This window comes from Psychrobacter sp. NPDC077938 (assembly GCF_044542635.1).
In the GTDB taxonomy this organism is placed as follows: Bacteria; Pseudomonadota; Gammaproteobacteria; order Pseudomonadales; family Moraxellaceae; genus Psychrobacter.
Genome location: NZ_JBITUW010000002.1, coordinates 1 through 115,343, shown reverse-complemented (window position 1 = coordinate 115,343; position 115,343 = coordinate 1). Strand labels below are relative to the sequence as shown.

General features: G+C 42.8%; 90 protein-coding genes, 2 tRNA genes and 1 rRNA gene (1 of these 93 running past the window's edge). 27 read left to right on the top strand and 66 right to left on the bottom strand.

Annotation, left to right across the window (positions count from 1 at the left end):
- The 3 genes from ACIGBM_RS04030 to surE form a co-directional block, all read right to left on the bottom strand.
- Nucleotides 1-479 carry the beginning of a lytic murein transglycosylase gene (locus tag ACIGBM_RS04030; protein ID WP_397476843.1) on the bottom strand. It extends 820 nt beyond the left edge of the window, so the window shows 479 of its 1,299 coding nt (coding positions 1-479); it begins with the start codon at nucleotides 477-479; its stop codon lies beyond the left edge, outside the window.
- 69 nt (nucleotides 480-548) lie between these two features.
- Entirely contained in the window at nucleotides 549-1,337 is a 789-nt protein-coding gene (locus ACIGBM_RS04025; protein ID WP_397476842.1) for a peptidoglycan DD-metalloendopeptidase family protein, read from the bottom strand.
- Nucleotides 1,338-1,472: 135 nt separating this feature from the next.
- A complete protein-coding gene (gene surE, locus ACIGBM_RS04020) occupies nucleotides 1,473-2,291 on the bottom strand; it encodes a 5'/3'-nucleotidase SurE (RefSeq protein ID WP_397476841.1) in 819 nt (272 codons plus the stop codon).
- 539 nt (nucleotides 2,292-2,830) lie between these two features.
- Here surE and ACIGBM_RS04015 point away from each other — a divergent pair.
- Together ACIGBM_RS04015 and ACIGBM_RS04010 are read left to right on the top strand one after the other, a co-directional pair.
- Nucleotides 2,831-3,265 (top strand): MCR_0457 family protein, encoded by a 435-nt coding sequence (locus ACIGBM_RS04015; protein WP_057759051.1) that lies wholly within the window; start codon nucleotides 2,831-2,833, stop codon nucleotides 3,263-3,265.
- A gap of 504 nt (nucleotides 3,266-3,769) precedes the next feature.
- Entirely contained in the window at nucleotides 3,770-4,936 is a 1,167-nt protein-coding gene (locus ACIGBM_RS04010; RefSeq protein ID WP_397476840.1) for a D-alanyl-D-alanine carboxypeptidase family protein, read from the top strand.
- A 185-nt stretch (nucleotides 4,937-5,121) separates the two neighbouring features.
- Here the strand turns inward: ACIGBM_RS04010 and ACIGBM_RS04005 are convergent, their stop codons facing one another.
- The 13 genes from ACIGBM_RS04005 to ACIGBM_RS03945 all read right to left on the bottom strand — a co-directional run bounded on the left by ACIGBM_RS04005 (nucleotide 5,122) and on the right by ACIGBM_RS03945 (nucleotide 22,020).
- Nucleotides 5,122-7,092 (bottom strand): sensor histidine kinase, encoded by a 1,971-nt coding sequence (locus ACIGBM_RS04005; RefSeq protein ID WP_397476839.1) that lies wholly within the window; start codon nucleotides 7,090-7,092, stop codon nucleotides 5,122-5,124.
- A 205-nt stretch (nucleotides 7,093-7,297) separates the two neighbouring features.
- The gene (gene der / locus ACIGBM_RS04000) at nucleotides 7,298-8,719 is read right to left on the bottom strand and encodes a ribosome biogenesis GTPase Der (protein ID WP_057759046.1); all 1,422 of its coding nucleotides are present in this window, start codon (nucleotides 8,717-8,719) and stop codon (nucleotides 7,298-7,300) included.
- Between the two features lie 393 nt (nucleotides 8,720-9,112).
- Nucleotides 9,113-10,321: an outer membrane protein assembly factor BamB gene (gene bamB / locus ACIGBM_RS03995; RefSeq protein WP_397476838.1), complete on the bottom strand. Its 1,209-nt coding sequence runs from the start codon at nucleotides 10,319-10,321 to the stop codon at nucleotides 9,113-9,115.
- 126 nt (nucleotides 10,322-10,447) lie between these two features.
- On the bottom strand, nucleotides 10,448-11,242 hold the full coding sequence (locus tag ACIGBM_RS03990) for a tetratricopeptide repeat protein (RefSeq protein WP_101206211.1): 795 nt from the start codon (nucleotides 11,240-11,242) through the stop codon (nucleotides 10,448-10,450).
- A gap of 69 nt (nucleotides 11,243-11,311) precedes the next feature.
- Complete coding sequence (gene hisS / locus ACIGBM_RS03985; RefSeq protein WP_160021592.1) at nucleotides 11,312-12,601, bottom strand: histidine--tRNA ligase; 1,290 nt, start codon at nucleotides 12,599-12,601, stop codon at nucleotides 11,312-11,314.
- 123 nt (nucleotides 12,602-12,724) lie between these two features.
- Nucleotides 12,725-13,840, bottom strand: coding sequence for a flavodoxin-dependent (E)-4-hydroxy-3-methylbut-2-enyl-diphosphate synthase (gene ispG / locus ACIGBM_RS03980; RefSeq protein ID WP_057759039.1), 1,116 nt, complete (start codon nucleotides 13,838-13,840; stop codon nucleotides 12,725-12,727).
- A 158-nt stretch (nucleotides 13,841-13,998) separates the two neighbouring features.
- Nucleotides 13,999-14,811 (bottom strand): helix-turn-helix domain-containing protein, encoded by an 813-nt coding sequence (locus ACIGBM_RS03975; protein ID WP_397477112.1) that lies wholly within the window; start codon nucleotides 14,809-14,811, stop codon nucleotides 13,999-14,001.
- On the bottom strand, nucleotides 14,808-15,743 hold the full coding sequence (pilW, locus tag ACIGBM_RS03970; protein ID WP_397476837.1) for a type IV pilus biogenesis/stability protein PilW: 936 nt from the start codon (nucleotides 15,741-15,743) through the stop codon (nucleotides 14,808-14,810). The genes ACIGBM_RS03975 and pilW overlap by 4 nt, the downstream gene beginning before the upstream one ends.
- Before the next feature lie 210 nt (nucleotides 15,744-15,953).
- On the bottom strand, nucleotides 15,954-17,183 hold the full coding sequence (gene rlmN, locus ACIGBM_RS03965) for a 23S rRNA (adenine(2503)-C(2))-methyltransferase RlmN (RefSeq protein WP_397476836.1): 1,230 nt from the start codon (nucleotides 17,181-17,183) through the stop codon (nucleotides 15,954-15,956).
- Between the two features lie 513 nt (nucleotides 17,184-17,696).
- The gene (gene ndk / locus ACIGBM_RS03960; protein ID WP_057759031.1) at nucleotides 17,697-18,128 is read right to left on the bottom strand and encodes a nucleoside-diphosphate kinase; all 432 of its coding nucleotides are present in this window, start codon (nucleotides 18,126-18,128) and stop codon (nucleotides 17,697-17,699) included.
- 421 nt (nucleotides 18,129-18,549) lie between these two features.
- Entirely contained in the window at nucleotides 18,550-18,966 is a 417-nt protein-coding gene (locus ACIGBM_RS03955; RefSeq protein ID WP_397476835.1) for a lysozyme inhibitor LprI family protein, read from the bottom strand.
- A 258-nt stretch (nucleotides 18,967-19,224) separates the two neighbouring features.
- Nucleotides 19,225-20,514 carry an adenylosuccinate synthase gene (locus ACIGBM_RS03950; protein ID WP_057759029.1) on the bottom strand — a complete coding sequence of 430 codons (1,290 nt, stop codon included), beginning with the start codon at nucleotides 20,512-20,514 and terminating at the stop codon, nucleotides 19,225-19,227.
- A 207-nt stretch (nucleotides 20,515-20,721) separates the two neighbouring features.
- Entirely contained in the window at nucleotides 20,722-22,020 is a 1,299-nt protein-coding gene (locus tag ACIGBM_RS03945; RefSeq protein ID WP_397476834.1) for an ATP phosphoribosyltransferase regulatory subunit, read from the bottom strand.
- Between the two features lie 488 nt (nucleotides 22,021-22,508).
- On the opposite strand from ACIGBM_RS03945, the gene ACIGBM_RS03940 reads away from it, so the two are divergent.
- Both ACIGBM_RS03940 and corA read left to right on the top strand, forming a co-directional pair.
- Complete coding sequence (locus ACIGBM_RS03940) at nucleotides 22,509-22,898, top strand: DUF2237 family protein (RefSeq protein WP_057759025.1); 390 nt, start codon at nucleotides 22,509-22,511, stop codon at nucleotides 22,896-22,898.
- Nucleotides 22,899-23,062: 164 nt separating this feature from the next.
- Nucleotides 23,063-24,217: a magnesium/cobalt transporter CorA gene (gene corA, locus ACIGBM_RS03935; protein ID WP_371546973.1), complete on the top strand. Its 1,155-nt coding sequence runs from the start codon at nucleotides 23,063-23,065 to the stop codon at nucleotides 24,215-24,217.
- An 80-nt stretch (nucleotides 24,218-24,297) separates the two neighbouring features.
- Here the strand turns inward: corA and ACIGBM_RS03930 are convergent, their stop codons facing one another.
- The 13 genes from ACIGBM_RS03930 to ACIGBM_RS03870 form a co-directional block, all read right to left on the bottom strand.
- Entirely contained in the window at nucleotides 24,298-24,816 is a 519-nt protein-coding gene (locus tag ACIGBM_RS03930) for a phosphate-starvation-inducible protein PsiE (RefSeq protein ID WP_057759021.1), read from the bottom strand.
- A 99-nt stretch (nucleotides 24,817-24,915) separates the two neighbouring features.
- Nucleotides 24,916-25,794 carry a bifunctional methylenetetrahydrofolate dehydrogenase/methenyltetrahydrofolate cyclohydrolase FolD gene (folD, locus tag ACIGBM_RS03925; protein WP_397476833.1) on the bottom strand — a complete coding sequence of 293 codons (879 nt, stop codon included), beginning with the start codon at nucleotides 25,792-25,794 and terminating at the stop codon, nucleotides 24,916-24,918.
- Nucleotides 25,795-26,072: 278 nt separating this feature from the next.
- Nucleotides 26,073-27,272, bottom strand: a complete 1,200-nt coding sequence (locus ACIGBM_RS03920; RefSeq protein WP_397476832.1) for a DegT/DnrJ/EryC1/StrS family aminotransferase — start codon at nucleotides 27,270-27,272, stop codon at nucleotides 26,073-26,075.
- A 145-nt stretch (nucleotides 27,273-27,417) separates the two neighbouring features.
- Nucleotides 27,418-28,029 carry a sugar transferase gene (locus ACIGBM_RS03915; protein WP_397476831.1) on the bottom strand — a complete coding sequence of 204 codons (612 nt, stop codon included), beginning with the start codon at nucleotides 28,027-28,029 and terminating at the stop codon, nucleotides 27,418-27,420.
- Nucleotides 28,030-29,160, bottom strand: a complete 1,131-nt coding sequence (locus ACIGBM_RS03910; protein ID WP_397476830.1) for a glycosyltransferase family 4 protein — start codon at nucleotides 29,158-29,160, stop codon at nucleotides 28,030-28,032.
- Between the two features lie 11 nt (nucleotides 29,161-29,171).
- Nucleotides 29,172-30,266 (bottom strand): hypothetical protein, encoded by a 1,095-nt coding sequence (locus ACIGBM_RS03905; protein WP_397476829.1) that lies wholly within the window; start codon nucleotides 30,264-30,266, stop codon nucleotides 29,172-29,174.
- Nucleotides 30,256-31,332 (bottom strand): glycosyltransferase, encoded by a 1,077-nt coding sequence (locus tag ACIGBM_RS03900; RefSeq protein WP_397476828.1) that lies wholly within the window; start codon nucleotides 31,330-31,332, stop codon nucleotides 30,256-30,258. The genes ACIGBM_RS03905 and ACIGBM_RS03900 overlap by 11 nt, the downstream gene beginning before the upstream one ends.
- Before the next feature lie 73 nt (nucleotides 31,333-31,405).
- Nucleotides 31,406-32,479 (bottom strand): glycosyltransferase family 4 protein, encoded by a 1,074-nt coding sequence (locus ACIGBM_RS03895; protein WP_397476827.1) that lies wholly within the window; start codon nucleotides 32,477-32,479, stop codon nucleotides 31,406-31,408.
- 171 nt (nucleotides 32,480-32,650) lie between these two features.
- Entirely contained in the window at nucleotides 32,651-33,760 is a 1,110-nt protein-coding gene (locus ACIGBM_RS03890; protein ID WP_397476826.1) for a glycosyltransferase family 4 protein, read from the bottom strand.
- Nucleotides 33,761-33,873: 113 nt separating this feature from the next.
- Complete coding sequence (locus tag ACIGBM_RS03885) at nucleotides 33,874-35,388, bottom strand: ABC transporter ATP-binding protein (protein WP_397476825.1); 1,515 nt, start codon at nucleotides 35,386-35,388, stop codon at nucleotides 33,874-33,876.
- A gap of 346 nt (nucleotides 35,389-35,734) precedes the next feature.
- On the bottom strand, nucleotides 35,735-37,744 hold the full coding sequence (locus ACIGBM_RS03880) for a polysaccharide biosynthesis protein (RefSeq protein WP_397476824.1): 2,010 nt from the start codon (nucleotides 37,742-37,744) through the stop codon (nucleotides 35,735-35,737).
- A gap of 51 nt (nucleotides 37,745-37,795) precedes the next feature.
- Nucleotides 37,796-40,057, bottom strand: coding sequence for a polysaccharide biosynthesis tyrosine autokinase (locus ACIGBM_RS03875; protein WP_397476823.1), 2,262 nt, complete (start codon nucleotides 40,055-40,057; stop codon nucleotides 37,796-37,798).
- A gap of 196 nt (nucleotides 40,058-40,253) precedes the next feature.
- A complete protein-coding gene (locus ACIGBM_RS03870; protein WP_397476822.1) occupies nucleotides 40,254-41,300 on the bottom strand; it encodes a polysaccharide biosynthesis/export family protein in 1,047 nt (348 codons plus the stop codon).
- Between the two features lie 630 nt (nucleotides 41,301-41,930).
- Here ACIGBM_RS03870 and rluB point away from each other — a divergent pair.
- Nucleotides 41,931-42,857 carry a 23S rRNA pseudouridine(2605) synthase RluB gene (gene rluB, locus ACIGBM_RS03865; protein WP_101206234.1) on the top strand — a complete coding sequence of 309 codons (927 nt, stop codon included), beginning with the start codon at nucleotides 41,931-41,933 and terminating at the stop codon, nucleotides 42,855-42,857.
- Nucleotides 42,858-43,013: 156 nt separating this feature from the next.
- Here the strand turns inward: rluB and ACIGBM_RS03860 are convergent, their stop codons facing one another.
- The 3 genes from ACIGBM_RS03860 to ACIGBM_RS03850 form a co-directional block, all read right to left on the bottom strand.
- Nucleotides 43,014-43,565 carry a hypothetical protein gene (locus ACIGBM_RS03860; RefSeq protein WP_397476821.1) on the bottom strand — a complete coding sequence of 184 codons (552 nt, stop codon included), beginning with the start codon at nucleotides 43,563-43,565 and terminating at the stop codon, nucleotides 43,014-43,016.
- 40 nt (nucleotides 43,566-43,605) lie between these two features.
- Complete coding sequence (locus tag ACIGBM_RS03855) at nucleotides 43,606-44,280, bottom strand: hypothetical protein (protein ID WP_397476820.1); 675 nt, start codon at nucleotides 44,278-44,280, stop codon at nucleotides 43,606-43,608.
- Nucleotides 44,281-44,453: 173 nt separating this feature from the next.
- Complete coding sequence (locus tag ACIGBM_RS03850) at nucleotides 44,454-45,182, bottom strand: hypothetical protein (RefSeq protein ID WP_201605662.1); 729 nt, start codon at nucleotides 45,180-45,182, stop codon at nucleotides 44,454-44,456.
- Nucleotides 45,183-45,348: 166 nt separating this feature from the next.
- Between ACIGBM_RS03850 and ACIGBM_RS03845 the strand changes: the two genes are divergently transcribed.
- Nucleotides 45,349-45,951 carry a LysE/ArgO family amino acid transporter gene (locus tag ACIGBM_RS03845; RefSeq protein ID WP_397476819.1) on the top strand — a complete coding sequence of 201 codons (603 nt, stop codon included), beginning with the start codon at nucleotides 45,349-45,351 and terminating at the stop codon, nucleotides 45,949-45,951.
- A 143-nt stretch (nucleotides 45,952-46,094) separates the two neighbouring features.
- Here the strand turns inward: ACIGBM_RS03845 and ACIGBM_RS03840 are convergent, their stop codons facing one another.
- The 3 genes from ACIGBM_RS03840 to ACIGBM_RS03830 form a co-directional block, all read right to left on the bottom strand.
- On the bottom strand, nucleotides 46,095-46,736 hold the full coding sequence (locus ACIGBM_RS03840; protein WP_082624565.1) for a MarC family protein: 642 nt from the start codon (nucleotides 46,734-46,736) through the stop codon (nucleotides 46,095-46,097).
- Between the two features lie 302 nt (nucleotides 46,737-47,038).
- Nucleotides 47,039-47,899, bottom strand: coding sequence for a carboxylating nicotinate-nucleotide diphosphorylase (nadC, locus tag ACIGBM_RS03835; RefSeq protein ID WP_397476818.1), 861 nt, complete (start codon nucleotides 47,897-47,899; stop codon nucleotides 47,039-47,041).
- Nucleotides 47,900-48,060: 161 nt separating this feature from the next.
- Nucleotides 48,061-49,092: an NrtR DNA-binding winged helix domain-containing protein gene (locus tag ACIGBM_RS03830; RefSeq protein WP_101206240.1), complete on the bottom strand. Its 1,032-nt coding sequence runs from the start codon at nucleotides 49,090-49,092 to the stop codon at nucleotides 48,061-48,063.
- A gap of 359 nt (nucleotides 49,093-49,451) precedes the next feature.
- Between ACIGBM_RS03830 and nadA the strand changes: the two genes are divergently transcribed.
- The 3 genes from nadA (at nucleotide 49,452) to ACIGBM_RS03815 (ending at nucleotide 53,587) form a co-directional block, all read left to right on the top strand.
- A complete protein-coding gene (nadA, locus tag ACIGBM_RS03825; protein WP_296207404.1) occupies nucleotides 49,452-50,591 on the top strand; it encodes a quinolinate synthase NadA in 1,140 nt (379 codons plus the stop codon).
- Nucleotides 50,592-50,661: 70 nt separating this feature from the next.
- Nucleotides 50,662-52,572 (top strand): L-aspartate oxidase, encoded by a 1,911-nt coding sequence (nadB, locus tag ACIGBM_RS03820; protein WP_397476817.1) that lies wholly within the window; start codon nucleotides 50,662-50,664, stop codon nucleotides 52,570-52,572.
- Between the two features lie 121 nt (nucleotides 52,573-52,693).
- On the top strand, nucleotides 52,694-53,587 hold the full coding sequence (locus ACIGBM_RS03815) for a phosphatidate cytidylyltransferase (RefSeq protein ID WP_371546906.1): 894 nt from the start codon (nucleotides 52,694-52,696) through the stop codon (nucleotides 53,585-53,587).
- 26 nt (nucleotides 53,588-53,613) lie between these two features.
- On the opposite strand, the gene ACIGBM_RS03810 is transcribed toward ACIGBM_RS03815, so the two are convergent.
- Genes ACIGBM_RS03810 through ACIGBM_RS03800 form a run of 3 tightly spaced genes read right to left on the bottom strand, consistent with a single transcriptional unit; the run spans nucleotide 53,614 to nucleotide 58,325 of the window.
- On the bottom strand, nucleotides 53,614-54,441 hold the full coding sequence (locus tag ACIGBM_RS03810) for an SDR family NAD(P)-dependent oxidoreductase (RefSeq protein WP_397476816.1): 828 nt from the start codon (nucleotides 54,439-54,441) through the stop codon (nucleotides 53,614-53,616).
- Nucleotides 54,438-55,628 carry a patatin-like phospholipase family protein gene (locus ACIGBM_RS03805; protein WP_397476815.1) on the bottom strand — a complete coding sequence of 397 codons (1,191 nt, stop codon included), beginning with the start codon at nucleotides 55,626-55,628 and terminating at the stop codon, nucleotides 54,438-54,440. The genes ACIGBM_RS03810 and ACIGBM_RS03805 overlap by 4 nt, the downstream gene beginning before the upstream one ends.
- Nucleotides 55,629-55,631: 3 nt before the next feature.
- Complete coding sequence (locus ACIGBM_RS03800) at nucleotides 55,632-58,325, bottom strand: alpha/beta fold hydrolase (RefSeq protein WP_397476814.1); 2,694 nt, start codon at nucleotides 58,323-58,325, stop codon at nucleotides 55,632-55,634.
- A 265-nt stretch (nucleotides 58,326-58,590) separates the two neighbouring features.
- Here ACIGBM_RS03800 and ACIGBM_RS03795 point away from each other — a divergent pair, with 265 nt between their 5' ends.
- Entirely contained in the window at nucleotides 58,591-59,502 is a 912-nt protein-coding gene (locus ACIGBM_RS03795) for a lysine exporter LysO family protein (RefSeq protein WP_397476813.1), read from the top strand.
- 1 nt (nucleotide 59,503) lies between these two features.
- On the opposite strand, the gene ACIGBM_RS03790 is transcribed toward ACIGBM_RS03795, so the two are convergent.
- From ACIGBM_RS03790 to ACIGBM_RS03780, 3 genes are all read right to left on the bottom strand, one after another.
- Nucleotides 59,504-60,736, bottom strand: coding sequence for a PIN domain-containing protein (locus ACIGBM_RS03790; protein WP_397476812.1), 1,233 nt, complete (start codon nucleotides 60,734-60,736; stop codon nucleotides 59,504-59,506).
- Nucleotides 60,737-60,773: 37 nt separating this feature from the next.
- On the bottom strand, nucleotides 60,774-62,057 hold the full coding sequence (locus ACIGBM_RS03785; RefSeq protein ID WP_397476811.1) for an FAD-dependent monooxygenase: 1,284 nt from the start codon (nucleotides 62,055-62,057) through the stop codon (nucleotides 60,774-60,776).
- Between the two features lie 167 nt (nucleotides 62,058-62,224).
- Nucleotides 62,225-63,553: a UbiH/UbiF/VisC/COQ6 family ubiquinone biosynthesis hydroxylase gene (locus ACIGBM_RS03780; RefSeq protein WP_397476810.1), complete on the bottom strand. Its 1,329-nt coding sequence runs from the start codon at nucleotides 63,551-63,553 to the stop codon at nucleotides 62,225-62,227.
- A 599-nt stretch (nucleotides 63,554-64,152) separates the two neighbouring features.
- Between ACIGBM_RS03780 and ACIGBM_RS03775 the strand changes: the two genes are divergently transcribed.
- Nucleotides 64,153-65,256, top strand: a complete 1,104-nt coding sequence (locus ACIGBM_RS03775; protein ID WP_201547628.1) for a PhoH family protein — start codon at nucleotides 64,153-64,155, stop codon at nucleotides 65,254-65,256.
- 317 nt (nucleotides 65,257-65,573) lie between these two features.
- The gene (gene ybeY, locus ACIGBM_RS03770; protein ID WP_397476809.1) at nucleotides 65,574-66,173 is read left to right on the top strand and encodes an rRNA maturation RNase YbeY; all 600 of its coding nucleotides are present in this window, start codon (nucleotides 65,574-65,576) and stop codon (nucleotides 66,171-66,173) included.
- A gap of 49 nt (nucleotides 66,174-66,222) precedes the next feature.
- On the opposite strand, the gene ACIGBM_RS03765 is transcribed toward ybeY, so the two are convergent.
- Nucleotides 66,223-67,098 carry a mechanosensitive ion channel family protein gene (locus tag ACIGBM_RS03765; protein WP_101206253.1) on the bottom strand — a complete coding sequence of 292 codons (876 nt, stop codon included), beginning with the start codon at nucleotides 67,096-67,098 and terminating at the stop codon, nucleotides 66,223-66,225.
- A gap of 190 nt (nucleotides 67,099-67,288) precedes the next feature.
- A complete protein-coding gene (locus tag ACIGBM_RS03760; protein ID WP_397476808.1) occupies nucleotides 67,289-68,176 on the bottom strand; it encodes a TonB family protein in 888 nt (295 codons plus the stop codon).
- Nucleotides 68,177-68,757: 581 nt separating this feature from the next.
- Between ACIGBM_RS03760 and ACIGBM_RS03755 the strand changes: the two genes are divergently transcribed.
- Nucleotides 68,758-69,537 carry a hypothetical protein gene (locus ACIGBM_RS03755; protein WP_227676866.1) on the top strand — a complete coding sequence of 260 codons (780 nt, stop codon included), beginning with the start codon at nucleotides 68,758-68,760 and terminating at the stop codon, nucleotides 69,535-69,537.
- A gap of 108 nt (nucleotides 69,538-69,645) precedes the next feature.
- On the opposite strand, the gene ACIGBM_RS03750 is transcribed toward ACIGBM_RS03755, so the two are convergent.
- The 14 genes from ACIGBM_RS03750 to ndhC form a co-directional block, all read right to left on the bottom strand.
- Nucleotides 69,646-70,473 carry a ferredoxin--NADP reductase gene (locus tag ACIGBM_RS03750; RefSeq protein WP_397476807.1) on the bottom strand — a complete coding sequence of 276 codons (828 nt, stop codon included), beginning with the start codon at nucleotides 70,471-70,473 and terminating at the stop codon, nucleotides 69,646-69,648.
- A gap of 194 nt (nucleotides 70,474-70,667) precedes the next feature.
- Nucleotides 70,668-72,146 (bottom strand): NADH-quinone oxidoreductase subunit N, encoded by a 1,479-nt coding sequence (locus tag ACIGBM_RS03745; protein WP_102091037.1) that lies wholly within the window; start codon nucleotides 72,144-72,146, stop codon nucleotides 70,668-70,670.
- Between the two features lie 3 nt (nucleotides 72,147-72,149).
- Complete coding sequence (gene nuoM, locus ACIGBM_RS03740; protein WP_341608817.1) at nucleotides 72,150-73,775, bottom strand: NADH-quinone oxidoreductase subunit M; 1,626 nt, start codon at nucleotides 73,773-73,775, stop codon at nucleotides 72,150-72,152.
- Between the two features lie 3 nt (nucleotides 73,776-73,778).
- Nucleotides 73,779-75,653 carry an NADH-quinone oxidoreductase subunit L gene (gene nuoL / locus ACIGBM_RS03735; RefSeq protein ID WP_397476806.1) on the bottom strand — a complete coding sequence of 625 codons (1,875 nt, stop codon included), beginning with the start codon at nucleotides 75,651-75,653 and terminating at the stop codon, nucleotides 73,779-73,781.
- A 4-nt stretch (nucleotides 75,654-75,657) separates the two neighbouring features.
- Entirely contained in the window at nucleotides 75,658-75,966 is a 309-nt protein-coding gene (gene nuoK / locus ACIGBM_RS03730; RefSeq protein ID WP_025653102.1) for an NADH-quinone oxidoreductase subunit NuoK, read from the bottom strand.
- 98 nt (nucleotides 75,967-76,064) lie between these two features.
- Nucleotides 76,065-76,808, bottom strand: coding sequence for an NADH-quinone oxidoreductase subunit J (gene nuoJ, locus ACIGBM_RS03725; RefSeq protein WP_397476805.1), 744 nt, complete (start codon nucleotides 76,806-76,808; stop codon nucleotides 76,065-76,067).
- Nucleotides 76,805-77,353, bottom strand: coding sequence for an NADH-quinone oxidoreductase subunit NuoI (gene nuoI, locus ACIGBM_RS03720; RefSeq protein ID WP_010198902.1), 549 nt, complete (start codon nucleotides 77,351-77,353; stop codon nucleotides 76,805-76,807). The genes nuoJ and nuoI overlap by 4 nt, the downstream gene beginning before the upstream one ends.
- A gap of 55 nt (nucleotides 77,354-77,408) precedes the next feature.
- On the bottom strand, nucleotides 77,409-78,452 hold the full coding sequence (gene nuoH / locus ACIGBM_RS03715) for an NADH-quinone oxidoreductase subunit NuoH (RefSeq protein ID WP_397476804.1): 1,044 nt from the start codon (nucleotides 78,450-78,452) through the stop codon (nucleotides 77,409-77,411).
- A 1-nt stretch (nucleotide 78,453) separates the two neighbouring features.
- Nucleotides 78,454-81,522 (bottom strand): NADH-quinone oxidoreductase subunit NuoG, encoded by a 3,069-nt coding sequence (gene nuoG, locus ACIGBM_RS03710; RefSeq protein WP_397476803.1) that lies wholly within the window; start codon nucleotides 81,520-81,522, stop codon nucleotides 78,454-78,456.
- Nucleotides 81,523-81,532: 10 nt separating this feature from the next.
- Complete coding sequence (gene nuoF / locus ACIGBM_RS03705) at nucleotides 81,533-82,957, bottom strand: NADH-quinone oxidoreductase subunit NuoF (protein ID WP_114700720.1); 1,425 nt, start codon at nucleotides 82,955-82,957, stop codon at nucleotides 81,533-81,535.
- Entirely contained in the window at nucleotides 82,954-83,463 is a 510-nt protein-coding gene (nuoE, locus tag ACIGBM_RS03700) for an NADH-quinone oxidoreductase subunit NuoE (RefSeq protein ID WP_057758927.1), read from the bottom strand. The genes nuoF and nuoE overlap by 4 nt, the downstream gene beginning before the upstream one ends.
- A gap of 147 nt (nucleotides 83,464-83,610) precedes the next feature.
- Entirely contained in the window at nucleotides 83,611-85,386 is a 1,776-nt protein-coding gene (gene nuoC / locus ACIGBM_RS03695) for an NADH-quinone oxidoreductase subunit C/D (RefSeq protein ID WP_397476802.1), read from the bottom strand.
- Nucleotides 85,387-85,492: 106 nt separating this feature from the next.
- Nucleotides 85,493-86,161: an NADH-quinone oxidoreductase subunit B family protein gene (locus ACIGBM_RS03690; protein ID WP_101206265.1), complete on the bottom strand. Its 669-nt coding sequence runs from the start codon at nucleotides 86,159-86,161 to the stop codon at nucleotides 85,493-85,495.
- A 174-nt stretch (nucleotides 86,162-86,335) separates the two neighbouring features.
- Nucleotides 86,336-86,959, bottom strand: a complete 624-nt coding sequence (gene ndhC / locus ACIGBM_RS03685) for an NADH-quinone oxidoreductase subunit A (RefSeq protein ID WP_102091044.1) — start codon at nucleotides 86,957-86,959, stop codon at nucleotides 86,336-86,338.
- An 828-nt stretch (nucleotides 86,960-87,787) separates the two neighbouring features.
- Between ndhC and ACIGBM_RS03680 the strand changes: the two genes are divergently transcribed.
- The 5 genes from ACIGBM_RS03680 to argB all read left to right on the top strand — a co-directional run bounded on the left by ACIGBM_RS03680 (nucleotide 87,788) and on the right by argB (nucleotide 94,949).
- The gene (locus tag ACIGBM_RS03680; RefSeq protein WP_290178436.1) at nucleotides 87,788-89,821 is read left to right on the top strand and encodes a UvrD-helicase domain-containing protein; all 2,034 of its coding nucleotides are present in this window, start codon (nucleotides 87,788-87,790) and stop codon (nucleotides 89,819-89,821) included.
- 141 nt (nucleotides 89,822-89,962) lie between these two features.
- Complete coding sequence (gene mgtE, locus ACIGBM_RS03675; protein WP_397476801.1) at nucleotides 89,963-91,366, top strand: magnesium transporter; 1,404 nt, start codon at nucleotides 89,963-89,965, stop codon at nucleotides 91,364-91,366.
- A gap of 183 nt (nucleotides 91,367-91,549) precedes the next feature.
- On the top strand, nucleotides 91,550-92,014 hold the full coding sequence (dut, locus tag ACIGBM_RS03670) for a dUTP diphosphatase (protein WP_290178438.1): 465 nt from the start codon (nucleotides 91,550-91,552) through the stop codon (nucleotides 92,012-92,014).
- A 137-nt stretch (nucleotides 92,015-92,151) separates the two neighbouring features.
- On the top strand, nucleotides 92,152-93,960 hold the full coding sequence (locus ACIGBM_RS03665; RefSeq protein ID WP_397476800.1) for a phosphomannomutase: 1,809 nt from the start codon (nucleotides 92,152-92,154) through the stop codon (nucleotides 93,958-93,960).
- A gap of 77 nt (nucleotides 93,961-94,037) precedes the next feature.
- A complete protein-coding gene (gene argB, locus ACIGBM_RS03660; protein ID WP_397476799.1) occupies nucleotides 94,038-94,949 on the top strand; it encodes an acetylglutamate kinase in 912 nt (303 codons plus the stop codon).
- 128 nt (nucleotides 94,950-95,077) lie between these two features.
- On the opposite strand, the gene ACIGBM_RS03655 is transcribed toward argB, so the two are convergent.
- The gene (locus ACIGBM_RS03655) at nucleotides 95,078-95,449 is read right to left on the bottom strand and encodes an arsenate reductase (RefSeq protein ID WP_397476798.1); all 372 of its coding nucleotides are present in this window, start codon (nucleotides 95,447-95,449) and stop codon (nucleotides 95,078-95,080) included.
- A 226-nt stretch (nucleotides 95,450-95,675) separates the two neighbouring features.
- On the opposite strand from ACIGBM_RS03655, the gene leuS reads away from it, so the two are divergent.
- The 7 genes from leuS to ACIGBM_RS03620 all read left to right on the top strand — a co-directional run bounded on the left by leuS (nucleotide 95,676) and on the right by ACIGBM_RS03620 (nucleotide 104,808).
- Complete coding sequence (gene leuS / locus ACIGBM_RS03650) at nucleotides 95,676-98,363, top strand: leucine--tRNA ligase (RefSeq protein ID WP_397476797.1); 2,688 nt, start codon at nucleotides 95,676-95,678, stop codon at nucleotides 98,361-98,363.
- 66 nt (nucleotides 98,364-98,429) lie between these two features.
- Nucleotides 98,430-99,143 carry a hypothetical protein gene (locus ACIGBM_RS03645; protein ID WP_397476796.1) on the top strand — a complete coding sequence of 238 codons (714 nt, stop codon included), beginning with the start codon at nucleotides 98,430-98,432 and terminating at the stop codon, nucleotides 99,141-99,143.
- Between the two features lie 162 nt (nucleotides 99,144-99,305).
- Nucleotides 99,306-100,406 carry a DNA polymerase III subunit delta gene (locus ACIGBM_RS03640; protein ID WP_397476795.1) on the top strand — a complete coding sequence of 367 codons (1,101 nt, stop codon included), beginning with the start codon at nucleotides 99,306-99,308 and terminating at the stop codon, nucleotides 100,404-100,406.
- Between the two features lie 298 nt (nucleotides 100,407-100,704).
- On the top strand, nucleotides 100,705-102,030 hold the full coding sequence (locus ACIGBM_RS03635; protein ID WP_397476794.1) for an efflux RND transporter periplasmic adaptor subunit: 1,326 nt from the start codon (nucleotides 100,705-100,707) through the stop codon (nucleotides 102,028-102,030).
- A 323-nt stretch (nucleotides 102,031-102,353) separates the two neighbouring features.
- A complete protein-coding gene (locus ACIGBM_RS03630; protein ID WP_397477111.1) occupies nucleotides 102,354-104,303 on the top strand; it encodes a MacB family efflux pump subunit in 1,950 nt (649 codons plus the stop codon).
- A 194-nt stretch (nucleotides 104,304-104,497) separates the two neighbouring features.
- Nucleotides 104,498-104,573: transfer RNA gene (locus ACIGBM_RS03625), tRNA-Lys, on the top strand.
- A 159-nt stretch (nucleotides 104,574-104,732) separates the two neighbouring features.
- Nucleotides 104,733-104,808: transfer RNA gene (locus ACIGBM_RS03620), tRNA-Lys, on the top strand.
- 100 nt (nucleotides 104,809-104,908) lie between these two features.
- Here the strand turns inward: ACIGBM_RS03620 and ACIGBM_RS03615 are convergent.
- Together ACIGBM_RS03615 and ACIGBM_RS03610 are read right to left on the bottom strand one after the other, a co-directional pair.
- Nucleotides 104,909-105,697 (bottom strand): MBL fold metallo-hydrolase, encoded by a 789-nt coding sequence (locus ACIGBM_RS03615; protein ID WP_397476793.1) that lies wholly within the window; start codon nucleotides 105,695-105,697, stop codon nucleotides 104,909-104,911.
- Nucleotides 105,698-106,008: 311 nt separating this feature from the next.
- Entirely contained in the window at nucleotides 106,009-108,096 is a 2,088-nt protein-coding gene (locus ACIGBM_RS03610; RefSeq protein WP_397476792.1) for a catalase, read from the bottom strand.
- 559 nt (nucleotides 108,097-108,655) lie between these two features.
- On the opposite strand from ACIGBM_RS03610, the gene ACIGBM_RS03605 reads away from it, so the two are divergent.
- Nucleotides 108,656-109,447 carry a dienelactone hydrolase family protein gene (locus tag ACIGBM_RS03605; protein WP_397476791.1) on the top strand — a complete coding sequence of 264 codons (792 nt, stop codon included), beginning with the start codon at nucleotides 108,656-108,658 and terminating at the stop codon, nucleotides 109,445-109,447.
- 114 nt (nucleotides 109,448-109,561) lie between these two features.
- Here ACIGBM_RS03605 and ACIGBM_RS03600 read toward each other — a convergent pair whose 3' ends face one another.
- From ACIGBM_RS03600 to ACIGBM_RS03580, 5 genes are all read right to left on the bottom strand, one after another.
- Entirely contained in the window at nucleotides 109,562-110,251 is a 690-nt protein-coding gene (locus ACIGBM_RS03600) for a DUF938 domain-containing protein (RefSeq protein ID WP_397476790.1), read from the bottom strand.
- A gap of 94 nt (nucleotides 110,252-110,345) precedes the next feature.
- Nucleotides 110,346-110,810, bottom strand: a complete 465-nt coding sequence (locus ACIGBM_RS03595; protein ID WP_397476789.1) for a flavodoxin family protein — start codon at nucleotides 110,808-110,810, stop codon at nucleotides 110,346-110,348.
- A gap of 1 nt (nucleotide 110,811) precedes the next feature.
- Entirely contained in the window at nucleotides 110,812-111,225 is a 414-nt protein-coding gene (locus tag ACIGBM_RS03590; RefSeq protein WP_057758892.1) for an OsmC family protein, read from the bottom strand.
- Nucleotides 111,226-111,368: 143 nt separating this feature from the next.
- Nucleotides 111,369-112,070 carry a hypothetical protein gene (locus tag ACIGBM_RS03585; protein ID WP_397476788.1) on the bottom strand — a complete coding sequence of 234 codons (702 nt, stop codon included), beginning with the start codon at nucleotides 112,068-112,070 and terminating at the stop codon, nucleotides 111,369-111,371.
- Nucleotides 112,071-112,084: 14 nt separating this feature from the next.
- Nucleotides 112,085-112,666, bottom strand: coding sequence for an HNH endonuclease (locus ACIGBM_RS03580; RefSeq protein ID WP_397476787.1), 582 nt, complete (start codon nucleotides 112,664-112,666; stop codon nucleotides 112,085-112,087).
- Between the two features lie 660 nt (nucleotides 112,667-113,326).
- Between ACIGBM_RS03580 and ACIGBM_RS03575 the strand changes: the two genes are divergently transcribed.
- Nucleotides 113,327-114,352 carry a purine-nucleoside phosphorylase gene (locus ACIGBM_RS03575; protein WP_397476786.1) on the top strand — a complete coding sequence of 342 codons (1,026 nt, stop codon included), beginning with the start codon at nucleotides 113,327-113,329 and terminating at the stop codon, nucleotides 114,350-114,352.
- 821 nt (nucleotides 114,353-115,173) lie between these two features.
- Here ACIGBM_RS03575 and rrf read toward each other — a convergent pair.
- Nucleotides 115,174-115,287, bottom strand: a 5S ribosomal RNA gene (gene rrf / locus ACIGBM_RS03570).
- Between the last annotated feature and the right edge of the window lie 56 nt (nucleotides 115,288-115,343).

The following is a 115,343-nucleotide window of genomic DNA, read 5'->3' as shown; positions in this document are numbered from 1 at the left end:
CCCCATATAGCAGCGATAATCTCCGCATTAACCCCATACTGAGACTCTAGCTGAGACAAATAAGCACGCTGCTCAGCAAATTTACGCTTCCCTACACTGACGCGTCCACTTGATACCGCAGAATCTACGTATTCCCATGGCATCTTAGAAAACTCAGGCTGACCTGAATCTAATGAGATGACTTGCTGATTTAGATAAGCAGAGTCAAGCAATCGACCAATAACTTGGGCATCATAGCCTGATGATATTGCACGCATAGAAAAGTCTGACTTCCAATCAGAAAAGCTACTATAGCTAGGCTTGGGTGCAGGCTGCAGTTTTACGACTGGCGCAGGTGTTGGTTTGACCTGAACAGTTTGGGTTTGAGTAATCTCAACGCCGCCTTGACGAACAGGCTTACTTTGCATTGCCTGCTGGCTTGTACACCCGACCATCACTAATGCTGGCACAAAGGTGAGGTATTGCTTTTTTAATCTCATAAAAAATCTCAAACATGAATAAATAAAATGGCGCACAGTGGCCAAGCTATCCGTAGCTATTATTTAAGTCTAACGCCCAAGTACGCTACGTGGGTCAATAGGATTACCATTTAAGCGAACCTGAAACTCTAAGCCTACCTCATTGGTCTGACCACTGCTGCCCATACTGGCAATACGTTGACCACGCTGTACTGTATCGCCCTCTTGCACCAATAATTGGCTATTGTGCGCGTAGGCTGTGATGTAGTTATCACTATGACGAATCATAATTAGATTGCCATACTCTGGCAGACCGTTGCCTGAGTAAAGCACAGTTCCTGATTGGCTGGCAAGTACTGGATCACCAACCTTGCCTGCAAACCACATTCCCATATTGCCTGCAGCAGGATCAATGTTACGAGTTACTGGATTACGCGTAGGATAATCATAACCAGAAGTCGAGTTGGCAGTGGCTTCATAAGCTGGGGTTTGAGATTGGGTCACAGGTGGCGTATAAGTTGGCTGCGTTTGAACTGGGGCACTGTAGCTATTGTTACTTGCAGTGGTTGCCGCATTGCCTTGCCATAGCTTGAGCCATTGGCCACTATAGATGGTGTATTTACTATCTAGATTGTTCATCGCTCCGATTTGGCGGTAGTTCAGACGATAGCGCGCTGCAATCTGGCTGACCGTATCGCCGCGTTGTACACGGTGATAGTTAGGGACGCCTTGCGCGTTAGTAATAATCTTAGGACCTGCTTGGTTTGCTGATTGATAGGTAGGCTTCGTTGCACAGCCGACGACAGTTAGAGTAGCGACTGCCATAGTACCAATCAACGCGGCTTTAACAAGGTGCGATCCAGCTATGATTTTTTTCATACAAGGTTCCTATTCTTTGTGTTGCTCATTCATTGTTTAATCATTCAAAAGCGCTTGATATCATACAAGAGTCTTCTGATATTCTCATAACACGTCAGTGTTTAATAAGCCGGTATGGATTATATCTTATAGAATTTATAGCGCGAGTGTTGATAATCTATCCAGCGCTGCCGTTGGCGTATGATGTAGGCGTACTGGTGATAAACTGACATACCCTGCCGTTACGGCTTGATAATCTGTCATCATATCCTGCTTTGCTTGTACCGCATCGATTGACATCTCTGATGGTCGCACATTTTTACCTTTGCGTAGAGACAACCAATACGCATCTCGGCCGCGTGGATCTATCATATGGCGTACTGGCTGAGCAGCCTGCTTATGTCCTAACGAGGTTATTTTTCGACCCTTGATATCATCGGCATGCTGCACATCAGGAATATTAACGTTTAATACATGATAGGGCAAACTTTTGAGCATCTCTAAAATCGAAGTCTCAGTAAGCAGTTTGACGATTTCATGTGCGGCCACTTGATAATCAATGGCTGATTCTTGCCCGCCGTTTTTGACACCCCCGCCTACCAAAGACGTTGCTATAGCAGGGGTACCAGATAGTTGCGCAGTCAATGCAGCACCAAACGTACCAGAGAACATCACATCCTGTCCAAGGTTAGCCCCTGAGTTAATTCCTGTAATCACGCAGTCAAAGTCACTATCACGATATAACTCATGCAGGGCCAAATAAACACAGTCAGCTGGTGAGCCATTTACCGCTATAAATCCAGAAGGCAGCTGATGCGTATGCAGTGGTCTTGAGACACTCAGCGCGCTGGCATAGCCGCTTTGTTCATCGTTCGGGGCGACGACCACCACTTCACCAATAGTCGATAATGCCTGAGATAGTGCCAATAATCCTGGCGCATACACACCGTCATCGTTACTAATTAAAAATCTCATTTCTGCTCAGTATATGGTTAATATTTTATTGCCGATTTTTCTACAGCTCTATTTGATAATTCTGCTATCGTGCCATATCTGTTCAAGATAGCCATCAAAGAACGATGCTCATATTTAAAATGAAAACATGATACTCTAATTCTCCAATAACATGACGTCTCAGTCTAACGAAAAAGTATCGTTTTGATAGCATGGGCGATTATAACTGAATAATATAAAGACACGAACCCTGTCTTTAGCAAAGTATCATGCTCTTCTTATGCTGATAATTATACGATGAAAGTAGCGTAACAAGATCTGTATCAAACGAATAACAACTAGTAGATTAAGCATCGCGTTACAATAAGCAACACCCCACAACAATACAAACCGATGTACTGATACTGAAGTAACGTCATTAGGGTATGCTACTGATATGTTGCTAAAAAATGGTTTTGGCTCACAAGATATCTACACATAAATCAATATTTTATGTGACTTTTGTTTTTTTACCGATTAACATATGACCATTAAATAAAGACGAGCGAGTGTAATACTGAATGAATAAACAATCGATATTATCTATAGCTTCTGTGATAGCAAATACTGCCTCAAAAGTTGGGATTGCAGGACTGATAACGTCTGTTGCTATGCTGTCTCAAGCTTCTAATGCTGCGAATAACTCTGGCACTACCATTCCGCTAGACATGTCTGGCATCAACATCACTAAGCACGAAATTGCGGTGATGCAGGTACTATCAGAGATATGCCCACCAATGCTAAATGGTAAACAAAAACAGCGGTTCTATAAGTCGTACACTGTACAGCTGCATGAGCTAATGCCTTCTCTAGAAGATCCAAAAGCGGCTATTCAATACCTATCTACACAGCAAGACTATCGCCAGATACTACAAGGTATCCGTAGTTGGACGATGGGATTCTCAAAGCAAGAAAACAAAGCACTATGTGAAGATTTGGCAAACGCGGACTATTAGACAACTAGCTAGCTAGTTTGATTCAGCGACTAGCGTCTTCTGCTTAACTTGTTAATAATATTGGTATCAATGATAATAAAATAAAAGCTATGTACTCTTTATAACATCGGTTAAGCAAAGTTTATCAACTGATTGTTTAGATATCTGTAGCATCAAAGCTTGCTGTCACTTTACTTGTTATTCACAAGCAGTGCAGCAGGCTTTTTTGTGAGCGTTAAATTTTTATTACAGAGACTGGTCAGATGATAGTCAGAACAAATATATGATAGGCCTTCATTTTTCTTTTCAAACTTGCCTTATTTTTGCATTTATCGATTCCCCATCGGTAGTCATTTTGCTAAGATAAGGCGTTAATTTTATGTCTATTGTGTAGGCGTTACTATTTTCGTCGATACATTATTTTAAACACTGCATTTAAGACATGCTGCTTAAAATAATGTATGGAAATAGGTACAAAACATAAGCGATAGATACATTTGGTTCCATGATGCGGTGTAATGATATATGACAGTAAAGCGTGTAAAAAATCAGCTGGTACAGCTGGTAGTTGGTGTAAGTATCTCGATGAGTGCAGTAGTGGCAAACGCAGCCATTCAACCACCTGAAATGGACAATACTGCCTATGTGTTGATGGACTATAACACTGGCGAAATCTTGGCTCAAAAGAACGCCAATGAGGCGCTGCCGCCAGCATCTCTGACTAAGATGATGACCAGTTATATCATTGAGCAACGCTTAGCATCAGGCGACCTGAAAGAAGATGAACAGGTATTGATGAGTCCAAATGCATGGTGCCGTGGTAGCAGCAGCCAATCTTGTATGTATGTGCCTGTGAACAAAACTGCCAGCGTCATCGATATGCTACGCGGTATTATCATTCAGTCAGGTAATGATGCATCAAAAGCCATGGCTGAACATATTGCTGGCAGTGAAGCCTCGTTTGCAATCTTGATGAACGAACAAGCGCAAAAAATTGGCATGGAGAACTCTAACTTTGTCAATGCTACTGGTATGCCTGATGAAGGTCATTTAGCGTCTGCTTTAGATTTGTCTAAACTCGCTCGCGCTATTATCAAAAACAGCGGCGACTACTATAGTATCTACGCAGAAAAAGAGTTCACTTATAACGGTATTACCCAAGGTAACCGTAATGCTCTGCTGATTACTGACCCAACCGTTGATGGCCTAAAAACGGGCCACACTGATGCGGCAGGCTACTGCTTAGTAGCATCAAGCAACCGTGAAGGCATGCGTCTAATCTCTGTCATTATGGGTACCAAGAGCCAACAGGCTCGCGCTGATCAGTCACGCGAACTACTTAACTGGGGTTTCGGTCACTTTACAACGGTTACTAAAGCACCTACTGGACAGTTCGTTAGCAAGCTTCCAGTATGGTTTGGAGAAGCTGACGAGGTAGAGCTAGCAACTGGCGACAACTTGCAAATCCTAACCAGCAAAACCCAGAAAAACAAAATCACTACAGTGGTCGATATTCCTGAGAGCTTAGAAGCACCGATCAAAAAAGGTCAGGAAGTTGGTAAAATGATGGCTGTAATCGATGGTAAAGCGGTAGCCTCAGTTCCTATCATCGCAACTAATGATATTGAACAGTCAGGCTTTATGAGCCGTACGTGGGAACATATCGTACGCTGGGTAAAGAATCTTCTCTAAGAGAAACCTTTAAAAAACAATTCTAGCTAAAAACTGTTTAAAAAAAGACGCCTCAAAATGGGCGTCTTTTTTGTTTTTATGCCTACTTTATTTTAAAAGTGCTTCGATATTGAAAAGTAGAAAATATAAAAAATGCTACCTAATAAAATGAACCTAACTAGGAACACGGATTTGGTAGAACAGCTCTACGTCCAAACCAACCATTGTTTTAATAAGTCGCTTAACGCTTTGTCCTTATAAGTAGCAATATGACAATAATCAATGCCAGCTGCTTTTAAACCATACTCAAAGCTGCCTACATAGCGCGCCCGATGCTGCGGATACCAATATACTAATAACGCACGATGCTCGCTCTTACTACCCTCGTCGCTTTCATACTGACGGATACGTTTGGCTAGCATCGCAGCTTTTTCTGGGAAAACATCTTCAGCAAACATTACCATGTCAACTTTCTGCTTACGCATCTCCTCTATGACGAGTTGGTTACCTTGGCGACAAATAATCGTAGCACCTAGGTATTCCAATTCCTCTAACAAGGAACCTGTCTCATGATAGTAATAATAAATAATCGTCAGGCCAGACAATAAGCGCTGCTGTTTTGATTGCTGTTGATTGGGCATCGCTATGGTCAGCGTGAACTGTGTACCTACGCCAAGCACACTATCGACATCAATAGTAGCACCCATAAGCTGTGCCATTTGTCTAACGATAGGTAAGCCAACCCCTGAGCCTTCGTACTGGCGAGTTTGCGAAGAATCCACCTGAAAGAACGGATTAAATATATCGTCTAGATGCTCATTATCGATACCAATACCCGTATCTTTCACGCTAATTTGCCAGCGATTACTCTTATTAAAATGTGTCAGTTGCGACGTAATCGTAACTTTTCCGACAGGCGTAAACTTAATCGCATTATTGAGCAGTATCGATAGTATCTGATGTATTTTTTCTGAATCACCGTATAGGCTATAGTCTATATGATGAATATTACTGATCAGCTCTAATCCTTTCTGCGTGGCCGTATTTTCAAACTTAGATAACAGATCAGCGATTAGCTGTAATGGGTTAAACTCATTTTTATGAATTCTTATCTGGCCTTTTTGGATCTGGTTCAGCTGTATAATATGATCTAACGACAATACCAATTTATCACTACCACTACTGATAATCTCTACCGCGTCTTTTTGCTCTCTGTTTAGCGCCTCATGATCCAATAGTTGTAAACCACCTACAATTGCATTCAATGACGTTTTTAATTCATGAGAAATCATGCTTTGAAAATTATGCAACTGCACATCAAGTGACATATCTTTATTGTGCAATTGCTGTTCAAAGGCCGCAAGGGTTTCATAACCTTGCCTCGCTTCTTGTAAACGATTGAATAACACAATTAATGCTTTTTTGATTTGGGTCAGTTCTTGGAAATTGAATTGTTGCGGGATGACTGGCAGTTGCTCTAGATTTGCGTTGTCTATGACAATGTCACAAACATCGGTCAATGTTTCGATATCTCTGACTGGCCAATTAAGCTTCCTAAAAATGTATAAGGCAAACATAACAATCAGTACCACTGTTGTTAGCCATAACCACAGGATATTTTGGAACCAATGTAAACGTAGCAACTCTACGTCCATCGTAATATTAATATAACCAATCAATGTGCTATTTTCGGTAACTGTATCAGTCGCCTCATCTGGCGCTGACGATTCGCTCATAATGTTTGATAAAGTCAATGCTAACTGTTGATTGGAATCGGACTTATTGGACGCGATACTACTGGCATCAAGGTCTTTACTAATCACTGGATAGTTGAAACTAACCGTATGCGCAAATAAAGCATTTTTCCAATCAGCAAGCGACTGGTCTATATCTTCAATTGGCTCAGAGGTGGAATAGAAAACAATACTCTGAATAGTCGGCTCATTCTCTAACAAGATATTGACTTGTTCAGCCACAACATCTGCCCCATCTGCAGTCGATGCGCTAGTCGTTAGTAGCGATGCCAATTGTTGAATATGCTGTTCTTTTTCTTGATAGTGATGCACTAAACCATAAAGAAAAGGCAATAAAAAACCTGCCAGTACTGCCAATACGACAGCTTGTATGACAGAACGCCAGATAAGTACGGGAATGGTTTGAAACGAACGGTTGTTCATATCACTCTACTGAGTCGCGTGCAGCTTTCATTTATAGTACAGGTATTTTAAAGATGTGATAAGTAAAACATTTGAGTATTTTTTGAAACTAAGATAGCTATTTATAAGCCCAAACTATAGCGTATTAATAGAAAAATGTCATCGCGCTATTAAACGCGATGACATTAATCATAAAGCTAAAGATATAAAGCCTAAAATATGAGGATTAACGAGGCTTTTTATCTTTGGTAGTAAATTTCTGTGACCTATTACGCTCACGCTGACGCAATTGCTGGGCTTTTGCCTTAGTCGGCGTGTCGCTCTTATTCGCATATGGGTTATCGTTCTGCTTCAAGATAACGTTAAGCGGTGTGCCTTCTAGCTTAAACACTTGACGGAATTGGTTCTCTAGATAACGTTGATAGCTCTTGGGAAGCGCACTGGTTTGGTTACCATGAATAACAATAACGGGTGGATTGTGGCCACCAATATGCGCATAACGTAACTTGATACGACGACCAGCAACGGTCGGTGGCGGATTGGCCGTTACCGCATCTTGTAAAATCTGAGTCAAACGGTTGGTCGATACTTCAAACATCGAAGATTTATACGCACGTAAAATAGACGGATACAAATTGCCAACGCCTGTACCATGCAATGCTGAAATCAAATGTATTTTTACATAAGGAATAAAGCTAAAACGGCGATCCATCTCAAGCTTGATATAGTCTCTTTGATCTTGCGTTAGACCATCCCATTTATTGATTGCAACGACCAACGCTCGTCCGGCGTCAAGCGCATAACCAATCATATGCAAATCTTGATCTACAATACCTTCGTGAGCATCAATGACAATCACAGTTACGTTAGAATCTTCAATAGCTTGCAAGGTCTTGATGACAGAGAATTTTTCTACTTTTTCATCGATTTTACCACGGCGACGTACACCAGCAGTGTCGATCAAGACATAGTCGCGACCTTCACGCTGATAAGGAATATAAATACTATCGCGCGTCGTGCCTGGCATATCGAATACCACTACTCGATCTTCGCCAAGCAGGCGGTTTACGAGCGTCGATTTACCAACGTTTGGACGACCGATAATAGCAAGCTTTAAGCCTCTTGGCTCTACTATGTTTTCTTGCTCAGGCATATCAGCTGTTAGCACTTCAAGCAAATTGCCGACACCGCGACCATGACTGGCTGCCATCGGATACGGTTCGCCCAATCCTAGTGCATAAAACTCGGCAGGTGCTGCATCATGTACGCCATCGACTTTATTGGCAACAACATAGACAGGCTTGCCTAACGTATGCAAAAACTTACCAATTTCAGCATCTGCGCCAATCATACCGGCACGAGCGTCAACGACAAATACAATAATATCTGCTTCATGGATCGCTGTATGCGACTGCTCAGACATATAGTCATCGATATTGCCGCTACCGTCGTCAGCTTCACCGATACCACCCGTATCTACAACGATAAAAGATTTGTCTTCATAAGTTGCATCACCGTACTGACGGTCACGAGTCAATCCTGAAAGGTCAGCGACCAATGCCTGCCGACTTTTTGTGAACTGATTAAATAAGGTGGATTTACCGACGTTTGGACGACCAATTAAGGCGACCACAGGCTTGATACTCATGGGTTACTCTCAGTGAAAGGCACAATGACGGGCAGTACAGTTATTCTTATAACCAGTGACATAACAATAGTAATAGATATGCTGCAATTGACCGTGAATTAAAATGAATGATAGAACAATAGCAAAAATAATAGATGGCTATTTTACGATTAAAAATAGTATATAGGATGGCTTCATTATACCTATTATACATAAATAAATAGTCTATATGGATAGCACATCGGTCGCATAGAGTACGCGAAAGCCTGTGTTTAAACAAGCAATTTACACAAGGCACTAAACGCTGACTAAGCAGCGTTTGTGTTTTATAAATGATAATCAAGAATAGGCTTAAGGGCTATAGTGAAATATTACACTTCATTAATTATCTATAAGCACCTATCTATATAGTTATTAGCGCACTAACTGCCAGATAGCAACTTGTCCTGACGTACTTTGAGTCATTAAACGGCTACCTTGGACTTGCAAGTTGGTCAACGCACCTTTTGTCTCTACACGACTAACGATGCTGCCCGTAGCAGGGTCAAACAAATGCACTACGCCATCAAAATCACCAATGGCGATATAGTTGCCAATCATCACAGGATTGGTAAGGTCACGATAAGCCAATTCGTCACTTTCCCACAGCGTCTCGCCACTGTTGCGATCATAAGCAACTACTTTGCCATCTAGACTGGTAGCGATGACTTGCTGAGTATTTACCGCCAGTGATTTGAGACTCGCAATTTCATTGACGAACATCACCTGACGTGAGGCCAAATCAATACCTAATAGCTGACCACTATAGCTGATCGCAAACAACTGATTTTTATCTACGATAGGTTTGCCATCGACATCACTCATGCGCTCAACTTCACTACTACCAGCGCCTACGCCAACACGTCTTGACCATAGCGGAAGACCGTTATCGACAGTAATTGCGTGCAAACGACCATCAGCTGTCGCCAAAAGTGCCGTCTCATTGTCTAATAAAGTTGGCGCAGCGCTACCGCGAACGCTGATAGCAGGTACTTGAGTTGCGAACTGCCATACTGACTGTCCAGTTTGCAGCGACAGACCGTGTAAGAAACCATCATTTGCTGATAATACCACACGGTTATTGGTAATCAGTGCTGGTGTCAAAACCGAACCTGATAACTGCTGCTGCCAACGCTTTGCACCAGTCGTGCTATCGAACGCCATAACCTTGCCACCACGAGTACTAACGATAGCTGTCTGGCTCAATGCATCTACTGCAACACCGCTGGTGATTTGGTCATCAACATTGATTGACCATATGCGCTCGCCTGCACTATTGAACCCTGACAGTTCACCACCGCGTGATGCAGTAACGATTTGACCATTAGCATAGCCAACTTGCAAATCTAGTGGATCTTTTTTACTGGCTTTTTTGTTGCCAACATCGGTACTGAAAACAGGCTGTAGTACGCTAATCGGCTGAGCGATTTGTACCAATTTTACTGGATCATTAACCACAGGCTTAATACCGCGATTACATCCAATTACTGCCGTGCTCATTACTGCCAGTACGGCCACATGCATGACTGTCTTTTTGATAGTCTTGGTATTTAACATTTTGCTAGAGCGAATAGATTGAGTCATTGTATGTTCTCACTACAGATAAATTATTATTAATTGGTAAATTGGCCAACCGCAAATTAGTAATCATTAGGTTATATTAAAAAAGAGCTTTGGATGATTACCAACTCTCAATACTATCCTACTGACTTATTGCCCTGCTTCGGCAGCGACTTCATTCGAGGTATCCATCACTAGCGACGGCTCAGGAGCAGATGGCTCTTGAATAAGACTGGTTTGCTCAGCAATCGGCTCAGCCGTGATACCTAAGCTTTCCATCTTTAATGCCAATACTGCACGCGTTTCTTGACGGCTACGTAATAGCTCCCACGCATTGCTATAAGATTTAATCGCTGAATCTTTATTGTCTTGTGCTAAGTAAATATCCCCTAGTAGCTCCTGCTGACTTGCTTCAAACGAGCTTGGCATGTCATTGTTTGCTTCTGACAGTGCAGCATCTGTATCGCCTGCAGCCAACAGCGTTTTTGCATAGCGTAAACGAGTAATCGCTTCTAGACCGGCATCACCCAAATCGATGGCCAATGCTTTTTTGAATGTCTCAGTCGCTGCTGCAAAGTCATCATTGTCTACTTGTTGACGTGCTTTTATCATTAGCGCTTGCCATGCATAAACTGACTCACCGTGCGTACTGACCAAAGTATCAATATCTTTGTCTAGTTGGCTACGACTTTGGGTAAGTGCTTCTTGAGCCTCTGCCTCCAAATCTGGGTTTTGCGAGGCCAGTTTGACCTCTTCGTTTAGCTGCTGAATATCAGCATATTGATCGGCGGCGACGGTATCTACTCGCGCATGATTGTTTTGCCAGTATGTCCAACCAAAGTAGGCGGCCAGTGCTAACAAAATCGCAGTGACGATATAACTACCATATTGCTTTAACGCTTGCATGGAGTTATCTGCATTCGGCGAATTAGGTGTCAGAGCCATATATATTTACCTGATAAAATTTACATTAAATTGCTGGTGCGACAAACAAATCTGATTAGTCAAAGTCGATTAGCGACGAGAAAAGTTATCTTTATTTGATAGCCAATCTTGTGCGACCGTCTTTTGCTCACCTGTCTGCATATCTTTAATACTAATCGTATTATCATCCAGCTCTTGCTGTGCGATGATGACTGTCAATGCCGCGCCTGACTTGTCCGCCTTCTTCATTTGCGCTTTTAGACTCGTGGCACTGGCCATCTTTACTCGTACATCTGGACGACTGTGACGCAAGTTCTGTGCATAGCTTATACCAGCACTATACACCTCAGGATGGGCCACCACGAATACATCACAAGCAGGTATGTCAGCAATCGGCGCAACCGCTTCTATGAGTAGCAATAAACGCTCAAGCCCCATTGCAAAACCAACACCAGGCTCAGATTTGACTGGTTTACTGCCATCTGTACCGATTGATTTTAATTGCCCGACTAGCCCATCATAACGACCACCCGCACAAACGGTAGCTTGGCTTCCAAGCTTATCCGTTACCCACTCAAATACCGTTTTATTGTAATAATCAAGGCCACGTACTAAGTGCGGATTGATTTCAAAATCGATATTGAGCGCAGTCAGATAGGCTTTGACCTGCTCAAAATGTGCCACACTCTCTTCACCCAAGAAGTCAGCAAGCTTTGGCGCATCTGCCAATACTGCTTGCGTGCTCGCCTCTTTACTATCCAAGATACGTAAAGGATTAGTCGTTAGACGACGTTTGCTGTCTTCGTCTAGCTGGTCTTTTTTATCAGTTAAATAGGTAACCAATGCTTCGCGATAAGCATAGCGCTCATCAAGCTCACCCAAACTGTTTAGTTGCAAACGCATCTCATTGTTGAGGCCTAGCTCTTTCCACATCAGATGAGTCATGGCAATCAGCTCAGCATCAGCATCCGGTAGTGCGCTACCGAAGCTCTCAACACCTAACTGATGAAACTGGCGATAGCGGCCTTTTTGCGGACGCTCGTAGCGGAACATCGGACCGATGTACCAAAGCTTGGGCGTATCACCACGTAGCAAGTTGTGCTCGATAACTGCGCGTACTGCTCCAGCTGTGCCTTCAGGACGTAGCGCTAACGGCGTTGGCGGCTCAGATTTATCAGTAAAGCTGTACATCTCTTTTTCGACGATGTCAGTCGCGCCGCCAATAGCACGCGCAAACAGATCCGTTTGTTCAACGATTGGCAAGCGAATATGCTCGTAACCGTACCTACCAAGTACATCAGCCAATATCGCTTCTAAATGCAACCACTTTGCTGATTGGTCAGGCAAAATATCATTAAAACCTTTGATAGCTTTGATCATGGTACGGTCGTATCCTTAAATATTTAACAGGTATTCTATTATTGTTTTCTACATATTCAAATAAGCGTTGTATCTAATTGATGCTATGACGATATGGCTTAACGTATCAATCTAATGTATGACTTATTTTACGCGAATGATTTCATTCTCACGCTTTTTCGCCAAGTCTTCTGCATGGGCGCGAACCATACCTTCTATTTCATCGACCAGATTGCCTGTATCGATAAGGTGGCTTTTTTCACCCATACGATAGACCAGTGATCTAGGGGCAGCACCAACGATGCCAATATCGGCCTCTTTTGCCTCTCCTGGACCGTTTACCTTACAGCCAATCACAGATAGGTTCATTGGTTCACGAATATCTTCTAGGCGCGACTCTAACGCTGTCATTACTTTAATCACATCAAACTCTTGACGCGAGCAGCTTGGACAGGCGATAAAGTTTACACCGTTCGAGCGAATATTAAGCGATTTTAAAATATCAAAACCAATCTTAATCTCCTCTTCAGGCTCAGCGGCTAATGAGATACGAATGGTATCGCCAATACCGTCTAGCAACAATCCACCTAGCGCGATAGCAGATTTGACAGCGCCCGTACGGTAGACACCCGCTTCCGTTACGCCCAAATGTAAGGGGTTATCAATTTGCGCTGATATTAAACGATAAGCATCCAGTGTCAAAAACACGTTGCTGGCTTTGACAGATACTTTGTACTGGTCAAAGTTAAGACGCTCTAAAATGTCGATATGGCGCATTGCCGATTCAAGCATTGCCTCGCCAGTTGGCTCAGTATACTTACGCTGTATGTCTTTTTCTAAAGAGCCAGCGTTGACGCCAATACGAATCGGAATATTATGATATTTGGCGCAAGCGACCACTTCACGTACCTTAGCATCGCTACCAATGTTACCCGGATTGATACGTAAGCAGTCAGCGCCTGCTTCAGCAACGGCCAAAGCGATTTTATGATCAAAATGCACATCAGCGATCAAAGGCACGCTTACCAGTTTGCGAATTTCACCAAAGGCTTTGACCGTATCCATCGTTGGCGTTGATACGCGCATCAAATCTGCACCTGCTTCGACACAACGCTCGATTTGAGCGACCGTTGCTGCTACATCACAGGTGTCAGTGTTGGTCATGCTCTGTACGCTAATTGGTGCATCACCACCAACCGCGACATCACCGACATAGATTTTTTTGGTCAGACGACGATTAATAGGCGATGGCATTGACATACATAAATCCTTGAATCAAAAATAGAAAAGCCCTAGGCCTTTGTACATATAATATAAACCAGCTAAATCAGCCTACACATATTCGCTTTATTCAAACACATAGATGCTTTATCCAAACATATGAGTGCTTCATTCAAATTTGGCGCTTATGCAACTGACTATGGTGCCAATTCAAAAGTGGCTTGCTTATCTGTTGCATACGTATCTAACGCAACTGGTTGTTGATTGAGCATCAAGCTAACATTGTCGATATTATCAATTTGCACATTAAACGGTGGCATACCTGACAAGTCATAGTTACCCGCAGACTGAGAACCATTTATCAAACTGTTTCCAGAGGAGTCCGTGATACTAACCACAGCATCGCTTGTCAATACAAGGTTTAGGCTAGCAGTCGTTGCAGCATCACCCAGATTCAATGCAGAGCCAGAAGCACCAACGCCACTCGCGTCACTATTGATGGCGGCACCTTGGGCTTGCTCTATCGCTGACATGTCTTCAACAGCTGATACAGGCTCTTGGGTATTTTCTTTGCTAGCGTTACTTACCATACGGAATAGGAACACCGCCAAGATAATCAATCCGATAACGCCTATGATCAATAGTGGGTTGAAGCGGATACGGTTATGAGTATCACGCTGCAAAGTCCCCATTGGGCGCAGTGGCGTATCGATATTGCTGGCTGACTTAGCCTTTAACTCATTAGGATAAGCGGCATCGAAGCTACTAGCGATTTTTGCTGAGTCTAAGCCCAAATATTTGGCATAGTTAATCGCAAAACCACGAGCAAATGCAGCCTGTGGTAGCTCAGCGAAGTTTTCGCTTTCTAGCGCTTCTAGATGACGCTTTAGAATAAACAGCTCAGCCGCCGCTGCGTCTAAAGTTACTTGCTTGTTTTTACGGGCTTGCTGCAACACGGCACCAAATGATCCCTGAGCGTTAGATTGAGTGTTAGATGATGGGGTGATCATTTCCATGGTGCCTCTGGATTGTTAAGCCAAGTCTTAAGTTGTTTTGCTTCATCACTTAGCGGATAAGCGGATAAAAGCTGCTGTGCCAATTGCTGGCGCGTTGTTATATTATTTTGTGCTGCTGCAAGCTTGATACCTTGTAAGAGCAAGCGCGGGCTAATGCCTTGCCCCTGCACCAATATCAGCGTCTCATCATACAGTCTCTGTGCCTGCGGTACACGCTGTTGGTCGAGCAATAAATCTACCAATTCGATATGAGCAATGATGCTGTTACGATTGCCATCGAGTGCCCGTAAAAATGCTTTTGAAGCGGCACTATTATCGCCTAACTGTAGATAAGTACGACCTAGGTTTTCTAGCGCGCCAATACGGCCTTCATAGCCTAGCGTCGCCCCTGCAATCTCAAACTGTTCTGCTGCTTCACGATAGCGCTTTGTCTGTGACAGATACACGCCATAATTATTGTGTGCTTGTACAAAGTCTTTATCTAGCGCGATTGCTTTTTTGAAGTACTCATCAGCTTTAGCTAGATTGATACGGCTGCCTTCTTGCTGCAACAAAACGCCCATCATATCATAGGCTGGCGCATAACGGCTATCGGCAGCAAAGGCTTTTTCGAGCTGCTGCTGCGCGGTATCAAGCTCATTTTTTCGGATGTATTGCGCAGCAAGTGAGGTACGTACACGGGCGATTTCCTGCTGATCTAAATTTCGATCGTTGCTAGCGCGCGTAGATGTTTGATAAGGAGAGTTGCCTAGCAAATCATTAGTCGGAGTGGTCTGACAGCCAGTTAATACAAGAACGCCAAACACTGCCGACAGCACTGCACGCTTTGGCAAAGCGGTTTGGGCAGCACTGATACTCGACTGCTTATAAAATTTAGAAAATGATTTTTGATATTTGAACTGACAAGAATTTTTAGAAGTCATCATAGCCGCCATCATAAAACTGGGATTCAATGCGTTCGATCAAAGAAACATCAGTTTAATAGATTTAACCCCTATAAGTACAATTTAGTTGTTATTAATTGCCACGTTCTGCAATCTTGACAGTCATTGCTACATTTTCTTACCATTGCGACAGACAAAAGACAGCTAAAACGCTATACCAGTCAGATATCGCGCTTATCCTCTAGAGAACTACTAAACGCTTTCACGATCTTTAATGCTCTGCTGCCACGCGGCTGAGCGTCTGGTACGATCGGCAACTTGTCCAACCAACTGACCACAAGCAGCATCGATATCATCACCACGTGTTTGACGAATCGTACAAACAAAACCCGCTTCACTCAATATATTACTAAACGCATGAATACGGTTGTTGCTTGATTTATCATACGGTGCATGTGGAAATGGGTTGAATGGAATAAGGTTAATCTTACTTGGTAACCCTTCCAATAGTGCAACCAACTGATGGGCATGCTCATTACTGTCATTGACGCCATCAAGCATCACATATTCAATCGTAACGTGCTTCTTATGACGTGGATTGATATCATAGACATAGTTTTTTGCCGCTGCAATCAGCTCTTCTAACGGATATTTTTTATTAATTGGTACCAGCTCGTTACGCAGCTCATCATTTGGTGCATGCAGTGAAATAGCCAATGCCACATCGATGTCTTGTGCTAGCTGATACATTTTCGGAACGACACCAGAAGTCGATAACGTGACGCGACGCTTTGACAGTCCATAAGCATGATCGCTTAGCATCAACTCCATTGAACCTACGACAGGTTTATAGTTCAATAGCGGCTCACCCATGCCCATCATCACCACGTTGGTGACGTTATTTTCCCATAGGCTATGATCAACGTTTTCTAAACTTTCATTTTCATCTGTCATATATGACGCATTAGCGACCCATAACTGACCGATAATTTCAGCCGCACTCAAGTCACGCTCAAACCCTTGCTTACCTGTACTACAGAAGCTACAGTCTAGTGCACAGCCTACTTGAGAAGACACGCATAATGTCTTACGACCATTTAACTTGCTATCATCTGCAGGGATAAGCACTGTCTCAACCAACGAGCCGCCAGTGACTTCAAATACCCACTTACGTGTACCATCATCACTATATTGACGATGAATCACTTTAGGCGGTACCACACAAGCATTAAGCGATAATTTATCTCGCAACGACTTACTCAAATTGGTCATTTGCTCAAAATCTGTCACGCCATGCTGATAAATCCACTTAATCACCTGAGTAGATCGAAATGGCTTTTCGCCAATACTCTTGAAGTAATCAGCCAGTTGCGCTTGCGTCATACCCAATAGATTGGTTTTGGCATGGGCCTCATCTACTAGCTTGATGCTATCAGTAATCTTAGCAGGTACGTGCTGAGTAGGTGCTTGAACAGTTGACATAATAGGTAACCTTTTTGCAGAAGCTTAGTTAAGCGGTGCAATTATTTATATGGGCTTTGCCATACATACATGGGTGCATGAGCAATCCGCTATGAGCGCAGTTCTTCTAATTAATGAAAACATGCTGATAAGGGATTGATAACGCTAAGTAAAATTAATAATGAGGCAAGTCACTAAGAATTTCAATGAATAATATAATCACAAAACTCTAAAGCAGATACAAGGCAGCCGACTGCATATTGTACAAGTAGTACATCTGATGATGGTAACGCCGTCGCAGTTTAGTAATTCTTTGATTATAGAATTATTACAATAGCTAAAACGGCCTATACCCATAAGATATAAGCCGTCTCGCAAACCAATTATAAACAATCAATGTTGTAAATAATTCGTCTATAGTCAATCAAGTATAAAACTCATACAGGTAAGATCAGTCTAAATCGTAGCTGTCTTATTATAGCAGTTACCTCAAACAAATCGAACGCCGTAAAAGCTTATAGTTTATTTACTATATTAGCGTGTACGTGCACAAACTTCATCATCGCTGAAGAAGTAGCTGATTTCACGTGCTGCTGATTCAGCTGAATCTGAACCATGTACTGCGTTTTCGTCGATGCTGCTAGCGAAATCAGCACGGATAGTGCCTTCAGCAGCTTCTTTTGGGTTAGTTGCACCCATGATTTCACGATGCTGAGCGATAGCGTTTTCGCCTTCTAGTACTGATACCAATACTGGACCTGACATCATGAAAGATTTTAGGTCGTTGTAAAATGGACGCTCAGCGTGCTCAGCATAAAAACCGCCTGCTTTTTCATCATCAAGTTGTAGCATTTTAGCTGCAACGATTTTTAGACCAGCTTGTTCGAAACGGCTATAGATAGCGCCGATGTGGTTGCCAGCAACTGCGTCAGGTTTGATGATAGATAAAGTACGTTCGTTAGCCATGAGAAGCTCCTAATAAATGATAAATTCAATAAAATATGAAAAATTAATGCGTTGTTTTAGCTTTAGCCACAATGTTGACTTGGACTGTTTTACACAACTCATGGTATATCAGTGTATAACCATAAGCGCCAACATCGGATTGCTGCCTATTATAATGATTAAGGCCATAAATGATAGGGTTAATTTATGACCATACCTTGCATAAAAGTAAATTTATAACAGTATCTTACTTACATCCAAGTTAAGTACTCATCAACAACAGATGCATGAGCTATCGACTTACTTACCTTATCGCTACTCATATTTATCATTTATAGCTACCAGACTGATTTTATAGAGTATTTATATCATTATTAATAATTAGAAACCCTCAGCACACCTTGCTAAGAGTTTTGCTAATACATACTACCAATCAAAACATTTAATCATCTAAGCGACTGTCTCGACAACTACCTGCATTGCATTCACGCACACGTTCATTCAAAAAATTAACTCGATTAGCTGTCTTATTGGTGGCACAGCTCATATTGACAAAGAAACCATCGCCATCGTTATAACTACATTGGTCGTTGCGCTCGCGCATCCACGCTAACTGTCCGCGTTTAAGCGTGGCTTTTTGCTGTTTGTTTAGAAGTTTACTCAATTTATTGTAAGAGTTGTTAAGCTCCTTATCTGCTTCCAAATATACTTTCGTGAGGCAATATAGCCCATCAAAGTCATTGTTTGGTTTGTCACAGTTTTCTGCACCCCAAGCAAACATAGGTAACATGAAAGCTGCGGATGTAAATATTGCTATAGAGGTATTACGAATCGTGGACTTAAACGTATTCGTTTTCATAGTAAATTCCTTTTTTATGTCGATAAAGCCAAATCCGTCTATGATATCTTACACTTAATGAAGCCAAAATAATGTCGGTATATTCATTATTTATGATGTTTTTTAGATGATTCTATAGCTAGTAGCTCTACTCTTACACTGTTGAAAATCAAGGTAATCAATCAAATTCTTGAAGTAACACACACAAAAAACCCCAACGCTCAGCATTGGGGTTTTTTATTAATACTAAAAACTATTTAATTAAGTTTATAGTAAAAACTAAGCGTCGTACGGATCACGCAGTACGATCGTTTCTTCGCGATCAGGACCAGTCGAGATAATATCAACTGGGCAACCAATCAGCGCTTCGATACGTTTGATGTATTTTTTAGCGTTTTCTGGAAGCTCATCATAGTTAGTGATACCAACGGTAGACTCGCTCCAGCCTTGCATCGTTTCATACTTAGGTGTAACTGACTCATAGAATTCAGCATCATGCGCGCCTGCACACTCAGTCTCAGGTAGGTTATAACCCACACCGATTAGCAATTCTTCAAGACCATCTAGTACGTCAAGCTTGGTCAAGCAGATGCCTGACATAGAGTTAAGTACTACTGCGCGGCGTAATGCTTCTGCATCGAACCAACCACAGCGACGGGCACGGCCAGTCGTTGCACCAAATTCATGACCGACTTTGGCTAAGTGAGCACCAACATCATCGAACAATTCAGTTGGGAACGGACCACTACCAACGCGCGTAGTGTACGCTTTGGTGATACCAAGTACGTAGTCTAAATACAATGGACCGATACCTGTACCAGTTGATACCCCACCAGCAGTTACACTTGAGCTGGTTACAAATGGATAAGTACCATGGTCGATATCAAGTAGCGTACCTTGAGCACCTTCAAACATTAGGTTTTTGCCAGCCAGACGTAATTGATTTAGGTCTTCAGTTACATCAGTAACCATACCTTTGATCTCTTCTTTCCACTCTTTACAAAGCTTAAGCGTCTCATCAAAATCAATCGCTTCAACTTTATAATACTCAGTCAGTTGGAAGTTGTGATATTCGATTAGGTTACGTAGTTTTTCTTCTAGATCTTCACGGAACAAATCAGCAAGTTTAATCGCACGGCGTGCTACTTTGTCTTCGTATGCAGGACCGATACCGCGACCTGTTGTACCGATTTTACCGCTGCCACGCTTGGCTTCACGAGCTTGGTCAAGTGCCACGTGATAAGGCATGATAAGTGGGCAATTAGGAGAGATACGTAGACGCTCACGTACTGGTACGTTGTTGTCTTCTAGCTCTTTCATCTCTTTTAGTAGTGCGTCAGGCGCTAACACCACGCCATTACCGATAAAGCAAGTGACGCCTTCACGCAAGATACCTGATGGAATCAAATGCAAGACAGTGGTTTTGCCATCGACAACCAACGTGTGACCAGCATTATGACCGCCTTGGAAGCGGGCTACTGCTGAGGCTTTTTCGGTAAGTAAATCAACGATTTTACCCTTACCTTCGTCGCCCCATTGGCTACCCAAAACTACAACATTCTTACCCATGATCAATCCTTACCTTTATGTATTGAGGTGTGTGCAATAAAAGCTGAAAATTAAAATGATTTTCTTAGCTATATCTTTTTATCTCAGTGCTTTATGAAATAGAAACACCGAGACATCTAACAAATAATTTTGCGTTCTCGTAATCTGTACTGAATAATTTTGGCTACGTGCGCCGCGTGCGCCATTCAATAGCCTACTATTAGACAATTAAACAGTTTGTAGCTGCCATTGACTGTCATCAGCCATGCTCAAACGATGCGTCACATCATCTGGACTATCCTGTGCATCTAACGGCATAGTGACGCGATAGCCTTGCTGACGCAGACTCTCAACTTGTTGTAATAACGTCTGCATTTCATCTTCATTTGCGTTAGTCAATGCGGCAAAGTCTACCAACACAACGGCGGGTGCATCCAGCTGCGTATGAGCCAGCAATCGGCTAACATCCATACTAAAGCCCGTGGCCGCGCGTAACGTTTGCGTCTGGCTTTGCATACCATCAAAACGACCACCACGTACTAGTGGCTGCGTTTCGCTATTGATATAACCATTGAAGACGATACCAGTATGATAGTGATAACCTGATAGCTCAGTCACATCAATACTGACTGGGCACTGCCATTGGTCTTGTAGATAGTTTTTCAGACGCTGTAGCTCATCGATCGCCGTCGAGATTTGGCTGTCTTGCTGCGCCGCATCTGATAATTTGGCTAATAGGTTTGCAATATCATGACCAAAGCGTGCTAACACATAAAAATCATCACCCATTGGCAAAGCACGGCAAACACGCTTGAGCTCTGGTAGATTTTTATTGGCATATAAGTACATCAATTGCTCAGTATCACTGTCTGACAATTCAGCCAATTCAGCCAAACGTTTGAATATTGCCACGTGACCCAAATCGATATGGAGCGCTGCACTCATATTGAGTTTATTCACCATCGTAAACAGTACATCTATCAGCTCAATATCTGCTGCTAGTGATGCACAGCCAAATATCTCAGCACCTAACTGTAACGGTGTACGTGAGCCAAACAGACCTGATGGCAAGGTATGAATCACATCGCCCACATAGCAATAACGCGCAATACCTGTACCGCCATGATGCGCATCTATACGCAAAATCTGCGGGGTGATGTCAGCGCGCACGCCCATTAGGCGACCAGTCAACTGATCGATAATCTTAAAGGTTTGGCGTTTCAGATCTTCTGACGCATCACTTAGCAAGGACTCAGTAAACTCGATCATCGGCGGACAAACCAGCTGATAACCATGAGTAATAAGCTGCTCGATTAACTGATGTCTAAGCACTTCTTGCTTGTGCGCATCTTCAAACAGGACATCAACCACCCCATCAGGCAATAGCCAACTATTGGCAACATCACTGCCAAAGTTACTCAAATATGGCATGCGATTGGGTGCAGCATTATTTTCAGCAGGCTGAGACACTGTTTCGTTGGTAGAATTTGGCTGGGCAGGTTTTGCAGAATCAGAACTAACAGACACAATAAATCCTTGTTTGGCGTATCGCTTACCAAAAACGCGGTACTGATGCGGTACTTAAAGGGTGATTTGCCGAGTATTGACGCTGTGTGTGTTTATTTTTAACGCGCAACATCATTGACCCAATTATTTATAAACAAACCAGGTAACCGCAAAAGGGTGAATAATAAGTATAATTTAGAATGATAAGACGAGTATCTTTATGCGCTAAAAAATTGCGACAAATAATCAAGGCACTTTATGCTTTAGTTTAGCATAGCACTCAAGGTTCGCCTAGTGACAATTAGCCACAATCACTATCTAATTACAGTTCAATTACCGCTTATTAGCTCAGCAGATGTAACAGTCATCATTGATATATTTGGCTCAATATTGGGCGAATAGCCGAGAGGTTTATTTTTTGTTAACCATAAGATAATGAGCGCGATTACGGCAGCGTCATCAACACAGACTCATGATACACTAACACATATTTTTATCTCGGAAGCCTTATGTCATCTGATTACCACCCAAACCCTGCCATCAACCAAACCAATGTCTTAGGCACCGCACTTGCCAGCTGTTGTTTCGATCCAATTACTGGCTATTATCGCAATGGTTTTTGTCATACTGGCAACCATGATGTCGGTCAACATACCGTCTGCGCCAAGATGACCAGCGAGTTTTTAAACTTCTCTGCCAGTCGCGGTAACGACCTGATTACCCCACTACCTGAATACAATTTTCCTGGTCTCAAACCTGGTGACTACTGGTGCATCTGTGCGCTACGTTGGGTTGAAGCATTGGACTTCGATATCGCACCGCAAATCAAACTAGAAGCGTGTCATGAGAGTCTATTGGCATTGGTAGATATCGATACGCTAAAAAGCTATGCCCTATAGAAATCTATGCCCCATAGATTTCTATAGGGTATACGATAAAACCGTAGCAGCGTTCACGACATATTTGGATTATTGAAGTTTTTTATTATATGACAGGAAAGTATATGGAAAATGATAATAATCAATTGATTAAAAAAACGGCTCATATTGCGCCTGATTCCAATATGAATCATATCTATGCCAATATGAATGACAAGCACCTCTATTTGGACGATGATGATAGCTATATCTATGGTGATGTGGACGCCACTACTGAAGATACTATTGAGACCATGACGGTCTACGATCCTGACTCTGAACGCTATGAAGATATTGATTCATCAAGCGCAGGTGAAGTGGTCAATTGCTACGCTTACTCACGTAAAACAGGTGAGAACCTTAATAGAGTGGCGCTTAATGATGTGAGTCGTACGCTAGGGAACAACGGTCAATTTATTTGGCTTGGGCTATATGATCCAAGCTTAGAAACCATGGTCAAAGTAAAGGAAGCCTTTGACCTGCATGAGCTAGCGATTGAGGATGCCTTTGCTGATCATCAACGTGCCAAAGTCGAAAACTACGATAATGACATGGTCTTTGTGGTGCTACGTACGGCCAAGCTAGAAGACAATGTCATTCGTTATGGTACTACTGCGATATTTATGGGTAAAAACTACCTCATTACGATTCGCAATGGTCCGTCAAACTCTTATGCGCCAGTACGTGAGCACTGCCATCGTCGCCCCGAAAAGCTGCGTATGGGTCCTATATTTGTACTGCATGCTATCCTCGATTTTATCGTTGATAACTATATGCCGATTACCGATCGATTAGGCCGTTACTTACGCGAGCAAGAGCGCTACGTATTTACCTCTGAGTTTGATAAGGGCACCCTAAAAAACCTTTACGAGCTCAAATCGCAACTGGTACATATGCGTGCCATTATTTTACCTGTGCAAGACATCTGTAGCTTTTTTATCAATCATAAAAAGAGTGAGATTGTCTCTGGGTTTTCTCAAGCCGCTAAGCCGTATTTTCGCGATGTCAACGATCACCTCTTACACTCACTAGATGCCATTAATGGTCTCAATGAAATGCTGAGTGTGGTGATGAACACCTATATGGCGATGGTCAATATGGGTCAGAATGAAGTGGTGCGTAAGCTTGCTGCATGGGCAGGTATTCTAGCAGTGCCGACAGCCATCGCTGGCATCTATGGCATGAACTTTGATTTTATGCCTGAGCTTCATTGGAAATACTCTTACCTTGTCATCATGGCCATTATTATCGCCTTATGTAGCTATCTGTACTATAACTTCAAAAGATTGAAATGGTTGTAATATCAAATGCCATCCGTAAAAAAAGAGCAACCACTGGTCGCTCTTTTTTTATGTTGCTATCTTTTTATATTGCTATCTAATTATTCACGGCGATGCTTGGTATGGCTATCGGGTGCCTGAGCATTATCAGGCAATAGCGCCTTAACTGTTAGGTTTGCATGCTGCTTATCGAGATTATCCTCTGGACGACCAAATGTTTTTGCTGTCCAAGTCAGGATTACAATAGAGCCACTCAGTAGCATGATGGCCACAGAAATTGTCGCAAGCAGCCATAAATGGAAATAGTCTGAAACTGCCTGTACATCAACCACCAAATGTCGTGACAAGGCCGTTATGGCAATAAATATCAAAAACTGTACTGGCAGTCGGTGGGTTTTAAAATAAATCCCTATCATAGCCAGTAGCTCAAGGTAAATAAACAACATCAATATGTCTTTTAGATCCGCTGAACCCTTTTGGACAATATAAATAAACTCTTTACCTGCGGTCCAGACTACCACCACACTGATTAGAAATAAAATAACGTAATGACAGACATCGACAAACTCTCTACCAATACTTTGTAGTCGCTCATGAACACCTACGTTTTTTTTAGCCATGTTTAGGTCCTATCAACTGAAATGTGGTTGATTTAGCCTGAGTCTATGTGACCTCAGGCCCCTTATATATCGGCAATCAGTATTCGTATGACTATTTTTTTAGCCTTTATTCAAACCCGCTGATTTTTCAGCAGCATCGACCGTTTGGCGAATAAGCGTATTAATAGTCATTGGGCCAACGCCGCCTGGTACTGGCGTATAAGCGCTGGCAATGTTTTCCATGCCTTTCATTTCGATATCACCAACACCGCCATCATCTGTTGGATGGAAACCTGCATCAATGACAACCGCTCCTGATTTGATCCACTCTGCTTTAATCAGCTCAGGTACACCTACCGCACCAACCACGATATCTGCACGCTTAATATGCGCCGCCAAATCTTGAGTTCTTGAATGGCAGATCGTCACCGTACAGTTAGCATTCAATAGCATCATCGCCATTGGCTTACCTAAGATAGCGCTACGCCCTACGACTACTGCTTCTTTACCTGATAGCTCGATATTATGATGCTCTAATAGATGCATGATGCCCTGCGGTGTGCATGAGCCATAAGCTGACTGCTGCATCGCCATACGACCAAAACCAAGACAAGTCACACCATCGACGTCTTTTGCTAAGTCAATCTGCTCAAAACAAGCACGCTCATCGATATGTTCAGGAACAGGATGCTGTAGCAAAATGCCGTGTACATCTGGATTGCTATTTAACTCATCTATCTTTGCCATGAGCTGCTCAGTGGTCGTGGCACTTGGCATCTCAACGCGTATAGAGTCCATGCCAACACGCTTACAGGCGTTGCCTTTCATACGAACATAAGTAGCAGAGGCCGGATCGTCACCAACCAATATCGTCGCTAAGCTTGGGGTGCGGCCAGTCTTTTCCTTAATCGTATCTACGCGCGTGCGCAGATCCTGTTCTATTTGTTTGGCAAGTGCTTTGCCGTCCAAAACGGTGGCGGATTCTTGGGCAGTAGACATAGTAACTCCAATAGAGGGTACGATATAAAAAAATAAAGACAGCGCGCGCAAATACTTTGCATGCCTGTCCTTTGCTTCGTCAATCTTTGACTAAGAGTAATATTGTACCTGTGTACGCTACAAAATCCTAGCGTAAGATAAAGCCTGCGCACTGATAAATTTTTATAATAAGTTAATTAAACAGCATTACGTATGTGTAGGCAAATTTATCTTGTGCTTTCAGTAAGAGTAGCGTCAACTTCAAAGTAAATTTCTAAAAATAATCATTCATTGCCATTTTATTCGACCATCGAAGCAAATACGCTATCGATCGCCTGTATCGTCAGTTCAATTTCAGCCGCCGTAAGCGTAGGATGCACTAGAAACATCAGACTACTCTCACCTAGCTGCTTTGCCATTGGCAATCTAACACTTGGACGCAACCCTGTATTATCAAAGGCCTTCTCCAAATAGACCTCTGACGCAGATCCAGAGAAGCACGGCACACCTTGATTGTTAATTGCTTCAATAATACGGTCACGTGTCCAGCCATCAGGTAGATTATCGGACTGCACATAGACATATAATTTATAGTAAGCATGGTTCGTATTGGAGAACTGCGCTAAATGCTCTAGTCTCGGCACACAAAGGTAGCCTTTGGACTCCCATTTGCTACAGGCCTCTAGTATGGCTTGTGCATTAGTAGTCCGTTTTGCTGTCCACTCACTCATTTTCTCCAGTTGAATACGCCCCAGAACACCTTGCATCTCAGTCATACGCCAATTGGTGCCAAAGCTCTCATGGAGCCAGTTGTAGCCAGGTGATTGTTCCGTTTCATAGACTGCAGCATAGCTCTTACCATGATCCTTATACGCCCACATTTTTCGCCATAGCAGTTCGCTATCAGTGGTGACCATACCACCCTCACCTCCTGTGGTCATAATTTTATCTTGGCAAAAACTCCATGCCCCAACATGACCAATACTGCCCACGCTTCGCCCTTTATATCGTGCGCCATGAGCTTGCGCGCAGTCTTCAATGACATATATGTCATGCTCATCTGCCATTGCCATAATGCTGTCCATATCGCATGGCCAGCCAGCTAAATGGACGCACACGATACCTTTCGTCTTGTCGCTTAATACAGCTGTGATGGTCTCAGCAGTGATATTGCCAGTTGCTGCATCGACATCTGCAAAGATGGGTGTCGCGCCTGCATTGACGATTGACGAGATACTAGCAATAAAGGTACGCGGTGTGACAATGACCTCATCACCTGCACCTATATCGAGTGCTTGTAACGCGACATCCAATGCCAAGGTGCCATTACCCAATGCTATTGCGTATTTACTACCTGTCCAATCAGCAAACTCTCGCTCAAACTGACGACATTCTTCGCCTGTCCAATAATTGACTTTGTTAGATAGTAGCACTCGACTGACAGCGTCGGCTTCTTGTTGAGTGAAACTTGGCCAAGGTGAAAAAGGGGTATTTAGCATATGTTCCTCTATGGTACTTATGTCTAATATTGTGTCACGCTCTACGATAAACTGCTCACTATGTTATTAACCTTGCTATCTATTATGATTTGCTTCATGCCTAATATCTTTTGATTAACTGTATTGCTATTAGCAAAGAGTACTTTTAAAGCATTTCTTCATTAATACTATTGCCCATGAATTTACTCATAGTTGCTTCGCCCTCAGCACTGATACCATCTTTAACAATGACTTTTTTCACTGTTTTAAATAAAATCTTGATATCCAGCCACAGCGACTGATTGTCAACATACCATGTATCCAGTGCAAACCTCTCATCCCACCCAATAGCATTGCGACCATTAATTTGAGCATACCCTGTAATGCCTGGGCGGACGTCATGTCGGCGCGCTTGCTCATCATTATACAAGGGCAGATATTCCATCAATAATGGTCGCGGGCCCACTAGACTCATATCGCCTTTTATGACATTCCAAAGCTCAGGCAACTCATCAAGGCTGGTGTTACGCAGCGCTTTACCAAACGATGTCAGGCGCGCGCCATCTTCTAAAGGATTGCCATCTGCGTCTATATCATCCTTCATGGAGCGAAACTTTATCATCTCAAATGGCTTACCATACAGACCTGGACGAATCTGACGAAATAGAACAGGTGCGCCAAGATTTTTACTCACCTTGTAGGCAGTTGCAGCATAGACAGGAGACAGCACTACTAACGCTGTCGTTGCACCTACAATGTCAATTAGTCGTTTTATCATTTATAAACCCAACATATTTATTAGTCGTTTATTGACTTTATCTGCATCAAATTTCTCTTGTGCTAGCTTGTAGCTTTCATCACCCATTTCTTTAATTTGTTCAGGATGTTCTATAAAGTAAATCATTTTCTCTGCCAAAGCTTTTGGGTTCCATTTTTCTACTAAAAACCCATTTACTCCATCAATAACCGTCTCACGGCAACCAGGTACATCAGTAGTGATAATAGGTCTTCCAATTGCCATCGCTTCCTGAGTGCTGCGAGGCACCCCTTCACGATAAGACGGCAGTACAAACACATGATGATTTGCAATCCAGTCTTTTACATTATCAACATGACCAGGATAGTTTACGATGTTCGATGCAATCAACTCATCTAACTCTGATTTCTGCAATGCACCCATATTAGAAGCATCTATCTCTCCTAAAATAGTGAAATATGCTTCAGGATATATTTTCTTTACTATTTTTATAGCGGAAATAAGATCATGGACACCTTTTTCTTTCAATAAGCGACCAATAAATAAAAATTTGATAGGTTCTTCGATATTTACTATGGACTGATATTTGTACTGACTTAGATTTAAGCCGATACCACCTAGCACATTTATCTGTTTCACTTGTATTTTATACCGCTTCAATAAATCATTAGGATCATCAGTATTTAAAAATATAAGACGATTTAACCGTGGCAAAGCAATTTTATACAATAAGACCTGGATACCTTTAATCACTTTTACCTTCTTGCTGAGGCCGTCAGGTTGATCTGTAAAACAATAACCCAATCCTTCGAGCATACCTACAACCTGTGGAACCTTTGCTATTTTTGCTGCTAACGTGCCAAAGATAACGGGTTTAGAAAAGTAAGAGAACACAACATCTGGCGCTATTTTCTTAATAACTTTGGACAGATGATAAGCTGCTGTGATATCCGCTAAAGGATTTAAGCCACCTCGATTTAAACTATAGGTTACAGGTATGGCACCCAACTTTTCTATCTTCTTTAGCTCATCTTGAGTATATTCAGAAGTAAACGCATAGACAGTATGCTGCTGTCTGACTAACTCCTGAATAAGGTCAGCGCGAAAGCCATAAAAACTATAAGCAATGGTGCCTAAAATAATTATTTTCATCCATTCACCACCTATACTCTACTTGAGGAGGACTTCATAAAAGAAGATCTTTTAAGCCTTAAGATATAAAAAAAACTGATATATATAGCCAAATAGTTGTATATCCTTAAACGTACTGCGGTGCCTAAATTATCGTTTCCGATCAGCCAAACACTGCCGTAGAACACGAAAAATATAATGAGAAAACGTACAAAGCTGTCTGCTAACTTAATGTTCTTTAATACATATATGAGCATGAAAAAGAAAGGAACGGTTTCGAGTACAAATAGTACAAGCGCTAGCGGGTTAGTAATGTACAAGCCCAGCATCTGCCCCAAAAAGCTAATTATAAAATTAGGTATAAATAGTATAGGATTAGAGAAGCTGAGACCTAGAGTCGAGCCACCTTCCGACTCTTCAAATCCAGACCGATACTCAGTTAGCAAGTCCAAAACGCCTAAATAGTTTGCTGCAAACAGAAGTCCAAGATAGAGAAGACCTAAATAAAAAGCTCTACTTTTAGTAAATTTTATTTTTAAGAAAAGTAGACTAAGCAAGTATGCATACCCTAAATAAGGTCTTATCTCTATTAAGAAAAATCCAATCGCCACAGATAATAAAAAATAAAAAACAGCACCAAAGACACTATGACTATTTAAGAACCACTTTACTGTCAGGCATCCTAATAGAAAACTAAAGGCCATAAATATATCGCGAAATATATCTGTTGAAAAAAAGAATATCGTTGGATGAATCAAGCAAACTAAAAGAGCGTATAAATAGTATTTTTGATTTCTTTTGAATGTTAGTCCTGATAGTCTAACTACTATAATAGGAATGGCTATTAAACTTAAAAAAAATAAGAAATAAGTAGTCAAATCACGCGAATACAAGCCATAATCGTTTAACCACCTTAGTAATACTGGCCAAATATTTACTGCGGTATCTGTAAAGCCTTCAGCATAAGAGTTATAGTAATTAGCATCGCTGCCACCGCCCAAGTTTATTACTAAAATATCGTATTCCATCAGTACAAATGCAATTATTTTTGAGAAAAATATAGCGGTAACTAATAAAAATATATTAGCGTTAGAAAATCTCTCGAATAATTGCCTATTATTTCTCATAGTATATTTTCACCCATTCATCGGAAATAATCTTTATATCAAATTTGTCTTTGGCATATTGTCGACCTAGAATGTTCTTCTGTTCAATTAATAAATTAGCTTCGATGGCTTTTGCCAAAGCTTCAGGCTTCTGGATAGGTACGATACTTCCATAACCGTCTAATATCTCACGGGCGCCGCTAACATCAGTAGAAACGACGTTTGCTTGACAAGCTAAAGCTTCAATCAATACTGTCGGCAGCCCCTCATAATCAGATGATAAAACGAACGTATCACAAGCACTCATCAACCTTGATATATCACTCCTTCTACCTAACAAAATAACTTCTTTATCTAATTCTAACTCTATAATATGCCTTTCGATTTCTGACCTTAATTCACCATCACCTGCAATAATCAGTACAAAAGGAATAGAATTAGCGTTTTTTAAAAATCTTATGGACCTCAAGAGATTAAGGTAGTTCTTTGCTTTATTAAACCTACCAACTGCTAAGATTACCTTGTAGTTCTGATCTAGCCCGAGCTCATCCTTTATTGCAATTCTTGCCTGCGTACTATAACTAAAGTCATCAAAATTCACTCCGTTATATATAGCTTTCATTCCTTTTTTTGGTACTGCATATCTTGATTCAAAAGAGGCAACTGCCGTGTTGCTGACATTGGTGCTTACATCGGCCAAGCGGTTGGTCAGTCGATAAGCTAGCATACGTAGTGCACCGCCCTCATTGCTACTGTGGGCGGTGGATATCAATCTATTTATTGGAGTTACTATTTTGACTAAGCGCGTCAAAATATTTGCATGGACCATATGCGAATGCACAACGTCAGGTTGATAACTTTTAATTATTTTTGATAGCAAAATATATGCAGCAGGTAGAGAGATTATATTGGTCAAGCTAACTTTCATTAACTCAATACCTTCACATGTTGGTCTAGTAAGTACCTCACCTACAAAATACACAATTCTAACTTGATGTCCTTTTTGGACCATGGCATCCGCCAAGTCACAAACAACTCGTTCAGCGCCTCCTTGTCCTAAGCCTGTAATAACATATAGTATTTTCATTGTTATCCTATAGCTATAAAATTGTTATATGAGTAGGCATACATCCATTATTTTAATTCTATTTATTCTATAATTAGTCACTCTTTTCTAATAGCTCAATCCATTGCCCTATTATTTCTTTAGGTTGATATTTTTTAGATTTCTCTTTTCCTCGTAAGCCAATTATTTTTCGATCTTCTTTACTATTCATCAGCTCTATCAAGGCTGAAGCAAGCTCATCGATATTGTTTTTCGGTACTAAAAGTGAACCTGTACCTTCTAATATTTCTGCAGGGCCTGTATCACAATCAAAACTAACAATAGGTAGTCCAAAAGCTAACGCCTCAAGCAGTACCATTGGAAAACCTTCAAAACGAGAGCTTAAACAAAATATTTCTGCTTCTTTATAGTATTTACTTACATCCGAAGTCTTACCCACCAAGCTCACTTTTTCAGTTAACTCATTCTCTTCAATAAATTTTGTGAGTTTGTTTCTTTCTTTGCCTTCGCCAACTATGACTAATTTCCAGTCTGGCATAAAGTCCCTTACCTGAACCCAAGCCTCAAGCAACATGTCGAAACCTTTCACCTGAATCAACCTACCTACTGCCAATACGGTTTTTGTATTTTCTCGCTTTATATAGTCTTGTGGTGGGAATGGACAAGCATTTTCTATTGCTAAGATTTGCGATTTATGATGCGTGCCGTCTAACCAATACTGTCTATCTCTTTCCGTTAAAGTCACTACTGAATCACAATATCGTGCTGCTAGTTGACGAGCGACTCTTCTACTTTTAACTCCTAAATCGTGATTAAAATTCAAGTGCTCCCAACATATATGCTTGACTGGTAAGCCAATGGTGGCAGGTATAGTAAATTGAGAGCATAACGTCTCTACTACTATCAATGCATCAATCTCCTCTTCTTTTAGTAGCTTCCTTAATTTATAAATAGTATTAGGAATACGGAGTAACCTATGGTCTGAAAAACTCATTAAAGAAACTAGTTTTATTTCTTTATTTATAGGAAAAAAAGGTTTATCTCCATAGGATATGCTAGCTAGTATTACTTCATACCCTACTTCAGATAAGCTATTCGCAAGCATACATCCTACTCGCTCAGTACCGCCCGAGCTATTGACACTACTAATTACTATTAGAACTTTCATGTCGCTCTCCTTATTATTTATTTCTAAAGGCTATAACATAAATGGATTTCATATAAGTAGCTTTTATGAATATGCGCAAACTAAATATTGATCATATCTCATGCTATTACTGTTTATACTAAAACTATATTTGATAATTATTACCCGCCCAAAAATACTTGATTTTTTATCTTAATTAATATAACCATATAAAAAATAATTTTGTTTTTTTAAACCTTCCAATAAAAAAACCCACTGGTTTATTATTTCTTTAGGTTGATATTTTTCAGATTTACCCCTACTTTTTATGCCAATCATTTTTCGATCTTCTTTATGATTCATGAGCTTTATCAATGCTGAAGCCAGTTGCTTAGTATTATTTTTTGGCACTAAGAGAGAACCCGTACCTTTTAATATTTCTGCAGGGCCTGTATCACAATCAAAGCTAACAACAGGTAGTCCAAAAGCCAGCGTCTCAAGTAATACCATTGGAAAACCTTCAAAACGAGAGCTCAAGCAAAATATTTCCGCTTGTTCATAATATCTACTTATATGAGAGGTATTACCTACTAGGCACACGCTTTCTGTCAATTTGGTCCTTTTAATAAATCCTGTTATTTTATTTCTATCCTCTCCCTCACCAACTATGACTAGCTTCCAATCAGGCATAGAGCTATTTACCTGCACCCAAGCCTCAAGTAACATGTCAAAGCCTTTTATTTGAGTCAACCCACCAACTGCCAATACGATTTTGGTGTTTTCTTTTTTGATATATGTCTGCGGTGGAAATGGGCAGGGGTTAGGTATTGCTACTATTTGAGACCTATGATGTGTGCCATCTAACCAGTACTGCTTATCTCTTTCTGTCAAAGTCACTACTGCATCACAATATCGAGCGGCTAATTGACGAGCTAACCTTCTAACAGGTTTCCCTAAGTCATTTTTAAAATTAAAATGCTCCCAGCAAACATGATTGACATTCAAACCCACTAGCGCAGGTACTGTAAATATGCATGAAATACTATCAACCACAACGAGCGTATCGATTTTTTGTTTTTTTACAAATTGACGTAACTTATAAATTGCTTGTAAAATCCTTTTTTTAAAAGACACACTCTTAGAGTATAAAAAGTGATTTTCTATATTATCATTTAGATTAAAAAAAGGATTGTCGCCTCCCACAAGGCTTAAAATTGAGATGTTATAACTTCTTTCGGCAAACCCATTCGCAATTAAACTGGTTACTCTTTCAGTACCGCCAGCGTGATTAAGATTACCTATAAGAAAGCATATATTTTTCATATTTTATCTCTCGAATAAATCCATATACCCTATTGCGTTTATTATTAAAACTTCATAATCGTTATTTACCATAGAAAATAGAGATTTATAAAAATAATTTTTTATTATTTTAACTATGAATACATAGCCATTTTTTCGAACGTTGGGTTGCTATTTATCAACTGTTGATAAGTGCCTTGTTCAATCACTTTACCTTTTTCCATAAAATAAATAATATCGCAATTTTTTACTGTTTTTAGACGATGGGCTATCATTACGATGGTCTTCTGCCCACTTAACTCTTGAATAGCGTCCATTATGACTTTTTCAGTAATACCGTCTAAGGCACTTGTTGCTTCATCAAACACCAATACATCAGCTTGATTGTATAAAGCTCTAGCTATGCCAATACGCTGTCGCTGTCCTCCAGATAGTTGTACGCCTCGTTCACCGACTTTAGTATTTAAACCTTCAGATAAACTGTTTACTAAGAACTCTAAATGGGCAAGCTTAATTGCCTGTTTTACTCTTACTAAATTAATATCTTTACGACATATGCCAAAAGCGACGTTTTCAGCGATACTACCTTCACTCAAAAATATACTCTGCGGTACGAAACCTATGTATTGCTGCCAAGCCTGTTTGTTTTTTTCATCGATAATTAAGTCATCAAGCATTAACTGTCCGGTAGTTGGTGCAATAAGACCTAGTAATAGATCGATAGCTGTAGATTTACCAGACCCCGACTCACCGACAAAACCAACTGTAGAATTGATAGGTATATTTAGATTTATATTATCTAATGCTGGCATTGCTTTATTAGGATAGGTGAAGCTAACCCTATTCAGTCGTATAGTCTCGATTTTTGCTAAATCAATTGTTTGACCGCTCGCAATATCTGAAGCAGCACCCTGCTCACTATCTACGGTCAATGATGCAAGCAAGTCTTCTTTTATAGAATCAAAAGCAGCCGTATTGCCTCTAATCGTAGCAACGCTATGGTATATTTGCTGCAAAGCAGGTAATAACTTAAAACCAGCAAGAGCATAAACGGTCAATATAGGTAATACTTGGCTCAAATTCCCTTCGCGTGTTGTCAACAAAACTAAAACTAGCCCAATCATTGCACCAAAAGCTAACAACTCCATTAAATATCTAGGTGCTTGGCTTAATGCTGTATTTACTCCTTGAGCATGCGCAAATAACTTTCCACTTGTCTCAAACTGATGTACAAAATCATGTCTACGATTGTAGAGTAGTACATCTTTGATCCCCCCAAAACCTTCATTCATTAAGCGAAACCGATCAGTTGAGGTAGTAGAAACGTACTCTCCATACAAGGCGATACGCTTACGAATCATTCTGTATATAATTACGTAACCGCTAGCAAACAATACAACCCCTACGGTTGCTATCAATGGGTTATAAATAAAGATACTAACTGAGATAAATACTGCTAATACTAGACGAGCATTCATCTGTATAAATGGCAAAATAATAAAGTTTGTTACTCTTAATGCCTCAGTTGCAATTTGCTTCGTCAATTGAGCGCTGCTTCCACTGGCATGGAACAACCAGTCTTTTTGCAAATAATAATGATACAAACGATCACTAATCTCTGTACCAACAGAATAAGCAAATAAAGACAAACGCCATGTCGTAATCATCGACAAAATAGACGCTAAACTAAGCATCAACAGTACAAACAGACCCGTTATAAACAAAAAATCTGTATGTGTACTCACACCGCTAGCTACATATATACGATTAAGAATTGCATTGGTTTCAAGCAGCTGCATATCAGCCACTAAGGCCATGAAGGGCCCTATAGAAGCAATTCCTAGCAGCTCCATAAATGCCATGAACACCATCATGATCTGCAAAGACAAATAACGTCGTCGCTGGTCTACAGTTAACAGGGCAAACAATTCTTTGGCTAATCGCAGCATACTTTTAACCACTCTATTAGTTTACTTACTTCAATTTTTTATTCTATTAACTCACTACGTCCATCAGTTCTATATCTATCTTTTCGACATCAGCTTCATCGCCTTCTCGGTAGCCTTCAACGAAGGTCCTAAACTGTGCTTTCAACCATTGAGTATCGTGCCGCTTTGATCTTTCGATAAACTCAAACAAGATAGCTTCGATGTCTTCCAATGGAAAACTATGCTCCATTGCTTGCATAATGAGTGGATGAAACGTGGTCTCTATGTTGTCGGCACCAATGATTAACTCTTCATAGAGCTTTTCACCTGGTCTCAATCCAGTAAATACAATTTCGATATCACCATTAGGGTTGCTCGCATCTTTTAGCTCGCACCCTGTCAGACGAATCATACGTTTTGCAAGATCCACAATTTTGACGGGCGCTCCCATATCAAGTACAAATACTTCACCACCGAACGCCATAGCCCCTGCTTGGATAACCAAACTGGCTGCTTCCGGTATAGTCATAAAGTAGCGCGTGATGTCTGGATGGGTGATGGTAATCGGACCACCTTGTTCAATTTGTTTGGTGAATAATGGTACTACAGAGCCCGATGAGCCCAAAACGTTGCCGAAACGCACCATACTAAAACACGTATGACTGTTGCTTTGGCTCAGTCCTTGGCAGACAAGCTCAGCCAAACGTTTAGAGGCTCCCATCACGTTGGTCGGACGTACTGCTTTGTCAGTAGAGATCAATACAAACGTATCAACGTGAGCCTTTATCGCAGCACAGGCACAATGGTAGGTGCCTTTAGTATTATTAATCGTGCCTTCAAATGGATTGGACTCGACAATCGGTACATGTTTATACGCTGCAGCGTGATAAATCGTTTTTATATGGTATTTTTCGAATATATTTATTAATTTTTTTTCGTTAGCCACGCTTCCAATGATGCTGACAATCTCAGTATTTTGATATTCAATACTACTAATGACATTACTAGCGACAAGGCTTCTAAGTTCCTGATCGATTGTATACAAAGCATATTCAGACTGCTCGTATAACACCAAACATGCAGGTTTATTTTTCATAATTTGTCTACACAGCTCACTACCAATAGAACCACCTGCCCCTGTTACGAGTACGTTTTTACCCGCAATGTTTTTTTGGAGGAGCTCAGCAACTGGCTCTACAGTCTCTCTTTCAAGCACATCTAATATATCAACCGGACGTATATGGCTGACTGTTACGATCTCATCAGCAAGCTCTCGTAAGCTTGGTAAATCCTTTAACTTGACAGAAACGCCTGACAGGCTATCCATAATCTGTTTTTTACGACCACGGCTCATAGAAGGCATCGCCAAAATCACTTGCGCGATATGTAATTTTTCTATTAACCAAGGTAGCGCATGAGCGGCATATATTTTTTTACCATGTAGATAAGCCCCTATTAGCTGCGGATCATCATCGATATATGCCACTACATTGTATTTATGAGAATGTCTCAAGCTCTCTAATAGCTCTCTACCAGCCGATCCTGCGCCATAAATAATCACGTTATCACAGCAACTATCTAGGCGACCTTGGCTATCTGGTTTCTGTAGTCGATTCAGCAACCCGCGAATCATTAGCCGACTGTTCCATAACCAAATAAAGAATAAGAATAGGAATATAATTGGCGCTGAGCGCGGCATCATTGACACTGGGTTCACATAAATGATGAACTGATAAACGATAATAAGTAACAAAAATAACTGTAATACTCGACCCATCGCCGCATCGAAAAACCCTCTAGAGGCGCCTCTATAAAAGCCAATCAGATATAAGCTGACGACAGGTATCAATGCATAAAAAGCCAACACCATAAGGCCAATTTGATCGTCGACATAACCTTGACGCAATGCCAATGCCGCTACCAAGCAAAGGACAGCAACCGAAAAGTCGATGCCAAATAAGATAGAGCATTTAGCAAAGCGTGGTAAGGCTAATAAAAACAGCGTCATACGCTTCGACCATCGATTGAGATCGCTTGGCGTGTGATAAGCATTGTTAGACTCTGTTTTTATAAACATAAGATCCACCTACTTAAGTTATGTCGCTCGTTTGCCATGGACAGTAGCTAACTACGAATTGTGTCCATAAGCATAATGGTAGTGATAGCTGTACCTGTTCAAAATACTTTGCTGTATGTCATTTAAGATGATGCCATCGACTTGTACGTTTGCCTTACTCATCTGTTTGATGGCATAGACCAGCTGGCCTTCTACTGAATGATCAAACTTGGTGACGATAAGTACTTTGTCTGCGTGCTGTGCCAACACCATGGCGTCTGATGCAGCTAATATAGGAGGCGCATCAATAACGATATAGTCGTACTTCGTTTTGAGCGCTGCCATCAAATGATTAAACCTCTCTCCTATCAATAACGAAGTCGGATTATGCGACGGTCGTCCCCGCGATATAAGGTCGATATGATCCATACCAGTCGGCTGAATAAAACTCTCAAGGTTTAATTTAGCCATGTCAGTATCTAATCGAGGCTCATTATCTGTTAGAGAACTATCTTTAGCTTGCAGTAAATAATCTGTGAGCCCACTGTCTGGATTCATACCAAACATTTTGTGCAGCTCACCTAAGCGCATATCTCCATCGATAATCAGCACTTTTTTGTCAAGCTGTGCAAATACCTCAGACAAATTAGCCGTAATAAAAGACTTACCGACACCCGGGCTTTCTCCGGTGATTAATATGGTCTGAGCGGATTTCTCATCTATTGTCTTCGTCGTCTTACCGAATAAAAGGTTTGTCCGTAAATTTTTAATTGCTTCATAGCTCAAGCCGTTGTGATCAACATGAGCAAGCATCCGACCTATATTTTTTTTGTTCCTACCTAGCTTAGATATCGAGGTCGAACGTGGAATCGTTGCAATAACAGGAATCCCCGTTTTAGACTCTAGATGTTCTGGGTCTTTTACGACATTTCTAATTAAGTTTCTGATTAAAACCAGCATTACCCCAAGTACAGTACCTACGAGTAGCGCCAGCAGCATAATTTGGAATTTGTTTGGTGCAATGGCATCGAAGGTACTGGTCGGTCTATCTAGAATACGGGCATAACCAACCTGACCAGCTCTAACGATTTTTAGTTGTTCATAATTTTTGAGCAGTGTGAGGTAAATCTCTCTATTAATGGCTGTATCTTCCGATAACTTTAAGAACTCTCGCTGTATTTCAGGCAGTCCTGCAACGGTGCTACCTATTGCTCCTATTCGACTGTTGAGGACTTTTAGTTGCTCATTTATCTGGATAACGAGTGGGTGCTCATTGGTATAGTAAGTCGTTAGATCTGCTCTCTTTAATTTGAGATCATTGAGCTGCTCATCGATTCGAGACTTTTCATTTAGTAATAGCTCAGCTTCTTTACCTACATCGATGGTGCCGTGCTTTTTACGAAATTCATTGAACTGAGCTTCAGAGGCGTCTAACTTTTCTTTTAATGCTGGAATCTGCGTTTCCATGAAAGCCAATGTTTTGGTAGTTTCTTCTGTACCCCGAGATTGGTTTTGATCGATATAAGACTGGACTATTTGATCAAGTGTGGTCGTGATTTGCTGTTGGTTTGTGCCTGTCATCGACAGCTGAATAATATTGGTTTTATCGCCTTTTTCTTCCACAGACAATGCGCTATTAATCACGTCTGTCGTGGTCTTCAAGGTCTGCTTGGTGATGCCAATAGGATAACCGTCTGTAGGTAGCTCAGTCACTGTAATATTAATCTCACCGTTTACCCCATTAAACTGATGCGGCTGACCTAACTGTCCTTTGAAATCATCTAGTCCATTACTCAAGACAAATCCTGTGTCAGACTGTGACAGCGTAAAAGACTGGTTTAAATACGCTGGTGACACATCGAACTGATTGATTTGTACGATCCCGTTTTTTGTACTCAAAGACACACCATCATTTGTATTCAACTGAGTGTTAATGCGGTCGTTTGTTATTTTATCGAGATAGCCAATATTAGGATCGGTAAGTTTGATGTCTAGATGTAGCATATCGACGACTGGCTCTAGTATCATCCGAGACCGTATGAGCTCGGCTTCTGCCTCAGCTTTGCTCACTTCTTCTCCAACCAACTCTGAGATGTTTGCACCAAGCGCATCGACTCCTTGGGAATTTTCTTCAATTTGGATCAGCGCATCAGACTTGAAGGTCGGATTAATATAACGTGTATAAAAAAATCCTATTAAGAGTCCGATTGCTGCCATGAGCGCTATGACTTTCCAGCCACGCAACAAAACCAAAACCAGCGCCGTTAAGTCGATGTTGTCATTGTCGTTGTCACCCTTAGGTGTCGATAGGTCTTTTGAATCTATATTATTCATAACCATATACCCATTATTCAATGTTAATCGCTTAATAGCTTTCGCTTAGCTTCAAGACCCTAACTGCCTTTTACTGCTGTTAGATAGTCCCCTGCCTTATCGCACCTTATAAAATCTATCACTCTACTTCCTATTCTTATCTCTCAATTTCAGCATTAAAACTCAAAGCACATCCAGTATTTCCACTAGCTATCATTTACAACCCTGATATCACGTTGATGGCAGAGGTTGATGGTAGTATCGCGCTAATCACACGATTCCAGCGAGCCAAGCCTGTTGGATCCACATAAAGAATGTCATTGGCTTGCATGTCAAAGCGACTGGCTAGTGCCAAGCTTGTGATGCTCTGCATGTCGACGTAATAGATATTGGTGTACTGGTACTGAGGGTTGTCGCGCACGATATATACTTTGGCTGCATTGGCCGTATTGGAATTTAGTCCATTTGACTCGCCCAATACATGCGCTAAGCTTAGCCCCTGTTCTGGAATCGCCACTGGCTCAATTTTGCCAAATTCACCCAATACGTAGACCTTATTGCGGCTTTGGCTATTGACGTGAATAGAGTCACCATCTCGCAGATAGATTTGATTGGCAGACAGCCCCATTTTATGTAGTGACTGCACTCCTAAGCGATAGCTGTTGCCCTGACGATTTAGCACAATGTTGTTTGAATCCCCAGTCTCGGTAGTACCACCTGCCATAGAGATAGCGCCATATACCGACACCGGCACATCAGCAATAGCAAACTCACCAGACTGCTTCACCGCACCATCTACGAAAAACTTGCTACCACGGTAATTGATGATTTTGACTTGAGGATCTGAGTACTTGAGATAGCGCTGTAGTTTGCTTTGCAACGTAGCGGTGAACTGCGGCACGCTCAGCCCACTGGCTTGAACTCTACCTATCAATGGAAACTGTATATACCCTTGTTGATCTACCGTTAAACTAGCAGTTGACGCATTAATATCCGGATAATTGGTAAGGATGATATTCAGCATGTCCCCTTTTGCAATGCCGTAATTGACTCGTCCAGAGGTTTTGATTAAATGAGCGAGATCTTGAGTCACAGTAGGCGGCGCTGTACGCGGTAAAGTTGCCAGACTTAAAGGCTGAATATGAAATTGAAGACCGTTTTCTGCGGTAAAGGTGCCAGATTCAGGAAGATTTCCTGACTGAAGTCCTGAGTTGATCGTACAGCCACTAAATAACCCCATTAGAAACAAGCAAAATATGCTCATTACCAAGAAGCGTTTGTGTACAAAAATGAAATATTTATTAACCATAACAGTTACTCATATTTATATTTGTGAATCAAACCAGTAAACCTTAACACAGCATTTATATTCATAAAAAAGAATATACTTAATAAATATACACCTAAACTATATTCAGTGCAATACATATAATCTGTCATAAAATAATTAAGTGACTATTTTGCAATTTCTCATCAAACCCTTTATTTGCGGCTAATTGCAAGAATTTATATCGACTTTCAGGTTGCTGAGCGATAAAAAAAACGGAAGTAAAAACAGCTTCTTAATAAATGGAGTTTTTATTTTTAATTTGAAAAACTTCAATTTAATGAAGGCTTATTTCGATTACATTTATGATTGGAACTATCCTTTTAATGCCGAAGTAGTGTAATTGTTTGTATCTATGTATTAACTTATATAGTTAGTCACTAAGAGTCTCCGAGTCTATATTTTGTATACGACTAATAAACTTTTATTGATTAGCACATTGTTTGTTTATGCATTAATAACCAGTAAGGTATTGGTTTACGTGCTAAATTTGTTAAAATAGCGTAGAATAGTCAATCCAATTTTTTACATTGAGAAATGTAAACCCACCGACTCAAGGATATTATGATGAAAGATGAAAAATTACAGAAAGCACTCGCCCGTATGGGACTTGGTTCACGCCGTCAAATGGAAGAAGTCATCAAATCTGGCCGCGTAACGGTTAACAACGGTCCTGCGACCATCGGTGATCGTGTCTCGCAAGGTGATGAGATTCGCGTTGATGGCCGTCAAATCAAATACACTTCTGAAAACGAGAAGCGCCGCCGTGTTATCGCTTACTACAAGCCTGAAGGCGAAGTTTGCTCTGCTAAAGATCCAGAAGGTCGCCCAACTGTCTTTGAACGTTTGCCAAAGCTGACGCATGACCGCTGGGTGATGGTTGGACGTTTGGACATCAACTCAACTGGCCTATTGTTATTTACTAATGATGGCGAAATGGCGCATCGCTTGATGCATCCATCTGGTGAAGTCACTCGTGAATATGCGGTACGTGTATTGGGTGAAGTAACGCCTGATATCGCTCGTGCATTGACCGCTGGCGTCATGCTAGAAGATGGCCTTGCAAAATTTGAAGACATCAAAGAAGGCGGCGGTGAAGGCGTCAACAAGTGGTATCACGTCCAGCTAAAAGAAGGCCGTAACCGCGAAGTACGTCGTTTATTTGAATCACAAGGTCTAAAAGTTAGTCGTCTACTACGCACGCGCTATGGCACGATTGTTCTACCAAAAGAGCTACGTACTGGTCGTTTCTTAGAGCTTGATAAAAAAGAAATCAATACATTGACGGATTTGGTCAGCTTGCGTCCACGTTATGGCACGGGTCTACATGGCGCTGCTAAAGAAAAACAAGAACGTATCAGAAACAAGCCGCTTAAAGCGCGTCGCACTGACACCCGTAGCGATAACCGCAACAGCAGCGCGAAACCTAAAAGTAGTGCTAGCCCTGCCAGCCGCGGTACACGTAACACCCGTGATCGCAATGATAAGCGCTAGTTAAATTGATTTAACATTATTCTAAGTTTTTGATAGATTTAGAATAAACACAAAAAAAGCGGTCAATGATGGATAGTCATTGACCGCTTTTTTTGTGTCTTTTTACAGGCATCACAGTTTGCAGGCGTCACAGTTGCTTAGTATAAAGATAGCGGCTCAGCTATCGTGACTATTAATATAATGTTTCATAACTCGCAGTTCTTGTAGCTGCTCCTCGTCCATTTGCGCCAGTAGTCTATCCAAACGCTGCTCGATATTATCTAAAACACTCTGCAATAACTCACTAGCCTCTAACCTCTTTTCGCTATTCTCATTAGTGACGTTTATATTTGTTAATTGGTAATGAGTGGCTAGCATTTCAGGTAACCGTATTTGCAACATTTTATTCAACACAAACTGCGCTTCTGTTATCGCTGCTGTCTTATTCTGAGTTTGTAGGGCTGCTTGATAAGCGTAATAGCTGCTTACTTTTTCATCGATACGTTTTAGCTGACGAAGTTGCTGCTCTGACAAGTTTTTTAAGTGCTGTTTATTTAACGTTAACTGCTGCAAGCTTAATGTGGCTAATGACAAGGGCGCATCGTAATCCTGATAAGTGAGTACGCCAGGTGAGATACCGACGGCTTTATGAAAAGCCTGCCACCCTTTTCTACCTAAGTAACAGGTAGTGACGGTCGTTACAATGCCGATGCCTATTAAGATACTCATATACGCTTGCTCTTTATCCTTTCACCATTCAACTTTGTATTTATAGCTTAATGTCTTTAGAACTCACATTTTCACCAGCTGGGCTTTCAATCACTTGGATATTTACATCACTACTAACATTACCACTGGTATTGCTATCGGGCTTTTGAAGCTCTGTGTTGCTAGTAGGATTGTCAAAACGTTTTTGGAGATAGCGATTGGTTGCAAGTAGTTTTTGACCGTCTTGATGATATGACGCGTTGAGCAGGTCATCGAACTGTGTGTTAATTGTCTTAAGCACATCTAATAAGGCTTCTTTACCAGTGACATTAGAATGTTTAATCTTGGTAGTGTCAGCAAGCACACTATCCGTCACATCTAAATCATGTAAGCGACGATAGTCAGAGATGGCTTGTGGCACGTGCCTATCCATTAAGTTTTGAATCATAATATAAGTTTCATTGACGGTATCCTTATCATCAATCTTGCCATCATTATTGGTATCGCCATACATGACACGCAACTTTTCACCCTTTGTATTAATTTGATCAAGAGCAGTCTTAACGTCGACGGGTAGGCTTTTTTCAGGTATATAACCCAGTTGCGGCATTGCCTTATATTCGAGCATTTTGGGTGCTGTGACTTTTTTAATGCCACGATAACCTAGATATAACCCAGCCGCTGGCAACAGCCCATACAAAAAAAACATTACGAACATTGCAGTCATTTGGGTCATTATATTGTCCTTATTACTTATCAGAATGTCGTGGCTGATTTTTTATGGTTGTTATTATTAAACAAAAAAATAAGGCTCTATTAAAGCCCTATATTGTTATGCACTAGGTCGATTGTGTTTCTTGATAATACTTAACCTTTGCAAGTGTTCAAAAAAACATCATCAAAGAACATTTAACTTTGCGTACGGCTCTTAACATAGCGGTGGGTTGAGGCAAGGCGGTTTAAGACTGTCTGATGCAATTCATCCAATAATTCGTCAAGCTCATAATCAATCTCTAAAAACAAATCTGTCAGCATATCACCAGCAGTCATCTTACCCTGCACCATGTTATTTTTGGTGCGATGCGGACTAAAGCGTTGTAGCTGCTCATAATGATGCAATGCCTCAGGGATACTTTCGGATACTAGCTTGTCGATGACGAACTGACGCTCATTATGTTGCTGCTGTTGCTGTTCGTTCAGCTCACTACTCCACTCACGGTAACGCTTTAGCTTACCGTTGATACGATCTAATATCGCAACGGCTTCAATAGGCATGGCATTTAGGGTGGCCTCATCAACCACATCAACAAGCTCAGTCATAATCGGACAACGTCCATGTTTGAGATACCACAAGGTATCTGGGTCAAAAGGCGGTCTATTGGTTGGGCGCATTTGAGCACGATTACTCAGATAGCGATCAGTCAAAGGCGTGGATGATTGGCTATCACTCACTTGTGCCAACGCATCACATATACGGTTTACACGTTCAGGCGGAGTTAGTGTAGAACGCTCTTGTACTGCGTGATTGCTATCACTATTGGCAGCAGCATCCTGTTCATGATTGACGCTCATCTCCTGAGCATTCTTTGCTGCCAATGTCGGTAGGTCATCTTGAGCTTGCCCAAATGACTGTAGCATTCTTGTCAAACTGACTACCATGACTTGCTCTGCCCCTCGTCTATTACACTCACATTGTGCGCATATTGCATACATTCATTCAATAGCGTATCTTAGCAGGTTTTTGCTAGCCTGCCAGTAAGCAAAATGTCACCATTCCTACACGCCAACCGTTAAGCACCGTATTATGAATGCTCCCGATTATATTTCTGGTTTCCTACTTGGGTTATCTCTCATCATTGCTATTGGCTCTCAAAACGCCTTTGTACTCAAACAAGGTCTCAAACGCGAGCACATATTTTTTGTTTGTTTGTTTTGTGCGGTGAGCGATGCGTTTTTAATTTCAGCAGGCGTTGGTGGTTTTGGTGCAGTTACGGCCCGCTATCCTCACGTTATAGATATCGCAAAAATAGCAGGCGTTATATTTTTATTAGGATATGGCTTACAGAGTTTGTATGCCAGCGTACGTGTGTCACATGCTTTGACTGTCGAAGGAAAAGTCGTGACTAGCTTAAAAAAAGCCTTGTTACTATGTTTTGGCTTTACTTGGTTAAACCCGCACGTCTATCTAGACACATTGGTACTCGTCGGCATGGTCTCTACGGGTGCAAGCAGTAAATTGACGTTTGCCGCAGGTGCAATTAGCGCTTCGTTCTTTTTCTTCTTTGCGCTTGGGTATGGTGCGCGATTACTCAGGCCTCTATTTGAAAAGCCTAAAGCATGGAACATACTGGATGCTTTGGTAGGGTTACTGATGCTCTATCTGGCTTGGCATTTGTATCAAAGCTGATAGAGGCATGACTGAGAAATGATAAGTAAGCTGAGTGTTGAATAAACTGAACATTAAGTAAACAACGTATTGGATAATACTGAATCAGGTTGATATCCGCTAACCGCTGTATAAACTATGTGGTTAGCGGTAGTATTAATTATTTACATCAAGCTAGGAAAGAGCGTACGCAGTCCATTAACGATAATCTCGATAGAAACAGCTGCCAATAGCATACCCATGATTCGACTCATGATGTTCAAGCCAGTATCGCCTAGTAAGCGACTGATACGACCTGCCGCCATCAATGCCAAATAGCAAAACAGACTGATAAATAAGCCAGCAATCAAAATGGCAGATACCTGCAAAATACCTGATACTTGTGAAGAATAAATGATAACCGTAGAGATACCACCAGGCCCAATCATCATCGGAATCGCAAGGGGAACCACGGCAGCCGCCATCGAGACTGGCGCATCTTTTACATGATCAACATCGAAGTTCTCTTGATCAGGTTTAACCGGGTTACCCTCTCCATTCATCATATTTAGCGCAATCAAAAACACCAATATACCGCCTGCCAACTGGAACGAGCCGATAGAAATACCAAGGGTTTTTAGTAGCGTCTCACCTGCAATCGTAAAAAAGCTGATGGTGATAAAAATGGTCAGACAAGCAACGCGCGCGACCTTACGTCGATTGTTCATCGAATAGCCGCGAGTCAAATCTAAAAATAACGTCAATGCGCTAAATGGATTGATCAATACCATAAAGGCTAGGATTATCTTGATAATTTCAGTATTCACTGAGCGCTCGCTTGTCTATTGATACCGCTTGTGCAAAAAGATAAGGTCATCGTGCGAGTGCAACGATGACCCAATAGGCAACTAAAAATAGCATTGTAGCATAGGCAGATAAGCTAATAAAATCATTAACTTTGCGCCGTTACGCCTACATGTCACCTTAGTAAGGCTTCAGTGTAAAAACAAGCATTTGACAAGTTGTTAGTACAAGTTACCAGTATAAATTACCATTTTATTAACTCGGTGATAGTCCTTTCGCTAAAATCTAGCATATGTAGTGCTACTAACCTTTAATACGTCTTTACTTATGCACTAAAATCTAGCCCAATATCCAAGGCTGTCGTACTGTGCGTCAAATAACCCATCGCGATAAAATCAACCCCTGTACTTGCAGCCGCTTGTACCGTTTCGGGCGTAATACCACCTGAGGCTTCAGTCTTTGCGCGCCCCTTACACATAGCAACCGCTTGCGACAATGTTTCAGGCGACATGTTATCTAATAGCACTAAACTCACACCTGCATCGAGCGCTTGCTCTAATTGCTCTAGCGTATCGACTTCGACCTCAATAGGAATCAGATGCCCAGCAAATTTCTGTGCTTGCTGAATGGCCGTTTTGATGTCACCCGCAATGGCGATATGGTTGTCTTTAATTAAAATCGCATCATCTAACCCCAAGCGATGATTACGTCCGCCGCCGCAGCGTACGGCGTATTTTTGTACAATACGTAAGCCTGGAATGGTCTTGCGCGTACAAGTAATTTGCGCAGGATATTGAGCCACGCTATCGACAATTTGACGTGTCGCTGTCGCAATGCCGCTGAGATGGGTCATAAAATTCAGTGCCGTGCGTTCTGCAGTCAATAAATGACGCGCGTTACCTTTTACGGTCGCTAACACTGCACCAGCCTCTACTGTTTCGCCATCCTGTACTTGTGCAATAAACTCAATTTGCGCATCGACTAAGGCAAAAGACAAACGTGCCAAATCGATACCACATATCACGCCTGCTTGCCGTGCCTTGATCTGTAGCTGCGCTTGCATATAGGCTGGAATAGTAGCTTGTGAGGTTACATCACCACGCCTACCCAAATCTTCAGTTAGTGCATTCTCAACCAATGGTTTAAGCAATACAACATCCAATGCTGGCTCTTTTTCAATTGTCATCTTTGACCCTTATCTAGGCATGATATTGATAGAAACTGCTCGTCATTTAAACTCAAAATGAGCATAAATATAGCGTAAAGTTAGCGACCCTGCAAGGAAAGGTGACAAATTTTTCGTTTTACTAGCCATTTCAAGTACAAGAGATTATTGGATACTCATCATTATTTGCGCTTAGGAAGTTTGCTGTCCATCAATAAACTCTGTAGCTCGATATCATGACGGAAGCGATATAGTTTGGCAGGACGACCGCGCTGAGCAGTGCTACTCTCCCCAGTCTCCATCACTAGGTTTTGTGAATCAAGCAATCGACGGAAGTTTTGCTTGTGCAAGCGCACTCCTGATAGTGCCTCAACACTCTGCTGCAACTGCGACAAGGTAAAGACGTCTGGCATCAGACCAAAAATAAGCGGTCTATATTCAATCTTCGCGCGCAGTCTTGAGATAGCAGTAGCGATCACGCGACGGTGATCGTAATACATGGGTACACCTATGCGTTGTGACCAGTCCTCTGGCAAGGCAACAGCTTGATAATTGGGCGGATAATTAGGGGCTTCGGGTATCAGACCTGCTTCATAAAGCATCTCATAGCGTAGTAATACATGCTCTGCAATCCATTCTCTACTTTCATTATCGTGTTCGTTGACTGATTGGCTGTCAGTGAGTTTGCCGCTTGCCAAAAACGCTTCGTCCAGTCCCCAACATAAGCCAATACGCTGACGCCTGCGCTGTTGGACAATCGAGTCGTTGGCAGTATTGGCCCACTCGAGTAGTGCTGGCACGATAAAGTCCATAATGATACTGGGCATACCGTCCAGATGATTTTCCCATGGGAAATAGTCGTACCAATCTCGCCAGAGTGCTTTGCTTTGGAGTGCCTGCGTTTGCGTCTCTTGCACCAAACCCAAATAACTCACATACACCAACGCATGACCGTCGATGTTACGTCTATTGGTATCGACAAAGGTATACAACTGTTCCAAATATCCGAGCGGTTGCTGTGTTTGCTCCTCTACCCACTGACGTACGCCCGCTTGTAGCGAGCGATGTAGCGGCATAAGTGGGCCATTTGGCAATAGCTTGCCTTGGTCAACGGTTAGAACGCGCGCGATATGATCAGTGATAGCGACCAATACGGCGACCACTTCTGTCGTGCCGCTACCTTGCTGGTGCGCATGTGAATAAGACAACGTCATGGCTTTGAGAATTATCCTTTTTTTCTGAAATGTGAAAGGCTATTGGGGTTAATAGCTATGGTATGGCTTAGTATAGCTCGAATCTAAAACTATCATAGTCTGTGGTTGTAAGTATGAAAAATCAATAACGATAAATAGTCATAAGAGGCATGAATTAGCACTATGTTTAAGCTCAATACGGCTTAATTACACATCACTTTGAGCACTAAACCTAATCTTTTGACTTATTGAGTATAAAAAACCACTTGTAATTATGCTCAAAATGAGCATAATTAAGACAACTTATAAATTTGCTATTCCCAATTATCTATTTTTTAGCTCATACATTTATCGTTATTGCACCAACAAAGGCTGCCATTATGAAAAAATATCCTTACGACGCACCTATCATGAGTACGGACAATCGCATCGCCACTCAGATGAATATTGAATATGCTAAGGCTAAAATGCCAGCAGATTTGCCTCGCGCTGAACGTATCATGGTTGAAGAAAATATCAAGAAGCTACTGAAAGAGAATAATGCCGTACTGGTAGCACACTACTATGTCGACCCTTTTATCCAAGACTTGGCATTGGCAACGGGTGGCTGCGTCGGTGACTCACTTGAAATGGCTCGGTTTGGACAAGCTCATAGCGCCCAAACATTGGTTGTCGCTGGTGTACGCTTCATGGGTGAATCAGCAAAAATATTAAGCATGGAAAAGACCGTCCTCATGCCAGATTTGGAAGCCGAGTGCTCGCTTGATTTAGGCTGCCCTGCTGATGAGTTTTCAGCATTTTGTGATGCTCATCCTGAACGTACTGTGGTCGTCTATGCCAATACCAGCGCCGCGGTAAAAGCGAGAGCTGATTGGGTAGTGACCTCATCTGTCGGTATCGACATCGTTCGTCATTTACACGCCCAAGGTGAGCCGATTATTTGGGGACCTGACCGTCATTTGGGCAAATACATCGCTCGTGAGACTGGCGCAGATATGCTGCTTTGGCAAGGGTCTTGTTTGGTACATAACGAATTTAAAGCCACTGAGCTAATGCAATTAAAAGAGGAACATCCAGAGGCCAAAGTCTTGGTACATCCTGAGTCACCTGATAGCGTGGTGGCACTCGCTGATGTGGTCGGCTCGACTAGCAAGCTTTTGCAATCAACGTATGAGATGGATGCTGATACCTTTATCGTCGCTACTGATTTGGGTATATTGCACGAGATGCAAAAACGCTCGCCAAACAAGCGATTCTTGGCCGCACCAACTGCTGGTGAAAGTGCAAGCTGTAAGAGCTGTGCGTTTTGTCCTTGGATGGCCATGAACGGTCTAAAAGGAATTGAGCAGTGCTTAACTAATCAAAGCGGTGAAGTGCTAATGACACCTGAGCTCGCGACTGCAGCAAAAAAACCATTACAACGGATGCTCGATTTTGCTGAATCACAAAAGCAACGCGTAGCCGCCAGTGGCGACATAGTAAAAGACCGTACACTGTTCGCTAACGTTGGGGCAGCCTAGCATGAGTCAGTCGTATTCAGTTGATCGTTCCAGCACTACTCGCTATAAAAATAACAGGAGCAGCAATGATATGAGTAATATTATAAAAACTGATGTTCTTATTATTGGGGCTGGTCTGGCAGGTTTGAGCACCGCACTATCTCTGCCAAAATCGCTGAATATCACTGTTTTAAGCAAAGCGGCACTTGAGGTGTGCTCAAGTCACTACGCTCAAGGTGGTATCGCAGCTAGCTTAGACAAAGCAGACTCTGTGACTGATCATGTCGCTGATACCTTAATTGCTGGTGCAGGATTGTGTGCGACGGATAATACTGCTCGTATCTTGGGTGCTGGACAGCAAGCGGTGCAGTGGTTATGCGAACAAGGTGTACCATTTACTCAATCTAATTTAACTAAAGAAAATGATAATACACCTGATTTTTCAGTCTTAACAACCAGTGACTTACACTTGACCAAAGAAGGCGGTCATGGCTGTAGACGTGTGGCTCATGCGGATGATGCAACGGGTCGACACGTGATGGATGCATTAATTACCAAAGCACAGACTGCGGCTAATATCACTATCTTGCCTTATCATGAAGCATTAGAGTTACTGACTTCACCTATGATTGGTGAATCTTCTTTTAGCATGAACGATAGCGAGATTAAACATTGCCGAGGGGTGCTGGTCTTTGATCATATCAATGAGTGTCAACTCACCATTTATAGTTCAGCTGTCGTACTCGCTAGTGGTGGCTTAGGTCAACTATTTAAGCGTGCCAGCGCGCCTAATGTCTGTGTTGGTGATGGCGTCATGATGGCATGGCAAGCAGGCTGTCGTTTGGCAAATTTAGAATTCATTCAATTTCACCCAACGGGTCTGGCATTAGATGATAGCAGCTTTTTGATATCTGAAGCGTTACGCGGTGAAGGTGGACGACTCTATTGTCCACAGACTGGTACGCGCTTTATGTTAGACGTTGATGAGCGCGCTGAATTGGCGCCACGCGATATCGTCGCTCGGGCAATAGCTAATCAGATTAGTAGTAACGGACTTGGCTATGTGCACCTTGATGTCAGTCACTTGCCAGCTGCATTTATACAAGCGCATTTCCCGCAGATTTATCAGACGCTGCTAGCATTCGGCATCGATATGACCACAGACCCTATTCCGGTCGCTCCGACTGCCCACTATAGTTGTGGCGGCGTGGTGACTGATGCCAATGGATTGACCGATATTGCAGGGCTGTATGCAGCAGGCGAAGTTGCTTATACAGGGCTGCATGGAGCCAATCGTTTAGCAAGTAATTCATTGTTGGAGTGTGTGGTGGTTGGTCGTAACATCGCAGCCAACTTGCCTCGTTACTTAACGAAATTGGAAAACTTAAAGAACTTAGAAGCTTTAGAGAAAACCGCTGAAGCTTTAGAAAAAATGGCACAGCCACATACGACTGCCTATTATGAACTGCATCAGTTAGCTGCCGACATTTGGCAATATCCGACATTAGAAAACACGCAATTTGTCATCTTGCCCTCTTCCAAGCAGTCATCGTATCCAATTTATAAAGCTGATAAAGCATTTCATTCTGACGTAAATATTGCAGAGATAACTATAGCATTGAAAGCTCTTTTGACAACCAATATGGGCATTACACGTAGTGCCAAACAATTAGAGCAAGCATTGCGACAAATTGAGCAGTGGCAAGAGTCAAACGAATATAATAAAACCATGCTATCTGATATGAGCAGTAAAGCCCCTACTACTGACAGTGAGCTTGCCATTTTTCAATTGGCGAGGCAATTAGCGTTAGCAACGATGATTGTTCAATCGGCTTATCAGCGTTTTGAAAGTCGCGGTGGGCATTATCGTGAGGATTATCCTAACTTAGCTGAAACGCCTTTAACCAGTATCATTCTGCCATTAAGAAAAACTACGCTTCACTCTATTAATCACATTATAGAAGACGAGCGTTATCCGATACCTGTTACTGATCATATTTAAGCGTACGACAGATAATAACCAAACCCATTAAGGGTGATATCTAACACTATAGTTAAAGAAGCATTTAAGCTATCATTATGGATAGGCTTAATATATTACCTTTTCTTTGAGTGTCTACGGTATGGCATCTGATATTGTGTTTGTGATTGCCCTGATGATAATCGTCAGCTTGGCTTGGAGCGTGCTTGCCGTACCTCGTCTGCGAAAACGCTTGCCAAAAATCTACTTGATAGCCCGCTCGTGGTGGTTGATGCTCGCCGCGCTCTGCACTTGCTATGTGATTGCAAAAATAACAAACGATACGCAAGGTTCTCATTCGCAAGTATATCCCTATCAATGGCTGCTCATTTTATTCTTTATATTAATTGGTCTACGCGGCAGCTACGAGATTAAACGCCTATGGTGTTTACGCAGTAAAGCCGTACTCATTAATAAACTCCAAGCGCAAGGCTTACAGCCAAATACTTCCCTACTAGCGAAAACCTCTCTCAATCTGACTCAACACTATACGCGGCTCAATTCCTTAGATCTGCTACTGAGTGTTGCATTCATCTCACTCATCATTAGCCTTGTAGCCTTACAGCAATTGACCTGGCAACGCGAACAATATGGCGTTTTACTCTTCGTATTATTTGCCAGTCAGTTCAACGATATTGCCCAATATCTATGTGGAAGACTGCTTGGACGTAAGCTGTTTAAACGAGGTCTAGCGCCGACTATTAGCCCGAATAAAAGCATTGAAGGTGCTATCTTTGGCAGTTTAGTTGCGGCAATGTTGGCAGCAGTATTAGGTCTTTGGCTCACCCCTTTTGATTGGTGGATCTGTCTATTAGCTGCCTATGGCTTGGCTGTAAGCGGTATATTTGGAGACTTATTAGAATCAGCCTTTAAGCGCCAGCACGGGGTAAAAGACACTGGAACGATGCTCGCTGGTCATGGTGGGGTGTTAGATCGGATAGACAGTTTACTGATTGGAGTGCCAGCATTTACTCTACTCTACTGGTTATTTGGTTAAATACAATCAAAGCACAGATAGCAGAGTCATTTGGCTTTATCCAGTTTACTGCGCAATATCCAATTGAGCACAGGCTTAGGTAAATAATTTAAGGCACTCGTGATATAGCGCATTGAGCGTGGAAATATCGCTAGTTCTATATTATCGTCAATCGCTTGCATAATATGATCAACCGCTGCTTGCGTGCTCATGATAAATGGCTTATGGCTAGCATCGCCATCGTTTAAATCACGTAGTGCTTGAGTATTGATATAGCCTGAGGCAATACAGTTTACTTGGATGTTATAAGGTATAAGTGCTGCCCGATAAGCGCTAGCCGTAGCAATCATTGCACGCTTGCTTTTTGCATATAGACTGGCATAAGGATAATCTATCGTGCCTGCGATAGAGGCAATACAGATGAGGCTAGGTCTATCACCTTTATTCATATCTAATGCCTGACATGACTGTTTTAACTGCTGCTTTAACTGACTGCTTGCCCATCTAAAAACTTGCTCAAACGCCTGTAAGTTAATCACTAGCATCTGGTCGCTATCTGCTTGATTTAAGTGATGGATACGCTCATTGGTGTAGCTACCCGCACTATAGATCAGCCTTTGAAATGGAATACCTGACAAATTGTCTAATAACGTTTGCGTTTGATTTGGGTCAGTTAAGTCGCATACATAAGTCACAATAGCAGGATGTAAGCTGTTGATATCGGCTATCTTTACTGCGCTACTTCCAACAACGCTTACTTGCCAGCCGAGCATCTGATGATGCAACGCCAAAGCTAAGCCAATGCCACTTGTACCACCAACGATAATGATATGCGGCGCATGGTTTTTAGTGATACCTTTTGCGAGGTTTTTCATAATTTATGCTGCTGTATATAGTCGACCGTACGCTGATAGCCATATTGCCATTGCGCCTGCATTTGCTGCACAAAACCGTCATAATCTCTGTGTATTAGCTCAACGGTCATTTGTTTTAGGTTAAAACGCTTTTGCACATTTTGCCCTCTCAGTTGCTGCTCGTTATCTGCAAATGGTAACCAATGTAGCTGACGGTTGTTGCTAGCCGCCGTATTAATGTGCGACGATACCTCCATCGGTTGATAACCGTGTACTGCTGCCAATCGCCTATTAGGATCAAAACCAAAAACACGCTGAATCGCGGGAGCAGCCAGCCATGGGTCATAACCTGCCTTAGTCTCTGCAAATACGCTGTTACCCAACTGACAGGCTAGCTCAATTGGTGTCAGATTAATCACACCTCCTAAACACCAGCCAAGCTCTGGGATATGTGTTGGCGGTAGATAGTACATGTCTGCCATAGAAGCGCGAATCACTGGGGCAAAATCCCATTGCGTTTGAACCTTTACAGAAGGGTGTATGCGTCCGTTTGCAAATGTGTGTGCAGGCGATGTCATTTGCCCGTCGGCCAGACCTGATGCAGAACGCTCAAAGCGCGGCGGCGCAAATAACAACTCTTGCAGTGCGAGTTTTTCACTATACAAACCATCAGTAGGTGATTGATACAATCGACTGGCAATGATAGCTATCTCTGGTGTTGCTTTATCAGTATTGCTAATATCATTATTACTAGTAGCAAACTGCGACAGCTCATCTAGCCAGTACTGATCGTTATCGATACGAAACATCGCCAACTGCTGTAACTCATTTAACAGTCGCTCGTAGCTGTCTGCTTGACGTTGTCTTTGTCCATTATCCCTTTGCTTTGATAACCGCCAACGTTTGAGTGCATGGGTCATATAGCGCAGCTTTAGACGTTTATTGGCTTCATCTGGCGCGACATGTCTGATGGCAGTGATAACGCGATACAACTCACGGCTGCACATCAACGCTTGCAAATCTTTAGGGTCAGGCGCAAGTTGTACTAAGTAAGCAGACAAACTACCACCGCAAGTACCAACGATAATGTCTGGCATCAAATCATGCGCTGCTAGTACTGCATAACTGCCCAAATAGTAACCAAAACGTGACCCTCCCCCTGAAAACAGCTGAACACGTTCGTAAGGTTTAACCTGCTCATTTTTCATCTATTACTCGTTATCAGCTAATGCAGTTTTAATCGCTAATGACACGGTAAAGATACCAAAGCGATCGATACGCATTGTGACTTTCTTAAAACCTGCCCGCTCAACCAATTGATCCATTTCCGCTTGCGAACGACAACGCATCACCCAACTACTGCCACGATGATTATTCAATGTTTTGCTGATAAATTCCTGCTCAGGATGCCAAGGTTGGTTGGTATAAATCAGATAACCGCCCGATTTTAAACTGTCATAAATACCTGCCAGAGCTGTCGCTGGTAGCGCATTATCAGAGAACAATTCAAATAACCCCGAAGCAATAGCAAGATCTGATTTTTTAGTATCGGCGCTAGTGTCATTCGTATCTGCATCAATATAACTGGCAGGATCAAAGGCATCCTTTTGACTGGTCACTACTCGACTGCTCATGGCCAAACACTCCGCCTTTGCTCGCAATGCTTGAATATTATGCATCTCATAATCACGCAATTCAGCATGCAAATCTGCAAACTCTGTTAGCAGATCAAATGCATAAAAACCATGTCCACTAGCGATATCTAACAGTTTTGGTTGGTATGATTTATTGCTGCTTTGGTTTTTATCTTCGAGATATGAAAGTGCTAAACGTGCCAACTCCAATATGTGCTCACGGCGAATACGAATACCTTGCCAGCCGATATTATTTAAATAAAACTTATCGACTGCCTGTCCAAACTTATTCTGACCGCTGGGCTTATTGTAATAGACATGATCCAGCGAATGACCTGAATCAAATCCATGCTCAAGCCCTGTGGCAATCGCATCGCTGACATGACCAAATTTCTGCATCGCAAAACGGGTAATGGCAAAACTTGGATTGAATGGTTTAATCGCCAAACGATCCACTTTATCTTTACTGGCACTGTTTAAGTGAGCGGTACTCAGATCAGGGGCTTGGACTGGTGTGCTAAATATTTGCTCAGCAAACTCAATACAATCGGCGAATACGTCGGCTTTATTGGTCTCATGAAAAATTGCATGATAGCTGTCTGGATACAACTGCCAGCGTTTGATCGGTGTGCTAATCGCCTCATAGAATTCCCGCTCAGCCTGCTTATCGACCACATAATCCTTTCCCGCACATAAGACAAACGTCGGTACGGTGATAGCACCAGCATCATCGAGTAGACGCTGACCCGTTGCATGGGTATCAATGAGTAAATCGGTCGAGATACTGTTGGAGATTAACGGATCAGCATTGTAGGCTTGCTGCGCGTCTTTATCATGGGTCAGTACTTGTGCTTTAACATAGCTGCTGACACGTGACATCAGTCCTAGCGTACGTGCCACCTTTAGCGATGGTATAGCAAAGGGCAGATACAAGCGAATACTGAGCGCAGGCGTGCCAAGTATCATGCCACGAATATTAGGCGCATAATCGTGTACCCATGCTGCTGCCAACACTGCGCCGATACTGCTAGCGACAATCAATGTATCTTCGATAGCAATACCTGTTTGCCCAATCACCAGTTGTACAAAACCTTCTAAATCTCGCTCAAGCTCCGTGACGCTCTCTGCATGATCTTTTATACCCCCTGAGCGCCCATTACCGCGCGCATCCCAAGCGAATACTTGATAGCCAGCTGTTGCAAACTGCTCTCCTAGCTCTGCCAATCGTCCCGAATGCTCATGTCCTCGGTGCAATAAGATAACTTGGCGCAACGGTTGGTTGGCTTGCTTAATATCTTCTAAAGGCTTCGTTAGCCAATAGCGATAATAAATAGCCGTGCCATCGTAAGCGTTATAACAGCTCTCACCATTGATGATTTTAGATGCAGGCAAGTCAAAATCAACACTGGCCTGTTCTTCGAATTTTTGACTATCAATGGTTGTGGTTGGCATTTCTTTGAACTCCAATGGGCGAGCGTTATCAGTAGAAGTATTTGGCAAAACAACAGTAAGAGATAGTGAGGTGTTTGTTGACTCACCCAGAACGGATCGCAGCTCAGGTGGGTTACGCATTAAGTATAACTCTGTCATATAACGTAGTCGATTGAGACAGGTCTTTAATAACATCACCTCTGTTAATATAAATAATTGACTCATTTTGATAGCAGGTAAAGCCACCTGCCCTTTAATACTTACTGGCGCTTTGGCTCTAATGCCCATAAACGCACCAAGCATACCTAATAAGAAGGCACGATCGCTTTTGCCCAAAGGCCCTTGGTTAGCACGAACACCTAACATGGTATTACTAGTAACGCCCAACAGCTCGGTGCCAATACTAAGCGCGATCAGAGCAGTGATATGATGCTGAGAAGTTGATATATTCGTTGGCAAGTTGGCTATTAACGTTTGCTGTTCTTTATCATTGATATGATGGGTCAGAATATGAGGGGTCAGGCTCGCTAATAGCGCCGTATCGGCAACCACATCACCTACTTCGTTTAATACGGCTCCTAGCGTTGATGCCTGGCCATGCTCACGCGCCATCATGCCATCGATGGCATTGAGTGCCATACGTACAAACAATGATGAAGGCAATAGAAGCCACAGCCTCTGCTGTTCAGCTGCTGGTTTGGCAATGATATAAGCAGTACCGATACTTAATAAAACAGCGGATACCGTCACTTGGTTAGCGGTAATATTTTGCTCAACCAGCGTATTGCTTATCGGACGTAATTGATTTTGAAACTGAGTTTTGAGCTGATATAGCGACATGAGTCTAGCCAAATATTTTCAGTACTTTAATGTAGCAACAAAAGTTTATAAGGTAAAGAATTACAAAGCGCTCAAAAACGTTCAAACATTTTGAAAAAGATATTTATTATCATCATTATAATCGTCCAGTTTTTTCCATTTTAGTCAACAACGACCAATGATTTGCAATGAATCTCAGTGGCTCATATCAGTATTGTTAACCTTATATGGTACAATCTTCAGCTTCTTAAAAACGCCTTATTAAAAATGCTGCGAGCCCGTCATCATGCAAAGCCTAGTCACCCTTGTTCTGGTATTAATGCCAATGTTTATTGGCTTTGCCATTCCGTCTAACCCTACTATGACAAAAGTGGCCGACAAAGGTCTATCATATCTAGTATTTATCATACTGGCGTTGATCGGTATTGAGCTGTCTCAGGTAGAAGGTCTAGGTAATCAGCTGGGGGAAATTGCGCTGTATGTCACTGTATTATCAATACTGACAATTGGCACAGGTTTATTTGGGCTGATGTTGTTCGATCACCTGCGTCCGTGGCATGCCAAAAAACCAAGCGTAAAATCTAAAGAGCATCGGGTGAGCATTCGAGGTAGCTTGGCGCAAGTGGTTTGTGTGGTGATTGGGATGGTGATTGGCTATTTTTTGCCTGCTGATTATATGCCGCCTGAAAACTCTATGACTGTCATGCTGATGATTTTGATATTACTGGTCGGTATAGGCTTAAAAGGCTCGGGCATCACCTTAAAAGAAGTATTACTGAATAAACGCGGCGTAGAAATGAGCATCATCTTTACGCTAGCGGTATTGGTAGGCGGGCTTATTTTCGCGCTACTATTTACGGATGTGTCATGGACGAAAGGCTTAGCACTATCGTCAGGGTTTGGTTGGTACTCGCTATCAGCGATTGTCATGACCGATGCTTATGGTGCAGTTTGGGGCAGTGTCGCGTTGTTTAATGACTTAGTACGTGAGTTCTTTGCGTTAATCTTTATTCCAGTATTTATGCGCAAATACCCTTCCGCCGCGGTTGGGCTTGGCGGCGCGACCAGCTTAGACTTTACCCTGCCTATCATTCAGCAGTCAGGTGGTCTAAAAGTCGTGCCACTAGCGATTAGCTTTGGTTTCCTCATTAATATTGTCTCGCCAGTGCTGATGGTGTTCTTTTCGGCGCTTGGGTAGGCTATATTTTGTAGAGCAGCTTATTCGTATTTGATATTACGATTATTTTATTACTAACCATCTGCTTAACTAGCTTATCAATTGCTTTAGTATCCTCATTACGTAGATAGCTTTTAAGATAGTTTATTAAACTTGACTTTTTGGATGGTCGAGTACCTGCTGGTCTACTTTTTAGCTGTGCTATTGCACGTTGATATGTTGTAGCAGAGTCTTTGCTATTCTTATTATCATCTTGTGAAACTTTAATCGAATTTCCTTTGACATTATTGAAAGGTGAGTAATAGATAGCTTTATTATCCTGTTTTATTACTGCCCTCTTTTTGAGGTAATTTATAACTAAATCAATTTGATCTTGACTATTTGCTTGGCGATAACTTGCAAGTTTTTGCTTTATCACATTATTCAATCCATCAATTTCTTTTGCCTTACTTCGTAAAACTTGATCAGTGACTAAATCTAATATTCCTTGACTGTCTACTTTATAACTTAGTTTTTCTCCATTTTCATCAAGTCTAATAAGTCCTGCTTTGATAAATTTTCCAAAAACCTGTTCAAAAATATAATCTTGCTCAGTACTATTAAATCTCTCTAGTACTGTCACTGGAACGTACTTCTTTATCGAGTACAATAGGTTAGATTTATAGCTCGGTAAAAAAACCTTACGATTGACAATGCTATCAAAAACCAATACATAACACTCATGTATAACCGATTTGGGAACGCTCTCTTCAAGGCTTTGCGCTAAAGATTTCTTATTGTCCATGGCAACGCTAGTAACTTCATCACACAAAACATTATGACTGTCTTCGATGACAAGTTGGCTTTTTTTTATATCTGATGCACTTTCTATGTTTGACTCGTAAGCCACAGTTAGCTGATTAGCATTTTCTAACCGCATGATACTCATACCATCATAGGCACTATTGAGATGCTCAACCAAGATATCATAACCACTATCTCTTGCTAAAATACAAACATCAGCACTAGGATCAATTTCAGAGATTTTGCCAAGATAAAAAGACAAGTAAAAATCTAGCGCATTCTTCCCTGCATGTTGCATCTTAATAATATGCACATTTTCATTATCAAACCTGAGCAAGTTTTCAACCAATTCAAGAGGTAAACTCTTCTGCTGATTGATACCCAAAAACAGCCATACATGGCATTCATCTACCTCTACATTATCGAAGCTTTTGGGCTGAATGTTTTCATAATCAATTAAAATATGCTTCATCAAAATATTCTTATCATTTAATAAAAGTTACGATTACTTATACCCCACTCGCCTGCTTCGCAAACAAACGCATCAATGGCTTGATTTTGCTGACTCGGTACATACCTTCATTACGGATTTTCTGCACAGGACGCATTTGGGCAAGCGAGCCTGCAAATAACCAGTTAAGCGCAGAAAAGCTGTGCATCATCAGGCTATTATGCGGACGGCGCGTACGCTCATAATGACGTAGCGTTTGATTGCTGCCCCAAAGCGTACCACCACTACGGGTAAAGTCATGCTTTAGCTGTTCACATAATACTGTCACATCCAGCATGCCGAGGTTCAACCCTTGACCTGCCAGCGGATGTACGCCATGAGCTGCATCGCCAATAAGTACCAAGTTATCAGCCACGTAGCTTTTCGCTTGCTGTGCCGCTAATGGAAAACTAGCGATAGACTCAATCTGATTAATCGCACCCAACTCGTAATTGCTGGCAGCTGCTAACTTATCAGCGATAAAACGATCTTCTTCCTCTATCAATGCCAATGCTTGATTGCGCGGCAATGTCCATACGATCGACTGCCAATGCTGCGGATTTGTCTTATCAACATCGGTTATATCAGCTAGTGGCAATAGTGCCAGTGTGCCCGTCGGTAGCATAGCTTGGCGTGCTGTCGCTTGATGCGGTTTCTCAGTCTGAATCGCACAGCAAATCGCGGTTTGATTATAATCAAGCATATCTACGCCAATCCCTGCTTGCTGACGGACAAATGAACCGCGACCATCAGCACCAACTAATAGGCGTGTATCAATCGCTTCGCCATTGTCCAGAGTGACACGGTAGCCTTGCTGCACCCCTAGCCAATCCATATTGACAACTTTATGATCAGCGATAAGGGTTAGATACTCACTAACATCAGCTTCATGCAAGCGTTGCCATAATGCGTGCTCAATGACAGCAGGCTCAACCATACTACCTAATAATGTAGGCTCATGAGTTTTACTACTACCATCCTCGGCGCCAATATCTTCACTTTCGCCAAATAATAACTCACCCATACCATTTAACTGCCACACTTGCATTTGCGAGTAATCTGCTTTGCGTTTAGAGGCGGCAATATGTTGCCACGCGCCAACGTCCTTAAGCAAATTAATACTAGCCATACTGAGTGCATAGACACGCGCATCACGTTTGCTAAGTACGTTTTGCCAAGCTGATTCATCACGTGCAGGACGGGCATCAATCAACGTCACTGGCATTTTGTCCTGCGCCAGCTTTAGAGCAAGTGTTGCCCCAACGATACCGCTACCGATAATCAGCGTATGGTTGTTTTTCATAAGGTGTCTCTCAATATTGTTCAATATTAGAATGCTTATTATCAATCTTAATTACAGTTAGTTGATTCAGTTTAAAAGAGAGACAAGGCAACCGAGTGCAGATGTATAGGCAATACTTCAAGCGAGGTTAACGCTGGCACTCTTTTAAAGAGGATTTAACTATAGCGCTATGATTTTAAACCCATCGCATAAGTAGCAACTAATGGCTTAATATTTGGCAATTTATCAAAGGCCAACAATGCTATATTTCTTGCCAGTTTAATCGCTGGGTTAGGATGCGTGAAGCCATGTACTACCGCATCACAAAAACGAATCACTCGCTTCTGGTCGGTTTGACGTGCTTTTTCATAACGCTTTAATAGCTGTGCATCACCGATATCTGCGCCTTTGAGCACTTGTGCATTTAGCATTTGTGCCAGCACATGCGCATCTCGCATACATAGATTAAACCCTTGACCAGCGACAGGATGCAGAGTGTGAGCTGCATTGCCCATAATGACGCAGCGCCCTTCTACTTGCTTATCTGCTAGTACGCGGGTCAATGGATAGGCGCCACGGCGCCCAGCAGTGGTAAACTTGCCAGCGCGTTGACCGAAAGCTTGTTGTAGCGTCTGCAAGAAATAGGCGTCGTCTTCTAAGTATCTGGTTTCTTCACCTGTTGGGCATACCCACACCACGGAGCGTCTGTAGCCTTGTTGATACTCATCATTACCATCGCCCTCTGGATCAGTCAGTGGGAGCACGGCAAGCGGGCCAGCTGGACTGAAACGCTCAATCGCTGCATGCTCGTGTGGCGTATCTGTCTCTACTACGCCGACGATGGCCGTTTGCTGATAGTCATACGTCGTTGTACCGATATCTAGTAATTGGCGTACTGTAGAATCACGCCCATCACAAGCGACTAATACGCTAGCTTGCAGCTGCTGCTCGTTTTCGGCTTCATCGTTATAATTAAAGCTAAGTGTCACACTATCGGCCTGCTGCTGGACAGTCGTCACATTGGCATTATCTATCAAGGTAATCAATGGCGCTTGCTGTGCGGCTAATAAAAGTTTACGACCCAGCCAAGCGTTTTCGATGACTTGCCCAAATGACTCAACGCGCTCTTCTGCTTTATTCAGCTGCGCGCGCCCAAAGCTGCCTTGCTCACTAATCTGTACTGTGTCGATACGGCAGGCATGGCTCTGTAATTCATCCCACAGTCCAATCTCTTGATATATCTGTACCGTGCGCCGTGATAATGCTGTATTGCGACTGTCTAAATAATGGCTGCGAGTACTGTCATCCGTTGGACTGATGGTTGGATAGCTGTTTTTTTCTAATAAGGTACTCGCAATCCCGTGATGGGCCAATAGCAATGCAAAAGACAAACCAACATGACCACCACCTGCGATAAGCACTTGCTGGTCAGTTATCGCTTCTTTATTTTTAGATATGCTGTCAAACTTTTTAGGTATGCTGTCAGTATTGGATAAATGTGAATCAGTATCTTGCATCGTTATTTTCCTATTATAATTTTTGGACAAGTAGTTTATTAATGATAGATAGCCGCTCGTCACTGACGTTATTTTATAATTTTTATCATGTCGCTGCTGTTATTAGATGGGTTGCAGCAAACTATGGTATCGCCCATAGATTACCACAAATTGTCTATTCTGCCGTGGTCTTAACCGTAGACAAATCGTTTCTTTACTCTCATCATAAACGAGGTTTATATTCATAAAACTCAAAAACCTCAATCTTATTAAAGCGCCATCATAAGATGGGTAGCGATGAATTATATAGAACTGATAGCAACATCTAGTCAATCTATAGAAAATTGCTGAAGCAGTTGCAATCTGCATACAAAAACAGCGCTATCTATCTGATGTATGGCTTGAAATTTAAAAATTCTCTACCATAATGAAGGCAAGACTTTTCATTATTTTCATTTACGACCTCCCACAAAAATAACAATAATAACGCCGTCATTTTTATCATCTACAATCTTTGCATCACCTAAACACTATAATTCCACTAACTATTTTATCTCTGCAACCCGCCACGCAATTAAAACCAAATCATAGCGTCGGGTACACAATAAAAGGATAATCGCTTGACTGATTCCATGAGCCGCCGTATAAAGTTTGAATCATTGACCCCAGCACAGCTAAAAACCGTGCTTGGTGAATACAACAATCACATGAAATATATCCAAGAACGCCTCGATATTAAAATTATGCAGCGCCAAGGCGATTTTTGCCTGAGTGGCGATGTGACCAATGTCGAACGCGGTGAACGTATTATCTACAAAATGGTAGATGAAGCACAGAACACCAAAGACATCAGTGCAGAAGAGCTGCATCTCATCATCCAATCTAGTCTCTCTCGTGATGAAGACATGGAAGAAGACGAGCAAGATCACGATGACATGGAATATGATGAAGATTTGGATGAGGCTAGCGAATTTACGCCCATCAGTTTACGTACACGTAAAGGTCGCATCGTTCCGCGTGGTGGCAACCAACAGCGCTATGTGAAAAACGTCCTGAGCTCTGACGTGTCATTTGGTATTGGGCCAGCTGGTACGGGTAAAACGTATCTAGCGGTGGCATGTGCCGTCGATATGCTTGAGCGTAATGAGATTGAGCGTATTTTGCTAGTGCGTCCAGCAGTAGAAGCTGGCGAAAAACTGGGCTTCTTGCCAGGTGATTTGACCCAAAAAATCGATCCGTACTTACGCCCGCTATATGACGCACTCTATGAGATGATAGGCTTTGAAAAAGTCGGTAAAATGATTGAGCGTCAGATTATCGAAGTGGCACCGCTTGCTTATATGCGCGGTCGTACTTTGAATAACTCGTTTGTCATTCTAGATGAAGCGCAGAACACCACGCCTGAACAGATGAAAATGTTTTTGACGCGTTTGGGCTTTGGCTCACGTGCCGTCATCACTGGGGATATTACTCAGGTCGATTTGCCACGTGGTCACAAATCAGGCTTGGCACAAGCAATGGATATTCTAAAGGATATCGAAGAGATTCATATCACAAAGTTTGACTCAAAAGACGTGGTACGCCATCAATTGGTACAACAAATTGTTGAAGCCTATGACGTATTTGATGAAGAACAAATGGCTTTAGAAGAAAAACGTAAGTTTGAACGTATTAAAGAACAAGAGCGTAGACAAGCCGTCGCTAATGCAGCAGCCAATCTGTAATAATTAAGCTAATCACTGAATTACAGTCATTTGCTATAAACAGTTATATTGCATAAGAAAACCGGATTACTAAAAGTAGTCCGGTTTTTTCTTACCAACAGTTTATTGAATTTAGCTCTTTCGCTACTAGTCGCCTACCAGTAACTTAGCTATAGTAGCCTCTATACATTTTATACATGGGCCTCTATTTATTAGCCAAAAATTTAGCGATGAAAGACAATAATTAAGCTACTTTTATATTAAAAGAGCTGACAAATAAATCACCTAGACGATGCAGCATTAGAAACACATTTATTTATAATAAAAAGGACAGCAATATGAGCCAACCTGACAATACTCATTTCGACGACAAGATTGCTAGCAACCATGCCAGCTTAGCAGCACTTGATATCAGTGCGACCGACAGTATTGAAGATGAAATATTAGATACTTTTTATAATCGCGAGCATTTACTATCAGTCATGATGGCGACTTTAGATTATATAGACGGTCGTATTAATAATAGTCTGACCCTACCCTATTTTGCAGATATCGATCCTGAGCTATGGCAGGAAAAATCTAAAACTCTAGATATATATATTACTGATGACGTCGAAGGCCGTGCTTTAAATCTAGAAGCACGTGGTAAGGACTATGCGACCAACATTTTGTCTTATCCAAGCGAATTACCTGCTGCTGTCATTGAGCTGATGCCAACATTGCCTCTTGGAGAGCTGATTATCTGTCATGAAGTGATGGTACGTGAAGCGGCTGAACAGGACAAAACCGTGGCGCAGCACATCAGCCATTTGCTAGTGCATGGCGTGCTACACCTACTGGGTTTTGATCATGAGCTCGGACAAGCTGAGCAAGATGAGATGGAGCATTTTGAAGTTGAGATTTTGGCAGGTCTAAACCTACCAAACCCTTATATCTAAACTAGCACTGCTTTATTAAACAGTCTTCTAACTCTTAGACAGCTACTCATTAATCTTTAGTTAATGGTAGCTTTTGCGCTTGACCCATCTGATTAATCATATGATCCAAGCCTTTAACATGGACACTGCGCTGCGGGAATGGAATCTCAATCTTTTCATCATCTAGAGCTTGCTTGAATTGCTCTAGTAGCTCGCATTGCATCGACCACCAGTCGGCATTGGTTGTCCAAACGTTTAAGGTAAGATCTACTGAATTATCGCCTAGATTGGTCACTCGTACGATAGGCTCAGGATCAGTGAAAGCCAATGGGTTGTTTCTTGCCAGACTCAACATCACGTCTTTAGCCGTTTTGATATCAGCATCGTAGCCAATACCGACCGTGATATCGACGCGGCGATTGGGTAGCGCTGTATAATTGACCACAGGTGAAGTCGTGATATCGCTATTAGGAATGATGATATCGTGATTGTTAATGGTCGTCAGATGGGTATTAACCAAAGTAATCTCAGTCACCGTACCTGTGTAGCTACTAATCTGTACATAATCGCCGCGTACAAACGGGCGAAATGTCACAATCATAATACCAGCGGCAAAATTCGATAGCTGGTCTTTTAGTGACAAACCGACGGCAACAGCGGCACCACCTAAGATCGCGACGACCGACGTAGTCTGTACACCGACTTTGCTAAGTGCGGCTAAAATCACCACGACCAGTAGTACGCCATACAATAGACGACTTAGAAAACTAGCAACTGTCTCATCCAGATGGCTACGCGTCATCAGTCGATCGGAAAAAGCGACTGCCTTTTTGGCAAGCCAACGTCCAACGATAAATATAAGTATTGCTAAAGCGACTTTAATGACTAGCTCTAGGGCATTGCTCGTTAAGGTAGCAACATCTACGGTAAAACCTAAAAATTCCATACTGACTCTTTATTTTATAGCTGTGTGTTATGAACTTGGGTATCTTTAATGGTAAAAAATAGTGCGTTGAACGTTATTCTTAACAGTTGTGTTTTTAGCGATATTTTTTCAGCAACTTTATTTTTAGTAACTTTGATTTCAGTAGCTTTTTTCTTAGCACCGGTCTTCTTAGTGCATGAATACGTTGACCTTAGTACGTTACTTCGACTGTATCACTATAGCGGTAAGTACGTATCAAGCGCAGCTCGACGATATCGCTCATGTCTTCGGTGAATTTACCAAAAGGTGCAGCTTGTCGTACCGACTGCTTGGCCGCTTCATCTAATATCGTAGAGTTTGAGCTTTCAAGCAAACGAATGGCTTTAATATTACCGTCGTTACTGATGATAACCATAAGGCGTACTTCACCCGTAATGCCTTGGGCGCGCGCTTGTACAGGATAGTGCAAGTTACCCACTCGCTCGACATGCTCGCGGAACGTATTGATATAATCTGCTGCCGCACCCCGTGTGGTCGAGTTACTATCCATCGTCACGACTTTGGATTTGGTCGCGTAGACCTGCTGACGCTGAGATAGCTGAGCTTCTAAGGTTGCAATCTGCTTACGTAGCCGCTCTTCTTGTGCCATCGCATCATCTTGCGCTTGCTCGCTGTCATTATCCGACTCTACAGTAGCCTGACGCCAACTCAACGTCGTGCGTAGGTAGCTTTCTTGATAACGCTGCTGACGCACTTTACGCTGTAAGTTAACGATGTCTTGAGTCTCACTTATTTGCTCAGCAGACATTGCACTTAGCTGATTGTTCTCTTGTCTTAGCTGCTCTTCTATTGTACCGCCGCCCTCTTGTGAAGCGTTGGCAATAAAGTGTGCATCTTCATTGGGCTGCATGTTATCGGTCAGCGCCTTTGCCACATCTTGCATCATAGCAGCTGGGTCTTTTCCCATAGAAAAGCTAATCCCGAAGATAATCAGCACATGGACAGCCACCGCAATAACAATAGCGACAGGCAAACTTATATCGCGCTTGGGAGCTTGCGCGGAAAAATGATAGCTCTGTGAGTCTTTTATATAGGTCACAATGAATCTCAGCTTGTGAGCACATCAGTACAAAGCACTATTTAACAAGTGTTGTAACGATAGGCATGATTTATACTGGCGCTATCATAACATGACATAGAATTATGTCGCCAGTATAAGCACTGAGACGGCATTTTGACATCTGCCATGCAGTATTGGTAACCTTATCCGCTGATTGAAAAACGTGCATTTAAGAATATATAAGGCAGACGAAACACTGTCTATACCAAATGAATTGCTATAAAACGCATGTGTTCATTTTGAAGCCACTGTATTTGTTATATACTGCTTTATCACAATAGAATTAGTAGCACGATACTTTGCAACAATCAAAACTGTGCATCGTCTTGATTAGGCACGGCAGATGATCAAGCAGCACAATAAGTGCAGATTTACTGTGCACTAGTATCAGAGGTCAGTTTTTCGCTTTTGCTACCTATCAGTATAAAAATTACTAATAGTCGTAGATATTCAGAAATTATAGATAATTAGCATTCGTTTAAATTAACGATAGCCTGCAAAGTTTGTTTAGCCATTTTTACGTCACCGATTGGATGACGCGCCCTATAAGGATAATAAGTTTGAGTGACTTTGATAACGTGAATAATTCAGACAATTTTGATGAGTTCTTCGAGAGTATTGGCTATCGTTTTGACGAGTCATTCGGCAGTGGTTGGGAGCGTATCGCCCAATCGGTTAAAGATATCTATAATAAGACGACGGACAAGTTCGAAGATGAGTTGTCATTGCCAGTGGCACAGACTTACGTTAACGATGCATTACAAACATTCGTCACCGACAATGTAAAAGCCATTTTAGAGCTACGCGTCGAGATGCATGATGATTGGTTTCGTTTGTACTGCACTGTCAATGCAGGCGGCATCTATGCTGAGGTGGCAAGTAACTTTAGCCTAGTTCACGTCCAACTCGATCGCAATGTGCAGCGCTTTGTGTTTGGTCAGCAAACTTATACCGATATATTAAATCTGCGCTGCGAATCTTTTGTGAAACGCCAAGGCGTCAAACTAGCGATTTGGTTTTATCATAGCGTCCTCAAAAAAGATCCTTTGGGCTTTATTCTGTCGTACGTCAATATTGCTCGCGCAAAAGACGAAGTGATTTATCTCGATATCCATCGTTGGTTAAAAAACAATAAGAAAATCATGAGTACCTTGCATAAGGTACAGATAAATTATGGCGAGCTAGAAGAAGAGCAAATGATCTTGAAGGCTCAAATCAACTATCGTGATTTACTGGCGGCCAGCAGTAACGAAGATATCATCGGTGATGATGACGATCCTGAATTGATGCAAGGTCCTATCAACCCTGTAGACGATGCGACTGAGCCAAGCCAAGAGTAAGTCGCTAATTTTTTATCCCATAAGACAATGTTTTATCCCATAAAAAAACGCTGCATCTTAGAGGTTATTGGCCTTATAGATGCAGCGTTTTTTTATTGAAGTCGATAACTACCAGTAGTTCTCTACGGCAATATTACCCTCACCGCGGCGATTCATCACCAGTCCCAATGTCTTTAACGCCTCTTTAGTATCTTCTACCATATCTGGGTTACCGCATAGCATGACATGTGTAGTATCAATATCTAATGCGATACCTGCGCGCGCTTGCAACGTACCCTCTAGTAGTAGCTTCGGCAGACGCTCTGACAATGCATCTTCGACAGGCTCACGAGTGACGATTGGGATAAAGATAAGCTTTGCTGGATTATCAACCAGCGTACCGAAGTCTTCTTGAAGGTTCTCGATTTTCTCAACGTACGCAAGTTCATCGAGCGAACGTGCGCTATAAGCCAATACAATGTGCTCGTAATCTTCCCATGTCTTTAAATCTTGCAGCATTGACAAAAACGGTGCTAAGCCAGTGCCTGTTGCCAGCAGCCATAAGTCTTTTGGCAATGGTTTTTGGTAACGTGCTAACGTCAAAAACCCAAATGGCATGGTATTAAGCAGTAGCTCATCGCCCACTTGTAAATGCTGCAATTGCGAGGTAAATGCACCGTCAGGAATTACGATAGAGAAAAACTCTATCACCTCATCAAAGGGCGAAGAGACTATCGAATACGCGCGAAAGACATCTTCATTCAATGCGGCATCAGCAGTTTCATCACTTGCATCAGTCTGTTGATAATATTTTAATTGACTAGGATTGACGCCCAAACGTACAAACTGCCCCGCTGTAAACTTAAAACTATCGGGACGACTGACGGTAAAGCTAAATAAATTTGGCGTCCATGTGGTTTTACTGAGCACCGTTACGGTTTGAATATTATCACTCATAATTATTCGTCACTTATACTTTATTAAACTGTATTTTTATAAGATACCTTTGGTAGGCAAAAGAAGATAAATACCAAAAAGGTAAGCATAAAAAAAGATGCGCCAAGCTTATCATAAAGCTGGCGCATCTTGGTTTTTTAACCGTAACAACAGATAGATCGTAGCGACTTATCTGCCGTATTGACTCAGCGACATTACCAAATACGAGCCAAACTTGCCCACTCAATCATACTATTTGGCAAGATACCAAAGAATAGAATAATCGCAGTCACAGCAATGACCATGATACCACCGGTACGAATACCCCATTGCCCAGACACGTCAAACTCGATGAACTGCTTAGGACGTTTGAACAGCGTGAGTAAAACGCGTAAGTAGTAGAATAGACCAATCGCACTACCCAAGATAATCATCGCAGCCAAGAACCAGTTGGTACCTTGTACTGCAGCTAAGATAGCAAATAGCTTGGTGATAAAGCCTGCCGTCAACGGAATACCAGCCAATGACAACATCATGATGGTCATGACAGCGGTCAATACTGGACGGCGCCAGAATAGCCCTTGATAATGGGTCAACTCATCGGCTTCACCAGATAAGCGATACGGACTCGACATCAACGTCACTACGCCAAAGGCACCGATAGAGGTAAAGGCATAAACCGCCATATACATACTAGAGATACTATCAGCGGCTGAACCAATGCTAACAATTACGATCATCACATAACCCATATGAGCAATAGATGAGTAACCGAGTAGACGTTTCAGGCTAGTTTGACGTACTGCCAATAAGTTACCTACCAAGATAGATAAAGTAGCCATGACCATCAATAGCATTTGCACTGATGGCAATGCCAGCAAAGCAGTATCGATTAAGAAACGCACAGCTAGTGCCATCATCGCCACTTTTGATACTGATGCTAAAAAGGTAGCGATAGGCGCTGGTGCACCTTCATAAACATCTGGCGTCCACATATGGAAAGGAGCAGCCGATAGTTTAAAGGCGATACCAAACATCATCATTGCCGCGCCCAATATCAGTAGTGGCGACTCAAAGATATTGCCTAGTACCATGCTGATTGGCTTAAACGCTAGTGAGCCTACTTCTGCATAGATAAAGGCCATACCCATTAGTAACGTCGCTGATGCAGTCGCCGACAATACCAAATACTTCAATCCCGACTCAAGCGACTGGTTGCGCATATAAGTATAAGCAAGCAAACCATATAACGGTACTGACAGCATCTCTAAGCTCATAAAGAATGACGCCATATGCTGCGCGCTTACCATGAGCAGTGCACCAATGGTCGATAGCAGCATGAGCAAATACAGCTCTTCTTTATTGTCTTTTAGGTTAGCTAAATACGCATAAGACAGCGTACAACAAGCCAAGGCACAGATAAAAATCACCACCATATTAAACTGAGCAAAGTTATCAATAACAAATAACTGCTCAGCGTTTGGCGCGATAGATCCGCTTTCAATCACACCGATCATCTGCCCGATAAGGGTAAATAGACCAATGTTTAAGCCTGCCACTGTAATCGTACCAGTGACCATGTGCGAGCGTTTAAAGGTAATCGCGATCATAACCGTCAATACCGTAATCACTACGGCGATAATCGGCGCGTAAGGCAACAATCCTATCAAATCATTCATCGTAATATCATTCATGACTTAACGTGCCTCCATTACATCAAGCAGCTGCGACGCATCTACCTGTGTCACTTGACTGTATATATATGCGTTATTGATCCACTGCATTGCGTGACTTGAGGTATCAAGGAACGGCTGTGGGTACAGTCCGAGCCATACCAAACCAGCGGCTAACATCAGTAGTAATGACAGCTCGCGCTTGCCCAAATCTTTTAATTTACGTGCAGGTAAGCCATGTGACTTAGTCTCTCGCTCTGCCAATGCGGCAATGTTGTTTTCACCAAATAGTGCGCGATGAATCAAAATCAACGAGTAAAGACCTGCTAATACCAAACTGAATGTCGCAAAAACAACGAATACTGGGTATTGAGCAAATGAGCCAAATAAAATCATGAACTCGCCAATGAAGTTACCCGTACCTGGAATACCTAGCAGCGCGGCACAGAAGAACATCAATATCGGCGCGTAGTAGCGGAACTGCCCCCACATACCACCCATCAAGGTCAAATCGCGTGTATGCAGACGCTCATATAGCTGTCCTGCCATGATGAATAGTGCGGCTGAACTCAAACCATGAGCAAGCATCTGAATCATCAGACCTTGTAAGCTGAGTAATGTTCCAGCATAGATTGCTAGTACCACAAAACCCATGTGCGAGATACTGGTATACGCCAGCAAACGCTTCATGTCAGTCTGCATAAATGCAAGCCATGCACCGTAGAAGATACCAATCGTACCTAAGGTAATCGCTATCGGCGCAAACTCTTGTGACGCTGCTGGAAATAGCGGCAACACAAAACGAATCAAACCATATGCAGCAGTCTTAATTAGTACACCTGCCAAATCCACCGAACCTGCCGTTGGTGCCTGCGCATGCGCATCTGGCAACCAACCGTGGAAAGGAATGATTGGCAACTTCACCGCAAAGCCAATGAAGAAGCACAGCATGATTGGATATTCCCAGCCGCCAAGTGACGTACCGAGCAAGTCATTATAGTTAAAGCTCACTACCCCTTTTTGGGCATAGCTGATAATGACCAATACCAAAATACCGATGAGCATGATAAGCCCAGACGCTTGGGTATAGATAAAGAACTTGGTTGCGGCGTATTCTTTGGTTTTGCCAACCACATCATGACCCCAAATCGCGATCAAGAAGTAGATAGGAACCAGCATCATCTCCCAAAAGAAGAAGAATAAGAATAGGTCAATCGCTAAGAAAACACCAATAACGCCGCCTAAACTCCATAGTAAGTTCAGGTGGAAAAAGCCAACGCGGCGCTGAATCTCATTCCACGAACAAGCAACAGCTGCCACACCAAGTAAGCCTGTTAGAGCTACCATCATCAGTGACAAACCATCTAGTGCTAAGTGAAAACTAATACCAAAACTTGGTATCCACGGCACACTAAATTCTGCTACCCAAGGCACTGCAGCATCTGGTGCAATGACCTGCTTACTCATACCGCTAAAATCGCCCTGCTGCCAAAGTACCAACGACAAAGCAAAGGTCAACATCATACCGATCAAGGCAATCCAGCGCGGCAGACGTTTATTAAATCGCTCTACCACCCAGCATAGCAATCCTGCAATAAAAGGAATTGCAATTAATGCTGGCAGCATCCACGTTTGTTGTAACTCAATCATCTTTTACACCACCGTCATCATTACCAGCACCAGCAATACAGCCATACCCAAGCCAAAGCTTGTGGCATAACCTCGAAGAGACCCTGTTTGCGTCGCAGACAATACTTTATTACCTGCTGAGGCCAGCTTAGGTAACAGCAACCACGTTTTATCGATAGGGTCGGCTTTTAATAAGCGGCCGATGAATAAAAAGGGTTTTACAAAAATTACATCATATAGCGCGTCGAAACCTAGGCCATGATAGCACCAGTGATATAGCGCCCCACCAATACGTGAACGCTTAAAGCTAGTGAGCAAGCGACCTTTGTTGACGACATATAACAGTGCGGCCAATATCAAACCTGCTGCCATGGCACCCATCGCGATATATTCTGCGGTGTGCTTAGCATGTGCTTGACCTGCGACTTCTAATAGATGACCAACGCTCTCTGGCAATACACCATCTAATGGCGGTGTAATCCAAGCACCAACGGCTGTAGATAGCACTAGCAACACGGTCAAAGGCAACCAATACGACACCCCTGATAGCTTGTTCGCATGGGTTTTTTCTTCACCAAAGAAGATGATCCAAATCATACGGAACGTATAAATTGCGGTTAAGAAAGCACCGAATACACCCATATAGAATAGTACTAAGTGACCTGTGGCATACGTCTCCCAAAGAATTGCTTCTTTAGAATAAAAACCAACGGTAACCCAAGGTATGGCAGCAAGTGCACCGCCGCCGACGATATAACACCAAAATACCAATGGGATCTTTTTGCGCAGACCGCCCATCTTAAAGATATCTTGCTCGTGATGTACCGCAAGGATGACCGCACCTGATGATAAGAACAGCAATGCTTTAAAGAAAGCATGGGTCATCAAATGGAAGATTGCCCCTTGCCACGCGCCTACGCCAAGTGCTAAGAACATATAGCCAATTTGACTCATGGTCGAATAAGCAAGGATACGTTTGATGTCTGTTTGCGCGAGCGCACAGAATCCAGCAACGACCAATGTCAATGCCCCTACGCCGCCAACCCAATACAACAAAATACCTGGAGTCAGCTCAAACAAAGGATGTAAACGAGCAATCAGATAAACACCTGCCGTCACCATTGTTGCCGCGTGAATCAATGCCGATACGGGTGTTGGGCCTGCCATCGCATCAGCAAGCCATGTATGTAGTGGCAACTGCGCTGACTTACCCATCGCGCCGCCGACCAACATCATCGTTGTAAGCATCATCGTTGGGTTATTTACATCGAATACTTCTGGCGCGCGCGTAATAATTTCTTGAATATTAAGCGTACCGAATTCACGGAACAATAAGAACAAACCAAAGGCTAAGAACACATCACCGACACGAGTAACGGTAAAGGCTTTCATCGCAGCACGGCCGTTGGCTCTGTCATGGTAATAATAACCAATCAATAGGTAAGAACAGATACCCACGCCTTCCCAACCGAGATATAGCAGAAATAAGTCATCTGCGAGTACCAATAACAACATACTGGCAACGAACAAATTCATATAGCTAAAGAAACGAGCAAAGCCAGTGTCGCCTTTCATATACCAAGAGGCAAACAGATGAATCAAAAAGCCAATCCCAGTAATGACGCCTGTCATGGTCAATGCAAGACCATCAAAGCTCAAACCGAAATGTGGGGCAAAATCGCCAACTTGGAACCACGTCCATAGCGGAACCTCAATTACCGTTCCAGCTGGATTGGTGGTCAAAAAGGTATAGCTAACCACTAGCGTGCATAGTGCTGATAACAGCATGCTACCCACGCCAACAATCGCTGCGACCGTCTCTGATAATTTGTCGCGCATAAAGGCTAAAATCAAAAAGCCAATGAGCGGGAATATAAAGGTTAATGGTAATAAACTCATGACATCATCCTTTCATCTCATTGGCGCTATCGACATCGAGATGCCCACGCTGATGATAAAAACGCAATAATATTGCCAGACCAATTGACGCTTCAGCCGCGGCCAAGGTCAAAATAAAGATAAACATAATCTGTCCGTCTGGATCGACCCAGCGACTACCTGCCACTACAAATGCTAGTGCTGCCGCATTCATCATGATCTCAAGGCTCATTAGCATAAATAAGAAGTTACGTCGTACCATGACGCCGCACAGACCGATGGCAAATAAAATGCCTGCCAAAATCAGTCCATGGCTCATGGGTATCATACCCAGTACATTTTGCGCCTCAGCAACTGGCTGTACTAAGCCTGCCACTTCATGGGCAAACGGCACGTTTGACACATCTTGTGCCACGCTTGCTGCTAGTACCATTAGTCTGACTCCTTGCGCGTAACTTTGTTCGCACCTACTTGACTGCCTGCTTTCGTGCCAATCTTCATACCTACATAGTCATGCGGATCAACATCTTTATATTCGTAAGGCTTAGCCATTTCTACGCCGTCATGCTGTGTAAGCGTACTATCATTGTCGTATTGTTTGATACTGCCTACGCTTGGCTTAAAGTTTTGGCTATCGTTACCGATGACCTCATCGTCGACTGTCTCTTTACCTAAATGATAAGCGGCGACCAAGGCTGCCAATAATAGCAATGCTGCTACTTCAACCAGCATAATGTATTTGGTAAATAATACCGTACCCACTGCTTTGGCAGAGATAGTCGTGCCACCCATCATAACGGTTTCATCGTGATTGAGACCAATCATCGCATAGAGCACAACGGCAATGATTATCGTCAACCCTGTCGGTATAGCCCAAGTGCCTGCATCGAGCCAACGCTCTTCGCGCTCGTCATTACTCATGCCCAAATTAAGCATCATGATAACGAAAACAAATAGCACCATAATGGCGCCTGCATAAACAACAATCTCTAGCGCACCCGCAAACGGCGCACCTAATACAAAAAATATCCCAGCAATTGCCAGCAACGATACAATCATCGATAAGATAGCATGCACTGGATTGGCCTGAGTCACTACGCGCAGACTGGCAAATATTGCCACTGCTGCAAGCGAATAAAACCCAGCCAGTTCAGGATGGTTCAAAATATTCATCATGGTAGCAAGCTCCTTAGATCAATCGGGGCAGACTCATTTTGTGCTGCGCCTTTTGGTTTATCTGCTACCGCCATACCTGTCACACGATAATAGTTATAATCAGGGTATTTACCTGGTCCTGAAATGAGTAGATGCTCTTTTTCGTAGACCAAATCTTGGCGTTTATATTCACCCAGTTCAAAATCTGGGGTCATTTGAATCGCTGTCGTTGGACAGGCTTCTTCACACAATCCACAAAAGATACAGCGTGAGAAATTGATACGGAAAAACTCTGGATACCAGCGACCGTCTTCACGCTCGGCTTTTTGTAATGAGATACACCCTACCGGACATGCCACCGCACACAAGTTACAAGCGACACAGCGCTCGTCTCCATCAGGATCACGCGTTAGGACAATACGTCCACGAAAACGCGGCGGTACAGGTACCGGCTCTTCAGGATAAAGGATGGTGTCACGCGGTCTGAGCGCATGACTATTGACCATCCACATGCTGCGGACAATGGTAAATATACCAATGACGGTCTTTTTTATGGTAGTAAACATGGGATTATTATCCTTATCAGCTTTACCCTAGTTCATCAGTGATGGCTAGTAATGACTATAACGTTGGGGAAAAGATCAAAATGACCGCAGCAGTAATCAACAGATTGATCAAGGTTACGGGCAGACATACTTTCCAGCCAAAGTTCATCACCTGATCATAACGCGGACGCATAAGTGAGCCTCGAGCCAAAACAAACATGGTCATAAAGAACAGCGTTTTAATCATGAACCAAAAAGCTGGTGGAATAAATGGAATATCTAAATTGAACGGCGCAAGCCAACCGCCAAAGAACAAGCAAGTCATCAAGGCAGAAATTAAGACAACGTTGACATACTCACCAATAAAGAACATACCAAACTTCATGCCAGAGTATTCAACATGATAACCTTCAGCCAGTTCTTGCTCTGCTTCTGGTTGGTCAAATGGATGTCTATGTGTGACGGCAACACCAGCCACCACAAAGGTTAAGAATCCAAAAAACTGCGGAATGATATACCAGCCGTCTGCTTGTGCTTCGACAATGGCGCGCAAGTTAAACGAACCTGTCAAAGCAACAACGCCCATCAACGACAAACCCAGAAACACTTCGTAACTGATCGTCTGTGCTGCTGAGCGCAAACCACCGAGTAGTGAGAACTTGTTGGCAGAAGCCCAACCACCGAACATCACTGCATAGACAGCAATACCTGCCATAGCAAAGAAGAATAGAATACCGATATCCCAATCAACCACGCCAAGCGTTGGCGAGATAGGAATGATGGCAAATGAGGCCAAGGCAGTAAACATTGCGACCGCAGGTGCCAACGTGAACATAAACTTATCGGTAAAGTTTGGTGTCCAATCTTCTTTAAAGAAGATTTTGAGCATATCGGCGACCAACTGCAATGAACCAAAAGGCCCAACACGGTTTGGACCATAACGATCTTGCCATAAGGCCAACATACGGCGCTCATAAATAATCATCATCGCGGCAACCAATACTACGACTAAAAAGATGACTAGTGATTGACCCACCAAAAACAGAATAGACCAAGTATCAAAGCTTATGCTATTGGCCAAAAAGCTTGGCACATCAGGGATAATACGGGTAACTTGCATATTACACCTCCTGTGTGGTGGTCGGCGCTGCGTTTATTTGCGCAGTATCGTTATTGTTCATCATATCGTTAGCCATGCTACCCATCATCGTCACTGGTGCATCCACTTTACGTACCGACGCTGGCATTGATGGGTGAATGATGCTCACCTGCCCAACTGGGTAACCGATACAGCCTTCTGCCAAATAACCGACCAGCTGTACTGGTAAGGTCATTTGTTGCTTGTCAATTTCAATCGCCAAGTAATCACCAGCCACAATATTCCAGTCTTTGGCATCATCTATACCGATACGCCATGTTGCAACAGGTAGTTGCTCTGCGACGATTGGGCTGCGTGATGCCATCATTGAGCTGGCATAGATATTATGAATCGGCACCAGTTTCGCTTGGCCGTGCTGTAAGTCAGTTGTATTCGAAGACATCGCTTCTGGCGCCACATATTGACGAGTGGCTAGGCGCTCTAGCTGATCGAATAAACGTACACCTGGATCACCATTTTTCAGATGACCACCGACTTTGTCTTGGTATTTATTCCACGCTTGCGGTGAGTTCCAACCTGCCGCATTGGCAAAAGGAATCATCGAGCTTGGCGTTTCTTTACCGCTATAACCTTCCATTGAGAAAGTTAGACCAGTGTCCAAATCTTTTGGCTGCATTGGCTCGTGCACTGAGATTGGCGCACGCATAGCTGTACGACCTGAATAACGACGCGGTTGACGCGCGATTTTCAGACCCGTTATACGGTAATCAGCATCAGGCGCAGCGCCTTTGATACCTGCAAGTTTAGGATGGGTGGCAATCAACGCATTGATAACATCATCTAGCTGCGTCCAGTCGACATCACGACCTTCAATGCTGCTATGCACAGCATGTATCCAGCGCCAGCCTTCTTTAATACTGCTCATTGGATGGTAGTATTCGTTATCGTAAACTTGGAAGAAGCGCTGCGCACGACCTTCAGCTGATATCAATGTACCATCCGCTTCTGCAAAGCTTGCCGCTGGCAATACGATATCGACGTCTTTATGCCAATCAAGGAGCTGATGATCTAATGCAATGACCGTTTTATCAGTCAATAGTTGCGTTAATTTATTGGCATCAATCGCATCTGTTAGCTGGTTTTCTGCAACCACAACCACATCGTAATCAGTCGCTAACAGCTCTTCAACTGACTGACCGCCAAGCATACAAACGCCCATGCTATTGGCATCAGGAACCGTTAGATAAATACCTGCTTGTGCCTGATACTTGTTATTTACTTCTTTTAACTCAAGGTTTTCAGCAGGCTCACGTTCGACATCATCTTGAGCTTCTGTATTTACACCTGTTTCAGGTTTGTTTGGCTTAGCAGATAAATCTTGGTCTTCTTCAGGCTGGTCATTAGCCGCCTTTGCTTGAGCTGCCTGTACTTTGGCATTATGTGCCTCGACCTGCTGTTGCTCGGTCGCTTTAATTGCCGCGCGTTTTTGGGTCAACGCTTGGGTAATCTGTGCTGCTGCTTCTATCAATGCGGTAGAAGACAAGCTGCTACCCGAGACAACTAAAGGCTTATCGGCTTGAATCAAGTCATAAGCGATTTGCTGTGCCAGTGCTTGCATACCGTCAGTTTCAGTACTTGCATCAGCTGCTTGCGGGTCTCTTATTTCTGCTAAATCATCAGCGAAATTAGCGATTTCATCAGCAACCTTGAAGCCAAGTTTAGTGATGTCTTCAGGGGTCGCCACTACGCTCACTTTACTGATATCTTCTAGCTTAGTTTGCGTTACATCGATGACATAGACTGGGCTTAGCGCATCTTGAGCGATACGCTTAACTGGTTCAGCAAGCCAAGGTTGCGTTTGTAGCGCCGCCGCCATTTTCAAGCCTTCATTTTTTGCGGCTTGACGTACTGACAGTGCGACACGTGATGAAGTTTGCGTGATGTCTTCACCCAATACGAGCACCGCATCATGCGTTTCGATATCGGTCATGCTAGGGTTATAAATACCTTCAGTGCTAAGCACTTCGATGCATTTATTGACCAGTGCTTGCTGCTGATGGTTCAGACCTGTTGAGAAGTTATCAAAGCCGACCAGATTTTTTAGCGCAAAGTTAGTCTCTAAACTGGCACGTGGTGAGCCAATCCCGATGACTTTTTTATCTTTGATACGTTTGATGGTTTCATCAAGTGCATAATCAATATTGATTTTGACATGCTTATCATTGATACGTTCAAGCGCTTGGGTTGGACGATCATCACGATTGACATAGCCATAACCAAAGCGGCCACGGTCACATAAGAAATAGCGGTTTACTTCGCCGTTATAGCGGTTTTCGATACGGCGCAATTCACCATAACGCTCGCCCGGTGAGATATTACAACCAGCTGAGCAACCATGACAGATGCTTGGCGCATACTGCATATCCCATTTACGGTTGTAGCGCTCAGAGTGGGTTTTATCAGTAAACACACCCGTTGGGCAAACTTCGGTTAAGTTGCCTGAAAATTCGCTTTCAAACTGACCATCTTTATCACGGCCAAAGTAAACGCGATTGTTTGAGCCATAAACGCCCAAGTCTTCGCCGCCCGCATAGTCTTTATAAAAACGTACACAACGATAGCAAGCGATACAACGGTTCATCTCATGTGCGATGAACGGACCAAGCTCTTGGTTATGATGCGTGCGTTTGGTAAAGCGATAGCGACGACGGCTATGACCTGACATATAGGTCATGTCTTGCAAATGACAATGTCCGCCCTCTTCACAAGTTGGACAGTCATGTGGATGGTTGGTCATGAGTAGCTCAACCATCGACTTGCGGAATGCTTTGGCCTCATCGTCAGTCACAGAGATGTACATATCATCGCCAGGAGCGACCATACAAGACATCACAAGGCGACCGCGACCCGCTTCCATATCTTCTTTATTTTGGAATTGCTTGACCGCGCACTGACGGCACGAGCCTACTGAGCCAAGGGCTGGATGATAACAAAAATACGGCACATCAATGCCAAGTGATAAGCAGGCTTGTAGCAAGTTATCTGCGCTATCTACTTCGACAGTGGTTCCATCAATATGTATGACTGCCATGCCGCTCTCCTTATTTCACTACTGGCTGTTGGTTGGCTGCAGCATCAATAACATCGACACCAACCGCCTGCGCGATTTTTTGATCAAACTCTGGACGGAAATATTTAATCGCACTCATTAGTGGTTCCATCGCACCTGGAGCATGCGCACAGAATGTTTTACCAATCCATAAGTCACGCGTTAGGCCTTCTAGTTTTTCTACATCGCCCACTTGCCCTTCACCATCATTGATGGCGGTAAGCAGTTTCACGCCCCACGGTAGACCATCACGGCATGGTGTACACCAACCGCACGACTCACGCTGAAAGAAAATCTCAAGGTTACGTAGTAATGGCACCATGTCTTGTGATTCATCGACGACCATAATCAGACCAGTACCCATACGGCTACCCGCATTTTGAATGGTGTCAAAATCTACCACCACATCCAAATGTTCTGCGGTCAAAAAGTCAGTCGATGCGCCGCCCGGCAGCCATGCTTTGAGTGTTTTACCATCTTTCATACCACCTGCTAAATCTTCAATGATTTCGCGTGCCGTATAGCCAAACGGTAATTCCCACAGACCTGGGTCATTGACCAATCCTGAGCAGCCAAATAGTTTGGTGCCCGGCGTTTTACTTTTGCCTTTGATTTCAGATAACGACTGATACCACTCAACGCCGTGATTCAAAATCGCTGGCATATTACACAAAGTCTCAACGTTGTTAACAACGGTTGGACGACCCCATGCACCAGAAATTTGTGGAAATGGCGGCTTAGTACGTGGGTTAGCACGGCGGCCTTCTAGACAATTAATTAACGCTGTTTCTTCACCGCAGATATAACGTCCAGCGCCCGTATGCACATGCAGATTAAAACTAAAATCTGAGCCTAAAATATTATCGCCCATGAGATTATTGGCCAAGCACTCTTCGATAGCAGCGACCAAACGTTCAGCGGCCAAGATATACTCACCACGGATAAAGATATAACCGTCAGTGGCGCCAATCGCATGAGCAGTAATGAGCATACCTTCGATCAGCTGAAACGGTAGACGCTCCATGAGCAAACGGTCTTTGAATGTGCCCGGCTCCATTTCATCAGCATTACAGATGAGATAGCGCGGCAAACCATCCGGTGGCGACATAAACGACCATTTAAGACCAGCATTAAAACCTGCACCGCCGCGACCTCGGACATTGGCCGCTTTAATCATATTGCCGACGTCTTTAGGCGACTTAGATAGCGCTTCTTTTAGACCCGTAAAGCCTTTTAGAGACTCATAAGTGGCTAAATCAAGCACCGCATCATGATGGGCCAAACGCCACGTCAATGGCTTGGTTTCACTAGTGGCTGTCGCTTTATCACCGTAAATTGGAACACGCTGTGCATTTAGCTGGCTTGGCGCTTGGCCTTGACCGCGACGAGCAATTTGCTCTGAAATCGTTAAACTCATGCGTATAGCTCCAATAATTGCGCGACCTCAGATGGCTGGACAGGGCCGTAAGTGTCTTCATCAATCAGTACCGCTGGTCCCTTATCACAGTTGCCCAAGCAGCAAATTGGCAATAGGGTAAAACGTCCGTCAGCAGTTGTCTGACCATACTCAATACCCAGCTGCGATCTAATCTCAGCTGACAGCGCCTCATAACCTGTCAAATAACAAGCCACGGAGTCACATATGAGAATCACATGGCGACCGACAGGTTGGCGATAAATACGGTTAAAGAAAGTCGCAACCCCATCCATGTCTGACATCGGGATGTCTAGGATATTAGCAATGGCATTTGCTTGCGCATCATCGACCCAGCCGTTGCGCTTTTGCACGATTTTTAGTGCATCTAGCGAGGCAGCACGCGCCTGTGGGTAATGATGCATAAACTCATGAATGGCAGCGATTTCATCACTAGTGAGAATGCTTTCCACATCTACTTTTGGCATTTTGTCGGAAACAATTTTCATAATCTTCTGTCTTTCCTCACTCATCCTGCTCTATCACAAGCCAATATCAGTCTGATTGAAACTGTGGTTATATTGGCGAATGACAGCATTTTGGTGTGCCATCAGGCAATAATATATTGATGAACAAATACTTTTGAAGCAGCGGCTCTAACGATCACAATCCGCCATCACAATATCAATCGATGCCAGATACATAATGGCATCAGAAACCAGCGAGCCATTGATGACCGATGGCATCTGCTGCAAATGCGCAAATGTCGGTGTGCGGATACGGGTACGATAGCTCATCGTGGCCTTGTCTGAGGTGATGTAATAACTGTTCAGACCTTTAGTCGCCTCGACGATCGTTGTACATTCGCCCGCTGGCATCACAGGACCCCAAGATACTGAGATAAAGTGGTTAATCAGCGTTTCGATATCATTTAGCGTACGGTCTTTTGGCGGTGGTACGGCCAGTGGATGATCGGCTTTATAAGGGCCTTGTGGCATATGGTCCATGCACTGGCGAATGATACGCAATGACTGACGCATCTCTTCGACTTTGACCATACAGCGATCATAAGCATCACCGTTATAACCAACTGGCACTTCAAAATCGTAATTCTCATAGCCCATGTATGGACGTGCTTTACGTAGGTCGAAATCAACGCCTGTCGCGCGCAGACCAGCGCCAGTCACGCCCCAAGCAAGTGCTTGCTTAGCATTATACTGAGCAACCCCTTGGGTACGGCCTTTGAGCACGCTGTTTTGCAATGCTGCTTTGACATATTCGTCCAAGCGTTTTGGCATCCAATCTAAGAACTCACGAACCAAGCGCTGCCAACCACGTGGCAGATCAGCAGCCGTACCGCCGATACGGAACCAAGCTGGATGCATACGATAGCCAGTCACGGCTTCGATGACGTCATAGGCTTTTTGGCGATCGGTAAACATATAGAATACAGGGGTCATACCGCCCGCATCCTGAATGAACGTACCGACGAATAGTAAGTTATTGGTGATACGGAAAAACTCGCTCATCATCACGCGGATAGTTTCAGCGCGCGGCGGAATGGTGATTCCAGCAAGCTTTTCGACCGACATGATGTACGGCAGCTCATTCATTACGCCGCCCAGATAATCGATACGGTCGGTATAAGGAATAAATGAGTGCCATGTTTGGCGCTCAGCCATCTTTTCTGCGCCGCGATGGTGATAGCCGATATCAGGGATACAGTCGACGACTTCTTCGCCATCAAGCTGTAGTACCAAACGGAACGCACCGTGAGCAGAGGGATGGTTAGGACCAATGTTCAAGAACATAAAGTCTTCATCACGACCTGAACGCTTCATGCCCCACTCTTCTGGGACAAAACGCAGGTTTTCTTGCTCGTATTGTTGCTTAGCAGTATTCAGAAAGTACGGGGTAAATTCCGTCGCACGCGCATGATACTCTTTACGCAGTGGATGACCTTCCCAATATTTCGGTAATAAAATACGGGTCAAATGCGGATGACCTGTAAAGACGATACCGAACATGTCCCACACTTCGCGCTCATACCAGTTGGCATTTGGCCAAATATTGGTGGCGCTCGGTACATTGACATCGTCTTCGCTTAGCGCGACCTTGATACGTACATCACTATTGCGCTCAAGCGACATTAGGTGATAAAACACCGTAAAGTCACTATCAGGCAAACCTGCGCGATGCTGGCGCAAACGCTCATCTATCGCTGATAAGTCAAATAGCATGACATACGGCTTAGGCAGTTTGCGCAAGAATAAAAGAATATCTAATAAATCAGCACGCGCCACCCAAACCGTTGGAATCTCATCCACAGTCTGCTGCACGACAAATTTACCAGCATACTTTTGCTCCAGCTCTGTAATGACTGCTGGGACGGGCTTGATCTTAGGATCTATGTTTTCGACTACCGTGACCATGAATGATGTATTCCTTCATTAATCATAACTGATTCATCATAACTACACTGTGATGAGCGTATAAAACGTTGAGGTTATTACTGTGAATCTAAATGCTATCTAGAATTTAAATACTGTCTGGGCTACGTAAGTTTTTAACAGCGATACGATCTGCTTGCTTACGGTCACGCTCAGGCGTCATTTGTGGCTGATAGATACCTTGCTCATTGACATGGATACCCAGCGGACGACGCTCTTTGGTGATAGATTCTTGTAACAGCATTAAACCCTGAATAAGCGCTTCTGGACGCGGCGGACAACCTGGCACATACACATCAACAGGGATAATCTTATCGACACCTTGTACGACAGAATAAATATCATACATGCCGCCCGAATTGGCACAGGCACCCATAGAGATAACCCATTTTGGCTCGAGCATTTGCTCATATAGGCGCTGGATGACAGGGGCCATCTTAACGAAGCAAGTACCAGCGACGATCATGACGTCCGCCTGACGAGGCGAGGCACGAATAACCTCTGCCCCAAAACGTGACAAATCATGAACGGCGGTTAAGGTAGTAGCGTATTCAACATAACAGCAAGAAGTACCAAAGTTAAATGGCCAAAGTGAGTTCTTACGCCCCCAGTTTGCTGTTGAATGAACGAGGTCTTCGAGACGACCCATAAAGACGTTTTTATTCACTTCATCTTCGATAGGGTCGTTGACCGTTTGACTGGTCTGTGCAGGATAGGTATCTGCATCGGGGTTGGCTTTTGTTAATGTGTATTTCATAACATACAACCTTCATATTAGGCTTGGCGTGGCAATCATCTTGCTCGCGCTGTCACCATAATTTTATTATTAATAAGTGGCTAATCATCAGCGATCATTAATACATACAGAACTGACGCCTTCATGCTTTGCTGCTCGTTTTTGCAAACGCTACAAGCTGAGCATCAACTGCTATTAACGTTCAGTTTTGTCCTGCTGAGCAGACGTCGCAAAATCCACAGAAGTAACGTTACCCGTGGTATTAATATGATCGATGTTTTGTAGATGACGACGATTGGTCTCAATATTGTTTGAGACATTGATTTGACCGGATGACTGCGCGGGTACTTTACCTGTCGGATCGACCATTAGCTCATGAGCACCATCAAACTTGGTGATGTCTGCCAAATTAAAGCCTGCAGGCGCCGCATATAAGCGTGCTTTTTTGCGTAGCTTGTCAGCAGGTGCCCAGTTCATCGCACCCAAGCTCAGCTCATAAATCAAACCGATAATTAGAATAGTGATAAACGTGCCAGCGGCGGCAAAGCCAAGCCAGCCCGCCTCGCGTACTGACACAGCATAAGCGTAGAGATATAGCGCCTCTAAATCAAAAATCACAAAGAAGATTGCGACCAAATAAAATTTGGCAGACAAACGAATACGGGCGTTGCCAGATCCGACAACACCCGCTTCAAATACTTCTTCCTTTTGTGAGCCTTGAGAGCGGCCGCCAAGTAAGCGCGGTACGACCAGCATAAAGACAACTAGCCCAATGGCGGCTAAGATAAAAGCAATGGCTGACCAATTAAAAGCAGACATGATAATACGTGCTCCTCACCCAATCGAGTGTTAGACACAGCGCAAGCACTAACCCACTCAGGTCATGTTGCGACAGGTATAACGCAGACGAAAACACAAAGTGACTTTATTTAAGTAATTGTCACTGCACTTCAGTAACTGTCACTGTGTTTAAGTAACTGTCATTGAGTCACATGTTAGGTATTTTGCTGGTAACAACCAATTATCAAGATTATTGACGACGATGTCAGACGTGACCAACTGTAGAGATTCCGGTATGCGCGCGGATAAAGGCTGGTCGCCCAACGCATCTTCTAACAACGTAAGATCAACGTATTAAATCAATATCATATCTGACTGCTTACTTAATTGATTTAATAGCTCATTACACGTGGTCAACAATGACGTGACAACTGGCATAAATTATTTACGTACTATACGCATATCAGTGCCTAAAAGCTAGTTTTTAACTGTATTGAACGGTCACTTTCTGTGTAAAAAAAATGTGTTTTTTTTACTATGAATTATGATATAGACCTTACCTTATATTAACCCCAAATTCGTACTTTTGGCTACGAGCAAACACTGCCACGCTATTTGTCAAAAATCAAGTGTCCGAATACCCCACTTTCATCACCCAAGTCCTCCCCCAAAGTGAGCATTTTTGCTTTATAATGACCCACCAGATTTTCATGATATGCCATCATCAAACCTTAAATTCTATTATTCTTACAATAAAGATTATTAAAATATCGCAACGATACGAGTTTTGATGATGCGCGCTGCGTTTATCTATCTTTGTCATATCAGCGCTACCCTCTTTTTTGCTTTTGTCTTACAGGTCACGTTATGAGTCAACTCAATCCCAAACAACAAGAAGCCATGCTCTACGTATCTGGTCCATTACTTGTACTTGCAGGTGCTGGCTCCGGCAAGACCTCTGTGATTACGCGTAAGATTGCTTACCTAATCCAAGAATGCGACATGCCAGCTGAGCGTATCACCGCTGTGACCTTTACCAATAAAGCGGCACGTGAAATGAAAGCGCGAGTTAGCAAACTGCTACCAAGCGAAAAAATGCGTGGGTTAACGGTGTCGACGTTTCACCAATTTGGTCTACAGTTTTTGCGCTATGAGCTGATTCATACCCCGCTAAAAGGCAACTTTTCCATTATGGACAGCGATGACAGTAAGCGATTGCTGATGGAGCTGATGATGCGCGACAACTTAAGTGGCGCTGAAAGCCGCGAGTTGGTCGGTAAAGCCATCAAAATGATTTCTGATTGGAAAAACGATCTGATTGAGCCTGACAAGGCAATGGAAACGTTAGACGATCCCGAAGATATGATTTTTGCCACGTTATATGCATTATACGAGCGTAATCTGCGTGCTTATAACGCTGTCGATTTTGATGACTTGATTGTACTACCAACCAAGATATTGCGTGAAAACAGAGAGCTACGTGATAAATGGCAAAACCGTATTCGTTATCTATTGGTCGATGAGTATCAGGATACCAATACCGCCCAGTACGAAATGATTAAATACTTGGTTGGGCCGCAAGGTCGCTTTACCGTGGTTGGTGATGATGACCAATCTATCTATGCGTGGCGCGGGGCAAAGCCTGAAAACATGGCACTGCTAAAAGAAGATTTTCCAAAACTAAAAATCGTTATGCTTGAGCAGAATTACCGCTCAACCACTCGTATTTTGACCTCTGCCAACGCCGTTATTCTAAATAACGAGCATTTATTCGAGAAAAAACTGTGGTCAGATAAAGGTCAAGGCGAAAAAATCCGTATCATTAACTGCCGTAATGACGATGATGAATCCGAGCGCGTGGCCAAAGAAATCGTCACGCATAAACTGCGCTTTGGTAACGAGTGGGAACAGTATGCCGTACTGTACCGCAGTAACTTTCAGGCACGTATGCTAGAGGCACAATTGCGCCAGCTGCAAGTGCCTTATAAATTATCAGGCGGTCAGTCATTCTTTGCGCGTAGTGAAATTAAAGACATCATGGGTTATTTGCGCCTGATTTTGAACCCTGAAGATGACAGCGCATTTTTGCGTATTATCAACACGCCTAAGCGCGGTATGGGACCAGCCACGCTAGAAAAACTCGGTTTGTTTGCGCAAGAGCACAGCATATCGCTACTGGCCTCTTGTACCCACGCTGGTCTGACTCATGTATTGCCATCAAAGGCTTATGGTACGATAAAAGAGTTTGGTGAATTCATTGAGCACTATACGCGTGAGCTGGATCAACACCCAGACCCTGTGCCAATCGTACGCCAGATGATTGATGAGACAGGTTATATTGACTTTGTCCGTAGCGACGCCAAAACGCCGCAACAAGAAAAAAACCGTATTGATAATATCGATATGCTGTACACCAGTATTCAGTCCTTGATTAATCGCGCTGAAGAAGATGAAGACCGAACGATTGACACCATCATTCGTAAGTTGGTTTTGCTTGATATGCTTGAGCAACAGCAAGAAGAAGAGAATACCAACAAAGTTAACTTGATGACCTTACATGCCGCAAAGGGCTTGGAGTTTGATTTTGTTTATATCATGGGACTTGAGGAAGAAATGCTGCCGCATCGCAACTCTATCATGAGTGAAACGGTCGAAGAAGAGCGCCGTCTGATGTACGTGGGCATTACTCGTGCACGTCGTGAACTGACATTGACGCTCGCGACCCAGCGCCGTGCCGGTGGTCAGATGCGCGTTACCTCAGAATCAAGATTTTTGGATGAGCTACCTGAGGATCATATTGATTGGCCTGCCAAAGCGAAAAAGAAAAAAGCGACCAAAGACCCAGAAGCTGTTGCTGATGAATATCTGGCCAATATTCGAGCGTTACTGGGTAAGCGTTAATTTTAATCAAGACATTTAAGCACTTAAGTAAAACGCTCAAGAGAACATGCTTTAGACTGTGCAAAAGGCGATTGTTATAATCGTTATTGTTATTGTTCTTTATATACTGTAAAAAATTGACTGTAAAAACTTGGAACACTTATGCCTATCCCGACGCCCAATCAGGAACGAACTGCCATGCTGTCAGGAGACTATAATTCGGCCGAATATAGTGCCGAATATAAGCTTCTGTATCTGCAGGGTTTGGTTGCTGATAAAGCATACGAGGCTATCACGGAGTTTTTGGAAAAGCAGTCCGAATATGAGATTGCCAACCTACTAGAGTCCTTCCCAACTCAAAACCGTCTGTTGATTTGGGCACAGGTGCCAGAGCACATCAAAGGAGAGGTACTTGCCGAACTAGATGTCGATACGCGCCAGCCGTTGATGGAGAACATTTCTTCTCAAGAAATCTCCTTGTTTACTCAAGACCTTGATGCTCAAGATATCTCTGAGATTTTGGACACTGTCACTGAGAGCGTACGTACCTCAGTCATGGCAACGCTGGACGAAGAGACGCGGGTTCAAGTCAATAAGCTTGATACTTATGCTGACTGGGAAGTGGGTAGCTATATGGATCCTGATATTATTCAGATAAGGGATGATATCTACCTAGCAGATGTACAAGAGTGGCTGCGTGAAAACGACGACCTGCTCGATGACGAGAGCCAAGAGCTGTTAGTTGTTGATCAAAGCCAACAATTACTAGGCCTACTCAGTCTAGTAGATTTAATCAAGCATAAACAAAACACCTTGGTCTCGGAGCTGATTGATACCGCCATTACAATCAATGATCGCTTGGATATTCAAGATGCCGCCGCGATTTTTCGTTCAGAAGACATCCGTTTTGCCCCCGTCATCAATAGCCATGGCGAGCTGGTTGGTCAACTAAACGGCGAGGACATCATGGAGATTATCCAAGATGATGTCGACAGCACCATGAAAAACCTCGCTGGTGTTAGCCAAGATGAAGAGCTGTTTGCCCCTATCCTAACCAGCGCCAAAAGCCGTAGCGTCTGGCTAGGTATCAATTTATGTACCGCCCTTTTGGCCGCAGCAGTGATTGGACAGTTTGAAGAAGTACTAGCACAAGTCGTGGCGCTAGCGATATTGATGCCAGTAGTCGCCAGTATGGGCGGTATTGCTGGCTCGCAAACCTTAACGGTGGTTATTCGCGGGATGGCGATGGGTCAAATCGGTGGTTCCAACCGTGTCTGGCTATTGAATAAAGAGCTGTGGGTGGGTGCGATAAACGGTATCATCTGGGCGATAATTATGGCGTTTATTGCTCAGTTATGGTTTCATGATATTAAGATCAGTGCCGTCATCGGTTTTGCCATTGCGATCAATATGACTGCAGCTAATGTCTCGGGCATCAGCATACCGCTGATGCTAAAACGGATGAATATCGACCCTGCTCTATCTGCTTCGGTTATCCTAACGACCGTCACGGATATCGTCGGCTTTATGTCCTTTTTAGGATTGGCTAGCGTGCTGATACTTTAGTTTTTTGCTGAATTGCTGAATTGCTGAATTGCTGAATTGCTGAATTGCTGAATTGCTGAACAATTAAAATATAGAATTGCTATTTGTTTAAAAATGTCGAATAAGATTTGTTTAAAACCCTAGTTCAAGGCCTTAGTTTTAAATCATAATTTAAAAACCATCAAATCGTTAAGTGAGTGTGTTATGCAAGCTGTACAAGTTAAAGTGGTAAACCCTAAAATTACTGAAGACGAAGCGTTTTCTCTACCAACTCGCGCCACCGATGGCAGTGCAGGTATTGATTTGCGTGCTTGTATTGACGAGCCGTTAACGATTAAAGCGGGTGAAACACACTTAATCGGCACAGGCCTTGCCGTTTATATTCAAGATCCTAATTATGCAGGTATGATTTTACCGCGTTCAGGTCTTGGCCATAAGCACGGTATCGTCTTGGGTAACTTGGTTGGGCTAATTGATGCCGACTATCAAGGCGAGCTGATGGTTAGTATTTGGAACCGCAGTAGCGAAGACTTTGTTCTTAACCCAGCTGAGCGTATGGCACAGTACATCGTGGTACCTGTTGCGCGTCCTGAGTTTGAAGTGGTTGCAGAATTCAGTGATGAAAGCGTACGCGGTGCAGGCGGGTTTGGACACTCAGGTCGCCAATAGTAGCTATTTTGTTGATCAATTTTTCTGACAACTTTTTAGATAGTGTTTAAGGTTTTCATTAAGCTATATCTAAAACCTTGCGCTATTCATTTTTATTTATCATTGAACATCTATCACGGTTATAAGGAGAGTAAGCAATGCCACCTTTTGCGGCGCAGCAATCCTTATTCCGTGCTTATGATATTCGCGGTGCCAACCAGTATTTTACTAGCAGTTTTATACACGCGTTAGGCGATGCTTTTGCTACTCTCTACAATGCGCAGAACGGCCAACCGACTCAAAACATCAATGCTAATGCCTCTAATGCTAGTACCTCTGTTGATACTAAGCAAAATGTTGTCGTTGTTGGTTATGACATGCGCATTGGCAGTGAAGCCATTGCATCCACACTTTCTACTGTACTAGCTCAGCAGGGTTTACGCGTAATCCAATTAGGTCTGGTTACCACGCCGATGATGGCATTTTGGGCAGCGCAATATCAAGGCCATGGCATAGTCGTAACAGCGAGCCATTCCGCTAAAGACATATTAGGTATCAAATGGTTGGTGAATAACAAATCCCCTAGTAGCTCAGAGATACAGACGCTTTATCATCAGCTAACCGCTCATCATAGTTGTCACGCTTATCCCGATAATCAAGCTAACAATCCTATCTTGCATTCAGAAAACATTGATAATAACTACGACTCAAAATTACCAATTGATTTGCTTGAGCAACTACCTACTCATCAAGTAGCAAACGTTTATATTGATGCTATTGAGCAGGTATTTGAACAATTATTTCAGCACAATCACTCGGCAACTAAAGCCAATCAGAAAAACGCTTATAAACTTGATTTAGTCATAGTTATTGACTGTATGCATGGCGCAACTGGGAGCATCGCTCAACGCTTGTTTGAACGTTTTTGCCAGCATGTTATTTTTCTCAATGACACACCTGATGGTAATTTCCCTCTTGGTAATCCAGATCCTACCGAACCAAACCGCTTAAACGAATTGCAACGAGCCGTTGTTTTGAATGCAGCAGATATAGGCTTGGCGTTTGATGGCGATGGCGATCGTTTAATGATCGTTGATAACAACGGCAAGATAGTTACGCCCGATCATTTGCTCTATTTATTGGCACGTATTGCTATTACTGAACATCCTAACTCTCTTAGCGACTCTTTATTAGCATCTGAAGTTCTTTTCGATATTAAGTGCGCCCATCATTTACCAAGACTGTTATCTGAGCTTGGTACTACACCTGTGATTAGCAAGACTGGCAGCAGCTTTATGCGGCAACAAGTACAGCATCCTGACAATCAGATTGTCTTCGCTGGTGAATTATCAGGGCATTTCATCTTTAATGACAGCCGCTTTATTCCCTACGATGATGCGATGTATGCCGCACTACGATTGCTGCATTGGCTTGACCAAACTCATAATGATACTAATGATAAAAAACCGCTAGCAGATATCATCCAAAGCTTGCCCACTATAATCAGTACTGCTGACCATTATTTGCCAATGCCGCAGACCGCTACTACCGACTGCTCACTTGTAGAGCAATTAACGAGATTTTGTCATTACTTGCAGTATCTAGTAGATATGTCTACTCATACTGATTCTTCATCTCGTCAGAAGTTAAAAGATACTTGCCTGCCCGCCACAACATGCAAGTCATCAGCGTGTACTTGCGCTACTGCGAAGGCGCAAATAGCATTAAAACAGACGCATGAATTATTACCTATAGGAACCAAGCTGAGCTGTATCGATGGTGTGCGTTTAGATTTTGCGCATGGCTTTGGCGTACTGCGTCAATCAAATACCAGTAATAGCCTGACCGCGCGCTTTGCAGGTGACAGTATAGATGACCTAAAAGATATTCAGGCGACATTTGCCGCTTTATGCCGACCATTTAACGCAGATCTAGCAGAACAGATTCTTGCTATTCCTGCGGAGTAGCCTCATAAAACATATAGCTGTCTCATTAGACATAGTAGAAAAACAACCAATTTAAACCCGGCCCTTAGGAGTTTGTAATGACGCTTAATTTAGATGATGCCAAAAACACCGCTGAAGTATTGACCACTGCTCTGCCCTATATCCAGCGTTTTGTTGATAAACTCATCGTCGTAAAATACGGCGGCAACGCCATGACCGACCCTGAGCTTGAGAGCTCATTTGCTCGCGATATTGTTTTGCTAAAAACCGTCGGTATGCATCCAGTAGTCGTACATGGTGGTGGCCCGCAAGTTGACAACCTCCTAAAAGAGCTCGGTCGTCAATCAGACCGTATCGATGGCATGCGTGTCACTGACAAAAGTACTATGGATATCGTAGAGATGGTCTTGGGCGGTAGCGTTAACAAATCGATTGTTAGCTTGATTAACAAACATGGCGGTCGCGCGATTGGCCTAACTGGTAAAGATGCCAACTTAATCTTAGCCAAAAAGCTAATGATGGAAAAAATCGGCGAAGATGGCATCGCTGTTCCGATAGACCTAGGGTTCGTCGGTGATGTGGTCAGTGTCAATAAAGACGTGATCAACATGCTCATTGCGTCTGACTTTATCCCTGTCATCGCCCCACTTGGCGTCGATGCCGAAGGTAATACCTACAACATTAATGCTGACCTAGTCGCAGGTAAAGTAGCGGAGTTTTTACAAGCAGAGAAACTGATGCTATTAACCAATATCAAAGGCGTATTGGGCCGTGATGGCGAAGTGGTAACTGGACTCACACCAAAGAAAGTGGATAGCTTAATCGAAGATGGCACTATCTCAGGCGGTATGATTCCTAAAATTCAATGTGCGCTGGATGCGGTACGTAGCGGTGTCAAAAGTGCGGTAATCGTTGATGGCCGTGTTCCTCATGCAACCTTACTTGAGATCTTCACCAACGAAGGGGTTGGTACGCTCATTAGTCGTGAGATAGACTCATCATTGAGCTAGCAAAATCTAGCAATACTAAATGTAAAAAAGCTAAATATAGAAAAGCCCGAGTTAATATAAATGCTCGGGCTTTTTTGTGCCTTTTTATACTTAACAAATCAGCCTAGCTTAATTTTTATAGCTCAAATTTACGAAAAAACTTTATCAAACTCAGGTTCATCGAAGCCGCATAGTAATACTGCTTGATTTTTATCTACAACCTGACCTTCTACAATAGGACGTTTGATCATGCTGGTATTTTCCACGAGTAAATCTATCGCGCTGTCTACACTAGCATCAGCCGCTTGCTTTTGACTGTCGTCTAGTTTGCGCCATGTCGTACCGCGCTTATTGAGCACTTTGTCGATACCTAGCTCATTTACCCAACGCTGTACTGTTTCTTTATCGATACCTTGTTTTTTATAATCGTGAAAATCGTAGCTGACATCTAAATCGTCTAGCTTAGTAAACGCTTTTTTCATCGTGCTACAAGATTTGATACCGTAAATGGTGATGGTCATGATAAATCCTCATAAATATGCATTAATTTGTCTATTATACCTAAGGCTGACTGGATATAGAGAATGCTTTACTTTTAATCGTCAAACCTAGTAAGCAACTGCATCATATCGTCGCAATTTTCGCCAAATTACGCTATGCTATGGCATTGTCAAATTCCACCTATTTTGATCAGTATTAAACAAATCCGTATTAAATAAATCAGTATCAACCAATTTCGAGCCGACTATGAGCAACGCCGTGACAGCAGACCAAACAGAAAACAACTATTACAACCCGCAAGCGATAGAAGCCGCGCAGCAAACCAAATGGGCAACTGACAAGCGCTTTGAAGTAAGCAATGAGCCAAGCAACAAGCCAAGTCGTTACATGCTATCAATGTTCCCTTATCCAAGTGGCAAGCTGCATATGGGCCACGTCCGTAACTATACGATTTCTGACGTATTGAGCCGTTATTATCGTCTCAAAGGCTATGAAGTCATGCAGCCAATGGGCTGGGATGGTTTTGGCCTGCCAGCAGAAAACGCGGCAATTGCCAACCAAACCCCACCTGCTGCATGGACATTTGCCAATATTGACAGCATGCGTGCGCAGCTTAAATTGCTAGGCCTGTCTATTGACTGGTCACGTGAATTTGCCACTTGTAGCCCTGAGTATTATCAGTGGGAGCAGTGGTTATTTTTGCAATTATACAAAAAAGGTCTAGTCTACAAAAAGCTGTCGACGGTCAACTGGGATCCTGTTGACAACACTGTTTTAGCAAACGAGCAAGTCATCGATGGCAAAGGCTGGCGTAGTGGTGCTGCGGTCGAAAAACGCGACATACCTATGTACTACTTCAACATCACTGACTATGCTGATGAGCTATTGGATGATTTGGATCAGCTAGAAGGTCATTGGCCATCTGAAGTACTAACCATGCAGCGTAACTGGATTGGTCGTAGTGCTGGTATGGAAGTGCACTTCCCTTATGAGCTTGCTGGTGAAAAAAACACCTTAGACGTGTTCACTACTCGTCCTGATACCTTGATGGGTGTGACTTATGTCGCTGTTGCCGCAGAGCATCCACTTGCACAATATGCCTCTGAGCAAGATGACGCAATCGCTCAATTCTGTGCGCTTTGTAAAAAAGGCTCAGTCGCTGAAGCTGATCTGGCCAAAGCTGAAAAAATCGGTATGGATACAGGCCTCACTGTGACGCATCCTTTGACTGGTGAAGAAGTGCCAGTGTGGGTTGCCAACTATGTGCTGATGAGCTATGGCTCAGGCGCAGTCATGGCAGTACCTGCTCATGATGAGCGTGATTATGAGTTTGCCAATAAATACGACCTACCAATCAAACAAGTCATCAATACCCCTGATGGTTATTTTGATGAGCTAAAAGCAGATGCCAAAGCGAACGATAGTGAAGTCAATCTTGCTTATACCGAGCGCAATACCTTGGTTAATTCAGGTGAGTTTGACGGTCTAGATTTTGAGCAAGCGTTTGAAGCAATGCTAGCTAAGCTTGAGCCGAAAGAGCTGGCTAAGAAAAAGATCCAGTATCGCCTACGTGATTGGGGGGTGTCTCGCCAGCGTTATTGGGGTTGCCCTATCCCAATGATCAACTGTGAGCATTGTGGTACGGTGCCTGTTGAAGAGCAAGACCTACCAGTTGTGTTGCCAACCGACGTCGTACCTGATGGTCGCGGTAACCCACTTAAAAATATACCAGAGTTTGTCAATACCACTTGTCCTAAATGTGGCAACCCTGCTGAGCGTGAGACCGATACCTTTGATACCTTTGTAGAGTCTAGCTGGTACTATGCACGCTTTGCTAGCCCAAATGATGCGCAAAACATGGTCAATAAATCTGCTGCCAATAAATGGTTGCCAGTCGATCAATACGTCGGCGGTGTCGAGCATGCGGTGATGCATCTGTTGTATGCACGCTTCTTCCATAAGCTGATGCGTGACGAAAACTTAGTCACAGGTGATGAGCCATTTGCCAACCTAATGACCCAAGGCATGGTGCTCGCTGGTACGTTCTACCGCGTCAATGCGGATGGCAGTACGACTTACTACTTTGCAGAAGATATCGATATTGACTTCAACGAACGTGGTCAACCCATTAAAGCTATCTTGAAGTCAGACGGCCAGCCAGTGACGATTGGCAAAATCGAAAAAATGTCTAAATCAAAAAATAACGGTGTCGATCCACAGCTAACCATTGATAAATATGGTGCTGATACGGTTCGTTTATATACGCTATTTACTGCGCCTGCGGATCAAACGCTTGAATGGTCAGACGACGCGCTAAAAGGCCCTTATAACTTTGTGAAGAAAGTATGGCGTATTGCAACCGACCATATGCAAGCGCTAACAGCCGCCAATATCAGCATTGATACGCTTAATAGTGCTACCTTGAACACAGACGGATTGAGCAAAGAAGCCAAAAACTTACGCCGTAAAACGCACGAAACAATTGCTAAGATTGATAGTGATTTGGGTGATCGTCTGGCATTGAACACGCCAGTATCAAGCCTAATGGAACTTGCTAATGAGCTGACTGGCTTTAATGCGAGTAATGAGCAAGAGCTGCACGTCAAACATGAAGCGTTGACCAATCTGCTGATTATGCTGTCTGTCTATGCGCCGCACGTCGGTGAGCATTTGCTTGAGCAATTGGGTCTTGATACCTTAACTTTAGACTACCCAACCGTGGACGAAAGTGCGCTGGTACAGGACATGATCACGATGGTGGTACAGGTCAATGGTAAGATGCGTGGTAAGATGGATGTCGCACCAAACAGCGATCCTGAGCAGCTAAAAGAGCAAGCTCGCACTATGGAAAGCGTGGCAAAATTCATCACGGGCGAGATCAAAAAAGAAATCGTCGTTCCTAACAAACTGGTTAACATCGTGGTTGTAGGCTGAGGTATCTTGAGCTAAGTATTTTAGGCTTAGTGCTCTAAGCCTTCTTATCATATGAGGATAGCGTTTATGTCATACAAGCATCGAGCTGAGCAGGCGCAACCAAGATTAAGCGCATACAGCCTAGCTAATAAAAAGTCCCATGGCCAAAAGTTCGGAGCAGTCTTACTTGCCACGCTGCCAATGTTTGCGGTGGTAGGTGCAGCCGCTGCTCTTAGCGGCTGCGGCTTCCAGCTGCGTGGCTACGACTCAGCGATGCTGCTTGACGTCGAAAAAACAGCGGTCATTATCGAAGACAATCGCACCTCATTCCCGCTGAAACTACCATTGACGCGTCGCCTAAAGACGTTAGGTGTCGATGTTATTAGTAATATGAGCTCAGAAGAAGTTGCTCGTAATAACCAACAAGCAGGGGCTGAGTCTATTGCTGCTATCGACATTCGTAATGTACGTTTTAAGCGTTACGAATTGGTTGGCGTATTAACAGAGATTCGCTTGGTACTATCAGCAGATGTCAGCTATCAAACGATGGAAAATGGTAAGCCTGTAACCCTGAGCAACCCCATTCAGGTCGAGCGAAGCTACCAGTACAACGAAGCATCTGTTAGTACTGACGATCAGCAAGGCGATCAGACTCGTGATTGGCTCTATGATACTTTAGCTCGCCGTATCACTGACCAGTATGTTGCTATCTCGCTTCCTAAAGTCGCACCTGCTGCAAAACAATCTGTGCCAATGAATAAAGGTGTGACACCAACCGTTGTCGTCGTACCACAACCGTAATAGCTAGTCGTTCTGATTATCAAACGATACCATTTCTAGAAGAATGAGTAGCAAACTAAGCGAGTGTAAGTACTACCTTGAGTAGACTGGGCTAGCTTAATACTGTTAAGCATATTTTTGGAATTGGTATTACCTGCTCATCAACCTGTGTAACACCACGCTATGCAAGATACTTTCATAAAGGCCTATCCAAAACTATTGCAGCCTTCCGTTGCGGTAGCGGGCTTGTGGCTGGCGCACGGTGACGAGCCACTGCTGAGTCAATGGTTGATAGATGCGCTGCGTCCACACTGGCGCGCGCAGAATTACGCAATCAAACGTATAGAGCTGATTTCTGTCAAGAGCTGGCAAGAAGTGCTGTCAGAGCTTGGTAGTCAGTCTTTATTTGATGATGCCAGTGCCTTAATCGTGACGGGTAACCATAAACCTGACAAAGCAGTTATCGCCGAGCTGGAACGTTTTGCGGTCGAGGCACAAGCTGGCACACACGGTCATAGTGTGTTGTGGCTCACACCTAAGCAAGACAAACGCAGCCAAAGCAGCAAATGGTTTGCTCCTTTTGCACAATACGGTAATGTCATCGATTGCAATTTATACAATGAGCAGCAGCGCCAACAGCTACTACAAATACAAGCTCAGAAGTTTGGCTTACGACTGTCTCAAGAAGCGTGGCAGCTACTCATGTCACACACTGAGCATCATTTGCTAAGTGCTTATCAAACCCTATGGCGACTGTCCTACCTGTTTGCACCGCAGCTAGTTGCTAATAACAGTACTAGTGAAGATAGTGCTAATGACACAAGTACCGAACAATCTAATAGCTTTTCACAACCTGTGAATAATGTGGCATTAGATATTGCAGACCTACAAGCAGCGTTGGTCAGCGACGCCCAATTTAGCGTGTTTGATTTGTCTGATGCGATGCTCGCGGGCAATAGTACGCAGGTTGCCAAAATTATGTTTCAGCTAAAGTCAACCGACGAGCCTACTACTTTAGTACTCTGGGCTATTAGCAAAGACATGCGTCAAATTATCCAACTTATGGACGGTCAAGACCCTCAAGCATTAGGCATTTGGCGTAGTAAGCAAGGGTTGTACAAACAAGCCTGCCGTCGTCAGTCAAAAACGCACACGGCCGAATGGCCTGCCCTGCTTTACCGCTGTGACCAAGCTATTAAAGGACTTATTCGCCAGCCAGCATGGGAGCTATTATTGCAAGCAGCATTGGAGCTCGCAGGTAAGCGTTTATTTGCCATGCGCTAAGGCTAACCTGTCACCGACTTTTATTGTTTCTCTTATTAACAAGTTATCCATTTCTTCTCTTACTGATTTATACGTTTTTCTGACTGGTTTATACATTTAAACGCTATAAATCCAGATTCTACTACCCTATCTTGTTCTCCTATAATCTCCGTTTTATTGATTTTTAGTAAGCGTTTCTTTTCTTTACCTGTCTCTATTTCTGGCTACCTTAACCTTTCGTAAACTAATTTCCATTCCCTTTTGTAGGTGAAGTCTCTACTATATCTACACTTGATTTAATTGTGATTGGATTGTTGTCATGCGCAAAATAAGCAAAAAGTCTGCTATCAAATGGGGTGTCATCACCTTAATTATCGTAGCATTAGGGGCTTTGGCCTATACTTTTTTAAAACCAGAAGAAACCACGCCCAACTACCTAACCGCAACCGTTGAAGTCGGTGATATTGAAAACAATGTCATGGCGTCCGGTAAAGTAAAAGCGTTAAATACCGTCGATGTAGGGGCACAGGTATCTGGTGAGGTAAAACGCCTATACGTTGAAGTCGGTGACGAAGTCAAGCAAGGCGATTTGATTGCGCAGATTGATCAAGTGACTCAGAAGAACAGCCTGAGCAATGAGCAAGCCAGTCTTGAACAAAGCGAAGCTGCGCTACAAAGTGCTCAAGCAGAATCGTTAAGCAAACAAGCCAGTCTAAAAAGTGCCTATGCCGATCTTGCCAGCCGTCAGTCTGAGCTGAAACAAGCACAGTCTGATTTTGCGCGTTTGCAAGACTTAGTCGCTATCGATGCTATCTCGCAGCAAGAATATGACACGCAAGCGACCAGTGTCGAGACAGCAAAAGCAGCCGTTGCCAATGCGCGTGCGGCTATCGATACAGCAAAAGCGGCGATTGCAACCACTGAAGCCAATATCAACAGTCAGCAAGCGGCGTTACGCAAATCACGAACCAACGTCAGTACCGCTGAAGAAGATTTGAGCTATACCACGATTCGCGCTCCGATATCAGGTACTGTCGTTTCTATTACGACTGAGCAAGGCACCACCGTGAATGCCAACCAAACGGCGCCCACATTGGTGACGCTAGCGGATTTATCGACCGTGCGTATCAACGCGCAAATCTCAGAAGCTGATGTCATTAACGTCAATGCTGGTATGCCCGCTTATTTTAATATTATTGGTAATCCAGATAAGCAATATGATGCGACGTTGACTGCTATCGAACCTGCCCCAGAGCAGATCAGTAGTACCAGCTCAACGGACGCTGCGATCTATTATGTCGGCTACGTAGAAGTACCAAACCCTGACCGTTTGTTCCGCATTGATATGACAGCGCAGATTTATATCATCGTTAACGAAGCCAAAAACGCCCTATTAGTACCGTCAACAGTGATACAAGAAAAACGCTCTAAAGGTAAAGAAAAAGGTAAAGCAGCCACCGGCAAGTTTGTACGTGTACTAAAAGAGGACGGAACCGTAGAAGAGCGTACAGTAGAAGTCGGTATCGACAACCGAGTAAATGCGCAAATCTTAAGTGGTTTGAAGGAAGGGGAAGAAGTAATCATCAGTGAAGAAAGCGGTAAGAAATCAGGTAGCGGCCGTATCCCTGGTGGACCTCGAATGTAACTTGCTCTTTGACTATGTTGAATAAAAAAGGGCTTGTTAAACATAGCAGCCCTTTCATAACAACACTATAACGCTTATTAGCCTTTATTAAAGACACTGCTATGACTATATCTCAATCTCCTAAACCGTCGACTGAAGATAGCTCTGAAAGTAGCACGGCTCAAAACTTAGGGTCACACACTTCTGCTAACCCTTCAAACAACTCAGATAATTTAGACAATTTGGATAACTTAAATAACTTAGACAGCTCAGATAATTTAAATAACTTAAATAATCGGGCAAAAACCAATACCGTTAATCACCCTGCACCAGGCAAGCCCATTATGGAGTTGTCTGGCATTATCAGAGAGTTCCCTGCTGGTGAGCAAACCATTCGTGTCTTGCATGACATCAATCTAACCATCAATCAAGGCGAGATGGTTGCTATCATTGGACAATCAGGCTCTGGTAAGTCCACCTTGATGAATATCTTAGGCTGCTTGGATCAAGCCACTGCTGGCGATTATAAGATCTATGGTCAATCTGCCCGTAAGCTTGATGCCGATCAATTGGCTGAGCTGCGCCGTGAACACTTTGGTTTTATTTTTCAGCGCTATCATTTGCTTGGTGATATTAGTGCCAAAGATAACGTCGCCGTCCCTGCCGTGTATGCTGGTATGGATACCGAAGCACGCACAAATCGTGCTGAGAAGCTACTAACTGACCTCGGCCTTGGTAATAAGGTCAACAACCGTCCCAATCAGCTCTCAGGTGGACAGCAGCAGCGTGTTTCTGTTGCTCGTGCACTGATGAATGGTGGTGACGTGATCTTGGCAGATGAGCCCACAGGGGCACTCGATAGCAAATCTGGCGAAGATGTCATGGCAATTTTGCATGATCTCAGCGCACAAGGTCATACCATTATCATGGTCACTCATGATCCAAAGCTGGCAGCGCAAGCGGAGCGTGTGATTGAGCTAAAAGACGGCTATGTCATCGCTGACTATCAAACTGAACATTATAAGCACACAGACAAAAAACCAGAATCTATCCTTGGTGAACATCGAAAAAGTGCTTTTGGTAGCTTTATTGATCGACTGCTTGAAGCATTTAAAATGTCTTTGCTTGCCATGCGCGCGCATAAGATGCGTACCCTACTGACTATGCTCGGCATTATCATCGGTATCGCTGCGGTTGTATCTATCGTAGGTCTTGGACAAGGCTCTCAGCAGCAAATCCTCGCTAATATCAGCTCGTTAGGTACTAATACCATTACCGTCAATGATGGCTACCCTAGAGGCGACCCTAGACGCCGCTATAATGATGACAACTTGACGCCAGAAGACGCCGAAGCGGTCGGCAATCAGCCCTATATTATCAGCGTTAGCCCTCAAGTGAATGCCAACTCTAGCGTGCGCTATCGTAGTATACAAGAGGACGCTACCGTCAATGGCGTTGGCGAAGACTATCTAACCGTCACTGGTGAGACATTGGCATTGGGCCAAGGGTTTGATGCAAAAAGCGTCACATTACGTAGTCAAGATATCATCATCGATGACAATGCTAAGCAGACCTTTTTCTCAGATGTTGATAATCCTATCGGTGAAGTGATACTGGTTGGTAGTGTGCCTGGGCGCGTGATTGGCGTCCTCGAAGAGAGTGATGGTGGCTTTGGCCCCAGTGTGACGACGCCTACTATCTATATGCCTTATACGACGGTGATGTCGCGCGTCACGGGTAGTACCAATATCGACCGCTTTGTAGCGTTGTTAGATGACAGTATCTCTTCTAGCGCCGCAGAGACGGCCATCTCTGACTTAATAGAGAGTCGCCATGGTAAAGATGACTTTGAGTTGCGCAATTCAGACTCTATCCGTCAAACGATCGAGTCGACGACGGGCACGATGACCCTGCTTATTTCATCAGTCGCGGTTATTTCATTGATCGTCGGCGGTATTGGGGTCATGAACATCATGCTAGTCTCTGTCACCGAACGTACCAACGAGATTGGCGTACGTATGGCAGTGGGCGCGCGTCAGAGCGATATCATGCAGCAGTTCCTCATTGAGGCCGTTTTGGTCTGTATTTTAGGGGGACTGATTGGTATCGGACTGGCCTTTGCCATTGGTGAGCTGATTAATAGTGTGGGCGGTGATAATTTCAAAGTTATCTATTCATCAACCTCTATTATTGCCGCTTTTGTTTGTTCGACGTTAATTGGTGTGGTATTTGGATTCTTGCCAGCACGTAATGCTGCCAAATTAGATCCTGTTGAAGCACTTTCTCGAGACTAATAATCGATTATTGACTCGCTTTAGACAGAAATAGAGCAGTCAATATCGATATAATGGCAAAAATTTAAAGAAACTGGAATAAATTGGCAATTTTATAAGAGAATTACACTTTTTTTATCATGTGGGGTTGTAATTGTCATAATAATATATATAATGTGCTCTCACGTTTAGGGATACAAACACTTTAAACGTTAGGGCTGTTAGCTCAGTTGGTAGAGCAGTTGACTTTTAATCAATTGGTCCCGCGTTCGAGTCGCGGACAGCCCACCATATTTAGTTTAATCTTTATTAATCGTTCTACCCTATCCGGTAGTAGACTAATAAAGGTAAGTTTAAAAGACATCGTTAAGATGTTTAGTTTTAGAAAGTTCTTTAGTTAGAATTTTCTCTTGCAGAGTTAGAAAGCATCGCTTTTTTATATACTCTTCAGGGCTGTTAGCTCAGTTGGTAGAGCAGTTGACTTTTAATCAATTGGTCCCGCGTTCGAGTCGCGGACAGCCCACCATATTTAGAAAGCCCAGTTACTATCTTAGTAATTGGGCTTTTTTTCGTCTGAGCTTTTTAAACGTTTTTTTAGCTATTAGTTTCTTAACTTTTATATACCTCTACTTATTATGCTTACGTTTAAACAGTCGAAAGTTATCTCTCTTGCGCCATAGTAGTTTATGTCTGATCGTATCCTTGATGGTACGTGGATGCTTGGGCGCATGAGCGATAAACTCATCAAACTCTGCCTCACTCATCGCCAGCTCTCGTCCATGTGCCATCATCACCATTGACGGTTGTAATGCTTTGATTTTTTTTAACGATTGAACATAGTCTTTAGGGTAATAGACAGGAAATGGTGCTACGAACTTATGGCGCAATTTAATGATTAAATCAGCAGTGTATACTTCGCGACTGGGCAGGTGAAACAAAGACAAATCACGATCCGTGTGACCTGGCGTCTCTAATACTTGCCATTCATCAAAATGTGGCACAAGCTCGCCATCTGTGACAGTGATATCTGGTTTCAGACTTGCCGAGTAATATAGGTTTTTAAATGGTTTACCTTGACGTCTGGCCACATAATATCCTAGATGTATATCTACGAAGTGCATCGTGTGCCCGCCAATACCGCTATACCATTGCTTTTTTTTATCTGCTGAGACAATTAGACAATCAGTCTTTTCTCGAAACTTATTCGCACCACCTGCATGATCCGGATGCATATGCGTGACCACTACTACTTTTAGATCGGTGATAGGTCGTTTTAACGTCGACTTGATATAGTCAAGCACCATCGGTACATCAGCGCGGCAGCAGCCATCTAACAGCATTATTTTATCTGGATATACTGCCAGATAGCTACTCTGGATATATCCTTCTAAACGTACAATTTCACATAGACTCATTGGTGTTCCCTACCTCATTCGTCGTTATTATTGTGAGGCTTTTGTTCAGTTTTATAGCCAATCTTTAGTATAGCGCCCGTCACCACAAATAAAACGACTTTGGGTGAACGCTTGTGACTATATATAGAAGCGATGCGGCACACAAAGACCGTGCAACTAATAATTCTTAATAAAGAACGATTAGAACCTGTATACATAGTTTTATACGTGGCAATTCTCACCTTACCAATAAAAAGCAAAAACCCAGCACTTAGGCTGGGTTTGAGAAAACATTTAGTATTTAGATAATTCGTAAATTACCTATTTATCGACTATGCAAGGTCACGAACCTTTGGCTCACGTTCCCATAGACGAGACTTAGCATTGCTGATAAAGGCATCTAGCTCAGCCAATGGCGTCACAAATTCATCTTTTTCAACTGGAAGTTTACTTAGGATAAATTCATCAGTCGCGCCGCAATAGGCGATGGCTTTGCAATGGTTGTACGCGTCGTTGAACCAATCTAATGCTGAACTGTCTTTTGCGAGCTTTTTAGCTTGGTCAGGCATGATGATACTAACGACGGCATCAAACATCACTGACGGACCACCAGCAAGGCGCTCATCAGCTTGTATGCGTGTACCATCATCCAATACGACTTCTTTGTTAGGCGCTACAATCTTGACGCTAGCACCCTGCGCTTTGGCAGCATCTTCGAACTTTTTGACTTCACTACTATTAGAACCTTCTGCGACTAAGATACCAATCATACGGCCTTTTAGGCTATCAGGCGTTAGGCCAATAGTTTGTACCGCTTTAGAGGTTCCTAAGTCTTGGACAGGTGCAGCTGCATCTGCTGGCTCTGGTAGCTCCATACCCAACGCCGTTGCTACGCGATTGGCCAAGTCTTCATCGATATGAATCAAATGGCTAAGCATACGCGTACGCACATGAGCTGTATCTACTTTACCTAATTCAAACGCATAAGCGGTTGCGATATGTGCTTGTTCAGTTGCGGTCTGACTACGGTAGAACATACGTGGCTGGCTATAATGATCTGCAAAGCTCTCGTCACGTACGCGGCCTTTTACGCCATCATCTAGTTGCTCATGAAATGAGTTGAAACCACGTTTAGCGCTTTCACGAGGACGAGTTGGATCTAGACTTTGCGGCTCATAGAGTACACGCGTCTTAGGCACCTGCATTTGCATATGACCATCTTGCTGATTGTTGGCAAACGGACATTTTGGCGCATTGATAGGAATCTGGGCAAAGTTTGGCGAGCCTAGACGTGATAGCTGGGTGTCTAGATAGCTGAACAAACGACCTTGTAATAATGGGTCATTACTAAAGTCAACGCCAGGTGGCAAATGCGATGGGCAGAATGCTACCTGTTCAGTCTCTGCAAAGAAATTATCTGGATAGCGGTTCAATACCATCTTACCCACGACTTTAACTGGCACCAACTCTTCTGGAATCAGTTTTGTCGCATCGAGATGATCAAATGGGAATTCATTGGCTTCTTCTTCAGTAAATAACTGTACGCCAAACTCCCACTCAGGATAGTCACCGTTGTTGATTGACTCAAATAAGTCGCGACGATGATAGTCAGGATCAGCACCTGAGATTTTCACTGCCTCATCCCATGTGGTTGACTGTACGCCCAATACTGGCTTCCAATGGAAACGTACAAAGGTACTCTTACCGTCTTTATTGATTAAGCGATAGCTATGAATACCAAAACCTTCCATCATGCGTAGGCTACGTGGTAGACCGCGATCACTCATCAGCCAAATTAGATTGTGCATCGTTTCAGGGCTTAACGAGACAAAATCCCAAAACGTATCATGAGCAGAAGCTGCTTGCGGGAAACCACGATCTGGTTCTGGTTTTACGGCGTGAATCAAATCTGGAAACTTCATCGCGTCTTGGATAAAGAAGATTGGCATATTGTTACCAACGATATCCCAGTTACCTTCTTCTGTGTACATTTTCACAGCGAAACCACGTACATCACGTGGCGTATCTTTTGAACCTTTGTTACCCGCTACCGTTGAGAAACGCGTAAATAATGGCGTTTGCTTACCTGTTTCGGTCAATACTTTAGCAGTCGTATATTCTTCTAGTGATTCTGTCAGTTCAAAATAACCGTGTGCGGCACTACCTCGAGCATGGACGATACGCTCGGGGATACGCTCATGGTCAAAATGATTGATTTTTTCACGTAATACAAAATCCTCTAATAGCGTCGGTCCACGTGAACCTGCTTTTAGAGAGTTTTGGTTATCAGCGATTGCCACACCTTGTTGAGTGGTTAATACTTTGGTGTCACCGCCTGCACGCTGATGGGTTTCACCACCATTGCCACGTTCCGTATTCATGTTTTTGGCGGGGTCCGTATGATCGATATTATTATTCATAAAAAATCCTAGCTAATAGATTGAGAGTGCTCTTTTAAACCACTAAAAGAGTGCCTACACAGGTTTGATATCCTTTGAGATAGTGGTGACTTCATCTGTCATTTATTTATCTGTGTTTCCAGCATTGCCGAGCGTTAAATTGATACCGCACTAAAATTCGTAAAGGAATAATAGGCTTAGGACTTATACTACCCAAAAAATAAGTCAAATATAGTTGCGTATATAGTAAACCTTGTTGATGTTTGGTTAAGGTCTATAGACGCTATAAGCCAGCTGCTTTAGTTGGTCTTAAAGGCGCATAAACGTTAACAATAGAATCTTGTAATGTAGTTATTCTTTAAGGTATGCTTTTTATGAAGTATCAGAGACTATTGATAAATAAATTGGCATGGTTTTAGCCTTATATTTATCTTTTTTATGTCGTTGGATTCAGATAATTTCGTTACAAGAAAACCGAGCGCAAGCTATACATTGGTATAGTTAGCGAGGATGACAATGTAGCGGGTTTATAGGGATTTGATGATGCGACTATTCTTATATAACTATAAGGCTACCTACCATGTTACCAACTCTAAACTCCCCGACTAAAAAACCTTATCACTCATTGTTAGTAGGCGCGTCAATGGGTCTAATGGCATTAACGTTCAGTCAAACGGCTGCTGCTATCACGACCAAAAACGTAACTTATACGGTCGATGATAAAGCGTATGAAGGCTATTACGCCAAGGCAGATAAGCCAAACGCACCTTTTATCTTATTGATTCATGATTGGGACGGTCTAACTGACTATGAGCGCAAACGTGCTGACATGTTAGCGGCTGAAGGCTACAACGTATTGGCAGCCGATATGTTTGGACAAGGCATTCGTCCTACTTCTATCGAAGAAAACAAACGCCTAACTGGGGAGCTATATGATGATCGTAATAAAATGCGTCGCATATTGGCAGGGGCACTGACAGCAGGACAGCTACAAGGCAATGATGTGCGCAAAGGCACGACCATGGGTTATTGTTTTGGCGGTACGGTCGCGTTAGAGTTAGCACGCTCAGGTTTTGAGCAAAAAGCCTTTGTACCCTTCCACGGTGCCTTTGACATTCCAACTGGTCAAAGTTATGACAAGACCACTGGAGAAATCCTAGTATTTCACGGTTCTGCTGACCAATCTGTCTCGCTAGAGAGCTTTGCCACTTTGGGCAAGACGTTAGAAGCAGCTAAAGTCCCTCACGAAATGGTCACTTATAGTGGCGCACCACATGCCTTTAGCGTATTTGGCAGCGACAGATATGATGCCCGCGCCGATGAGCGCTCTTGGAAACGCTACTTGGATTTTTTAGCAGAAGAATATAAATAATCTAACTGCACAAGTCGAATAAGTAATAATACAAGCAAGCCCAAACAAAAAGACACCTTAATAAGATCCGATAACGATCCATTGAGGTGTCTTTTTTTATACAGTCTTAAGCATTTAATTCTTACGAAATACCAATAGCTGGTTATTAGCAGGCATCGCATATGTTTTCGAAAGCTGTAGATGATGAGCATTTGCTAGACTGATAATATCTTCTTTATCACGAATGCCGCTGTCAGGATTACCTGCTCTCAACATCGCATCAAATCGCTGATTCCCTTCACTGGTATATTTGCCATTTTCGTTAAATGGTCCATAGACAATCAACTTACCGTCAACAGGTAGCGCAACACTAGCCAATGCAAATAACCGCTCAACCAAAGCCCAGCTAATGATATGCAAAGTATTGGCTGTAAATATTACATCATAAGGTTTGTCTACATAACTGCTATTTAAATGACCACTATCTAAATGACTACTAACAGGTACTGAGTCATGCGCCAAATCAAACGCTAATGGCGAATATAGATTGGGTGCAGGATAAGCATTGTACCAAGCAATGATATGGCGGTGATTACTAATCACATCGCTGGTTTGCCACTGTATCTCAGGCAGATTAGGCGCAAAGTAAACACTATGCTGACCTGTCCCAGAACCAATCTCTAGCACATGATTAAAGCCTTGCAACTCTGTTTGAAGTACTTTTAGAATAGGCTGCTTATTATTTTCACACGCTTGAGAAAATGGCAATACAGAAATATCTACTTTACTATTTGGATTATCACTATCTAGATTATCGTCATGCATCACCATCCTCCCAGACCGTTTGTTATGCTAAGCGTTGGTAGCAATAGATTAACAAGCACTGTCTAATACTGCCTGACTACCAAACAACTGACTACTAGTAAATACCCGCCTCTACCCCAGCAGCCAACATCATAGCAAACTCTTCTACCTGCTCAGCAAAGCTATCTTGCCAATCGCCTTGTAGTATCAGCGCCTCTTGAATCCATGACCAACGTAGCCCCGTTGTAATCGTTTTGAGCGCAAGCTTGGTACCTGTACCATCATGCCCTGCCCGTATATATACCGCAAATGGCATCCCCTGCTTTTCTTCTAGCACGGGATAATAGCAACGATCAAAAAAGTCCTTGGTCAGTCCTGCCATATACGCCAGATTCTCAGTCGTACCTAGCAGTAGCGCATCAGCAGCCAATATATCCTCAGGCTGCGTATCCTGTGGTGATTTCAAAATGACAGTGATATCTATATCAGGATGATTGGCACCGTCATAAGCTGCCTGCGCCAATTTCTGAGTATTGGGCGATGGCGCATGAGCAACGATAAGTAAAGTCTTAGTGGACATATTAGGCTTCTGTGCCATTATTAAATACTAGATTTTGAGTAATGGCAGGATCCAAGCTATTGCCTACTGGACAAGTCAACGCGGTTTTATAAAACCGTTTTAAGGTACTCTCATCCAGTGCCTTCGAAAAATTGACCACAACGTGTATTTCACTTACACGTCTTGGTTTGGCAGCCATGACTTTGGTGACCTCTGCGGTCGTACCTGAGATATCGATATCCATCGCTTCGGCTTTGATACCGATAATCGTTAAGATACAACTACCCAAACTGGTCGCTAGCAAATCAGTAGGAGAAAACGCTTCGCCTTTACCGTGATTGTCCGTCGGCGCATCGGTAATTATTTGATTATTCGACTGCAAATGGATAGCTTGTGTGCGTAAATTGCCTTGATAGGTTACTTTTGAGGTTGTCATAGGGCTTCTCTTTGGTAATTATTTTTAATAGATTACTGCTCTATCAGAAATGTATATAGCTCACTGATGAACAATTATTCATTTTAAAATATTGGCTAAAATATATAGTTTCTGGGTTATTCTTATAAGAATAAATGATGGATTTATTCTAAGCTGCCTGATAAAGACTCCCACTTTGTTACGCGTTCTCTAATATGACTCATTGCAATTTCAGCGAGTTGTGTAATTTTTTCCTGATTTCTTTCGGCCTGTTCCCAGTAATCCGCATATTTTCCACCATCAGCAGGATCTCTAAACTGATATTGTATAGACTCTGATCGACTCTCTTTTTCTATCATCTGTATTGACTTATATATATTCTCTGGATAAAAAGGTCTTTTCTTTTCACGCACGAAATAGAGTTCTCGTAAAGCTTCATAATATTTATCAAGCCTTTCTGTCTTTGTTTCTTCATCTGACTTGCTTGGGTCTACGAAATCCATCATAGGCCTTAAATTAAGGCTTGCATCTCTTACATCAACTAATAGAGCAGAAAGCTCTGATAAAACTTGATATTCTTTTTCATACCTGAACCCATGGGTATTTATCTGGGAAGAAAGTTCAGCACGGGCAGTCTCAAGATGCCTAGCATGATCAAGCTTAACTGCTTCAATTTTTCTGGTTATTGCACCTATATCCTCTTTAGTAGCCAAATTCTTTCCCTTCTCGAAAGAATAACTAAATAAATATTTTCGAAAAAAGAAAATACAACTAATGGCTAAAAGCACAAGTATTTGCAGAAATAAAATTATAAGTTCCAAATCTTTTCCTAATAATATTTTATATTCAGCAGCATGCTGACCCAAGCGTAGTAGTAGTACTATTTTTTGCTATAACTCTTGTACGACTTGGCAACTAGTTGGTTAATATCTGTTGCTAGAATTTGAGCTTTTCGCATTGTGTCTTGAACGGTTTCCCAGTTCTCCCAATGTTGCTCCCATTTATCTTTACCTACAATGGCTTCAAAGTTAACTACCGTTGGATCTTGCCACTGTTCATAAATAGATAGCCTCTCTATTCGTTGCTTTAAATCTATGATCCCTCTAGATTTAGGTGACAGCTTTGCATCACTAATAATCCAAGAAGCCCAAGGCTTATTACCTTTTGACTGATTGCATTTACCACATGCTGGTACTAGGTTATGAATTTCTGATATGTAACCAGTAGGCAATTTATTTATAACAAGTGGCCTTAAGTGGTCCCATTCGGAAGCCGTAGAACCACAATAAGAGCACTCAAATTTATCATGATCCATTCCAAGAATTTCTAAAGCTTCTTTCACTTGTTCGTTAGTAGGTAGTACAGTGGGAATAATCGAATTAATGAATGCATTCGTTATACTAGATGATCTTCCTGTAATCTTCATCGAAGTAGGCATTTTGAATAATGATAAATATTCCATAACTTTTTGCTAAAAAATTTATTAATTTTAAAGTTAGCATTAATGTCATAAATCAACAATATAAATATATTAAAAAGTCCACTTTAGTAGCTTCTTACTAACAGATAAAGAAATTAAGTTATGAAGAACATTAAAATAAGAGGTCTAAAGCTGAGAAAAGCGATGGTAATCGATTAAACAAACTAAATACATAAAAATTAATATACGAGTGCAAGTTCAGGCTAGACTGACTCTAAGCCACCATCCCAACCTAGCCTTTTCAGACTATTTGTTAACTAAATCTCGCTAAGATATATGTCTAATAACCTAAAAGTAGTATCAGTAAGCCCTAAAATAACGAAAAGCATAAATAGTATGAGTCGCTATTAAGTGCCACATAATAGTGAAGATCCAGTCCAATAGTCACTAGTAGAAATCTTTTATCGAAAAAACCAACTGCAAGGCATCAATAGTTAAATAAAATCAGTAAAAAAGGAAAACTCTATTCCACCTAAAACCTTTTGACCTACCCTCTACACTGGCCAAACGCTCCAGCCTATCTACAGATTATGCTATTCTATATTGGATATATATAAGCATTTATTTAGTTTTAGCAAATTTTTTAGTTATTGCTAATTAAATTATAAATCCAGACTTAAATACTTTGAATAGGCGTCCCATATGTTTATAAAAAAACATTCCTTTCATTTATCTATTTTTACCATGATACTTATGTTTTGCAGTAATGCACAAGCTGAAACTCATCAAGATAAAATCCAAGTAAAGGTATTTATCGCGGCGATGTTTGAAATTGGTGAAAATAGCGGAGATAAAGCAGGCGAATTTCAGCATTGGTATAATCAATATTTTACAGATAGTAAGCCTATAAAAGTAGCAGGTGCCCATAGCCCAGTTTATTGTAACTCAGAAGGTGTCTGTGGTTCAGTATTAGGTATGGGTAAAGTAGGGTCTTCAGCGTCCATGCAAGCAATCACACTTTCTCCTAAATTTGACTTTAGCAAAAGCTACTTCGTTCTAAGCGGTGTCGCAGGAACACCACCGAGCAAAGGCACGATAGGTGATGTAAGTTGGGCGTCTTGGCTCGTAGATTATGACTTGGGTCACCGCTGGAAAGCTGAAGAAGGTGAAAAAGGCGCACCTACGTTTACACCCCGCAAAGGCTATGAAGATATTCGCCGCTATCAACTTAACTCTGAACTGCTAAAATGGAATCTACATCTCAGCCAGTCAGTTGCTTTAAAAGATTCAAAAGAAGCCAGCGCCTATCGAATGAAATATCCTGATGCAGCAGCACGACGGAGCCCAGCTATCACCGTAGGCACTCATATGACAGGAGATACTTTTTTTCATGGGCCAGGGCTGTCAAAACAAGCTCAATATATAGCTGAGTTATATAATGCAGATGATTACGTTATCACTGAAATGGAAGCCGCCGCAATAGCACAAGTACTTAACAGAACGGTAGGTATTGAACGCATAATGAGCTTACGTGGCGCAGTGAATTTTGACCAAGGTAATCCAAATGAGACTACGCTTCAACATCTAGATCCAGCTCCAGGAGAAACAGCTGGTGGCTTTGCGGAAACAGTAGAAAATATAGTACTAGTAGGATCAAAAACTGTCGATCACATCGTTGATAACTGGGATGTCTGGGAAAAAGGTGTGCCAAAATTCAAAAAAGAATAAAGAATAAAGAACTCCAAGATAAATTTTAAGTAGTACAACAGACAGTTAATAGTTAGCAGTCAGTAAGTAGTTTCTAGAGTGGGTTTACGCTCATTCTAAAAACTGCTATGGCTAAAAGCTCTACTACAAATATAGCTCTTCCATTTCAGCTTCATTAGAAAATGATTAAGTCCTTGATCCACTTAAACTCTTTAGATAGTATATGATTAAGTAAGTTATAAGATTCTTCATTGATATAGACCTCTATTCTATCTAAGTTACTCAAAAGATGACAACATCACTCCGCTCAATAATTAAGACACTGTATCACTCGTAGTAAGAACATACCTGTTCCAATATTCCTTCCTAATACTTTACAATTATTTTTATCAACCATACCAAAAATATGATGGCGCATATTATTATGTGATTTGTCGCTCATAGAGTCTGTTGTCTAAGCATAGTCTAATGTATTTAGTATACGCAGTGGCACAAAATTGCGTAATAAAAAATATCTCTTTATTAGATAGCTTTAAAAAATCCAGTACCAAACCGCGCACAAAGAAAAGCCCCTGATACTGACGTATCAAGGGGCTAATCAAGGATAGAGAGCTGAGGAACGAGAAGAGCGCCGTTAAGGCAAAGCATTGCTCTACTAGGCAGCACAAGAGCTATCTACAGGCATATCCTTCCGTCTTGCACTACGGACGACTGTCTTCCAGACAGTCGTTACTCCTTGCTCATCTTTAAATAGAACTTACTACGTAGGTCACCAGGAATAACAAACCGCACGCAAAGAAAATCCCCCGACAAGCTAATGTCGGGGGATTTTCAGAATAGAGAGCTGACGATGACCTACTCTCACATGGGCGAACCACACTACCATTGGCGCTACGATGTTTCACTTCTGAGTTCGAGAAGGGATCAGGTGGGGCCATCGCGCTATTGTCGTCAGCAAAGGGGGTTAGATATGAGTCTGTTATTTTTATTGTTTGACTATAAATGTTTAGTT

Bases quoted from the DNA above. Each gene is read 5' to 3' on its own strand.
- ACIGBM_RS04025 (WP_397476842.1), bottom strand. From the start codon at position 1,337: ATGAAAAAAATCATAGCTGGATCGCACCTTGTTAAAGCCGCGTTGATT.
- surE (WP_397476841.1), bottom strand. From the start codon at position 2,291: ATGAGATTTTTAATTAGTAACGATGACGGTGTGTATGCGCCAGGATTA.
- ACIGBM_RS04015 (WP_057759051.1), top strand. From the start codon at position 2,831: ATGAATAAACAATCGATATTATCTATAGCTTCTGTGATAGCAAATACT.
- ACIGBM_RS04010 (WP_397476840.1), top strand. From the start codon at position 3,770: ATGACAGTAAAGCGTGTAAAAAATCAGCTGGTACAGCTGGTAGTTGGT.
- ACIGBM_RS04005 (WP_397476839.1), bottom strand. From the start codon at position 7,092: ATGAACAACCGTTCGTTTCAAACCATTCCCGTACTTATCTGGCGTTCT.
- der (WP_057759046.1), bottom strand. From the start codon at position 8,719: ATGAGTATCAAGCCTGTGGTCGCCTTAATTGGTCGTCCAAACGTCGGT.
- bamB (WP_397476838.1), bottom strand. From the start codon at position 10,321: ATGACTCAATCTATTCGCTCTAGCAAAATGTTAAATACCAAGACTATC.
- ACIGBM_RS03990 (WP_101206211.1), bottom strand. From the start codon at position 11,242: ATGGCTCTGACACCTAATTCGCCGAATGCAGATAACTCCATGCAAGCG.
- hisS (WP_160021592.1), bottom strand. From the start codon at position 12,601: ATGATCAAAGCTATCAAAGGTTTTAATGATATTTTGCCTGACCAATCA.
- ispG (WP_057759039.1), bottom strand. From the start codon at position 13,840: ATGTCAATGCCATCGCCTATTAATCGTCGTCTGACCAAAAAAATCTAT.
- ACIGBM_RS03975 (WP_397477112.1), bottom strand. From the start codon at position 14,811: ATGATCACCCCATCATCTAACACTCAATCTAACGCTCAGGGATCATTT.
- pilW (WP_397476837.1), bottom strand. From the start codon at position 15,743: ATGATGACTTCTAAAAATTCTTGTCAGTTCAAATATCAAAAATCATTT.
- rlmN (WP_397476836.1), bottom strand. From the start codon at position 17,183: ATGTCAACTGTTCAAGCACCTACTCAGCACGTACCTGCTAAGATTACT.
- ndk (WP_057759031.1), bottom strand. From the start codon at position 18,128: ATGGCTAACGAACGTACTTTATCTATCATCAAACCTGACGCAGTTGCT.
- ACIGBM_RS03955 (WP_397476835.1), bottom strand. From the start codon at position 18,966: ATGAAAACGAATACGTTTAAGTCCACGATTCGTAATACCTCTATAGCA.
- ACIGBM_RS03950 (WP_057759029.1), bottom strand. From the start codon at position 20,514: ATGGGTAAGAATGTTGTAGTTTTGGGTAGCCAATGGGGCGACGAAGGT.
- ACIGBM_RS03940 (WP_057759025.1), top strand. From the start codon at position 22,509: ATGTCATCTGATTACCACCCAAACCCTGCCATCAACCAAACCAATGTC.
- corA (WP_371546973.1), top strand. From the start codon at position 23,063: ATGAATCATATCTATGCCAATATGAATGACAAGCACCTCTATTTGGAC.
- ACIGBM_RS03930 (WP_057759021.1), bottom strand. From the start codon at position 24,816: ATGGCTAAAAAAAACGTAGGTGTTCATGAGCGACTACAAAGTATTGGT.
- folD (WP_397476833.1), bottom strand. From the start codon at position 25,794: ATGTCTACTGCCCAAGAATCCGCCACCGTTTTGGACGGCAAAGCACTT.
- ACIGBM_RS03920 (WP_397476832.1), bottom strand. From the start codon at position 27,272: ATGCTAAATACCCCTTTTTCACCTTGGCCAAGTTTCACTCAACAAGAA.
- ACIGBM_RS03915 (WP_397476831.1), bottom strand. From the start codon at position 28,029: ATGATAAAACGACTAATTGACATTGTAGGTGCAACGACAGCGTTAGTA.
- ACIGBM_RS03910 (WP_397476830.1), bottom strand. From the start codon at position 29,160: ATGAAAATAATTATTTTAGGCACCATTGCTTATAGTTTTTATGGCTTT.
- ACIGBM_RS03905 (WP_397476829.1), bottom strand. From the start codon at position 30,266: ATGAGAAATAATAGGCAATTATTCGAGAGATTTTCTAACGCTAATATA.
- ACIGBM_RS03900 (WP_397476828.1), bottom strand. From the start codon at position 31,332: ATGAAAATACTATATGTTATTACAGGCTTAGGACAAGGAGGCGCTGAA.
- ACIGBM_RS03895 (WP_397476827.1), bottom strand. From the start codon at position 32,479: ATGAAAGTTCTAATAGTAATTAGTAGTGTCAATAGCTCGGGCGGTACT.
- ACIGBM_RS03890 (WP_397476826.1), bottom strand. From the start codon at position 33,760: ATGAAAAATATATGCTTTCTTATAGGTAATCTTAATCACGCTGGCGGT.
- ACIGBM_RS03880 (WP_397476824.1), bottom strand. From the start codon at position 37,744: ATGTTTATAAAAACAGAGTCTAACAATGCTTATCACACGCCAAGCGAT.
- ACIGBM_RS03875 (WP_397476823.1), bottom strand. From the start codon at position 40,057: ATGAATAATATAGATTCAAAAGACCTATCGACACCTAAGGGTGACAAC.
- ACIGBM_RS03870 (WP_397476822.1), bottom strand. From the start codon at position 41,300: ATGAGCATATTTTGCTTGTTTCTAATGGGGTTATTTAGTGGCTGTACG.
- rluB (WP_101206234.1), top strand. From the start codon at position 41,931: ATGAAAGATGAAAAATTACAGAAAGCACTCGCCCGTATGGGACTTGGT.
- ACIGBM_RS03860 (WP_397476821.1), bottom strand. From the start codon at position 43,565: ATGAGTATCTTAATAGGCATCGGCATTGTAACGACCGTCACTACCTGT.
- ACIGBM_RS03855 (WP_397476820.1), bottom strand. From the start codon at position 44,280: ATGACCCAAATGACTGCAATGTTCGTAATGTTTTTTTTGTATGGGCTG.
- ACIGBM_RS03850 (WP_201605662.1), bottom strand. From the start codon at position 45,182: ATGCTACAGTCATTTGGGCAAGCTCAAGATGACCTACCGACATTGGCA.
- ACIGBM_RS03845 (WP_397476819.1), top strand. From the start codon at position 45,349: ATGAATGCTCCCGATTATATTTCTGGTTTCCTACTTGGGTTATCTCTC.
- nadC (WP_397476818.1), bottom strand. From the start codon at position 47,899: ATGACAATTGAAAAAGAGCCAGCATTGGATGTTGTATTGCTTAAACCA.
- ACIGBM_RS03830 (WP_101206240.1), bottom strand. From the start codon at position 49,092: ATGACGTTGTCTTATTCACATGCGCACCAGCAAGGTAGCGGCACGACA.
- nadA (WP_296207404.1), top strand. From the start codon at position 49,452: ATGAAAAAATATCCTTACGACGCACCTATCATGAGTACGGACAATCGC.
- nadB (WP_397476817.1), top strand. From the start codon at position 50,662: ATGAGTAATATTATAAAAACTGATGTTCTTATTATTGGGGCTGGTCTG.
- ACIGBM_RS03815 (WP_371546906.1), top strand. From the start codon at position 52,694: ATGGCATCTGATATTGTGTTTGTGATTGCCCTGATGATAATCGTCAGC.
- ACIGBM_RS03810 (WP_397476816.1), bottom strand. From the start codon at position 54,441: ATGAAAAACCTCGCAAAAGGTATCACTAAAAACCATGCGCCGCATATC.
- ACIGBM_RS03805 (WP_397476815.1), bottom strand. From the start codon at position 55,628: ATGAAAAATGAGCAGGTTAAACCTTACGAACGTGTTCAGCTGTTTTCA.
- ACIGBM_RS03800 (WP_397476814.1), bottom strand. From the start codon at position 58,325: ATGTCGCTATATCAGCTCAAAACTCAGTTTCAAAATCAATTACGTCCG.
- ACIGBM_RS03795 (WP_397476813.1), top strand. From the start codon at position 58,591: ATGCAAAGCCTAGTCACCCTTGTTCTGGTATTAATGCCAATGTTTATT.
- ACIGBM_RS03790 (WP_397476812.1), bottom strand. From the start codon at position 60,736: ATGAAGCATATTTTAATTGATTATGAAAACATTCAGCCCAAAAGCTTC.
- ACIGBM_RS03785 (WP_397476811.1), bottom strand. From the start codon at position 62,057: ATGAAAAACAACCATACGCTGATTATCGGTAGCGGTATCGTTGGGGCA.
- ACIGBM_RS03780 (WP_397476810.1), bottom strand. From the start codon at position 63,553: ATGCAAGATACTGATTCACATTTATCCAATACTGACAGCATACCTAAA.
- ybeY (WP_397476809.1), top strand. From the start codon at position 65,574: ATGAGCCAACCTGACAATACTCATTTCGACGACAAGATTGCTAGCAAC.
- ACIGBM_RS03765 (WP_101206253.1), bottom strand. From the start codon at position 67,098: ATGGAATTTTTAGGTTTTACCGTAGATGTTGCTACCTTAACGAGCAAT.
- ACIGBM_RS03750 (WP_397476807.1), bottom strand. From the start codon at position 70,473: ATGAGTGATAATATTCAAACCGTAACGGTGCTCAGTAAAACCACATGG.
- ACIGBM_RS03745 (WP_102091037.1), bottom strand. From the start codon at position 72,146: ATGAATGATATTACGATGAATGATTTGATAGGATTGTTGCCTTACGCG.
- nuoM (WP_341608817.1), bottom strand. From the start codon at position 73,775: ATGATTGAGTTACAACAAACGTGGATGCTGCCAGCATTAATTGCAATT.
- nuoL (WP_397476806.1), bottom strand. From the start codon at position 75,653: ATGAGTTTATTACCATTAACCTTTATATTCCCGCTCATTGGCTTTTTG.
- nuoJ (WP_397476805.1), bottom strand. From the start codon at position 76,808: ATGATGAATATTTTGAACCATCCTGAACTGGCTGGGTTTTATTCGCTT.
- nuoI (WP_010198902.1), bottom strand. From the start codon at position 77,353: ATGTTTACTACCATAAAAAAGACCGTCATTGGTATATTTACCATTGTC.
- nuoH (WP_397476804.1), bottom strand. From the start codon at position 78,452: ATGCAAGTTACCCGTATTATCCCTGATGTGCCAAGCTTTTTGGCCAAT.
- nuoG (WP_397476803.1), bottom strand. From the start codon at position 81,522: ATGGCAGTCATACATATTGATGGAACCACTGTCGAAGTAGATAGCGCA.
- nuoF (WP_114700720.1), bottom strand. From the start codon at position 82,957: ATGAGTTTAACGATTTCAGAGCAAATTGCTCGTCGCGGTCAAGGCCAA.
- nuoE (WP_057758927.1), bottom strand. From the start codon at position 83,463: ATGAAAATTGTTTCCGACAAAATGCCAAAAGTAGATGTGGAAAGCATT.
- nuoC (WP_397476802.1), bottom strand. From the start codon at position 85,386: ATGGTCACGGTAGTCGAAAACATAGATCCTAAGATCAAGCCCGTCCCA.
- ACIGBM_RS03690 (WP_101206265.1), bottom strand. From the start codon at position 86,161: ATGAAATACACATTAACAAAAGCCAACCCCGATGCAGATACCTATCCT.
- ndhC (WP_102091044.1), bottom strand. From the start codon at position 86,959: ATGTCTGCTTTTAATTGGTCAGCCATTGCTTTTATCTTAGCCGCCATT.
- ACIGBM_RS03680 (WP_290178436.1), top strand. From the start codon at position 87,788: ATGAGTCAACTCAATCCCAAACAACAAGAAGCCATGCTCTACGTATCT.
- mgtE (WP_397476801.1), top strand. From the start codon at position 89,963: ATGCCTATCCCGACGCCCAATCAGGAACGAACTGCCATGCTGTCAGGA.
- dut (WP_290178438.1), top strand. From the start codon at position 91,550: ATGCAAGCTGTACAAGTTAAAGTGGTAAACCCTAAAATTACTGAAGAC.
- ACIGBM_RS03665 (WP_397476800.1), top strand. From the start codon at position 92,152: ATGCCACCTTTTGCGGCGCAGCAATCCTTATTCCGTGCTTATGATATT.
- argB (WP_397476799.1), top strand. From the start codon at position 94,038: ATGACGCTTAATTTAGATGATGCCAAAAACACCGCTGAAGTATTGACC.
- ACIGBM_RS03655 (WP_397476798.1), bottom strand. From the start codon at position 95,449: ATGACCATCACCATTTACGGTATCAAATCTTGTAGCACGATGAAAAAA.
- leuS (WP_397476797.1), top strand. From the start codon at position 95,676: ATGAGCAACGCCGTGACAGCAGACCAAACAGAAAACAACTATTACAAC.
- ACIGBM_RS03645 (WP_397476796.1), top strand. From the start codon at position 98,430: ATGTCATACAAGCATCGAGCTGAGCAGGCGCAACCAAGATTAAGCGCA.
- ACIGBM_RS03640 (WP_397476795.1), top strand. From the start codon at position 99,306: ATGCAAGATACTTTCATAAAGGCCTATCCAAAACTATTGCAGCCTTCC.
- ACIGBM_RS03635 (WP_397476794.1), top strand. From the start codon at position 100,705: ATGCGCAAAATAAGCAAAAAGTCTGCTATCAAATGGGGTGTCATCACC.
- ACIGBM_RS03630 (WP_397477111.1), top strand. From the start codon at position 102,354: ATGGAGTTGTCTGGCATTATCAGAGAGTTCCCTGCTGGTGAGCAAACC.
- ACIGBM_RS03615 (WP_397476793.1), bottom strand. From the start codon at position 105,697: ATGAGTCTATGTGAAATTGTACGTTTAGAAGGATATATCCAGAGTAGC.
- ACIGBM_RS03610 (WP_397476792.1), bottom strand. From the start codon at position 108,096: ATGAATAATAATATCGATCATACGGACCCCGCCAAAAACATGAATACG.
- ACIGBM_RS03605 (WP_397476791.1), top strand. From the start codon at position 108,656: ATGTTACCAACTCTAAACTCCCCGACTAAAAAACCTTATCACTCATTG.
- ACIGBM_RS03600 (WP_397476790.1), bottom strand. From the start codon at position 110,251: ATGCATGACGATAATCTAGATAGTGATAATCCAAATAGTAAAGTAGAT.
- ACIGBM_RS03595 (WP_397476789.1), bottom strand. From the start codon at position 110,810: ATGTCCACTAAGACTTTACTTATCGTTGCTCATGCGCCATCGCCCAAT.
- ACIGBM_RS03590 (WP_057758892.1), bottom strand. From the start codon at position 111,225: ATGACAACCTCAAAAGTAACCTATCAAGGCAATTTACGCACACAAGCT.
- ACIGBM_RS03580 (WP_397476787.1), bottom strand. From the start codon at position 112,666: ATGGAATATTTATCATTATTCAAAATGCCTACTTCGATGAAGATTACA.
- ACIGBM_RS03575 (WP_397476786.1), top strand. From the start codon at position 113,327: ATGTTTATAAAAAAACATTCCTTTCATTTATCTATTTTTACCATGATA.